The organism is Acinetobacter sp. ANC 3832 (genome assembly GCF_002135415.1).
Classification (GTDB): Bacteria; Pseudomonadota; Gammaproteobacteria; order Pseudomonadales; family Moraxellaceae; genus Acinetobacter.
Genome location: NZ_NEGJ01000006.1, coordinates 115,343 through 230,685, shown reverse-complemented (window position 1 = coordinate 230,685; position 115,343 = coordinate 115,343). Strand labels below are relative to the sequence as shown.

Here is a 115,343-nt window from a genome sequence, read left to right as displayed (position 1 = left end):
ATTGCTCAACCACCTTTGAGCCGTCAGATCCAAAATTTGGAGGGAGAGCTTGGAATTCTACTGTTTGAGCGGGGTAGCAGACCCCTTAAGACTACAGAAGCTGGGCAATTTTTCTATCAACATGCTGTTAAACTTTTGTCTAATGCTGAAGAAATTAAATCTATGACTCAGCGGGTGGGGATGGTGGAAAAGACGGTCACAATGGGATTTGTCGGTTCGCTCCTTTATGGCTTACTTCCAAAAATTGTCTATTTGTTTCGTCAACAGCAACCACATTTAAAGATCGATTTGATCGAAATGAGTACAAAAGAGCAAATTCAAGCATTAAAAGAAGGGAAAATTGATGTTGGATTTGGTCGTCTTCGAATTTCTGACCCTGCTGTACGCCGAATTTTATTGCGTGAAGAGCCTTTAATGGTCGCTGTTCATTCGAGCCATCCACTCGCGACGCAAAAAAAAGGAATATACCTTGCAGATATTGTAGACGAAAGTCTATTCCTTTATCCGAGCCATCCGAAGCCTAACTTTTCAACGCAAATTCGAGGTTTATTTTCAGAGTATGGTTTAGACCCGAAAAGTATGAAGGAAGTACGTGAAATCCAATTGGCTTTGGGTTTAGTGGCTGCTGGAGAAGGGATTTGTGTTGTGCCAGAAAGTGCTAAAACAATACAGTTACCGCATTTGAACTATATACCTTTATTAGATGATGCAGCAGTAAGCCCAATTTTCTTGGCAATGCGAAATATGGATGAAAGTGAGGATATTCATGCATTATTCGACTGTATTTACCAAGTTTATGACCTAGAAGCAATTAAATACGATCGTTCAATTATTCAATAAAAGTTATTTTCAATACTTTTAGTGATTTATAGCAAATAACGATTACACAAAAGAGAAAATCAGCTTTTATGAAGATATGTCATAGAGGTTGATTATTTTTGTCTGTAATTTCAATGGTTAAGTCTAAAAAATAAAATACAAATAATTATAAACTACAGATCTTAACTTATTGTTTTCACTTAATTGATTTTTAACCACTACTTTAAAGGTATGGATATATATGTAATCGGTTTTGGACAAAAAACTGACTATGCCTCATTGTTTGCAAAATTTTGCAGTTTTTCACAAGCAGGAGGCTAAAGTGGATACAAATAAATTAAATATAAATACGCTGGTTGATGAAGCGAAATTTACGCCATTTCATTGGGGTGTTCTCATCTGGTGTTTAATGATTATTATCTTTGATGGATATGATCTAGTTATTTATGGTGTTGTTTTACCTATTTTGATGCAAGAGTGGTCTTTAACCGCAGTACAGGCAGGTTTACTGGCAAGTACTGCGTTGTTCGGTATGATGTTTGGGGCAATGTGCTTTGGAACGTTATCGGACAAATTAGGTCGTAAAAAAACCATTATGATCTGTGTTGGAATTTTCAGCGGATTCACTTTCCTTGGTGCATTTGCAAGTTCACCGACTGAATTTGGCATATTACGTTTTCTTGCTGGTTTAGGGATTGGCGGTGTAATGCCAAATGTTGTAGCACTCATGACTGAATATGCACCCAAGCGTATTCGTAGTACATTGGTCGCTGTCATGTTTAGTGGTTATGCGATTGGTGGCATGGCTTCTGCTTTATTGGGCGCTTGGTTGGTTCCTGAACACGGTTGGAAAATCATGTTCTATATCGCATGTATCCCATTATTGTCATTACCATTAATTTGGAAATTCTTACCTGAATCACTAATGTTTTTAACCAAAAAAGGTGATACAGAACAAACACGTGCCATTGTTCAAAAAATTGCGCCAGAACAACCAATCACTGCTCAAACTCAGTTTGTATTAAATGAAGTAACTGTGGGTGATGAAGCACCGCTCCGTGCTTTATTTCAACAAGGTCGTACTTTCAGTACATTAATGTTCTGGGTCGCATTCTTCATGTGTTTGTTAATGGTTTATGCATTGGGGAGTTGGTTGCCGAAACTGATGATTCAGGCAGGCTATTCACTGGGTGCAAGTATGATATTCCTTTTTGCATTGAATATTGGTGGCATGGTTGGGGCAATTGGCGGTGGTGTTTTAGCAGATAAATTCCATTTAAAACCAGTATTAACCATTATGTTTGCTGTAGGTGCAATTTCTCTAATCCTTCTTGGTTTTAATAGCCCACAAGCTGTACTTTATTTGCTTATTGCACTTGCAGGCGCTGCAACCATTGGTTCACAGATTTTACTTTATACCTTTGTGGCACAATTCTATCCAACAGCTGTACGCTCCACAGGTATGGGGTGGGCATCAGGTATTGGACGTATCGGTGCAATTGTAGGTCCTGTATTAACTGGGGCATTATTAACTTTCGAATTACCACATCAAATGAATTTCCTTGCGATCGCAATTCCAGGTGTTATTGCAGCAATTGCAATTTTCCTAGTAAATCTCAAAGCATCTGTAGATGGTGCAAAACAGCCTAATATTGCAATGCAAGAAGCAACAGCAATGAAGAAAGCAGTCAATTAAATCTTTCGTAGCCTTTGAATGTAAAGGCTACATTTTTTACCTGTATTAGTGATACGTTTAAATCATAAATTCACCAATATTGCGGTAAGTCGTTTGATGATGAATGAAAAGAAAACGAATACAGATAATGAAACAGCTTAAGGTAAAATATGATTTAGCTCCAACTTTAATAACAAAGCTGTCTTAGATTGAATAGGCTTTATATTTTTGAATGAACAAAGAGAGTATATATTTAGTTGTATACTCACCTTTTTAGCATTCGATCTTTTAAAACTCAATGAGTGGGAAAGATATCTCAATATGAATACATAAAATAAAACCCTCGAAGGAGGGTAAGTGTTTTATAATAAAGCTATTTATCTTAACTTAGATAACCAATTCCCTGTACTTTGTACAAGCTGTACCACAATAAGTAAAACAATAGCAGTTAAATACACAGCACCTTGGTCAAAACGCTGATAACCATAAGAAATGGCTAAGTCACCAATACCACCACCACCGACAGCACCCGCCATTGCCGTTGCGCCAATTAAGCTAATGGTTGCAGTGGTTAAACTTAAAATGAGTGAACTACGAGATTCAGGAATAATAAATTTAAAAATGATTTGCCACGGAGATGCACCCATTGCTTGTGCAGATTCAATGATACCTTCGTTCACTTCAAGTAGTGAAGTTTCCACAAGACGACCAATATAAGGGCCAACATAGATGGTCAATGGAACAATGGTTGCCCATGTGCCAATAGATGTTCCCATGATAAATTTTGTTAAAGGAATAATTGAAATGGCTAAAATAATAAAGGGTAAAGAACGCAGGGCATTTACAATTGGATTCAATACTTTATAGATAAAAGCATTTGGTAGAATCCCTGTAGGGCGAGTAATGTATAAGCAGATGGCTTGAGCAAAACCCCAAATCATACCGAACAACAAAGCAAAAAACACCATGATAAAGGTTTCTTGCATTGCAGTAACAAATTGATCCATCGAGAGCGAACTGTGCCAAAAAGGTGCAGTGATTGTTGTTAGCCATTGTACGATGAGATCTCTCATATCGTTACTCCAGATTGCTCAATCTTCACGCCATTTTGTTTAAAGAACTCAATTGTTTGTTGGATAATTTCAGGATCTCCAAGTAATTGAATAAACATTTGACCAATTACAGCACCATTAATTTCAGTCATATTGGCAAATAAAATATTTAAACTAATATCAAATTGCTTAATTGCAGCTTGAACCACTGTTTCTTGTGCAGAAGTCCCTAAAAATTGCAAACTATAAATACTGTGATGATTTTGATTTTCTAAATTGCTCAGAATATTGAAAGGAAGCTGTTGTTGTAAAACAGTTTGAATGAAGTTTTTAGTGGTTGGATGTTTTGGTTGACTGAAAACTTCAAGTGTTGAACCTGTTTCAATGACTTTACCTTGTTCCATAACCGCAACATAGTCACAAATAGATTCAATGACATCCATTTCATGCGTAACCATCACAATCGTAATATTTTGCTCTTTATTAATTTTTTTAAGCAAGGCTAAAACAGATTTTGTGGTTTGTGGATCAAGGGCAGAGGTCGCTTCATCACACAATAAAATTTTAGGATGATTGGCCAAAGCGCGAGCAATACCGACACGTTGCTTTTGACCACCTGAAAGCTCATCGGGAAAAGCATCTTTTTTATGTTTCAGGTCGATGAATTCCAATAGCTCATTTAGACGTTTTTCACGTTCAGCTTTAGGTATACCTAAAAGTTTTAAAGGCATTTCAATATTGGCTGCCACCGTTTTGGTTTGCAGTAAGTTGAAATGCTGGAAAATCATACCAATATTTGCACGTTCCTGACGTAATGAACGTGCATCTAAAGCGGTAAAATCTGTTTGATTAATGATAATTTGACCTTGATTAGGACTTTCTAATAAATTAATCAATCGGATTAAGGTACTTTTACCAGCACCACTGTAGCCAATAATGCCAAAAATACTGCCTTCTGGAATACTCAGATTAATCTGATCCAGTGCTCGTATGGTTTGACCTTTTAACTCGTAGTATTTTGAGATGTTTTTAAATTCAATCATGTCATTAAGAACTATGCAGAAATGAAAAAACAGGCAAATCGTTTTGCCTGTTTTGGTTTAAGTCATTATATGACTATTTTGATTCTGTAAGATAGCTTACAGGTTTATTTACATCGACTTTAGTTCCGCCGAAATGCTCTTGAACATATTTACCGACAGCAGCAACGTGATATAGCTCACCCACTTTTTTCAAGAGAGGATCATCTTTACGAGATTCTGCAACAGCCAACACATTCACATTCATTTTTGTGCTTTGGTCAGTTGGTTCGTAATAAATAGAATCTTTAAGTACGTTTAAACCACCTTCCATTGCCAATGTATTACCCAAAACAATCGCATCAACTTCATCTTTAGCACGAACAGCCGTTGCCATTTGAATTGGTTTAATGATAATTTTTTTCGCATTTTCAATAATGTCAGCAGGTGTGCCTTTTACATTATCAAAATCAGCTTTAAGTTTAACTAAACCTGCTGATTGTAAAAGCAATAATGCACGCGATTCATTTGCACCATCATTTGGAATAGCAATGGTTGAACCATTTGTAAACTCTTCAACTTTTTTGATCTTACTTGAATAGATACCCATCGGCTCTAAGTAAGTTGTCGAAACTGCTGCAATTTTATCTTTGTTGTTTGCATTGAATGCAACAAGGTATGCATAAGACTGGAATGCATTAATATCCACTTCTTTGTTTGCAACAGCGGTATTCATTGCAACATAGTCAGTGAAGTTTTTGACTTCAAGTTTAATACCTGCTTGTTTTGTTTCAGGTAATGTTGCGATATAACGCCAAATATCAGCATCCGAACCAGTCGATGCCATAACAACTGTTTGTTCTTTCGTAGTATCAGTTTTTGTTTCTGTAGAGGGAGCTTCCTGCTTAGAACATGCGCCAAGCGTTAAAACAGATGCACCAAGTAGAATGCTGATCAGCTTTTTCATGTATAAATCCTGAATAGAGATTGTGATATAACTTGAGGTTACATCATCATTTCAATAGCAATTTGCTTTTAGGGTTTAAGTTTTAAAGTATTGATGATGATTCAGTCCTATGTATAGCTATAGAAACTTTTATACTTTTTGCTTTAAAACAATCCTAAAGTTTTGTTTATCATATCAATAAATTTAAATTATACATAGTCTGTATCTTTATCAGATTTAAATATAATAAAACTTTATAAATGAATGAATTAACTAAAATAATATACAAAACAAGTGCTTTTGTTGAATTATGAAATAAAGCTGATTTAATTTTATACTTATTTATAATATATATGTATTTTTGCGTTATTTATCTAAATATAAGATATAGAAAAGCCCACATAAGCAGGCTTGGGTGGGTTCATTAAGTTTTTAATGATTAAATACGTTCTATTGTTTCATGTTCTAAAAGGTAAAGTTCATTTATGAGTAAGAATTCGCGAATTTGTGTTTGATATGGTTTATCAATTTCACTATGTGCACGTTCATTTCTATAAGCACTAAAAATGTTGGTGAAAATACTACCTATAGCATTTGATGATTTTTCATTTCCTGTATTCCAATAGTGCAAAGATTTTCGTTCTTCTTCCGATATAAATGCTGTTTTTAATAAGTTGTTTGAAAAAAGGCTGTGATTATTTATTTTTATTTTAACTATATCCTCAAGCCTGGTGTATGCAATTAAAATGGTACTATTTGGATTATCTTTAAACTTTAAAGCAAGATCAAAAATACGTGGATCAATAAGGTGATAAGGTAACTCAGTAGGATAATAGCGATTGTTACTGATCTGGTAATCTGTTGATTTATAAATTGCATAAATATATTCATAAATTTCAATAGGGAGAACAACTTTGCTCACTTGAATTTTATGAATATCCTGATTATTGAGTGAGGTAGTATTTAGCTTTTTCATTAGTGTATGTGTTATAAGTATCTCTTCAACATCAACTTCATATCTTAGTAGTAGTTGTAAAGCAGATGCTAAACGTTTAGGTCCTTCACCCAAATAACCTGAAGTAAACCCTGAGCGGATAATATAGGTATTTCGTTCTGAGAGTATTAAGAACGCATGGTATCCATTATTGGATAGTAATTTAGCTTCTTTTACATTTTTTTGAGTTTGTAGAATGAATCCTAAAGCTTCTAGGCAGTCTTGTGTATAGCAAGTACCTAAATATTGTATTTCTTCTGAGCCTTTTCTAAAAAGTATATTAAACATTGTAGATGAATGATTTTATGAGATAAAACAACTATATATTAAAAAGCCTGCATAAGCAGGCTTCTCAAATTTTAATTCACTTGGTGTAGATTAAGCTTGTTCACGTGCAATCGCACGGTAACCAATATCTTTACGATATTGCACGCCATCAAAAGTCACTTTTTCACACAGTTCTAATGCTTTCGCTTGTGCTTCACCAATAGTATTGCCCAATGCAGTAACGCAAAGTACACGACCACCGGCAGTGACAACGTCACCATTCGCATTTACCGCAGTACCTGCATGGAATACTTTGGCATCAGTCATTTCGGTGTCTAAACCTGAAATGACATCATCTTTGCTAGACGTTTCAGGATAGCCTTTAGACGCAAGCACAATTCCGACAGTTTTACGCTCATCCCATTCAGCTTCAGCAGGTAATTTACCTTCGATTCCTGCTTCAACCAATTCAACCAAAGATGATTTTAAACGCATCATAATCGGTTGAGTTTCAGGATCACCAAAACGACAGTTGAATTCGATCACACGAGGTTGACCTTGTTCATCAATCATTAAGCCTGCATATAAGAAACCTGTATACACGTGACCATCAGCTTTCATACCATCAACAGTTGGGCGCATGACTTCTTTCATGGCTTTTTCAAAGACTTCAGCCGTTACAACAGGGGCAGGAGAGTAAGCACCCATACCGCCAGTGTTTGGACCTTGGTCACCTTCAAAAATACGTTTGTGATCTTGTGACGTTGCCATTGGTAAAATGTTGTCGCCATCAATCATGCAAATGAAAGAAGCTTCTTCACCTGCAAGGAATTCTTCGATGACGACACGAGAACCTGCATCACCAAATTTGTTGCCTGCAAGCATATCATCAATCGCTTCAAATGCTTCTTGATTGGTCAAGGCAACAATGACGCCTTTACCCGCAGCAAGACCATCGGCTTTAATGACAATAGGTGCACCATTTTTTTCAACAAATGCTTTTGCTTCTGCAACATCAGTAAAGACATCATAGAATGCAGTTGGAATGTTATGGCGTTTTAGGAAGTGTTTTGCGAAAGCTTTAGAGCCTTCAAGTTGTGCAGCAAATTGAGTTGGCCCCCAAACTTTCACACCAGCAGCACGGCATGCATCGACTACACCATTGACGAGCGGTGCTTCTGGGCCAACAATGACCAATTCAACTGCATTATTTTTTGCAAAGTCGATAATCGCTGCATTGTCTAAAATGCTTAAATTTACGTTTTCACATTTATGTTCAGTTGCTGTACCTGCGTTACCTGGTGCAACAAAAACTTTCGCTACTTTATCGTCTTGCGCGATTTTCCAAGCAAGTGCGTGTTCACGACCACCATTACCCAAAACTAAAATATTCATCGGTTCATACTCCATGAATCGAAATAACATAAAGTCCTCAACCTAAAAAGGAGAGGACTTTATGTAAGATTTAAAAATCTATTTTACGTAACATATATGACTGAATCAGTGTCATCGTCGAATCATCAATTAATGACGGAAATGACGCATGCCAGTGAACACCATTGCAATACCTGCTTCATCAGCCGCAGCAATGGTTTCTTCATCACGCATAGAACCACCTGGCTGAATGATACATTTAATGCCTGCTTTCGCCGCATTATCAATACCATCACGGAATGGGAAGAAAGCATCAGAGGCCATCACTGCACCTTCAACCACTAAGCCAGCATGTTCAGCTTTAATTGCAGCAATACGCGCAGAGTTGACACGACTCATTTGACCTGCGCCCACACCAATAGTTTGACGACCTTTCGCATACACAATTGCGTTTGATTTAACGTATTTTGCAACTTTCCAAGCAAAGATCAAATCATCAATTTCTGCATCAGTTGGTGCAACTTTAGTCACAACTTTAAGATCATCTTTGGTGATCATGCCTAAGTCTTGCTCTTGAACCAACAAACCGCCATTGACACGTTTGTAATCAAGTTGTTGATTGCGTGCATCAATTGCAGGAAGCTCGCCACATACAAGTACACGGACGTTTTTCTTCGCACCAGTCACTTCAAGCACACCTTCGGCAATGCTAGGCGCAATAATCACTTCAACGAATTGACGATCCACAATCGCTTGCGCTGTTGCAACATCTAATTCACGGTTGAATGCAATGATGCCACCAAATGCAGATTCAGGATCTGTTGCATATGCAAGATCATAAGCCACCGCAATGCCATCTAAAGAAACAGCAACGCCACATGGGTTAGCATGTTTTACAATCACACAGGCAGGTTTAGCAAAAGACTTCACACATTCAAGTGCTGCGTCTGTATCTGCAATATTGTTATAAGAGAGTTCTTTACCTTGAAGCTGTTTCGCAGTTGAAACAGATGCTTCAGTTGCAGTGTCTTCTACATAGAATGCAGCAGATTGATGAGGATTTTCACCATAACGTAAATCTTGTGCTTTATTCAATTGTGTATTAAAAGTACGTGCAAATTTATCTGCTTGACCTTCTTCTTTACCCACGCGAGCGCCTAAGTAAGAAGCGATCATGCCATCATATTGTGCAGTATGTTCAAATGCTTTTACTGCTAAGTCAAAACGAGTTGCATGCGACAATGAACCGTCTGCTTTTAATTCAGCAACGACAGTGTCGTAATCCGATGCATTGACAACAATACCGACAGAAGCATGGTTTTTTGCAGCTGCACGAACCATTGTAGGACCACCGATGTCGATATTTTCGATTGCATCAGCAAGTGAACAATTTGGTTTTGCGACAGTTGCAGCAAATGGATAAAGGTTAACCACAACTAAATCGATTGCATCGATGTTGTGTTCAGCCATTACAGCTTCGTCTAGACCACGGCGAGCTAAGATACCCCCATGAATTTTTGGATGTAGTGTTTTAACACGACCATCCATCATTTCTGGGAACCCAGTGTGCTCTGAAACTTCAACTACAGCCACATTGTTGTCTTTAAGCAACTTATATGTACCGCCAGTAGATAAAATTTCCACCCCAAGAGCCACAAGATTTTTAGCAAATTCAACGATTCCAGTTTTATCAGAAACTGAAATTAAAGCGCGTTTAATAGTCATGATTTTAGTCAACAATATTAAAGGTCTGGATTAAAACAAATAGGCAAAATATAAGTTAAAAAAAATGCCCACGGTAGCCGCGAGCATTTTATCATTTATTCACTCATTAAACCGTGAGCTTTCAACTTTTTGCGTAAAGTTCCGCGGTTGAGACCGAGGATCTCTGCAGCACGTGTCTGGTTACCACGTGTATACTCTAGAACTACAGATAAAAGAGGTTTCTCCATTTCTGCTAGCACCATGTCATACACCTGAGATGGTTGCTCACCCTGCAATTGTGCAAAATAGTGGCGAACTGCGCGATCTACGTGAATACGAAGAGCGACATCAGATTGTGCAGTAAAAATAGGAGATTTGCTATTCATGCGAGTTAATCCGAAAATCAAATATTACTTGGGTAAAGTAAAATGTAAATGTGGTCTAAAATACTGAGCTCCGTTTTAGATCCTAAAACGGTTGGCTCTAAAACAAGAACAATTAGCTTGCCACAACTCTCGCAATTGAGCGAAAAATAAGCGTAACAATAGATTAATATTTGTTACAGCGTTCTTTTACGCAAAAAACAATCTACTTGCGCAATATTGAACATAAAGCACATAAATAGTTTGTATTTGTTGTATAAAAATGCGAGGAGTTTGCAGGACAAAGCTTTCGTGGCGCACATGATACCATTGTCTAAGAAAAAATGAGCAAGAAAACTACATTTTTTTTTACTTTTTTACACTTTTTTTACATTTTAGGGATGAATTATTTCTAAATGGTAATCATCAAAGCTATTTCTAGGTTGAGGAATCGTAAATTTAAAGCGGTAAGGGCGGGCTGTAGGAATACGACTAATCCCACTTAACCCCCCACCAATATATTCAGTAGAAGGGATGATGATCGGTAATTGCTTTTGTCCTTGAGACGTTAAAGTCAACTTTAATAAAGGTAGTGCTAAACTTTTATTATAATTATTTACCATGACACCTGAAAACTGAGTGCTTTCTTTATCCACTTTTTCAACGTGTATAGTTTCAATCTTCATTTGGTTGTAGCGCTGGTCTACAGTGTCACAATGTAAAATGGCACAAGTTTTGGTAAACAGTGTACTGAGTAAAGGGTATTTATCCGTTAAATTGGGGTTAAACCATAAAACTTGAAAAACTAAAACAGAAATTAATGCAAAGTTAACCAGTCCCCAAATAACGTAATACCATAGGCTTTTGGAACGAGTTTGAAAACGTCCACCTTTTTCAGTCTTTGAAGAGAGGTGAAGTGAAGGAATATTATTAACAGGATCGTTATTAAATTGATTCAGGCTGTTTAAATAGGTTCTTAAATTGATATTCGAGTTTTCAATCTTACGATTAAAGATATCTAAAACATGACTTTCAGCTTCGTAGCTTGATTGTAGGCTTTCAGATTTTTCGATGGCATTTTGAGTTTCTTGTAGTGTTTCTTTAGGCTGCGGAGTATTTTCAACTAAATTAAGTAAAGCATTAAAGTTGGTAGCACATTTAGCACAACAAACCATACCCTGTGAAACAGTCAGTTGAGTGACTGAGACTTTATAAGTGGTATTACAATCAGGGCATTGGGTTTGTTTATCTGTCATCTTGAAGTGTTGCTCAAATTTGTATTATTTGCGTTTGCCCGAAATACGGCACCAGTTTTCTTCACGTTTATCGACATCTAATATATCAAAAAATTTATAATAAATGTTAGAAACATCAGTAACTTGCTCTTCAATTACACCTGCAAGTGCGAACTCGCCCTCAGATTTAATTAAAGTTGCGAATTCAGACGCAAGCATCATTAGTGGGCCAGCAAGAATATTAGCAACAAGAACGTCCGCTTGTTTGCCTTGAAAGGTTTCATTAAATTCTTCTGGTAAGCCAACATATAAATGATCTAGAACACCATTCAAGTCTGCATTTTGCTTAGTGGCAAGAACAGCTTGAGGGTCAATATCAGTCGCATATACTTTTTTAGCACCCAATAATAAGGCTGCAACACCTAAAATACCTGAGCCACAGCCATAATCGATGACAATTTTATCTTTAACATCTGTTTTACCTAACCATTGTAAGCAAAGGAATGTACTGGCATGATTACCTGTACCAAATGCTAAACCTGGATCAAGTTTAATATTTACAGCATCAGCTTCAGGTGCTTCCATCCATTCAGGTACAATCCAGAATTTTTCGCTAATTTGAATCGGTTCGTACGCATCCATCCATGTACGTTCCCAAGCTTGATCTTCAAGGAATTCATAATTTAAAGGAGAGTCAGGCATTTGCGCACGAATAAATGTTTCTAAGGCAGCAACATCAATTTCATCATCATCTTCTTGTGCATAGATTCCTGTCACAATGACTTTATTCCAAAGTGGCGTTTCACCTGGAAGTGGTTCAAGCAAGTCCTGATTTTCAGCGTCATCTAAAGTAACACTGACTGCACCTAGGGAGTTTAGTAATGTCTCAGTAAAATCGACTTGAGCTTGATCAACAGTAATATGAATTTGTAACCACTTCACGAGAAAAACCTAATTTATTTACATCAAAGCGCTATTGTAGCGGAATAGACTGAGCTACGCCTACTGATTGAAACTGAAAAAATAAAAGAATGAGTTGAGTCATTCTTTTATAGCTTCTAAGTTTTTAAAAGAATAAAAAGACTAAGAAGAGCTTACACCACTTATTACGGGATCTTTTGTTGCGAATTTATTGAGTAATGTGCCAAAAATAGCAGCGAAAACATACATGAAAATTGAATAAACAGCAGCAGGCATTGCAACAGTAGAATTTGCCATTACGGTTAAAGCAATAGTCATTGCAAGTGTACTGTTATGAATTCCAATTTCAAATGCACAGGCACGTGCTTGAGCGGAATTAATGCCTAAAAAGCGTGGTACAAAATATCCGATGATTAAGCTACAAATACAGAATATAACGGTAGCGAGACCGACTTGAGTTAAATATTCTAAAATTTGATGACGCTCTTTAGTAATAGCACCAATGATGATCAAGATCAAAAAGACCACAGCAAAAATACGTAAGGGTTTATTCAGTCTTTCAGTGAAGTGGGGTGCAAAGTGTCGAATCAGCATCCCAATACATACAGGGATAATAATAATGCTAAATACTTGTAAAATTTTACTTAGTTGCAGGCTAATTTGTTGCCCATCATTCATAAAATGCTGAATGGCAAAATTGACGATTAAAGGTAATGTAAAAGCAGCAATCACTGAGTTAATTGCAGTTAATGTTATGTTGAGTGCAATATCTCCTTTAAAGAGATAGCTGAATAAATTGGCAGTACTTCCCCCAGGGGATGCAGCGAGAAGCATTAGCCCCACTGCAAGTAAGGGTGGTAAAGCCAAAACTTTACAAATAATAAAAGCAATACTCACTAAGACAACCAACTGACAAAACAATGCAATTAATACTGCTTTTGGATGTTTGGTGACTCGAGCAAAGTCTTTTGGAGTAAGTTCAAGCCCAAGTCCAACCATAATAATGGCAAGTGCGAGGGGAAGTAATATGGTAATAATCCCTGAATCCATATTTTTGTCCTTAATTGTATGAAGTTATATAAATTGTTTTGTTATTGTTTGAATATATGTGTTTTTTTTAAACATGCAAATGAATATTGCATGTAATTTATGAAATAGTGGTGATAAGACATATTTGTAAAAGAATAACTTAAAGAAGAGTTGAATTTTGTTTTACTTATTTTTATTGAATTTAGATGAATGATTTTAGTGAAGAGAGTGTTTATCATTTTTATAGAATTGTACTTTATCTCTTGACTCATTAAAGGCATATAAAAGTGCTTATTCAGTTATAACCACTTTTATATGTACTTATTTACTATTCAGCTAAGATGATTACTTAGGCATAGGTGGTGTGAATTGTAACTTGCCATTGGCATTGGGTTGGCATGAGCCATTAAATGTGACGCCTTTATAGCTATAAGACACCCATTCACCTTCTTTTTTCTTACTACATGCTTTTAGTTCCAATTGAGTTTCAATATTTTGTGGTTCAGCTTTTTTTGCCTTGGTTTTGTGTTCTGCTGCGTTAGCAACTCCAATACTCAACAAACAGATAAGTGAAGTTGAAAACGTCTTTAGCATGATATTTTTCATTTCAGAGTCCTTTTATTGATTAATTATTACTTTGATAAGAGATACATTTTTGAGTCTAAGCACTAACAGCTTAAAACTTAATCTATTTTTATCATGTATTTCTAACTATATATGTCACACAGTGTATGAAGTTGTGAATTTTATGTAGACAGTTTTGAAAAAATAGCATAAGGCATCTAATTTTTTTGCTATAATATGCAGTCATTTTTTTTAGTATCTTTGAGCTATGCATTATCCTAAAGTTTACGATGTCATTGTTATCGGTGGCGGTCACGCAGGTACGGAAGCAGCACTTGCTGCGGCGCGTATGGGTCGACAGACTTTACTTCTGACTCATAACATTGAGACTTTAGGGCAGATGAGCTGTAACCCTGCGATTGGTGGTATTGGTAAATCTCACCTTGTTCGTGAAATTGATGCTCTTGGTGGTGCAATGGCTTTGGCTGCCGATAAAGGTGGTATCCAATTCCGTATTCTAAATTCACGTAAAGGCGCAGCTGTTCGTGCAACTCGTGCGCAAGCTGACCGTATCCTTTATAAAGCAGCCATTCGTGAAACTTTAGAAAATCAAGCCAATTTAGATATTTTCCAACAGGCTGCGGATGATTTAATTCTTGAAGGTGATACTGTAAAAGGTGTCGTGACACAGATGGGGATTCGTTTTGAAGCGAAAACCGTGGTGTTAACTTCAGGAACATTCTTAGGTGGTATTATCCACGTTGGGTTGAATCAGTCTTCTGGCGGTCGTGCGGGTGATCCACCTTCAATTTCATTGGCGGCTCGTTTACGTGAATTGAATTTACCTGTTGGTCGATTAAAAACAGGTACACCGCCACGTATTGATGCACGTTCAGTTGATTTTTCAGTGATGACACCACAACCGGGTGATTTCCCATCGCCAACCATGTCATTTATGGGCGATGCTTCAATGCATCCTGAGCAAGTGAATTGCTACATTACACATACCAATGAACGCACTCACGACATTATTCGTGGTGGTTTAGATCGTTCGCCAATGTATACAGGTGTGATTGAAGGTGTCGGTCCACGTTATTGCCCATCGATTGAAGATAAGATTCATCGATTTGCAGATAAAAATTCACATCAAATTTTTCTTGAGCCTGAAGGCTTAACCACGCATGAATTGTATCCAAATGGTATTTCAACTTCTTTACCCTTTGATGTTCAGTTTGAATTGGTTCGCTCAATGAAAGGGATGGAGAATGCACATATTCTTCGTCCGGGTTATGCTATTGAATATGATTATTTCAATCCACAAGCTTTGAAATTCTCTTTGGAAACCAAAGCCATTAATAACTTGTACTTTGCAGGTCAAATTAACGGTACAACAGGTTATGAAGAAGCGGGCGCTCAAGGTTTACTTGCGGGTCTAAATGCTGCTCGTCGTGCGTGGGATCAGGAACAATGGACACCAAAACGTGATGAAGCGTATATGGGGGTATTGGTTGATGATCTCATCACTTTAGGTACGAAAGAACCGTACCGTATGTTTACCTCGCGTGCAGAATATCGTTTGATGTTACGTGAAGACAATGCCGATCAACGTTTAACGGCTATTGGTCGTGAAATGGGCTTGGTTGATGATGAGCGTTGGGCATCTTACTGCGAAAAAATGGAAGCTGTTGAGAAAGAAACCAGTCGTTTGCAACATTTATGGGCTGCGCCAAACAATCCAATGGGTAAAAAATTCGTTGAGATGACAGGTGCAGATCTTTCTAAAGAATGTTCTGCGATTGATTTGTTAAAACGTCCCAATATTAATTTTGCACAAATTGCTGAATTGACAGATTCAGAGGTTACGCCTTTTGTGGGTGAACAAATTGAAATTGCGGTGAAGTATGCAGGCTATATCAATCGTCAGCATGAAGATGTTGCACAGATGAAGCGCCTTGAAGATACTAAAATTCCTGCCGATTTTGATTATGACATCGTGTCAGGTTTATCGCGTGAAATTACTTTGAAGCTGAAAGATGTACTGCCAGAAACTTTGGCGCAAGCAAGCCGCATTCCGGGGGTGACACCAGCAGCAGTTCAATTGGTGATGATTACAATTCGTAAAAATGCCCAAGTGAAAAAATCAGCTTAATTTTTAAAGTTGTAAAAAACCCGCTGAGTGCGGGTTTTTTTATGGGCCTACCATACCATTGAGATACAAATCAGGATAACCATCATTACTTAGTTTAAATTGATTGAAATCCACTGTTAAATTGATTGGATTGTATGAAATTTTTTGGAGATTAGTCTTACTTTCACTATTCCAAATACTAAGAGGGTAAATTGACATAGAAGGTGTGTACCAGACCTCTTTAACATTATCATTTATAGTTATTATATACAGAAGATTTTCATGGATAGATTTGGAAGTCGCGAATCCTTGGATATTATGATTCGTAAATGAGAAGAATTTAAAATTAGGATGTGTCATTGGAATATCTTGATTCTGGTCAGAAATTCTATATGTCGCATTATATAGACCTGAGGTTGGTATCTTAACAATAGTTGGATTTTTTTGGAGTTGCCCCAAAATTGAACCAGATAAAATCAAAGTATTTTTATCATAATTATAAATTTTAGCTTGGTTGAAAATAACTTTACTATTTCCTGTTTTATGATCTATTTCTAAAGAAATATTGTCACAACTCGGCTCTTGTTCATCGCCACAAGAAAATACATCAGATAATTCTGGGATTTTAGTCTCTATCCATAATTGCATTTTTGAAGGCTTATTTTTTAAAGCATCAAAATAAACGATAAGAGAATAGTCATGATCCGTTTTAAAATTATAGGTGAGTTGATAGTTTTGTGACACGTTATCATTATTAAGATCAATTAATTGAGTGTAGCTATAGATGGGTTGAGTGTCATCTGTACTTGTAGTTTCCACTTTTAATGATTTTGGTTGTGAATTTTCCTCAGTTATTTGTATAAGTGAAGCTATCGCATTGACTCTAGGTGGTGTTTCTTTCGCAGAATCGGAATGATCATCCCCGCAAGCAGTCAGTAATATTGGAATAAAAATTAGAGGAGATAATATTTTAAGCATATGATTGCCATTGTTAGATTTTTAATATTGATTAACAATACATGAGTTTAAACTTAGATACATTAAAAAAAGGATAAAGTTGTTTGAATATATATATATATTGTCTTTATGGCACTATAGTGTAATCAGAATCAATAGATTTTCAAAAATGACAAAACAAGACAGAATTAAAGGCGCTATTTACGGCTTACTTATCGGTGATGCAGTTGGTGTACCTTAGGAGTTTAACTTCCAGAGCAACTTCCTGAATATGCTCAATCTCATGTTACACATGCACATTTACGTGCCAAAATTTGCTGTGCACTTTATTGCTTATGAGCACGATATATTTTAAAAGATATGGAAATTAATAGTGTGTGGGATAAAGCGGTTTCGATTTTACGATAAATTTTTCAAAATAAAGATGCTGAATTGGAACAGTTAGAGGAATACATTCGACCTGATGAACTCGATAATGTTACAGGAAGTGGTTACGTCGTTGATTGTTTAAAATCAGCAAGATATACCTTACAGCAAAATAATTACCAAGATGTGATTAAAACAGCAATATCATTAGGTCGTGATACGGATACAATAGCATGTGTCGCAGGTGGTATCGCAGGATTATATTATGGTTTCGAAGCCATTCCTGAAAAATGGATTGAACAGTTAAAAGGAAATGGTTGATCCTTTGATTAAGCAGTTATTTACTCGTCATTAAATAGTGTTGAGTTTAAGTTAGGGAATTATAAATAAGAAAATTGCAAAATTTTTCTGTAGATAGAATTTAAGTATACTACCATAAAAAATAACTTTCTTAAAAAATAAGAGATTGATAAAAATAGATAATATTCTTATATATTCGAATTTTTTATGTGGAAATTAGTTTGTAGAGATTATTTTATCAGTGCTTTTTTATTTTTAAAATATAGAATCCCGACTATTGTCGTGCTATTTCCTTAAACAGATTAAATCCACAATACATTTGCAAATTAAATCAATGTTTACGGTTTGCATTTTATTGATGGAGATCAATCATGGCACATACAGACACTGGAAAATTACAGAAATTCTTAACCGTATTTTTGTGCTTCTGGGTTGCCTTTTTTGAAGGTTTTGACCTTCAAGCACCAGGCATCGCAGCAAAAGGAATCGCAGCGACATTTGACTTAGATCAAGTACAAATGGGGTATGTGTTTAGTTTAGGCGTCTTTGGTATGCTTTTTGGAGCATTCTTTGGTGGGCGTATTGCTGATTATTTAGGGCAAAAAAAAGTATTAATCCTTTCCATTGCAATATTTGGCGTGTTTTTTAGCTTATCTGCAATCGCACCTAATATTGAAATTATTTACATCTCGCGCTTTCTGACAGGTCTTGGTTTAGGTGCTGCAATGCCCACCATGATTTCAGTGGTAGGAGATGAAGCAACAGAAGCCAATCGCGGTAAGTTAAATAGCTTGATGTATTGTGGATTACCTGTTGGTGCAATATTCGTGGCAGGATTGGGCATTTACTTTCCAAACATCCAGTGGCAAACCTTATTTCTGATTGGTGGATTAACGCCGTTAGTGCTTATTCCATTCATGATATTCATCTTAAAAGATAAGAAAAAAGAACAAATAGAATTAGGCGATCAAGCTGTTCCTGTGATGACAGAAATTTTATTTAAAGAACAGCGTTATAAACAAACATTACCACTCTGGGTAAGTTTCTTTTTTACCTTAATGGTGAACTATATTTTAATTAGTTGGTTACCAAATCTATTAATGGAACAAGGTTTAGAAAAAAGCCAAGCATTTACGGTAATGTTAGTTTTCCAAATCGGTGCAGTTATAGGAACTTTGGCTTTAGGGTATTTACTCGATCGCTTAAAGCTTTGGCAGATGGCAATCATTATTTATACAGGTTTATTTATTGCAGTTTGCATTCTATTTACAACCAAATCGATTCCATTACTGATTTTTGCAGGTGTAATCGGTGGGATTTTCTCTACTGGTGGGCAATCGATTCTTTACGGTATTTCACCAATCTTCTATTCACAAGCAGGCAAAGTTACTGGTGTTGGAAGTGCTATTTCTTTAGGTCGCTTAGGTGCGATGACTGGACCATTATTAACAGGTAAAATTTTAGCTTTGGGTCTAGGAACGACAGGAATTCTTATCGCAAGTGCCCCAGGAATTGTGATTTCAGCAATTGCAGTAACAGCATTATCGCGTTATAAGGCATCAAAGAAAGAGTCATAAAGCCAGTAGTAGAAGTATAAAAAGTAGCTTTTATTGAGGCTAATTTTTTATTTTTAAGATAAAATTATTCAAAAATATATTTAGTAAAAATAAAGAAAAGTGCTGCTCATTTAATTATTTCTCAGTAAGGGAAATCATGGTTATAGTCAATTTACTTTCAAAAAGAGGTGGAATACTATGACATTTAAATCGATTCGTTATAACGCAGGTGAGCTAGCATGCTGTGCCATGTAACTTATTTACTCAATATTCATGTTGTATTTTTGGGGACGGTACAACATGAATTCACTTTATTTAGCGATAATAATAGACATCTTTATAAATATTAATCATTTTTTTTATTTTTCCTTTTAGGAGAATGAAAAGGCTTTATGTCAGAAGTCTAAATATTTAGAAAAATAATCAAAATTTAGAGAGCTATTTAGCTCTCTTTTTTTATTCTATTTCATGCACAGCATTAAATACTTCAATCGGTTCAATTCGAACAATTTTTTTACCAAAGCTTCTTAGCCACCAGACCAATTGAGAGGTAAAAGGCACCATAGCACTTACTTGGAATAGTTCATTATTCAGTTGTTGAATTTTTTGATCTTTACTGAGTTGGCTTTCGGTAAAATGTTGCGCATCATCTTCGTTCATCACCAATTTTAGCTCAATCGTTTCAGTCGGCTTTGAAAAATCAACACGAAAACCAAGTGCGCCTGAATCAATATATGCATCAATATCAAAATTGACAGGATGTAAAGCGCGTGTATCCAAAACAGTCGCCGACTTAAAACGATGTAATGCAAACGTTTGAACTTCAGACTTATCAAAACGAGTGCAAATTAAATAAATGATTGCACCTTTTTGAACCAAACCGAGTGGATTTAAGGTATATGTTTTTTCTTCACCTAAATGACCACGTGCCCGATAAATACATTCAATTTGTTTATCTTGTAATAAACCTTCGTAGATTGCTTGTTGAGCTTGTTTTTCAACAACAGGTGGAATAACAGGCTGATTTGCAGGAACAATACGTACCCGATTAATCCATTGACGTACATTATTTTGAGTTGAAAGGCTACGCCGAGCTAAGTCAAACCATGGGTTCATTTCATCAATTAAGCTAGGCGGAAGCAAATGTTTTAAATGCTCTTCAACCATCATGAATGTGACAGCCTGAGAACTGGTCATATGCGGTAAGCTCTGAATTGGCGCATCAGAACGCCAACGCCAACCTTGAGGTACTGTTTTATTACTTTCAATTGGGAAACGTTGAGAAATTTGATTGAGATCACGCTGAATCGTTCTTAGACTAATTTCTATGCCTTCACGTTCTAAAGTTTCTTGTAATTCACGTGTGCCCATCCACTTTCCAGTAGAAAGGCGAGACAGAATCTGCCATTGGCGATAGAGACTATTGGAGGTTTCTTTTTCTTGTGAGGACATAATTTAAATAAAATCAAGTAGGTTGTAATATGTGGCGGAAGCCAGTTCACACAATAAAAAATATAGCATCAATGCGCAAGGGTAATTGCGTAAATCTCTCATTATATTTTCCGTTATAGCAAATGATCGTTTCAGGATTAAACCTCTCTTCAATCCATTTCATCATTTGGCATTATTATTGCTTTGTAATGTATGCAGTTCAATAGATCGATAACAAAAGAAGAGGTTTGTATGCTTAAAGATATAAATACAAATTTAGAGAGCGGGCACCCTTTATTGTCAATGGATAGCCTTGTAATTGAAGAACCTGAAGTAAACGCTCCTCAAATGCATTCAACCACCATAGAAAAGAATTCAATCCACTTGTTTGAACAATTTAAATCGCAATTTTTTAATGAGTTGGTTGATGATCAGGCTTTACCGAAAGAGACGACAGAAAAAATTGAGTTTTGGTTAGCACAGCATAGTTTAGAGGAATTACATCAATTAAATGGACATGCCAAAAAACATTTCTTATATGAGGGGATTACCTTTGCTGTATATGGTGAGTCCTCTGGAATAGAGCGAACCATTCCTTTTGATCTTATCCCACGAGTAATTGCGAAACAGCAATGGAATAAAGTTGCAGCAGGCTGTACGCAACGAATTAAAGCTTTAAATCTATTTTTACATGATATTTATCATGGGAAAAATATTTTAAATGATCAAGTGATTCCTGAGTTGCATGTCCTGACGCATGATGCATATCAACCCCATATGATTAAGCATCAGTTAAATGGAGGTATCTATAGCCAAATTAGTGGCATTGATATTGTTCGTGATCGTACAGGTGAGTTTTATGTATTAGAAGATAATCTGAGAACTCCATCTGGTGTCTCTTATATGCTTGAAAGTAGAAAAATGAGTAAGCAGTTGATGCCAGATTTATGCCGAAATCATGTGCAAAATATTGAGCACTACCCACAGCTTTTACGTGAAATATTGGCTGAAAATGCTTATGTAAATAGCCCTTTTATAGTGGTGCTTACACCTGGGCGTTACAACAGTGCATATTATGAACATGCTTTTCTTGCAAGGGAAATGGATGTGCCTTTAGTGACATCACGTGACCTTTTTGTAGAAAACAACAGGGTTTATGTCAAAACAGTCCGAGGACGTCAGCAAGTTGATGTAATTTATAGAAGATTAGATGACGCCTTTATTGATCCACTGGCATTCAAACCAGACAGTACTTTGGGTGTGGCAGGATTAATGTCAGCTTATCTACAACATAATGTTGTGATTGCGAATGCACCAGGTACAGGGGTTGCTGATGATAAATCAATTTATCCTTATGTCGATAAAATGATTGAATATTATCTAGGTGAGCAAGCAATTTTAAAGAATGTTCCAACATATCAATGTCGTGATTGCGATGATTTAGATTATGTTTTGGAAAATTTAGAAAGTTTGGTGGTGAAAGAAGCACAGGGTTCGGGTGGTTATGGCATGTTAATTGGCCCTCAAGCAACTGAGCAACAAGTTGAAAGTTTTAGAGAGAAACTAATCACAACACCACATGCTTATATTGCCCAACCGACTTTAGATTTATCCGTTGTACCCACGTTGTCTGATTGTGGAATTGCTGAACGTCATATTGATTTAAGACCGTTTGTTTTATGTTCGCCGTATAGAACTGAAATTGTACCAGGAGGTTTGACTCGAGTTGCAATGCAACAGGGTTCATTAGTTGTAAATTCTTCACAAGGTGGAGGAATTAAAGATACATGGGTCGTCGATCACTTGCATGTTTAAATCCAAACAAAAGGGGAAGAAAATGATTTTATTAAGTTCAAATGCACAACATGTTTTTTGGTTAGGTCGTTATTTAACGCGTATTCAATATCTATGTAATCAATTTCCATTTAAAAGTAATGAAAATGCATTGCAGTATGCGCATGCATTTTGTCTGCCTGCTTTTGATGCAGATTCTTTAAATGAATTGATTCTAGATCAAGTACAGCCATCATCTTTTCATCGACAATTTCAAAATGCAAAAAATAATATTCATGATTTACGCGGTATTTTATCAGCTAAATCCTTTGCTGAATTAAATCAATTACTGTCTCAAGCGGAACAAAATCCTGCACTTATTTGTGATGTTGCTGGTGAATGCAATGATGTGCTAGAGGCAGAAGAGGAAACCACTGTATTTTTATTTTTTAGTTTAGGGCAAAAATTAGAAGAGTTAGATCGCCAAATTCGCTTAAAGCAAGATAGGCAGAAAACATTGATTGATATTCATCATTTAATGGGTGCATTGCATGAACTTGGTTGGGACAGTCTTGCTGAGGTCTGGGAAAAGCTCAAACAAAGTCCAGATAGTATGAATTTTTATCATTTCAGCGACCATATGCAGTTACTTTTTGAGGTGGATACATTATGAAGCTCATGATTAACCACCAAACCCATTATCAATATACTGAATTGGCCTCACAAAGTATTCAATATATAAAAATGAGCCCTCAAACCAATATTCATCAGCAGGTACATTCATGGGATGTGAGTGTGCCGGGGCAAAAACAAGTGACCAAAGATGTTTTTGATAACCTTTGGATTACCAGTACGCAAAACTTTGATTATCAAAATTTAATGATTATGGCACAAGGGGTTGTTGAAATTGATACTTCAAATCAGTTGGGTATAGAGGGAGGCTTGTCCCCGATTCAGTTTTTACAACCGACACCAACGACATACTGTAATTTAGAAATGTTGGAATTTGCTCAGAAATATGTGACTCAAATTTCAAAAGAAAAGCTGATTAATTTGGCAGAAGCCTTACTGGTTCACATGCCTTATATCTCATTGAGTACATCGGTAAGTCATACCGCTATTGAATCATTTGAAGCAAAACAAGGGGTCTGTCAGGATCATAGTCATGTGTTTATAGCGATGTGCAAGGCACTTGGGATACCTGCGCGTTATGTTTCAGGTTATTTATTTGTTCCAAACACATCACATTTAGCAAGTCATGCATGGGCTGAAGTTTTTATTGATCAGGCATGGCATTGTTTTGATATTAGTAATCAGTTATTTCAACCCAGTTCACATATTTATGTGGCGATTGGTCGTGATTACTGGGATGTTGCACCTGTTCGTGGCATGCGAGCGAAAGGAGGATTGGAATCAATGTATTCTATTGTTCAGGTTCTGGCTTGTTAAAAAGCGAACATGTTTATACAATATTGTCAGAATATAAACATAAAAATGAAAGATGAAAAGGCAATATTATGACCTATTGTTGTGCGCTGAGATTAAAAGAAGGTTTGGTTTTTATTAGTGATACACGTACAAATGCGGGAGTGGATCATATTTCAGTATTCCGTAAATTGTACACTTTTGGTCGTGAAGATGAGCGTTTCATCTGTATCCAAACCTCTGGAAATCTAGCAACCACGCAAGCGGTGATTGGGCATTTAGAAAATCATTTAGCACTCAAACAAGAACCCAATTTATATAGTGTAAATACTATGTTTGAAGTAGCAGGTTTGGTTGGGCAAACCTTAAGAAAAGTGATTGCAGATGTCACGGAAGATACTCAAGAACAAAGTAATTATTTCTGTAGTTTATTGGTGGGTGGTCAAATCAAGGGTGAGGAGATGCAGCTTTATAATATTTATCCTCAGGGGAATTTTATTTCTGCAAGCAGTGATACGCCGTATTTCCAGATTGGTGAAAGCAAATATGGTAAGCCAATTTTAGATCGAGCCTTAAGTTATGAAATGCCCCTTGACGAAGCCTTACGGTGTAGTTTGATCTCTTTTGATTCAACATTACGCTCTAATGTTTCGGTGGGGATGCCTTTAGATAGCATGATTTATGCAAAAGACTCATTTAAAAAACCGCAAGGGAAACGAATCAATGAAGATGAGCCTTATTTTCAACATATCAGTAAACAATGGTCTGAAACTTTAAGGCGAGGATTGCAAGACTTGCCAAAGCCTACCTCTGATTATTTTGAATAGTGATTAAGCAAATTTTATTGATATTCATCAACTCTTTATGTTTCTTCTATAAGCGGAAATTAGCCTGTTTTATACAAGATATTTATGATGATAAAGTACTAAAAATAAATTTTTAATGTTGTTATGCTTCTGAATTTACTTTATAAAATTAGAATAATAAATTTATCGAGCACCTAGAGGCTCGCTTATTGTTAGATGACTCAATTGTTAATGATGTTTAAGCGAGAATGAATAGGCTATAAATAGAGGCATACAATTTATTATTCTTAATCTTTTTGAAAAATGATTCTTGTAGATAAAATTTAAACACATTGAATATTAAAAGTAAATTCAGCAGGGGAAGGCATGTTTCAGCTTTGTTATTCAAGTAAAACCACATCTTTAGATCATACAATATTGAATGATCTGAGAGATATTTTGGGTGAAGCGCGCGATTTTAATGTCAGACATAATATTCATGGTGTGTTGTATTTTTCGGATGAATATTTTTTTCAATGTTTGGAAGGAGATGAAGCGATTATAGAAGCCTTATTTCAGAATATCCAAAAAGATCGACGCCACCAAGAAGTGAAATTATATAAAACTAAAAAAATTGAAACAGCTCATTTTAATCAATGGTCAATGAAATATGTAAATCGTAAAAGCCATTTACACCATTATTTTAAACAAAAGGGTTTGGATGGACTTTCACTGATTAAACTGACAGATGACGAGTTGCCTCATTTATTAAAGTTACTTTATGAAATAGATCAAGATTCTCTATAAAATAAAAAATCCAAGTCATAGCTTGGATTTTTTATTTTTAAATTGGATTATTTACGACTGGGTCTATTACTTAAGCGACAAAGTAATTCGTAGCCAATGGTGCCATTGGCTTCAGCAACATCATCGACTAAGCGTTGTTTGCCCCAAAGCTCAACTTCAGTTCCTAAGGTTATCTCTAAATCAGTCACATCAATCGCAATCATATCCATCGCAACACGACCAATCACACATCTTTTCTGACCATGAATCACAACATAGTTTTGTTGAATAAAAGCACGTGGATAGCCATCACCATAACCAATTGAAACAATGGCAATATTCATTATTTTATCTGCAATGAATGTAGAACCATAACCCACGGATTCACCTGCTTGAATGGTATTCAAAGCAATAACCTCAGCAGTAAATGTCATGACTGGGCGAATATCTAAATCATGTGCAGACAGGTCTGCAAAAGGCGAAGCGCCGTACAGCATAATTCCAGGGCGGACAAAATCAAAATTGAGTTCAGGCCATTTAAAAATTGCTGCTGAATTACAGCATGAAGCTAAAATAGGTGAGCAAGCTTGTTTGACTTGTAGAAATTGATTTTTCTGTTGTTCATTTAATGGGTGATTTTCTGTATCAGCATTGGCAAAATGCATTGCGAGGACACAGTCAAAACCTTCAGCTTTCAGTAAATGAATGACATCAATAATTTCTGCAAATTTGAAACCTAAACGGTTCATGCCGCTATTAAGTTTGACCCAAACTTTTAAATTTTTTGCTAAATATAATTCTTTATGTGCAAGTAACCATTTAATTTGTGGTTGGTGATGCACAATCACTTCAAGATTATTATTAATCACCACATTCATTTCATCTTCGGAAAAAACCCCTTCAATGAGTGTAATCGGTTGAGCATAGCCTAATGCTCGAATTTCTAAGGCTTCTTCTAAGCAGGCGACACCAAAGGCATCCGTAGAACTTAAGGCTGCCAGACAGTCTTTGATTCCGTGTCCGTAAGCATTGGCTTTGACCATACTGACGACTTTTGCAGTTGGTGCAAGTTGTTTAACACGGTTTAAATTATATTGCAGTGCTTCTCTGTCAATATGAACTGTAGCTTGGCGCACCCTGATGGACTCCTTTGAAGGAATAAATTCTAAATAATGTCATTTATTGGTTATACACGATATTTTAAGGCAATAAAATTGAGTCTAAACCCTTGTTCAGCCTTAATATATAGGTGGGTATTGTATGCCTATCATTTATAAATAAACATCAACATTTATGTTTTTAATCATTTACCTGTTTTGCATCGGTAAATTTTTTGGTTATTGGAATATTCAGAAAATTTAAAGTATGCAACGTATTTAGAAGAAAACTAAAAATTAGAATATAGACATAGTCACTTTGTGCTCAATACAATTTGTATAACATTGAATCTTTATTTTTATCACTATTTCGTAATAGGATGAAATTAAGGGTGTCTAGCAAAATAAAGTTCAACGTTTGGAGGTTATATGGGTACATGGTCGCACGAACCATTTGGTAATGATCAAGCTTGTGATTGGGCTGCTGAATTAAAAGAAAGTTCAGGTTTTAGTGCAATTGAAGAAGCATTTGATCAGGTGATCGCTGGAAAAGATGAAGATTTTATTGATGCCGATGTTGGATGTATTGCACATGCAGCAGCAGAAGTACTTGTGCAAATTTTAGGACAGAGTACAGAAGATCTAGAGTTTTTAGGTGGTGTAAATCAATGGATTGCTAAACTATCAGAAAAGCCATCTGCTACACTCATTCAGAAAGGCGTACTTGCTTTAGATTTATTAACTCAAGAAAATTCAGAACTAGATGAGTTGTGGTTAGATTCAGACGATCATGTAGAATGGATTGCAAACTTAGATACATTAAAAGAAATACTACAATCTAAATTATGATTGTTTTTCTCTTGTGCAAATATAAAACGGACATATAAATGTCCGTTTTATATTTTTAAAATCACTTAAAAATTATTCATCATCTTGATATTGAGCATAATATTCAGGGGATAAGTTACTGAAACGAGTATATTGACCTTCAAAGGCAAGGCGTACACTACCAATTGGCCCATTACGCTGTTTACCAATAATAATTTCAGCGGTACCTGCTTCTTTAGACTCTTTGTTATAGACTTCATCGCGATAAATAAACATGATTAAATCGGCATCCTGCTCAATTGCACCCGATTCACGCAGATCTGACATCACAGGACGTTTATTTGGGCGATTCTCAAGAGAACGGTTGAGCTGAGAGAGTGCAATTACTGGGCATTTCATTTCTTTTGCTAAAGCTTTTAAGCTTCTTGAAATTTCACCAATTTCACCCACACGGTTATCACCCATGCCAGGAACTTTCATTAACTGAAGATAATCGACCATAATACAACCCAATTTACCACCATGTTGTTTGGCAATACGTCGCGCACGCGCACGTAACTCGGTTGGTGGAAGGGCAGATGAGTCATCAATATACAAATGTTTTTCTTGAAGCTGCAAAATGGTTCCTGTGACTTTAGACCATTCGTCACCATCCAATTTACCTGAACGTAAATGACCTTGATGGACTTTTCCGTATGCAGAAATTAGACGCATGGCAATAGAATCTGCGGGCATCTCCATCGAGAATACTAAAGCAGGTAAATCACAGTTAAATAAAACACTTTCTACAAGGTTCATGGCAAAAGTTGTTTTACCCATAGATGGACGTGCAGCAACAATAATCATGTCGCCTGCTTGCATTCCAGATGTTTTATTGTCTAATTCTAAGAAGCCAGTGGTTAAACCAGTAATGTTACCTTCCATTTGAGAAAGTTCATTTAACTTATCAAATACATCTGCGACGACAGAAGAAATGGCTTTAGGGCCTTGTGCTTTAGCATTGTTATTATGTTGTTCTGCTATCGAGAAAATATTGGTTTCAGCCAAATCTAGAATATCACTAACTTCACGACCTTTAGTGTCATAAGCATTTTGTAGAATTTCATTGCCAACTTTAATCATACTTCTTAAAGTGGCAAATTCTTTAATTTTAGTGGCATAGGTTTCTAAATTATAAAAACTAGATGGAGAATCTGCCATCAATTGCATTAAATATTCTTCGCCACCAACAGCATCTAATAAGTTTTGTTTAATCAGCCAATCGTTGACCAATACTGCATCATAAGGCGAGTTTTCTTGTGCAAGTTTTTCAATGGCACGGTAAATATATTTATGGCGTGTCGCATAAAAATCATTTTCTTGCAAAGTATCATTAACTTGCTCAAACGACTCAGCTACAGTCATTAATGCAGCAAGCACAGCCTGTTCAATCGCCAAATTATGTGGCGGTGTACGAAATTCTTTGAGCTGTGCAGAGTCAGTTGATTTTGCATCAGTTTTAAAGGTATTTGTAGAAGCAGTGGCAGTTGCCTGAGACATATAAAACCTTGATTTTTAATTAAACAATAAGAAGTAAATCAGTTATGACTCATCTTAATTCAAAAGTCATAAAGTATCTAATAGAGAAATAGCAGATAAGTAACAAAGATCTATCTTGTCATAATAATGGGGGCTAAAGCTAAATTTTAAAGATAAAAAAAGAGCATGCAAAAGCATGCTCTTTTTTAGGCAAGAAGTTACTCAGATACGATAGTAACGAGAACTTCAGCAGTAACATCATGGTGCAATTGGATTGCGATGTTAAATTCGCCAGTGTGACGAAGTGCACCGTTCGGTAAACGAACTTCAGCACGGTCAACAGTAAGACCAGCATTTGTCAACGCGTCAGCGATATCACGAGTACCGATAGAACCGAATAATTTACCTTCGTCACCAGCTTTCGCAGTGATTACGATATTTACTTCGTTCAATTGGTCAGCACGTGCTTGAGCAGAAGCTAAAATATCAGCTTCTTGTTTCTCAAGATCAGCACGACGAGCTTCAAAAGCAGCAGTGTTTGACTCAGTCGCAGCAACTGCTTTACCTTGAGGGATAAGGAAGTTACGGCCGTAACCAGCTTTAACTGAAACTTTATCGCCTAATTTACCAAGGTTCTTAATGCGTTGTAATAAAATAATATCCACAGCTCAACCTCACTTATGATTGTCAGTGTAAGGGATCAAAGACAAGTAGCGAGCTTGTTTAATAGCAAGCGCTAATTGACGTTGGTAACGAGCTTTAGTACCTGTAATACGGCTAGGAACAATCTTGCCATTTTCAGTGATGTACTGTTTTAAAGTATCGATATCTTTGTAGTCGATGTACGTAACTTTCTCTGCTGTAAAGCGGCAGAACTTGCGACGACGGTAAAAACGTGCCATTGATTGTTCTCCTTATGCTTCAGCAGAATCTTGAGCTTGTTGTGCTTCTTCACGTTGAGCTTTACGCGCACGTTTTTCTTCAGCACTCTTAGCAAGTAAAGACTCTTCAGTGATAGCGTTTTCACGACGGATAATCACATTACGAAGGATTGCGTCGTTATAACGGAACAATTCTTCTAATTCATTAAGCGTAGTTTGACCACATTCAACATTCATTAAAATGTAGTGCGCTTTATGGATTTTGTTAATTGGGTAAGCCAATTGGCGACGGCCCCAATCTTCAAGACGGTGAATTTGACCTTCAGCATCTTTGATGTGAGAAATGTAGCGTTCTACCATTCCCACAACTTGATCGCTTTGGTCTGGGTGTACCAGAATTACGATTTCGTAGTGACGCATTGTCAGCTCCTTACGGTTTATACAGCCTCAAACTTTTTAAATAAAATTTGAAGCAAGGAGTCACAACCAAACATATATTTGATTGAGCCGCAAAAATTGCGAGCGCTTATTATAGGAAAATTTCGACCTAAACACAATTTAATATTTAACTATTTATTATACAGTCACTTTTATTCGAAATTATCGTAAAAATTGGAAGCTGATATTTTACACAATAAAAACTGACATTTGAAATGTGAATCTTTAGATTCTAAACAAATAAAAAAGAGCAATGATGATGAAAAACTATAGTACAGAAAAATTTGAAACGATCGAATCTTATATCGAAAACCCTACTGCTGATTTTTATAATGATGTCTTTGATGGTCGTTATGACATTGTTATGGTGGTAGATTGGCGTGAAGAGGATGAAGAAATTATCAATTATTGTGAAAATATTTTAGAAACTGGACATTTATTTGCAGAACTTGAAGACACTGATAATAAACAGGGTTTTAGCATTACAATTCAGTATGGTGAAAAATCTTTATTGATTCCATATTTAGGCGAAGGCTCTGATCGTGATACGACATTATTGTCACTAAATGAAATATTACAGCCTGACTATGAAATTCGTTTTTGTAAGATCTCGTATAGAAGTGATACTTTACAATTAATCCCTTTACCTAAAATGCTGTGGCATCGTTTGGACATGAGATATGCTGCGAAAATGGATGAATTGTTTGGTCGTTTTGAAAAGGATTCCGAATTTTTTGGAAAATGATTGAAGATCAATATTAGTGCCTCAATAAAAATACCACATAACCTTTAAAGTTTGAGTCGGAATCCAGCTTCAAGTTTGAATTCCATTCCCCATGTTGCACCAATCCAATTTTATAAGGGAGTTTCATTGCTGAAACTTTCTTTAAATAGGTTTGATAGTTTGCAATGGTGGTTGAGCCTTGATAGGTTTGTATTACAAGCTCACTAATATTTTCTCTAAAAAGCCTAAGCGTTTCAATATCCTGAATATTGGTCCAATCCATTAACCCTGTAATACTTAATTGGTATTTCTGAGGAAGTTGCTTGCGAATTTTTTCAAGAAAAAGGGCGTAGTCTTTTAAATTTTTAGTTCGCGCATCGAAGTCAATTTGTATACCTTGAATTTGATTTCCAGAGTTTTCCCACTGCTTTATTCTTTGTAAAATTTGCTTTAATTCATCATCATTCCAGTTTAAATGATGGTTGCGAAAGACTAACCAAACTTTCTGATGCGGGATTTGCAGTAGAGTAATGCCTTGAGGAATAAAAACGGATTGCTTCGTTTGTTTTGAGACGCGGATTTCACCCTGCAAAATATACAGTTCTTTGGCTTTGGATAAATAAGGGGCAGTTGTAATATTGCCCCAAATCCAAAAGCTAGAATAGTCATTTGCATCAACAGTGGTATTGCTATTTTTTTGATTTAAAACTGCAGATTGACTTGGCTGAGATGCTTGTAAATTCAAACATAAACAGAACACGAAAAAAAGTGCATAAATCTGTTTTAGCATCATTATTTATCCTAACCGCTATTGTAAATTATTTAATAATATTCAGCATCTTGCATAAGAATTTATAAAATTTTACCTTTCATCTTTAAAATATATGAGTAGGAGATATGCAAGATACTTGTGATTTACCAATAATACTTTAAAGACTTTGCCCAATTGGTATTTGGGTAATCCTGCTTAATTTGATCAAACCATTGTTTACGCACAGATTTAGAAACGTCTTTATCACTGCAGTCATTATTGCCACTGGGTGAATAACACATGATGGCACGATAAAGTGCATAGGCTTGGATTTCACCTTTTGGACCATTTTTAATTATGTTTTTATAGACTTGACCACGCGTAAATACTGTACCTTTAAATCCAGAATGATCGACGTCGCCACTCCAGTTGTTTGAATAATAGGCTTTTGGTGCGCGAATATATTCACCCATACAAATATTGAATAAAGGGTCTTTAGGTGATTTTTCTAATTGCTGAGTCAGTGTTGTTAAATTGGCACATTTTAATTGCGGTGTAATTGTTATTCCACTCCAAATAAAATCTGCAAAGGGAGGTTTATTTTTTAACTTTTCAATACTTTCATAGCCTTTGTATTGGGTAAAATCATGAGGTAAATAAGCATAAGATTGATTAAATAAAGTGTAATTTTGATGATTCAATGCTTTATTTAACAGTATAAAAATAGCCGCCTGTTTTTGATCTATTGTGCTTTGATTGGACTGGATAAATTTTTGTAAGGATGCTTCATTGGCTTTATAAACAATAAAATGCTTTTGTAAATTAAGCTGACTGATTTGAGGATTTTTACCCAAGAATGGCGTGATATCTTGCTTTGAATTTAAATGATTTGCCAATGCCGTTTCAAATAGTCCACGTTGATTGCTATTTTTAGCTTTGGATAATTGTTGAGCCCAATATTGTTCGGCTTGAGTTTTATTAATCCTTTCTAAAATTTGACCTTTTAGAAAACTCTGACTGAATTGTAGGTATGGATTGGCGTGGCTTGAATCAGGGAGATAGCTTGATGCTTCTTGTGGTTTTTTCTGAACATAAAATAATTGCACAGCTTGTAAATATTTGAATAATTCAGGTTGTGACTTAAAATAATCTTTTTGAGCGTTTAATTGATTCCAGGTCAGCGGATGGAAATCTTTATCAGATTTTTCACGCATTTGCATTAAATCATAAGTGGCTAAAAAGAAAGGATCTTTTAAATTTTTTACATCAAAATATTGGCTACTGAATATGCGACGATCAATTTCAGCAGGCAGATTGTTTATCTCAATATTGTAATATTTTGATTTTGGATTATTCAGTTGCCAGACAATTTCGTTCACGAATAAATCTTGACGACCTATAAGCCAAAAACCTCGGCGCATGAAACCTCGTGCACTAGCAACATATTGACCATTAGGATAAAGCTTTAAATAAGTCGTGATATTGTCTAAAAATTGTTTGAGTAAGTTTTTATTGATTTTGTCGAGATCAACATCCCCATATTGATTCATTCCAGTTGCATACGCAGAATTGAGTACACTGCGGATTTGCATATATTGCGAAGTTTCTTTTAGCCAAGCATCATCTACATTGCTCAATACGGCATAAATTTTATTTGCTGTGGAAAAGTTAGCATTGTAAAAAGAAATACTCGCATTGAGATAAGACGCATATTGGCGAGCGGTTGCAGACCAATTTGGGTCAATATTCAAGAGGGCAGTTTTTATAGAGCAGTCGCTGAGTTTATTCCGTTCATTAATCAATACTTGCTTTTCAATTGTTGAAATATTTTTATTGGAATTTACTTGTTGAGTAAATGTTTCTTTGCTTATTTCAATGGTTGAACAACGTTCTTCATAATTGCTCACATCAGATGGATTAAAAGCACGTTGGTTGAGGATTTTATTTTCAGCAGTAAGGCTATCTACTGGAAAAGGCACATTGCCATAAACAGCATCCCATAAATTAGAATCAGGCTTTGGTGATTGAATTGTGGCAACACCAAGATCACTGAGTAATAAATACATATTGGTGTGATTGTCATTACCTGGAATTAAAACAGGAAGGTTGTTGCAAGGATCATAAATTGAACCACCATCTAAGCTTTCAGAAGGACTACATTGTTGTTCAAAGCCTGCATGCGTAACAGTGCTATAAGAAATACTCAATGGTAAAAATGTGCTTAATAGTGCTTTGATGAGGAAGATATTTGCTGATTTCATGATGCTTTAAATGTTGTAATTATTAGAGCTATCATAACAATTGAATTACTGATGAAGCATCATCAATTTAAAAAAATTATGAAAAACTTAGAGAGTATTTAAAATGCTAGAAGTGAAATAAAATATTTCGAATCGAGAGATGGTCGTTGTGAAAAACAGAATAAAAAAAAGATAGAGGAGACCTCTATCTTTTTTAGAAAATTGGAAGGTGTGGTGCAGGGGATATGTAACTAAAACTGAAGCTAATACTTAAAGCTGTAATTAAAATCACAGAGTATAAGAAATAGCGTTTAGCCCATACTTGATCATTTTCAGCTTTAAATCCAATAATTGATAAATATAACCAGTAAGCACTTAATGCATTAAACAGGATGACAAAAACAATATTGGTATAGCCAAAGCAATACAAGCCATTTAAAACAGCAGCAAATAATATAACGTAAATTAAGCATTCCACTTTAGTGCGAAATATTGAACGTGCTACAGGTAAAATTGGAATTCCTGCATTTTTATAGTCATCGAAACGGTAAATTGCGATTGCCCATGAGTGAGGCATTTGCCAAAGCGCATACGCCAAAAACACAAGTAAAGCCGCAACATCAAATTCATGCGAAACCGCGGTATAACCAATCACAGGTGGACTTGCACCTGAAATACTACCAATAATGGTTTGATGAATAGAAGTCCGTTTGCTCCAAAGACTATACAACACCACATAAACCACAAAGCCGAGCACAGCAAAACCAAATGCGTAGGCGTTGACGAAAAACCACAGTAAGCCAAAACCAATTAAACCAAGAACTGCAGAAAAAACTAAAGCAACCGTTGGACTAATGGTTTTTTTGACTAGCGCACGATTCATTGTGCGTTGCATTTTTTGGTCAATGTCTTGATCTATGACGTTATTGACAACACAGCCTGAGGCAACAACAAGCGTTGTACCTAAGAGTGTAATAAATAGTAAGAGGAAGTCTACAGAACCTTGAGCGGCTAAGAAAAAGCCGCCCAAAGTGGTAACGAAGTTACCGAAGAGAATTCCTGGCTTAGTCAGGAATAAATATTTCTTCAAAATGACACCCAGTTTAGAGCATCATGTTTGAATGTAGATAATTCATAATCCATACAGAACCAATGAGCAGTACTGCAATCGTTAGAATTGTATAAATGAATGCAATCACATTCCAACGTTGTTCAGAAGATGAATTCATGTGCAAGAAGAAAACTAATTGTACAAGAACCTGAGCAACCGCAGTAATGGCAATCGTAGCAAACACTAAACCGCGATCAAAACCTCCAGTCATCACCATCCCGAAAGGGATGATGGTAAGAATAACTGAAAGAATGAAACCGATTGTATATTGCTTTACGTTACCGTGCGAAGCACCAGCAGCATTATGGTCGTTACTCATTATACAGCTCCCAGTAAGTAAACTACGCTGAATACACAGATCCATACGATGTCAAGGAAGTGCCAGAACAAGCTTAAACAAGCAAGACGACGAGTGTTTGCAACAGTCAAGCCGTTTTTCTTGATTTGGTACATGAGGATGATCATCCACACCAAACCAGACGTTACGTGAATACCATGCGTACCAACTAAGGTAAAGAACGCAGATAAGAACGCACTGTGGCTTGGACCATGTCCAGCATGAACTAAATGATTAAACTCATAAAGTTCCATACCAATGAACGATGCACCAAAAAGGAATGTAACGATAAGCCATAAAATGACTTGGTTAACATTTTTCTTGTATGAAGCAAGTACTGCAAAACCAAAAGTCACAGAAGAGATAAGGAGAGCAAAAGTTTCCGTTAAAACGAAACCTAATGTGTCACCAAAAAGCTCTTTAGGGCTTGGTGTTCCAGCAGGAATATGACTGCTTAATACAGCGAACGCGATGAAGAGTGTACCGAATAAAATCAAGTCACTCATCAAGTAGGTCCAAAAACCAAAGACAGTGATGTCAGTATCATCATGATGATGATGGTCATCGTGTCCGTGGTTGTCGTGATGAAGTACTTCAGCCATATCTTTAGTCCTTCTTCAAGTGTTTTTCAAGTAAAGCATAACGTTCATTTTCGATACGTTCTACTTCAGCTGCAGGGACATAGTAATCAACTTTTTTAGTGAAAGAGCTGACGATGAAGCTGATAACAGCACCAAGGAAGCAAATCACAGCAAGTATCCAAATGTGCCAGATTAACGCGAAGCCCATTGTTGTAATGAACATTGCAATAACAAAACCAGCAGCACGGTCTGTAGGCATATGAATATCTTCATAATGCGTAGGACGAGCATATGCTACACCGTTTTCTTTGTCAGTCCAGAAACGATCAATACCGTTACCTTCTGGAACTTGTGCAAAGTTATAGAACGGAGCAGGAGATGAAGTCGACCATTCAAGTGTACGTGCATCCCATGGATCGCCAGTGTGATCCATATTTTCATTGCGTTGTAGGTAACCTACAATGATTTGCATTAAGAAACATGCAATACCGATTGCAACAAGAACAGAACCAAAGAAAGCAATCGCCAAATACGGATCCCATTCAGGGTTGTCATATGTATTCAAACGACGTGTCATACCCATGAAACCAAGGATATAAAGTGGGATGAATGCAAAATAGAAACCGAAGAACCAGAACCAGAACGATGCTTTGCCCCAAGTTTCATTCAACTTCCAGCCAAACATTTTTGGCCAGTAGAATGTAATACCCGCAAACATACCAAATACAACACCACCGATAATTACGTTATGGAAGTGAGCAATAAGGAAGAGTGAGTTATGTACTAGGAAGTCAGCTGGTGGAACAGCCATTAATACACCTGTCAAACCACCAATACCGAAAGTTACAAGGAAACCAAGTGTCCAGTACATTGGGGTTGTGAAGGTGATGCGACCTTTATACATTGTGAATAACCAAGAGAAGATTTTCACACCTGTAGGAATCGCAATAACCATGGTCATGATACCGAAGAACGCATTAACGTTGGCACCAGCACCCATAGTGAAGAAATGGTGAACCCATACAACGAACGCAAGTACTGTGATCGCGATGGTTGCATACACCATTGATTTGTAACCGAACAATGTTTTACGGCTGAATACTGAAGTTACTTCAGAGAAAATACCAAAAGCAGGTAAGATTAAGATGTAAACTTCTGGGTGACCCCAAGTCCAAATCAAGTTCACATAAAGCATTGGGCTACCGCCAAGCTCATTGGTGAAGAAGTGGAAATCGAAGTAACGGTCAAGCGTTAACATTGCAATTGTTGCTGTTAATACTGGGAATGATGCAACAATCAATACGGCTGTACAAAGTGCAGTCCAAGTAAAGATTGGCATATCCATCAAGCTCATGCCAGGCGCACGCATTTTAATGATGGTAACAAAGAAGTTAACACCTGTTAATAGCGTCCCTAGACCCGAGACTTGTAGTGCCCAAATATAGTAGTCAACACCGACACCAGGAGAATATTGAATGCCTGACAGTGGAGGGTAAGCCATCCAACCTGTTGCAGCAAACTCACCTAATACAAGTGAAACCATCATCAAACCAGCAGCACCAGCAAATAACCAGAAGCTAAGAGAGTTTAATAATGGGAAAGCAACGTCACGTGCACCAATTTGAAGAGGTACAACGATGTTCATCATACCAACAACAAGACCCATTGCTACGAAGAAGATCATGATTACACCGTGCGCGGTGAAGATCTGGTCATAATGGTCTGGATGTAAGTAACCTTCACCGCCACCTTTTGCAAGGAACAGTTGAAGACGCATCATAATCGCATCTGCGAAGCCACGAAGTAGCATCACAACAGATACAAGAATATACATGATACCGATTTTTTTATGGTCTACAGATTTAAACCATACATTCCACAGGTAGCCCCATTTTTTGAAATAGGTAATACCACCTAAAACAGCAATTGCACCAAGAGCCATCACGACCATTGTTACAAGTACAAGAGGCTCTTTTGGGATCGCATCCCAGTTGAGTTTTCCTAATAACAACATGTCTTATTCCTCTACAGAAGCAGGTGCATGTTCAGCATTTGCATGAGCTGGATTATGGTCTGCACCATGATAGTTGCTCATATATCTGCTGATAATGCTGTCGAACAAGTTAGGCTCAACTGAAGAATAGTAAGTCACTGGATGAGGCTTAGTAGGGAATGGACCTTTACGTTCAGCTTCATGTGCGGCTTTAAGTTCTTCTGGAGTGTGAGCGTTGTTGAGCATCGCTTCAATTTGGTGTTTAGAACGGTCACCATCTTTAAGAGAATCAAACTCTGCTTTGTCTAAAACAGTTTTCTGGATAGCTTCAGCATTCACTGAAGTACCTTTGCCTGCTTTAACTGCTGCAACCCAATTGTTGAAATCTGCTTCAGTTACACTATGAGCTTTAAAGCGCATTTGTGTGAAACCGTAACCACTGTAGTTAGCAGAGAAACCACGATATTCGCCTGTTTCATTTGCCATCATATGGAGTTGAGTTTTCATGCCTGCCATTGCATAAATTTGACCTGCTAACTTAGGAATGAAGAATGAGTTCATTGTAAAGTTAGAAGTAATATTGAAGTTGACAGGTGTTTTCTCAGGAAAACGAACTTCATTCACAGTTGCGATTTGTTGCTCAGGGTAGATGAATACCCATTTGAACTGTTCAGCAACAGCTTGAATAGTTAAAGGTGCTTTATCTGATTCTAATGGACGGTAAGGGTCATACTTATGTGAGCCCCACCATGTTAGATACGCAAGAATAGCAATAATAATACATGGAATACCCCATACAACAATTTCAATTGTCGTAGAGTGTGCCCAAGTAGGTCTATAGTCTGCATCTTTATTTGACGCGCGATATTTCCAACCAAACCATAATGCCATAATGATTGATGGAATAACCACCAACAGCATTAAATAGATCGCTTTCATCATCAGGTCACTTTGACCTGCTGCTACTGGACCTTTAGAGTTCAGAAGTACCATATCACCACCGCAGCCTGTTAAAAGCGCGGCAAGCGTTGATAAAGACAATACAGCTAAAATCGTTTGTCTCATTTTACAACCTCGGTGAAGAGTCCCATTCCCTAAATTAATATGGGATAGCGATTAAAGTGTCGCATGATTGAGAATCGATAATTTTCATAAATGAAAAACATTCTCAATGATCTGACACCGCTACGTTGTAGGCTATTATGCCGCATATGAACAAACTAAGCTATACATAAAGTGGCTTTAAAGGGTTGTTATAAAAACCAATTTAGTCGCTCGGAATTAAACTTTAGCACTTGCATTTTGGCAATAAAATCAATTCTATAAATAAAAAAAGGGATGACGAATCATCCCTTTAAAAAGCGATATTTTTATTGTTTAATTACTTTAGTTTTAGCCAGTTTGTCATGTAAAGTTTGACGTTTGGCACTCAATCCGAAGACAGAGTCAATAATCGCAACAAAAGGCATGACCATTAGGTTTAAAATAATAAATAGAACACTACGCAAAAAGAATGCACGAACAAGGGGTACTTTTTCGCCTGAATCAGCATCTACAATTTTAATTCCAGTAATTCTCTTGCCTAGGCTTTGTCCAGATTTTGCAATTAAAAAGCCTTGTACAGCGAGCATAATGACAATGTAAAGGCACATGAAGAGCCAAGCATTATTGGGAATAAGCGTAAGAAGTTGTTCTTGCAACTGAACGGCTTGAGTCGAACTGCTCGCTGCTTGCATTTTCTGTTGAAGCGCTTCAAGTTCTGTAATTTGGCTTGGATTCAAAAAAAATGATGGGATAATCGCGGCTGGAATCCACAAGAAAAGATCTAAGATTTTAGCTAAAATACGTGAATTGTATGATGCTGGTTCCTGATTTTTAGCAACGACATTAATTTTGTTGATTGCGGGATTTTGATAAGTCGTATTTTGTGATGGAGCGACTGGAGGAGTATAGCCCGTTGGCTCATAAACAAGTTTACCTTGAGTTAATTCACCTAAAGCTTTCCATTCAGTCATGCCTTGATGCCAAGCTAAATCTGTCAGTAAAATTTGCTGGCTTGCGAGCATTTGGTTCAATTGCTCAATGGTGTATGGACCCGCTTGTTGATTATTTCTCGCCAAGTAAATTTGCATAAAACTACAATCTCAAACTAAATCTAAAATGATGGGCAAAAAAAAGACCCACTTAATGGGTCTTTTCTAACACGTTTTATTAAACTTGTTTAGTCTTTTCTTCAGCAAGGAAGAACCAAGTGTCTAGAACAGAGTCTGGATTCAATGAAACTGATTCAATCCCTTGTTCCATTAACCATTGTGCAAGATCTGGATGATCAGAAGGACCTTGACCACAAATACCAACGTATTTACCTGCTTTACGACATGCGTGAATTGCCATAGAAAGTAAAGCTTTAACTGCGGGATCTCGTTCATCAAACAAATGAGAAACGATGCCTGAGTCGCGGTCTAAACCAAGCGTTAATTGTGTTAAGTCATTTGAACCGATAGAGAAACCATCAAAGTGCTCAAGGAATTGTTCAGCCAATAAAGCATTGGTTGGTAATTCACACATCATGATCACTTTAAGGCCATTTTCACCACGTTTAAGACCGTTTTGACCCAATAACTCAATTACACGTTTCGCTTCAGATACAGTACGTACGAAAGGAATCATAATTTGAATATTGGTCAAGCCCATTTCGTCACGCGCTTTTTTCAATGCACGACATTCAAGCTCAAAACAGTCACGGAAATTGTCAGAAACGTAACGGCTTGCGCCACGGAAGCCCAACATTGGATTTTCTTCTTCAGGTTCGTATAATTTACCACCGATTAAGTTCGCATATTCATTCGACTTAAAGTCAGACATGCGAACAATCACGGGTTTATCAGCAAATGCAGAAGCAAGTGTAGAAATCCCTTCAACCAATTTCTCTACATAGAATTCGATTGGAGAAGAATAACCTGCAGTACGGGCCATCACAGCTGCACGTGTTTCGCGTGGTAGGCTATCAATGTTTAATAATGCTTTAGGATGTACACCAATCATACGGTTGATGATAAATTCTAAACGTGCAAGACCAATCCCTTCATTTGGAATTTGAGCAAAGTCAAATGCACGGTCAGGATTACCCACGTTCATCATGATTTTGAATGGGAGTTTAGGCATAGATTCAATTGAGTTACGTTGAATTTCGAAATCAAGCGCACCTTCATAAATAAAGCCAGTATCACCTTCGGCACAAGAAACAGTCACTTCTTGACCATCTACAAGTACTTCAGTTGCATTACCACAACCTACAATTGCAGGAACACCTAATTCACGTGCAATAATTGCAGCATGGCACGTACGACCACCACGATTGGTGACAATCGCTGCAGCACGTTTCATCACGGGTTCCCAGTCTGGATCAGTCATGTCAGATACAAGAACATCACCCGCTTGTACTTTGTCCATTTCTTTAATAGACGTCACAATACGAACGCGACCAGAACCAATACGTTGACCAATTGAACGACCTTCACAAAGAACCGTACCTTTTTGTTTAAGCAGATAGCGTTCCATTGTGCCGACATTTTCACGGCTTTTTACTGTTTCAGGACGTGCTTGAACGATGTAAAGTTGTTCATCATCGCCATCTTTAGCCCATTCGATGTCCATTGGAGAACCGTAATGTTCTTCAATAATCAACGCTTGTTTTGCCAATTCTTGAAGCTCTAAATCGTTTAAAGCAAATTGTTGACGGTCTTGTTTTTCAACATCAACAACAACTACAGATTTACTTGTCGAACCTTCTTCACCATAAATCATTTTTTGGTGCTTAGAACCCAAGTTACGGCGAATTACAGCATGCTTACCATTTCTAAGTAACGGTTTAGATACATAGAATTCATCTGGATTCACTGCACCTTGAACAACCATTTCACCCAAACCGTAAGAAGCAGTAATAAATACTGCTTCACGGAAACCTGATTCAGTATCTAGTGTAAACATTACACCTGCTGCGCCAGTTTCAGAGCGAACCATACGCTGAATACCCGCTGAAAGGGCAACAATGTCGTGGTCAAAGTTTTGGTGTACACGGTAAGCAATTGCACGATCATTGTAGAGCGATGCAAACACTTCTTTAATCGCGATTAAGACATTATCAATACCGCGGATGTTCAAGAATGTTTCTTGTTGACCCGCAAATGAAGCATCAGGTAAGTCTTCTGCAGTTGCTGAAGAACGTACCGCAACTGCGATATCTGGGTTTCCTTTAGAAAGTTCAGCGAAAGCATCGCGAACTTCTTTTTCTAATGATGGCGTAAGTGGAGTGTCGATAATCCATTGACGTATTTTTGCACCTGTTTCAGCAAGTGCATTTACATCATCAACATTCAATTGTTTTAATTCAGCAGAGATTTTGGCATTTAAGCCACTTTGCTCTAAGAATTCACGATACGCGTCAGCAGTCGTTGCAAATCCACCTGGCACTGATACGCCAGCATTTGCTAAATGGCTGATCATTTCACCAAGTGAAGAGTTTTTACCACCCACGATCTCAACGTCGTGTTTCCCTAGTTTTTCCAGACCGATTACGCGTGCTTCCAAAGGTTTTACTCCACTTTTGCAGTATTAATCACTATGCTTGGCATAAGATTATAACAAAAAACTTAGCATTTTAATTTTACTAAGTGATAGTCATGTAAGATGGGTTTACTATAAAGATTATATAGCGTTAAGACAAATATTTGAGGAGAATTTTAATGTCAGAAAGTAAACAAATAAAGCGAAGTGTGTTTTTTATATCAGATGGTACAGCAATTACCGCTGAAACCCTTGGCCACTCTTTACTTGCACAGTTTCCACATGTAAATTTTGACATTCATATTATCCCTTATATTACCTCTGAAGAGGCTGCAATGAACGTTGTTGCAGAAATTAATGCACGTGCGGAGCGTGATGGTGAGTTACCTTTGGTTTTTGACACCTTAGTTGACCCTTATGCACGTGATATTATTAATACTGCAAATGCTGTAAATCTTGATGTATTTGAGGGTCTTATTAGTAAGTTGTCTGATGTTTTAGGTACTCCTCCTACAACTTTAGTCGGACAAACCCATGCTGTGACGGATTCTGCGTCTTATAAAGCACGTATTGATGCGGTTCATTTCGCGTTAGATAATGACGATGGGGCACGCACTCGTCATTATGACAAAGCAGATTTAATCTTAATTGGTGTATCTCGTTCAGGTAAAACGCCAACTTCAATTTATTTGTCATTACAATTTGGGATTCGTGTAGCGAACTATCCATTGACGGAAGAAGACCTAGATGACAACCGTTTACCCGCAGTTCTTAAAGCACATAAAAATAAACTTTTTGGTTTAATGATTGATGCAGAGCGTTTAGTTGCAATACGTACAGAGCGTAAAGCAAATAGCCGCTATGCAAGTTTTAGTCAATGTCAGATGGAGCTACGTGCGGTTGAAGGTATTTATATTTCAGAAGGAATTAAATATTTAAACGTTTCAGAAATGTCGATTGAAGAAATTTCTACACGTGTTTTGCAAATGACGGGTTTGAAACGCCGAATTGGCTAAGCATTTTTGCTTCTTTAGAAGAAGAGCTAATCATCGATTTAGCTCTTTTTTTAGATCTAAAAATTATTGCATTGTTATATGAATAATCTATTAAAAATAAAGTCCATGATGAAGGGAGTATTACCAAGACTTTTAGGAATGAGATTGAGTTAGAAATAGTGGGGATGATTCATAGTCAATTTGTGCAAATTCAAAAAAGATTTATGAATATGTATTCTCGTTTAAGCAATATAAGAAAAATAGATGGAAAAAATTTTAAGTTTTTCTTTTTAGCTTAATACGCTTAAATTTTCGAAGAGGGATATGAGGCTTAATGTAAATAACACAAAATAATACTTAAACTTATTCGAATTAATTTAGTTCTTATTAAATGAATTAATTATGATTAAAATACAAACATTATAGATATCGGTATTATATGGTATATATTATTATTATTATTATTATTATTATTGAGTAATACATAGCCTTCCGTTAAATTAATAGAATCTATATTTATTAATATATCTTAATGTTTATCAATATTTTTTAAAAAATTCTAAATTAATTAAATTATTGTTTAATTAAACTTTATAATTAATTACTATTTATTATAGTTTTTAAATATTCAAATGTATGCTGATTGGCTGTTTAATAATTTAAATAGATAAATAACGAATTTTAATTGAATAAAAATGCATAATTTGGTAAAAATATAGAGTTTACTTATTAATTATAAAATGACGAATTAAAACGTAAAATGTGTTTGGTATTTATTTTTTGATTGTTGTTTAGAGAGGCGTAGTCATTATACTGCCACTCTTAATCGTTGTTCGTTAGATCAGCTTAATATAAGAAGCCGAATAAAATGCATGCAAATTTAGATGAATTACTCAAAGCTTATAATTTTTTGTCTCAAGCTGTTGGAATTTTTGCGCTTGAGGGGGATTGTATTTGTGTGAATTCCGCATGGGAAAATAAAATTGGCTTAGTAAATCATCTACATTCATTTGTTCATGCAGAACATATCCAAACATTAATGCATGATATTTATCAGCAACAAGATGATCAACAAAGTACTGAAAAAGAATTACAGCTATACGTACAAAATATAGAATACTCTTGGTTTTCGATTCATTTTATTAAATTTTTTAATGAAGCCCTGAGTCAACATGTATTAATTATTACCGCATTTGATATTCAAGATCAGAAAACATCTTATACAGATATTGTTGAACAATTAGATACGTATAAAAATATGTTGGATGCCAGTGTTGACTCTATCGTTGTGACTGATATTGATGGTTGTATTAGACAGATTAATACAACAGCTTATCGTGTTTTTGGTTTAGAAAAAAATCTAGATGTCACAGGAAAGCAGTGGATTGATTTATTGCCTGTAGATGTAAGAGGACGTGCAAAAAAAGCTTTAGATCAAGCAGTTCAAGGCAGTAATGCACGTTTTTCTGTAAAAAACATATTGGCAGATGAAATTGAATATTGGGATACAATCTTGACGCCTATTTTGGATAAAGAAGGTCAAACACCAATCATTGTCTGTGTATCTCGAAATGTGACTCAACAAAAAAAATCTGAAAATAATTATCGTAAAAATAGTGAATTAGATGATTTAACAGGATTATATAATCGTAGATTATTTAAAATACGATTGAAAAGAATGCTCGCTAATGCCAAAGAAAAACAACATATTGCAGGGGTGATGTTACTTGATTTAGATCACTTTAAACATGTGAATGATACCTTGGGACATTCCGCAGGTGATCATTTGTTGAAAGTATTGTCTAAACGGTTAATGGCGGTATTGGGTGAAGATGCTTTTGTTGCGCGTTTGGGTGGTGATGAGTTTGCCATTGCTGTTGGAAAACTGACTTCAGTTGAAGAGTTTAATCAGATTGCCAAACTGGTATTACAACAAATTGAATCACCTATTTCATATGCAGGAAAATATATTAATGGCGGTATGAGTATTGGTTGTGCGCTTTATCCTAAAGATGCAAACGACTCAATTATATTAATACAAAATGCGGATACGGCTTTAAATGACTTAAAAGCAGATGGGCGTGGCGGTATTCGTTATTTCAATCAACAAATGTTTATTGAAACAGAGAATATTGCGACACAATTAAATCTAGCGCGGAAAATCGTGCGTATGGATTTAATTACACCTTATTATCAAGCTAAGATTGATTTAACATCGGGTCAATTGGTGGGTTTAGAAGCATTACTACGTTGGATTTCGCCATCTCAAGGGCTGATGTTTCCTGTTGCTGTTGCAGAAGCATTTAAAGATTATCAGTTGGCTAGCCAAATTAGTGAGCGGATGCATCATAAAATTTTTAAAGATATTTCTAATTGGTTGGTACAAGGTTATCAAGTTCCAAGAATTGCGATTAACGCTGCACCTGTAGAGTTCTTACGTGATGACTATGCAGAGCAATTATTGGCTCGAATGGAATGTTTTAAGACACCGTATGAGCTCATTGAAATAGAAGTGACAGAACAAATGTTAGAAGAGCGTGGGGCTGATTATGTACTTCGTGCCTTAGAGCTATTAAAACAAAAAGGTATAAAAATTTCTTTAGATGACTTTGGCACAGGGCATTCATCTTTGATTCGGTTGAAAGACTATCCTGTCGATTGTTTGAAAATAGATAGAAGTTTTACTCAGCTGATTGGTACAGATGCGACAATTTTAGCGCTTGTTCAAGTTATAAATGACTTAGGACCAAAGTTAGCATTAGATATTGTTGCTGAAGGTATCGAAACTCAAGATCAGCTCGATATTCTACTCGAAAGTGGTTGTAAAATCGGTCAAGGATTCTTATTTGGTAAAGCTGAAAGTAAAGATGTCACCACAAAAAGATTAAAAAAAACGATGAGATTGTGTTAATTGTTATTTGAAAAATTTAACTTAAGGTTCAATTTGATTGCTGGGATTCACAATAGGGAGTTGAAAAAAATGAGTGATGAAAAAGGTTTATTGTAATAAGTTTAACTTTATAAATTACCAAATATTCTTTATTTTTATTAATCGAGTAACATAATCATAAAAATACACTTACTAATAAATAAAAAACTAGCCAAGGTTGACTGGTTTTTTATTGTATTAGACTAAATTTTAGTAGGTTGTAATAATCACATCCACCAAATGCTCAATGCCTTCCATGCTTTGTACAGCATTTTCAGTTATTTTAACCACAGGCCAAGTGATGAGTTTGCAATTTTCAAGTTGTAAAGCCGAATAATAAGTATCAGATTTTAGGAATACTTTATGTTCAGATGCAGAGTTTGGCATCAGTTGGCGTTTTAGCCATTGTTCTTGAACTTGCACATCAAGGTAGCGAATCGCCAATAATGATTTCACTCTATTGTTAAACAAGCGGCGATTTTTAATAATCAAAGGATGTGAAACGAGTTTTTGTACCCCTTTTTCTGTATGTGGAAGTACAAAATGAGGAGCCATTTGAAATACTTTTACAAATTTGGCTTTTTGGCAAATAGGATCTAAATGCGTTACGGTTAATTGGTTCGCACCAATAATAGCTACATTTAATCCATTAAAGTTTGTCAGTTTAATATCTTCTGCAGAAATTAATTTCCCTTTAAAGTTTGTAAAAAAATCAGCTGTATTTTGAAAAAAACCGTCCTGTTGGCTCTTTTTCTTGGTGACCATGTTGATATATCCTTTTTGTTTTTAGTTAGATGTTGTTGGTTCTGATGTTAATTCATATATCCAAGATGGTACATTAGGTAAAGATTTTTCTGGAATCTGATCAGTCATTTTTACCATTGCATCGATGGGTACATGGAACCATTTTTTATTTCTATCTATTGCATTACGACCATGAAACCGAACAATTTGAAACCAAGGGTTACGGCGACCATCAGCAGTACGCCCACCAATTTGGTTAAATTTTCTCATTGCAGCATAGAGTTTTTCTTCAGGGAGACCTAATTTTACAATATTGTCACGCATCTTATTAATTAAAGGTAGATAGGCTAGGCCTCCCAATAATAAACGAGGGTCGAAGAAGCGTGCTGCCATTTGAGCAAGTTCAATCACATTTTTATTAATACCCTGAGCCTCCATAACGCTAAAACCAACACCTAAATGCCTTGCTTCATCCCCATTAATGAGTTCAAAAGCTTGATGGCATACAGGGTCATCCACCGTTTCTAAAAGGAATGTACACAAAGCACCATCTAAAGCAACTTCAAGCATGGGAATAACAGCACCTAATATATAAAAAGGCATATCATCAGCATAGCGATCAAGCCATTTTATCACCAAACGCAAATTTGTGTTTGGTTTGGGAAGATCACCATCCAACATGCCCCAACGTTTCATAAGTGCCATTTCTGCATTAGCATGGCGTTGTTCTTCAGCATGAAAAAGAGAATACATATCTCGTAATGTTTGTGTTGGCGCTTTCTTTGACATCGCAGCAAACCCACGAGCCCCAACATGTTCAATCCACATTAAATCAGCCATAAACTCTTTTAGTTTAGGCCATTGCTCAGCAGTAACCAATTCCCGCCCTGGGGCATCCCAATCAATATCAGACAAAGTCCATTGGGTGCTTTTGACTTTTTCTAACATTTTTTCTAAATCGATTGAAGCCATGATTTCTACTCATTAATTGTTTTTCTTAGTTTTAGTTTATGGTTAATTTTTGTGTTGGAGTTTGCAAAAGTGCTCAATATTGCATGATTGAAAATATCAATAGAGTAGTTGTTTGATTAACAAAATAAAATTTTAGTGACAGAAGTAGAAATAAAAACCAGACTTATCATTTAGGGACAAGTCTGTTACTCGATTAGAGGTAATATTTTTTGAGAATTTTGAATCATGAAAATGTCTTGAATAGGTTTCTTACATAACTCCTTTTAATTTATCATTTGAGAAAAAATGACCAGATTATTAAAACTGATGCAAGATTTTTAATTTTTGAATATCATTAAAGCTTAAATATATTCGAGTCCTAAGTTTAATCAAAACTTATTTTCTTCATTATTTTCAATATGTATAGTTTCATTATCCAATGATTTCATTGGAATAATCGGAGATGAATGTGTTCTTAAATATTCAATGTCACGGATGTTCTTTTGCACAGCAACAGCACCAAATAAGCTGAGTAAAAAAGCCATAATATAAAAGCCCTTTTCACTGAGCGCTAAGTTGGCATTCCATAGACCTAAAGCCAATAGTACAAGACAGATCACCACAGAAGCCCAACACAGTCCAAAATAAATCGGCGTAACATTCGTACCTTCTAATTTATCTCGAACAACTTTTTGTAGAGATACAGCGGAAAATAAGCCATAAAGAATCAGGATGAGATAATAGCCTTTTTCATTTAACATCATTTGAGCATTAAATAGACCCACGATATAAGCGGCTGCGCCTGCAAGTAGAGCGACCCAACTTGCTGCTATAAAGGCAGGTGTGGGTTTATTGATATAAGTATCCATTGTTATTCCTTATTGATTTTTTGCAAATTTTTATATGATCTATTATGCCTAAGTTGTTTTAGATGGCAATTGTTTTCAATTTTAAGCAAAAGTTATCTTTTCATAAAAATATTCTTCTAGGAAAGTTATCTTGCATATGTATGAATAAGCTCCTTCTTCTTTAAAAAGGAAGTGAACAGCATTTCTACAGTAAGTCTAATTTTATTATTTTCAATAAAAACCCATTCTCTAATAGAGATTAGAAAATGGGTTGAATACGAGAGATATTATAGGTTTAAGCTTGAGTTTTAAGATCCATCAATAAACTAAAATTATCTAAGCGTTTATCTGTATCATAAATATCACAAGTGAAAATAAACTCATCCACGTCATATTGTTTCAGCAGATTTTCTAAACCTTGTTTCACTGTTTCAGGTGAGCCGATTTGTGCCATTGCTAAAAAGTTTTGTACAGCTATTTTTTCCGAAACAGACCAACGTCCTTCCATCGTATCTACAGGTGCTTTCAGTTTTAAACTTTGCCCTGTTAATAATGCTTGAATTCGTTGATAGACACTAGTCGCTAAATATTGTGCTTCATCATCGGTTTTAGCAACAACGGTTGGTACACCCATAGACACATAGGGTTTATCTAAATATTGTGAAGGCTCAAAATTATCACGATAGAGTTGAATCGCTTGACCCAACATCCGTGGTGCAAAATGTGATGCGAAAGAGTAGGGAAGCCCTAATCTTGCAGCAAGTTGTGCACTGAATAAACTAGAACCTAAAAGCCATACTGGTACATGTGTTCCTTGTCCTGGCGTCGCTTTAATGCGTTGACCCTGTTGAGCATCACCGAAATAGCGTAGTATTTCAACGACATCTTGTGGAAACTGATCTTCCGTTTCTTGTTGACCACGACGCAATGCACGCATGGTCACTTGGTCTGTACCCGGTGCACGTCCAAGACCTAATTCAATTCTGTTTGGATATAAAGTTGCCAAAGTACCAAACTGCTCAGCCACCACTAAAGGTGCATGATTAGGCAACATAATACCGCCTGAACCGACACGTATTTTTTGCGTGTTTGCAAGAATATAACCCAATAAAACTGCTGTTGCTGAACTGGCAATCCCATCCATATTATGATGTTCTGCAAGCCATAAGCGTTCATAACCGAGTTTTTCAGCATGTTGAGCCAGTTCTAAAGCATGCTTTAAAGAAAATGCAACGCTTTGATCATCACGGACAGGTGCAAGTTCTAAGATTGAAAATTTAGTCTCTTGTAACGATTTCATCTGTATTCTCAAATTCTAATATATCGAAATAATACGATATAAGTGATATATTGTATATCGGAATTTATCGATATATTGTGTTTTTTTATTGAGCGCTAAAATCAGTGATCAGAATATTTATTTTTATCCAATAAAAAAAGCACCTGAAGTGCTTTATTTATGGGCTCGGGATTAGTCATTCCAACGATTTTTTTTGTATTGTCCATAATGGTTGCCGTTATCATGACGATAGTTACGGTCATTGTAGCGATAATTGCTATTGCGGTAACCAGAAGAGCGACGGTCATAACGGTCATTATAGCCACCATCGTATCGATCATCATAACGACGATCTTCACTGACTTTTTTACCGAGTACTGAACCACCTGCGGCGCCAAGTCCTGCACCAATATATCCACCTGTTGTTGTACCAGATACATTACGACCCACGGTATAACCACCAGCACCGCCTAAAGCACCACCAATGGCTGCACCTGTACGGTCACGTTTATTGGCCGAAGCTGCTGCACCGCCTGCGCCACCTAAAGCTGAACCAATCATTGCACCTGTAGAGCCACCCATTTGTTGACCAATGGCAGCACCAACGACACCACCTAAAGCTGAGGTAATTGCAGTATTGGTTGAATTGCCTGCATGTGCTGTCATCATTGTTGTCGCGATGATCGTTGCACCAAGGATTGCTTGTAATTTCATGTTCAAACTCCGTTTTGAAGTTTATTCAAATGGCTTATCTTGAGATCAAATTTACCGAAGTAGTGCGGTTTTAATATGAATGCCGTTGTATCCAAATAGCATCAATTGGTTCATGGATTGTAACTTTTATCTTAGATTTCTTCATGATTGGTCAAGTTCGGTTATATTGAGCTGAAAGTGTTGCTCGAAAAATAAATGATACGAACGGGTTTGAGTTAAAAGCTAAGTTTAAAATTGCAAAGAAATATGAGGAAAATGGCTTTTTAAAAGAAGCATTGCAAATTTTAGTTGAAATTATTGAGGGCCATCCTGAATGTGTGGAGGCTTATTAGAGAAGTGCAATAATTTATCATGGAAATATGGATGGTGAGATTGCAATTAAGTATGCCCATCTTGCTTTGACTATTGATGCACCTTAAAAAGAAATTTATGAAGTGATGGGTAGTGCTTATTTAAAACTTGAAAATTATGACCAAGCTAAAATTTGCTTGGAAAAAGCATCAAGTTTTGAAAATGATGATGTAGCTGTCGACGAAAAATTGATTCAAATTTATTTTTAATGCGCAATCATGAGGTCGTAGTTTAAGTTTACGATCAGATGATGAATTATTTACCGATTGATCTCACCACATTTATCCGAATAAGACCAATAACAAAAAAGCACCTTTAAAGGTGCTTTTTAAACTTTTAAATGAGATTAACTTTTTAAGTTATGTCCTTGAATCAATGACGACGGTGTTTACGGTAATGTTTTTTGCTGTATTTACGGTCATCATAATGGCGGTCTTGAGATACTTTTTTACCCAATACTGAACCACCAGCCGCGCCTGCAGCAGCACCCAGATAACCACCTGTTGTTCCGCCTACATTTTTACCGACAGCATAACCACCAACACCACCTAGTCCACCACCAATTGCAGCAGCAGTACGGTCACGTTTATTGGTCGAAACAGCAGCACCACCAGCACCACCTACAGCGGAACCAATCATCGCACCTGTATTACCACCCATTTGTTTACCAATGGCAGTACCAGCAACACTACCAAGTGCTGAAGTTACAGCGATACGAGTTGAGTTGTCGGCATGAGCACTTACTGTAAATATAGAAGTTACTGCTAAAGCAGTGCTTAATAACATCGCATTTAATTTCATTTATTGCTCCATGTCCGAATTGGACAGCTCTATCTCTATTCGATGTAACAAATGTAACAAAAGGATTCTCGAAAAGTATGGAGAAGATCCATCTTTCTTATAGTGTTTAGTATCCTAATGTATGCTTTCTATTAAAATCGTATCTTAAACCCACATTTACGAAGAGATTATGAAGATAACTGGTTAAATAATCACTTAATCTTTGTGGTGAACATACCATTCACTCTGCATTTTTCCAGAGATTGTTTCTAGGATATGTCAATTAAAGGGCAGAGTCGGTAAACTATGTACAATTATTGAATTTTCTTACCGTATCTTTCTGATACGTATGGTAAGGCATAGATTGAGAACTTATTTAAAATGAAAGAATCGTTACGTTTACGATTAGATCAACTTTGTGATCGACATGAAGAATTAACAGCATTATTGGCGGATATTGAAGTCATTTCCGATAATAAGCGCTTTCGTAATTTGTCACGTGAGCATAATGATTTAACTGAAATCACAGATGTTTGGAAGAAATATACGCAAGCTGAAAAAGATATTGCTACTGCTGAAGAAATGTTATCAGACCCTGACTTTAAAGAAATGGCTCAGGAAGAAATTAAAGAGAATAAAGCCATCATTGAACAGCTAGAAGCTGATCTTAATATTTTGATGATTCCAAAAGATCCGAATGATGCAAACTCTGCTTATCTAGAAATTCGTGCAGGAACGGGTGGTGATGAAGCGGCAATCTTCTCGGGCGATTTATATCGTATGTACAGTAAATACGCTGAAACTCAAGGTTGGCGTATTGAAGTGCTATCCGAAAGTGATGGTGAACATGGTGGCTATAAAGAAGTGATTTGCCTGATTAATGGTGAAGGTGTTTATGGTCGCTTGAAGTTTGAAAGTGGTGCGCATCGCGTACAACGTGTACCTGCAACTGAATCGCAAGGTCGTGTACATACATCAGCTTGTACTGTAGCGATTCTGCCTGAAATTGATGTAGATACTTCGGTTGAAATTAATTCTTCAGAATTACGTATTGATACTTACCGTGCATCAGGCGCGGGTGGTCAGCACATTAACAAAACAGATTCTGCTGTTCGTATTACTCATTTACCGACTGGTACAGTGGTTGAATGTCAGGATGAGCGTTCTCAACATAAGAACAAAGCCAAAGCCATGGCTTTACTTGTTTCACGTTTAGAGAATGCCAAACGTGCTGCTGCTGATGCTGCAACCTCGGAAATGCGCCGTGACTTAGTCGGTTCAGGTGATCGTTCAGAACGTATTCGTACTTATAACTATCCACAAGGTCGCATGACAGATCATCGTATTAATTTAACCTTATATAAGTTAGATGCGGTGATGGAAGGTGATTTGAACGAGTTATTAGATAGTTTGCATCGTGAATATCAAGCTGATCAGTTAGCGTTACTTGCACAGCAGAATGGTGGTTAATGAATATTGCACAGGCTTTAGCCTTACGTGGTGAACCCGAAAGTTACGAACACCAAGAAAATGCATGGTTACTCGAACATATTACTAAAATTGATTCTTTTGATTTGGTGATGAAGAAAACTCAGGAACTCACACCTGAACAAGAGCAAGCCTATGTGGATGCTTTAGCTCGTATTGAAGCAGGCGAGCCTTTAGCTTATGTGACAGGTTCACAGCCTTTTTGGACTTTAGATTTAAAAGTTACTCAAGATACTTTGGTGCCACGACCTGATACCGAAGTTTTGGTTGAAACGGTTCTGCATTTGGATTTACCAGATGATGCTAGAATTGTTGATTTAGGGACAGGTACGGGTGCGATCGCATTATCATTAGCGAGTGAACGCTCAAATTGGGCAGTCACAGCAACAGATATTTATGAACCGACTTTAGAAGTTGCGGTATTTAATGCTGAAAAGCATGATTTAGAGCAAGTGAAGTTCTTTTTGGGCAGTTGGTTTAAAGCATTAGATCGTCAATATTTTGATGTGATTGTCTCAAATCCACCTTATATTGATGCAGATGATTCACATATGCCTAAGTTGGCCTCTGAGCCTGAACGTGCATTAGTTGCTGATAAACATGGTTTGGCGGATATTGAACATATTGTTCAACAAGGCAAAAAATGGTTGGCAGCCAATGGTTGGATTGTATTAGAACATGGTTATGATCAAGCGAATGCTGTTCAGAAAATATTTAGAGATGCTGGGTTTAAAAAGGTGAGAACTGAGAAAGACTATGGTGGTAATGACCGAGTGACTTTAGGTCAGTGGGTGAATTAATCGCGATCGTCAATAGGTAATAAAAAACGACTCAAATGAGTCGTTTTTTGATTTCACAATATTTTACATTGGGTAATCTTGCAGACTTTCTGCAATTTCAACGTGGTCTAATGAATTTGTTTCAAGCGCTAAACACAAGGCAACAATTTTAGCTGTATCCGCAAGGTTTTCCTTTTTTAAAGATAAACCTGTTTGAATTGCTTGAATGTGATCTTGTTGAATATCAAGTGCATGTGCAACTTCAACTGCATCATTTTGGGAAAGGAAATGATGAATTGCCGTTTTCAAATCACCCTCAGATGCATTCATAATGCCATCTATGAGTTCATCGGTGTGTTCAGTTTGAGCTGAAAGGGAGGTAATGAAATTTTGAACTAGATTTTGTTCTAGTACATCCATCATTTTAAGCATGTCATGACCTATAATCTAAGGAGATTTAACAGAGAAAACAACAGTGATACAACAGGAGTACAGCCGAAATGAACATAAAATATGTTCTAAATTGATTGAAAAATAAGCTAATTATTCATGTAATGCAAATGTATTCAGATGAGTGAGTCCTGAAAAAAATATTATTTTTTCAAAATAAAATAAGATCATCTTTATAATCAAAGACTAATTTTGTTTTTTAATAATTTGACTGTTTGGTCAAATTTATTCATAAAATTTCATAAATCATCATTCTCATATCGATACGCACCTGGGCTGACTCCCGTCCATTTTTTAAACGCACGGTGAAAAGCACTGGGATCATGAAAGTTAAGTTCGTCACTAATATCTTGCAATGATTTTGTACTTTTGGTTAAAAATTCAATCGCTGTATCACGACGGATATCATTTTTTAATTGTTGATAGCTCATGCCTTCTGATTTTAAGCGCCGTTGAATGGTCGCTTCAGACATATTTAAATGCATGGCTAATTCATTTAACTCGAGCCATTCCGCAGGGTGAACGTGTATAAGATGTTTGCGAATCAGTGAACTGAGCGAATTTGGATTTTTAAAACGAATCAATAAGTTGTGCGGTGTGTTTTTGATAAATTGATGCCATGATTTTTGATCTTGTTTAATTTGAATATTTAAATAGTTTGCATCAAACTGCACATAATTTTTATCGGTATTATATTGAATACTCTCACAAAAACGGACTTTATAATCTTGATCATCCAACGGTGCATCACATTTTAATTGAATTTGTTTGAGTAAAACTCTTTGCTTGGTGAGCCAACACATTAAGCTATGAATGAGCATTAAATATGTGGCATAGCTAAACATCCGTTTGATTGGTTTTTTATCCTGAATCACGATATAGGCATAATTTTCTTCAACAAATAATGTGCTTTCAAAATCATCTAAAACAATATTAAGAAACTGTAAAATTTGTTGTAATGCTTTTTCCAATGTTTCAGCGCGCATCACCATTTTAGATAACAGCTGATAACTTCCACGTCGCATCGGGTGGGAATCCATGCCAAAAAACTCATCATTCATGCGATTTGCAATTTCGATCCATAATTGTGCATAAGCACTGACGGAAATACGGGTCTTATTGGATTGCATCAGCTCAAGAGGAATTCCTGCTTTTTGCAGGATATGTTGTGTATTGATGCCTTTGTCATGGGCAGATAACAGTGCTTCATGTACGAGTTCAATTGAAATCGTTCCTTTGCTGTATTGCAACTGTTGATTATTCAATTCATATTCCATTATTTTGTCACTACGACTTCATTGTCCAAATACATCATACAGGATGCAACTTTTGGAAATTGTACTCAAGCCTGAGTATGATTACTCTGCATCTTAAGTCGAATCGTCATTCAAATAATGAATAGGAAAATAATATGAAAATTGCAGGAAAAGTATTTGTTGTTACAGGTGGTGCATCTGGTTTAGGTGCGGCGACAGCAACACATTTAGTCGGTCAAGGTGCTAAAGTGATTATGGTGGATATGAACCAAGACCTTGGTCATGAAATGCAACATCGTTTAGGTGAGAAGTCTAAATTTGTAAAACTAGATGTAACCGATGAAGTGACGGTTGAACAGTTTTTTAATGATGTAGAACAAGAATTCGGTCAATTAAATGGTTTGATTAACTGTGCGGGAATTGGTCCTTCTGCAAAAGTTTTGGGTAAAAATGGTATTCACGCATTGGATGCTTTTCAAAAAGTTTTGAATGTGAATGTGACGGGTACATTTAACATGCTGCGTTTTGCTGCAAATTTAATTGCGAAATATGAATTAAAAGCAGGTGAGGAAGAGCGCGGTGTGATTGTCAATACTGCATCTGTTGCAGCTTTTGATGGTCAGATTGGTCAAACGGCTTATGCCGCATCTAAAGGTGCTGTGGTTGCAATGACTTTGCCTTTGGCACGTGAATTGGCACGTGAACATATTCGTGTGATGACTATTGCGCCAGGCATTATGGAAACACCGATGTTGAAAGCTTTGCCACAAAATGTTCAGGATGCTTTAGGTGCAATGGTTCCATTTCCACCTCGTTTAGCAAAACCTGAAGAGTTTGCACATTTGGTTGGGCATATTTGTGAAAATGCTTATTTGAATGGTGAAGTAATTCGCTTGGATGGCGCGATTCGTATGCAACCTAAATAATCTATTTTGATTTGTGATCTTTATCTTTGTGGTGGAGTCTTTGCATTATTAAGTAAAGGTTTTATATAACCTTCGGTTCGACCTACTTTTCTTTCAGGAAAAGTAGGCAAAACTATCTTCATTCGCAAAACCTATTTAATTGAATTTACAGTCCACTTCTTCGCAGAAACATTATCTTTTTAGAAGTGTTTCAGGTTGCGAATGGGGTTGTCGTGTATCAAATATTTCTTAAATTTTAATAAATGTCGAATTTAACAACCTGAACATCAAAGGGATATTCAATGCTTTTAAATGATGAACAACGCATGGTTCAGGACATGATGCGTAGCTATTCGCAGGCTAAACTGAAACCGACGGCTGCTGAGCGTGACAAAACACATCAATTTCCTGCTTTAGAATTAAAAGAATTAGGCGCTTTGGGTGCTTTAGGCATGACTGTTCCTGAACAATGGGGTGGTGCAGGTTTAGATTATTTATCACTGGTTTTGGCCATTGAAGAAATTGCCGCAGGTGATGGTGCGATCTCAACCATCGTGAGTGTACAAAATTCATTGCCATGTGGTATTACTTTAAAATACGGTTCAGAGGCTCAAAAAGAAAAATATTTGACCAAACTGGCAACAGGTGAATGGCTAGGCTGTTTTTGTTTAACAGAGCCACAAGCAGGTTCAGATGCAGGTGCTCTTGAATGTAAAGCTGAACGTGTTGGTGATGAGTGGGTTTTAAGTGGAACGAAGCAATTTATTACTTCAGGTCGGCATGCTCAGATTGCGATTGTTTTTGCAGTAACAGATAAATCTGCGGGTAAAAAGGGCATTTCTTGTTTCTTGGTTCCTACAGATACCGCAGGTTATATTGTTTCCCGTATCGAAGATAAAATGGGGCAACATTGCTCAGATACCGCAACCATTATTTTTGATCAATGCCGTATTCCTGCTGAAAACCTATTAGGCAAAGAAGGCGAAGGTTATAAAATAGCACTGTCAAATTTAGAATCTGGTCGGATTGGTATTGCAGCGCAATGTGTGGGTATGGCGAGAGCTGCTTTGGATGCAGCGGTTGAATATGCCAATGAGCGCAAGGCTTTTGGTGTGGAAATTGTGCAACATCAGGCGGTGGCTTTCCGTTTAGCGGATATGGCAACCAAAATTGAAGCGGCACGTCAGTTAATTTTCCATGCGGCAAATTTAAAAGATGCAGGTTTACCGTGTTTAAAAGAAGCCTCTATGGCGAAGTTGTTTGCATCAGAAATCGCTGAACGTGTTTGCTCAGATGCCATTCAAATTCATGGTGGTTATGGTTATGTTTCAGATTTCCCTGTAGAGCGTATCTATCGTGATGTACGAGTTAGTCAGATTTATGAAGGTGCTTCAGATATTCAGCGTTTGGTGATTGCACGAGAAGTGACGAAGATTTGATTCTACAGAGCGTATTAAAAAGGATTCATAGATTGAATCCTTTTTTATTCTCAATTTAGCTTTCATATGCTTAGAACATATTTTTCTGAGGTTGATTTATATCCAAAAACTGCAATGTAAATGAGGTCTATGGAAATTGATGTTCAATTCTATTCATGATTATCTATATGCATCGTTAATAGACTTCTTGCACGCTTAGTAACCTTTTTATTTTTCTCCTTAAAAGTGAAATAGAAAGGCTTTATACAAGAAATCTAATATACACAGTTCAATGATTGAACGGATAGCAAAAATAGTCATACAACACGCTGTTATCTCACAAGCCGTAATAAAAATCTGAGACATAGATTCATCATGCAGGATGCGCAAAGCAAGATGCTTTGTAAAGAATAGGATTAGAGGTTGCCGTCATGAAGACATTGGAACAAGCCCATCAAGAATTTGATTATGAACAACTGATTGCTGAACAATTGGTTGGAACGCCACAGGCGATCAATGCTTATGTGGAGTGTTGTGCACGATATATAGGTTTAAATAAAACAGCTTTAATTTGGCAAGGCAAAAATGGCGAATCTACGCAATGGAGCTTTGATCAACTGGCAGAAGCTTCAGGCAAACTTGCAAATTATTTGACATCGATTGGTATTCAATCAGGCGATTGTATTGCAGGATTATTGCCTCGTACTCCTGAATTACTCATCACGATTTTGGCAACATGGCGTATTGGTGTAATTTATCAGCCTTTATTTACCGCATTTGAATCTAAAGCCATTGAGCATCGAGTTGAAACAGCACATACCAAACTGATTGTGACCAATGAAGAACAACGCCCAAAATTAAATCATATTGAAATTGAGCATGTTTTAACAATTCATCAATCACAGAGCATACAGTCACAAAGTACTCCGTCTCAAAATACTCAGCATTCTGATCCTGATTTTTGGCAGGTATTGGAACAACAATCTGCTGAATGTGAACCTGTGATGCAAAGTTTTGAAGATGACTTCCTGATGATGTTTACTTCAGGAACAACAGGTCTTGCTAAATCTGTACCTGTCCCTCTAAAAGCAGTGTTGGCATTCAAAGAATATATGCGCCATGCGGTGGATTTACGTAAAGAAGATTCATTCTGGAATTTGGCAGATCCTGGTTGGGCATATGGTTTGTATTACGGTATTACAGGACCGTTAGGCTTAGGTCATAGCATTATTATGGATGAGCGAGCATTTAGCGTAGATAACGCCGTGCAAATCATCAAAAAATATAAAGTCAGTAATTTAACCGGTTCACCAACTGCTTTTCGTATGTTTTTCGGTTTTAAAGAAAAATTTGATCCATCTATTAAAGAACATCTGCGTGTAGTGAGTAGTGCAGGCGAGCCACTCACACCTGAAGTGATCCATTGGTTTAATCATGACTTAAATGTCAATATTTATGATCAATATGGACAGACTGAATTGGGGATGGTGATTGGTAATCATCATGCTTTAACACATGAAATTAAAGTCGGTTCAGCAGGCTATGCAAATCCTGGACATCGTTTTTGTGTGTTAAATCAGAACAATGAAGAAGTAGAAAAAGGTGGTGTAGGCACACTGGCTATCGACTTTTCACAATCACCTTTAACGTGGTTTAAAGGCTATGGCGGTAATAATCGCAAATCATTTGTTGGTCATTATTATTTAACAGGAGATACAGTTAAATTTAATGAATTAGGGGGTGTAGATTTTATTGGGCGTGCAGACGATGTCATTACAACGTCAGGCTATCGTGTCGGTCCTTTTGATGTGGAAAGTACTTTGCTTGAATGTACAGAAGTGCTTGAATCCGCAGTGATTGGTAAACCTGATCATGAGCGTACAGAAGTGGTGAAAGCTTTTGTGGTATTGAAACCTCAATTTTTAGCTTCTCTTGAGTTAAATACTAAACTTCAAGACTATGTCCGTTCTCGCTTATCTAAGCATTCTTATCCAAGAGAGATTGAGTTCGTTGAAAGTTTACCGAAAACTTCGAGTGGGAAAATTCAGCGTAATTTACTCAAACAACAGGAAATTGCCAAAATGCAAGAGGTTCAACAAGCGAGCTAATTCTCAATTCTAAAAGTTCCATACTTTGCACCCGGAAGGGTGCTTTTTTTTAATAAAATCTAAATACTTATTCTTCAGTAAATTTAAGTTCATATTTAATGCCAAAACACGAATAATCGAGAATCTGTATTTCAGTAAATATGCGTATTTCTTTATAATTAAAAAGCTTAATCTGTTAAAGCAATAATCAAATAGCTCCAATGTTGAAATTTTCTAATTAAATATATGCTATAGTGAATTATGTTCATCATTTCTTATCTGCTACTTATTTTAAGACAGTAAGAAAGATACCTAATTTATTTATTATTCAGTCATCGACTTTGCAGGTCTTTAATCATGTTAGAAATTAGACATCTAAAAACATTACTTGCATTGCGAGAGCATGGTTCATTGGTCTCGGCTGCAAATGATTTGTGCCTTACACCATCAGCGATTTCTCATCAACTCAAAGAATTAGATCATTGGTATGGTGTTGAAGTGGTTAATCGTCGAAGTCGTCCTGTATCTTTTTCAAATGTTGGACAGCGTTTGTTAAAATTAGCAGATGATGTATTACCACAGATCCAAATTGCGCAAACAGATATCACGCGTATTGTGCATGGGCAAACTGGACGGATTATTTTTTCATCCGAATGTCATAGCTGTTTTGACTGGTTAATGCCTTTGTTGAATCAATATCGTCAACAATATCCAGATGTAGACCTAGACTTTGCTTCTGGTTTTGAGGCGAATCCGCATGAGCTTTTACAAAATGCAGAGTTTGATTTACTGATCACAGCAGACCCAATTGCATTAAAAGGCATTGAATACTTCCCAATTTTAGAATATGAATCAAGATTGGTGTTATCCAATACGCATCCTTTGGTCAGAGCTGAGAAAATTACAGTTCAGGAATTGGCTGAAGAAACGCTTATTACTTACCCTGTAGATAAACATCGTTTAGACATTATGTCTAAACTATTTATTCCTGCAAATATTTTACCAAAGCACATTCGTACAACTGATTTAACCCAGATGTTGATTCAACTTGTGGCTAGTGGACGAGGAATTGGTGCATTACCTGACTGGGTTGTAAATGAATATGAACAAAAAGGTTGGGTTACGTCTCGCCGTTTAGATTGCGTATCTGCACAAGGTTTGCGCCGTACCTTATATGCAGGCTATCGTACTGAAGAATTGGAAAAAAGTTATTTTGAAGGTTTTTTAAAACAACTTGAAAAATTTGCGTTGAAACGTGCTAATTATTACAGTTCTTAAAAGATATTTTATGCCAGTATTCATAGCCTCATTATTTTTCTTCATAAAGGATAAGTGAGAGGCTTTATACACGAAATCGAAAATGATGGATTTGAAAATGAACAGTTTATTTGTTTACGGAACATTAAGGCCAAATCAGCCCAATGCTCATGTCATGGAAAATATTGGTGGAACATGGCAGGCGGGTTATATTTTGGGTACATTGGAAAATGTTGGATGGGGTGCTGAATTAGGAAGCCCAGGTATTCATTTAAATGCCAATGGTGAGCGAGTGAATGGTTATATTTTTAGCTCAGATCATCTTGCACAACATTGGTTTTATTTAGATGAGTTTGAAGGCAATGAATATAAACGAGTATCGGTTCAAGTGTTTCTTGAAGATGACAGTACCGTTGAAAGTTTGGTCTATGTTTTAAAAGCAAAATAAAAAGCTGAACCGCCTGTTGATGAATGTAAATCATAATGATCAGGCGGTTTTAAAAATGATAAATTTTTTATAATAATTGTATGTAAAAGATGATATTTATTGTTTTGAAAAATTGAATATCACGTTGTTTTGTCGTTGTATAAAACTTAAGAATTTCCAATCAATAACGATAAAATACCCGCAGCAATCAGCGGTCCTACAGGTACACCACGTAATACCGCAACGCCTGCAACCGTTCCAATCAGTAAGCCTGCTACAACATCAGGTTGATTACTCATTAATTTAACCCCGCGCCCACCAAGCCATGCCACAAGTAAGCCAATTGCAATTGCCAATAGTGATTTCCAACTCATAAATGATTTTAAAATACTTTCTCCCGCAATTTTCCCACTTGCAATCGGCGTGAGTACACCTATGGTTAAAATAATGATGCCAATATTTAAGCCATGTTGTTGTAGTAAAGGGAAAAACTCACTTAAAGGGGTGATCCTAAAGACAATAAGGACACCTGCTGCTATCGTCACCGCTGAATTGTGGCTAAAGACACCGCATGCAAGTAAAACGAGTAGAACGATTAAGTTTAAATCTAGACTAGAAATTTGCATAACCAACCATACGTGTTAACGTTTATAACAAAATATTAAATAGAGTGAACATCAAGCTAAATTAGTGAATCAACGAGTTAGACATCATGCATAAGCATGAATAATTTTTTTCAGTAAGGTGAAAAATAAAAGCATTATGCAACAAGCCTATTATTCAATAACTATCGCTTTTTTCCAATGAGAAATATTTAATCGTGTGATTTTGTGCATTGCTGAAGGTTAAATTTTTGCTCAAATTCCAAAGCGAGTTCAGACATTTTAGTTGATTTTAATTGCTGAATAAGCAGTAATTTTGCTTCATTTAGAGCTTGATCGAGTGCTTCATTAACAATTTGTTCAACAATACAATCAGGGTGATCTCGTTCATTACCCAAAGCAAAAATAGTCGGTTCACCCACGGCTTCATATATATCAAAAAGTGAAATATTGGATAAGTCTTGCGCCAGTTGCCAACCACCACCGGGTCCTTTTTCAGCTTTTACAAAGCCTGCTTTTTTAAGACCAGACATCGTCCGTCTCACCACAACAGGATTGGTCGTGAGCATTTTTGCAATTTCATCTGATGTGAAAGATTTCTCCTGTCTTGCCATATGTAATAGCACATGGAGCATTCTAGAGAGTTTACTGTCTGTACGCATATCGTTAATGTTCAAATAAATACAATTGTAACATCAAAAGTTGCAAATAGAATCAAACCTGAATATAGTAACTTTAAAAGTTACCTATTGGGGGATTACGATGCTATACGATGTTGCAATTATTGGTGGAAGTTATGCAGGTTTATCAGCAGCAATGCCTTTGGTTAGAGCACGCAAGAACATCATTGTGATTGATGCAGGAGAAAGACGAAATCGATTTGCTGAGCATTCACATGGTTTTCTAACACAAGATGGTACACCGGCAAGTGAAATTGTCAGTCAAGCTAAAGAGCAGCTACAAAAGTATTCAACCTTTGAGTGGCAAACTGGCTCGGTTAAGCGAATAGAAACGGTTGCAGATGAGTTTTATATTTGTGTAGATCAATTACGCTCGATTCAAGCCAAAAGAATTATTATTGCCTCAGGTGTAACAGATCAGCTTCCTAATATTCAAGGTTTGGCTGAACGATGGGGGAAATCAGTGTTTCATTGTCCGTATTGCCATGGTTATGAGTTAAATTTAGGTAATATCGCAATATTGGCAACCAATCCACATGCCTTTCATATGGCAATGATGCTTCCTGATTGGGGCACAACAACATTACTTTTAAATGGTCAGGCATTATTGAATGATTTTGAAAAAGAACAATTGCAAAAAAGAGCTGTGATTCTGGATGATCGCACTATTCAATGTATTGATCATCATGCAGATATTGTTTTTGATCATGGAGAGGTTGGTCATTTTGATGGTTTATTTGTTCAAACAAAGCCACAAATACAACAAGCATGGATTGAGAAATTAGGATGTAAAATTGAAAAAAATGAATTTGGACAATTTCTTCAAACTTCAGTATTAAAAGAAACATCAGTCAAAGGCATTTTTGCATGTGGTGATGTCGCGCGCTTAGGTGGTTCAGTTCCTTTAGCTGTTGGAGATGGCATGCTTGCAGGAATGAGTGCGCACAAATCTCTCATTTTCTAAAAGTATGCTCATAACGAACTAAGTGTATGTAGGAAATGAGTGCAACAATAAAATCAGCCTCAAAGAAATTTAGACTGATTTCAGTTAGAATTCCTTTTGCTTTAGCGTTTGGATGATATAGATCATGTTTGTTGAGAAAATGTTGCAATCACAGGGCTTTGGCTCACGAAAACATTGTCAGCAATTAATTAAAAGTGGTGCAGTTGCCATTAATGGTGAAATCGTTGATTCAGCAAAATTAAAACTCGATCTTCAACAATTACAATTTTCAGTACATGGTCAAGATTATCAGTATCGAGAAAAAGTCTATATTGCTTTAAATAAACCTCAAAACTATGAGTGCTCACATCAAGCAACACATCATTTTAGTGTATTTGATTTTTTTGATGACATTCTTATGAATCGTGGCATTCAATGTGTAGGTCGTTTAGACCAAGATACGACAGGTTTGTTATTGCTTACAGATGATGGGCAATTTCTACAAGCGTTAACACATCCGAAAAAACATGTGCCAAAAGTTTATCGAATGCAAACCGCTGATCCAATCCGTGATGAGCAACTCCAACAACTCGAACAAGGGGTGGAGTTGAGAAATGAAACGGGTACTTTTGCTGCGACTGATGTCACACGTTTGGCTGAACATGAATTAAGTATGGCGATTCACCAAGGCGTATATCATCAAGTTAAAAGGATGCTAGCTGCGGTTGGAAATAAAGTTGAAACTTTACATCGTCAACAAGTCGGGCAATTGGCATTAACTGAACTAGCTGAAGGTGAGTGGATCTATTTAAATGAAGCTCAAATTATGGCAGCCAAAAATATGCCAAATATCGCGTTCGCTTCAATTTAAATGGTCGTCACTATTTGCTTGATCGTTATTTGAGGAAGCAGTGATAGGTCTGAAATGCATCATCTTTAACGAAGCCCATTTGTTCATAAAGTTGATGTGACTGATAATTGCTTTTTTGAGTTTCTAAACTAATTCTTAACGCATTTTCATGTCGTGCAAAGAGGATAGCTGTATCAATCAATTGTTTGGCTGAACCTTGTCTGCGGTATGTAGGTGTAACGTAGACATCATCTAAAATATAATAAATTGAACATGCAAGTGAAGAAAAACCTAAATAAAGCAGTACAAAACCTGTAATCACATCATCTTTAATATGAATAAAAATGACACTTTCTTTATTTTCAAAACGTTGCTTTAAAAAAGAGAAAGATTCTTTAATGTTAGAAGATGAGCCATAAAATTGGCGATACTCATCAAATAAAATAGCAAGTTGATGCAGGTCTTCAAAAGTAGCGCGACGGACAATCATCGTTAAAACTCCTTGCAATTATTATTGGCTGTGCAAGTGAGCATAACTAAAAAAATCAAAACTATAGTAAAAATATTGTTTGAAAATGCGTCACTGTTAAGTTTTGTCACTTTCTCCTAAGATGGCATTCAATTCTGCAAAAATATCATCATCATCAGATAAATCAGTTTGTGCATCGGATAGGGGAGTATTTTGTTGTTCTTGCTTTAGTTTTCTAAGCTTGAGTAATTGCTCAATGTTAATGCTTTGATTTTCAATCGCAAAAGGAATGGACTTCGTGAGTACCACTTGTTTGAAAAAAAGACGAACCGCTTGAGCAGGTGTAATCCCCAATTGCTTGAAAACAGCAAACGCTTGTTTCTTTTCTTGTGAGTCAAGTCTGACTTGATAAACTTCTGTTTTTCTCATGAATTTAAACCAAACAACCTTATAGTTTGAGCAGTTATTTTAATCGAACTAATTGTAATTTCAATCTTTAATCGATAAAAAGTAAAGTTTTTGTCATTACAATGAAATTATAGTGTTAATACATTGTCTGAACAAAAGCACATTTCAACTAAAGTAACAGGATCAATGAAGCAAATTTCTTTGGCAAGTAGCTGTAAGGGCATTGAAAAGTCATTGTCTTTTTTATGTATGACATGTGGATAGAAAGGGTCATTTTTAATTGGAATATTCAAATAATTGAGATGCACGCGTAGTTGGTGTTGTTTCCCTGTCTGAGGTTTAAGACAGTATTTAGCCCATTGATCATTATGTTCTAAAAGCGCTATTTCAGTACTGCTATTTTTTTCGCCGTCTACAACAGACATGGTGTAAAAAGGTTGTCCCTTTTCCATTCTTAAATGTACAAATTGTGGGAAATCTAAATCTTTACGAAATGGAGCAATCGCATGATAAGTTTTTTGGACTTTACGCTCAGCAAACATTTGTTGATAAATGCCACGAGTCTCAGGCCGCTTTGAGAATAAAACTACACCTGCTGTTTCTCGGTCTAAGCGATGAATAGGGGTTAAGTCTACATTTTGCGTGGTTTTTTTAAGGCGAACCAGTAAGGTTTCTTGCACATATTGTCCTGTTGGACTCATGGTGAGAAAGTGTGGTTTATCTACAACCAATAAATCAGCATTTTCAAAAATTATCTTTTCATAAAATGGTACATGAATTTCATTTTCTAGAAAACGATAGTAATAAATATGGGTATTGGCTTGATACGCTGATGTCATGGTCAGTGCTTGACCTTGCATATCAATAATCAGTTGATCTTGAAAACGCTGTTGCCATTCATTGTTTTTAATATGTGCAAAATGCACACATAAATATTCAAATACAGTCTGATCAGTATTTTCATTGGGTAAAAAGACTTTACTGGCTGTAACACCATTAATCATCGAGGGTTGGTATTCAGGTGCAATTTTTGAATGGTTCATTGAGAAGTGAATCAGCTTAATTTAAAAAGAAGGCAAGAAAATACAACTGCAAAAAATAGGCAGATGACGCATATTCATCACAAAGCAACATAGGTTTTGCAGACATGCAATGTTATCATAATGCCTTGTTTTAATCATGTTGTGAGTCAAGTTGTGAGCGCCATGCAATATTCATTTAAATTCAGTCTGAGCAATGAACAAGATACGCAAAAATTAGCGCAAAAATTAGCGCAAAATATGACTCAAGGTGTGATTTATTTGATTGGCGATCTTGGTGCAGGAAAAACTACCTTAACGCGTTATTGGTTGCAAAGTTTAGGACATCAAGGGGCTGTAAAAAGTCCAACTTATACATTGGTCGAGCCTTATCATATTTCAGGTCGAGACGTCTTCCATTTTGATCTTTATCGCCTGAATGATCCTTATGAGCTTGAACTTATGGGGATTCGTGATTATTTAGATGTGTCTGATGCACTCTTTTTATTTGAGTGGCCATCAAAAGGTGGAGATGAGATTCCGCAAGCCGATTGCATTATTGATATTCAAAAGTCGGATGATGAAACAGTACGTGAAGTGACATTAAATTTTCATTCAAAAGCTCTATTACAATCGCTACAAAAATCAGTTTAAAGCATGATATTTGCTGTTATTACGCATAAAACACAGGTTATCCAATGCAACGTGAAGAAATCAGTTTAAGACGCATTCAGACTTTAAATCCTGCATTAGCCAATCAAATTGCTGCGGGTGAGGTGATTGAACGCCCATCATCTGTGGTGAAAGAATTACTTGAAAATTCAATTGATGCAGGTGCAACTGAACTGATCATTCGTGTGGCACAGGGTGGTAGTACACTCATTGAAATCATTGATAATGGGCGAGGAATCCATCCAGATGATTTAGCTCTCTCTGTGACCCGACATGCGACCAGTAAAATTCAAACAGCGGAAGATTTACAAGCGATCATGAGTCTAGGGTTTCGTGGAGAGGCTTTGGCATCGATTGCTGCTGTTTCACGATTAACTTTAACCAGTAGTCAAGATGATTCAGGTGTGGGCTATCAACTGGAAGTCAATGGAACTGCATTTGATCATCAAGATATTCAAGCAGTTGCTTCTCAGCAAGGCACACATATTCGCATTCAAGATTTATTCTTTAATGTACCTGCACGACGTAAATTTTTAAAAAAACCCACCACAGAATACGGGCATATTGAAGAAATTGTACGCCGTATGGCATTAACTCATTTTGATATCCGTTTTGTGTTAGAACATAACGATAATATTCGTTTGAATTTACCCATTGCAGATAGTGGTGAGTTGCGTTTTCAACGAGTCCAACAACTGTTGGGTCGTCCATTCACAGAAAATGCTTATTGGATGGATGCGGACAGTATTCATATGCGTTTATCTGGTTGGCTTGGACATCCTTCTGATGCTAGAGCGCAGGCGGATTTGCAGTATGTCTATGTGAATGGTCGTATTGTAAAAGATAAAACCATCTCACATGCCTTACGCATGGCTTATGATGGGATTTTGCATGGACATCAACATGCAGGTTATTTGCTATTTTTAGAAGTTGATCCTGAAAATATCGATGTGAATGTGCATCCGACTAAGCATGAAATTCGTTTTTTAAATCAACGCGAAGTACATGAATTTGTACGCCATTATGCCAAATCAGTTTTATCTCAGTTTCAGACTGCAATGGCTGATTTGTCTTCGGCAATGAAACAGAATGAAGCAGAGAATGTGTTGAATCAGCCACAGCCTCGTTATCAGGAACAATTTCAGTTACATCGTGATGCAAATAATCAACACCTACAAAATGTAAATAGCCTAAGCAATGCAGAAGTATCTTTAAATATAGAAAATACACTCACAGATTTTAGTTCTAATCGACCACAAAGCGTTGCATATCAACCTCAAACACCTTATTCAGGTACACAACAACTCAATAACGCATTAAAGAGCTACTTAGCACCTTTAAGAGAACAATCTACTGATGAAAATACTGCAAATGTAGATGGTCAATTTGAGTCTGCACCGAGCAAAGTGGATGAGTTTCCGCTTGGCATTGCAATCGCACAATTACATGGCATTTATATTCTTGCACAGAATACTGAAGGCTTAATTATTGTAGATATGCATGCTGCTCATGAACGTATTTTATTACAGCAAATGAAAATGGCATGGGATAAACCTGAATTTTGGATGTCTCAGCAATTGCTTATTCCAAAAGTCATTTCTATTACGCGTATGCAAGCTATGCGTATTGATGAACTTAAACCACAATTAGAACGTTTAGGTTTGGACATTGATCAATATGGCGATGATCAAGTGATTGTACGCGGTGTGCCTGCCATTTTACACAAAGCAGATTTTAGTGCTTTGGTTCCTGAATTGCTGAATGATCTTGATCCAAATGATGAAGCTCAAGCTTTGCAACAAAAGCGTGATCAAATTTTAGCAGGCATGGCATGTCATGGAGCAGTTCGTGCGCATCGCATGCTGAGCTTATCTGAAATGAATGCTTTATTGCGCCAAATGGAACAAACCGAATTTGCGAGTCAATGTAATCATGGTCGTCCAACATGGCGTGCATTTCCATTGGCTCAATTAGATAAATTATTTGCTCGAGGAGAGTAGCTGTACATGTCAAATCAATTGCCCGTCATCAATTTAATGGGGCCTACGGCAAGTGGGAAAACGGCTTTGGCATGTGAGTTATATGAACGAGGTGGTTTTGAGCTTATTTCAGTCGATTCTGCGCTTGTTTATAAAGATATGGATATTGGTACAGCTAAACCGACCAAAGAGGAGCAGGCGCAATATCCGCACCATTTAATCGATATTATTACGCCTTTGGAAGTTTATTCGGCAGCACAATTTGTTGAAGATGCGTGTGTTTTAATTGATGATATTCATCAACGCGGGAAAACACCGATTTTGGTTGGTGGAACGATGCTATATTTTAAGTCTTTACTTGAAGGATTATCAGATAATCTACCGAGTGCTGATCCAGCAATTCGTGCTGAAATTGAAGCTAAAGCTGATAATCAAGGTTGGGATGCCGTTTATCAAGAATTGAAAATGGTCGATCCTTTAGCTGGTGAAAAGTTTAAAGTCAGCGATAAGCAGAGAATTATTCGTGCTTTAGAGGTCTTTAAAATTACTGGACAGCCAATTACAAAATTACAAGCAGAACAACCTAAAAATGTTGCATATCGTTACAGTTTTCATAACTACGCCTTGATGCCTGACCGTGTACAATTACATCAAAGGATTGAGTTAAGACTAAAAAAAATGTGGGAAATCGGATTTTTAAATGAGGTCGAGTTTCTTATGAAAAAATACGATCTCAATGAAAATTTACCCGCTGCTCGATCAGTGGGATATCGCCAAGCTTTAGATTTTCTTAAAAATAGTGATGTATGTCATAAAAGTAAACAAGAAATGGAGGATAAGTCTTTATTTGCGACACGACAATTGGCAAAACGTCAATACACTTGGTTACGTTCTTTGCAAGAAACACACCAATTTAAAACTTATTTGACAATAAAGCAGGCTCAAGAAGACTTGCGAAACTTATATGGATAAAGCAAAATTTACACACTATCTTTTTTATAATTTTTAATTGAAAAATCAAAGATAGTTTTTGCGCTGATTTTAAATTTTTTTGGAGTATAAAATGTCTAAAGGTCAAACTTTACAAGATCCGTTCTTAAATTCTCTCCGTAAAGAACGCATTCCTGTTTCTATCTTTTTAGTAAACGGTATTAAATTGCAAGGTCATATTGAATCTTTTGACCAATATGTTGTTTTATTAAAAAATACAGTAAGCCAAATGGTTTATAAGCATGCTATTTCGACTGTAGTACCTGCACGTAACCCACGTCCTGCTGGTGCTCCTGCTGGTGCTCCTGCTGGTGCTCCTGGTAGCTTCGGTGGCGGTCAACAAGGTGGCTTCGGTGGCGGTCAACAAGGCGGCTTCGGTGGCGGTCAACAAGGCGGCTTCGGTGGTCAAGGTGGTTTTGGCGGTCAAGGCGGTGGTTTTGGGAGSCAAGGTGGCTTCGGTGGTCAAGGCGGCTTCGGCGGTCAAGGTGGCGGCTTCGGTGGTCAAGGCGGCGGCTTCGGTGGTCAAGGCGGCTTCGGCGGTCAATCAAATACAGGTTTTGAAGCTGAAACTAAATTTGAAGATTCTCAAGAAGACGAAAATAATCGTTAATTTGAGATAAAAAAGACGCCGTTTAGGCGTCTTTTTTTTGATTAATTATTGGATTTTAAAGTAATTATAATAAAAAAGCCTCATCATGATGATGAGGCTTTTTTATTTGTCTATAGGTTTAATTCGTTGTAGGTGCTTTGTTGTCTAATCGAGGATCTTTAATTTCAACATAAGTACTGGCACGTAATTCTCTTAACCAGCTATCCAGTTCTGAGTCAAATTGACGTTCACCCAAAATCTGACGTGCCATGCGTTGTTGGTATTCTTTGGTCATATCTTGTTGACGTTTACCTGTGACTTGCAGAATATGCCAACCAAATTGTGTTTCGAAAGGAGCACTCACTTGGTCAACTGTAGCACTTTGCATGACTTTATCAAATTCAGGAACCATCATGCCTGGACTAACCCAGCCTAAGCTTCCGCCATCACGTGCTGAACCTGGATCATTTGAATAAGTTGAAGCAAGCGTACTGAAGTCTTCACCTGCTTTAATACGATTATAGATGCTATCAATCGTTTGCTTCGCATTTTCAGGGCTGACAACTTCAGATGTTTTAATCAGAATATGGCGAGTATTATATTGAGGGACTAAAGCTTTTTGTTCATTGCCTTTACGTTCAATCAGTTTAAGAACGTGGATACCATCCGCTACAGGGATTAAATCAGTTGTTTGTCCTTCGTTTAGTACACTTACACGTGCTGCAAGTTCAGCTGGGATATCTGAAAGTGGACGGAACCCCATGTCTGCGCCTTCAACTTTAATTGAAACTGATGAATATTTCTTTTCTAAAGCTTTAACGTCATTGTTTGAGGTGAGGTCTTTTTTAATCGCTTGTGCTGTTTTATTTAATTCAGCAGGCGAAGCATCACCTGAAATGCGCATGTGTATGACATGGGCTTGGCTACCAACGGAAGCTTGACCTTCAGGTGATTTTAGGAAATTTTCAACATCTTGGTCGCTAATTTTAATCCGTGACATCACTTGTTGTTGGCGAAGTCGTTGAATCTGTAAATCATCTGAAATACGATTACGCAATGTTTCATATGTACCCGGTGCAACAGCATCTAATTTCTGTTGAAAAGCTTCTAGACTTTTCGAACCTGATTGGCTCGCAACTTTTAATACTGCATCATTCAAGGTTTTTTCATCAACTTTTAAGCCATAGCGTTTGACTTGTTCAAGTTGCGCATTTTGTAAAATAAGTTGATTTAAAACTTGTCTTTCTAAAAACTGCTGTGGTGGAACTTGTTTTTTTTGTGCTTGAAGTTGGTGCGTTGCTTCAGCTACACCTTGATCTAAATCACTTTTTAAAATTGCACTATTACCAACAACAGCTACGACTTGGTCTGTAGTTTCAGCGAATGATGGTAACGAAGCAGAAAGAGCTAATGTGAGTGCTGTCGCTTTAAAAAGTTGTTTTAAATTTTTCATCTTCATTAATGTGTCCAAGATTGATTAACTTTATCGAAGCCTAAGATGCGGTTTTCGAGTAATGAACTTAGTTTGTTATTTAATCCACCTAATCCTTTTAAAGTGAATTCAGCCATTACTGCACGCTTAGGTTTTACACCAGGATCGTTCACATTGTCTAAGTCATTATAATAAGAACGACCGTAGACAGAAACGCCCCAACAACATGATTCATAGTTCACACCTAATAAATATTCGCGTGCAACTTGGTTATCTAGATCATATTGGACATGACCCATGATGCGCCAATTGTCTTTTACAGGCTGTATAAATGATGCAACGGCTTGATCATACGCTTCTTGGCGGTCAGGAAGATTATCTCGATAGAAATAACCAACGTTATAAAGATTGCCTTTTTCACCTGTGTAATACAGTTGGAAATCACGCTGAGCGTTATCGCCATTTGACATCCAAGCTGAGTTAGCACCAATTGTGAAATTTTGTGACAATTGACTTGAAAGGCTAATTACTGGACCCGTATTTCTAGCAGTATCAATTTCATCGGTCTTGTTCAGATTAACGCGACGATCATCAAAATAATAACTTTGACCAATACCAGCACGTAAGCGTTCTAAGCCGACGGTATCAAATAAGCTGTAGCTAACGCCTAAAGAGAGGAAGTTATTATCATCTAAGCGGTCATGACCATAGAAGCGGTAGGGGTTAAATAATTGATCATAACTAATTGATGCAGTGGTGGTATCAAAGTTTGGATAGCCACTTTGGTTTTCATATGGTGCATAAGCATAAAATGCGCGCGGTGTTATGGTTTGTAAAAACTTACCTTCTTTTTCAAAAGTCAGCCCAGTATCTAAAGTGAACTGGGGGACAACAACCGACTTATTCTTTGAGTCAGAACTAAAGTTTGTATTGTCTCGTGTTTCTTGATCGTAAAATGTATTTAAGCTACGAACAGAAACTTCTGGGATAGCAAAAGCCCAAGGATTACGGAAATTATAGCGTGTCGCAAATTGGTTGTAGAGGCGCGTACCATTCGGTTGTGCTTGATTTTCAAAATCATTAATATTTTTCTTAAAATAAGCACTATCACTATTAATTTCAAACTCTAACCCTTGCGGATTACCACCGACATAGTTAATTAATAGCTGTGGTAAACGAGCATAGGGTTTATCTACATCTGGAATTGTTTTATCCAGTGTTTGGAAATCTTCAACCTTGAATTGTGCACTCAGCCCTGGAATTCCATGACTATAATTGAGTTCCCAAGCACGACGTTGATTTAGCTCGGTACGTGTACTTGGACTATTATCTAGATCTGAGAAGAAATCTTTATCAGATACATAGTTGTATTCAAGGTTAGTTGACCATTGTTTGTCAATTTGCCAATTATGTAATAGATGTAGGTCTTTACGATCTTGATCGTCATATTTACGATCTGAAGGTAAGTAACTTCCCCAAATACTACCATCACCAAAATTTTGAGTTAGATAGCGAAATTCGCCTTGTGCTAACAGTCCACGATCTGTGATAAGACGTGGTGTAACCGTCGCATCGTAATTCGGTGCTAGGTTAAGGTAAACAGGAACTGAAAGCTCAAATCCACCATCATTAGAAAAACCAAAGTTTGGATTTAAAATCCCTGTGGTTCTACGATCATCAATTGGGAAGTTGAAGTAAGGTACAGCCAATACAGGGGTGTCTTTAATATAAAGCTTGGTGTTGCGTGTAACTCCACGACCTGTATCTTGATTTAGTTCAATGCTTTTTGCTTGCAGTTTCCAAGTTGGTGTTTCATCAGGAGGACAAGTGGTATAAGTCGCATCTTCAAGTACAACAACATTGGGTGAGGTTCTACTTATTTTGTTGGCATGACCATGTGCATGGGTCGCTTCAGCAATGTAGAAGCTATTATTTAATTCGCCAGTTTCATCTTTTAAATTGTAATTAATTTGATCACTTTGGGCGATTAAACCGCCTTGTGCCATTTGTACATTGCCTTTTGCTTTGGCAAAAGTTTGTGTTTGATCAATGGTCACTTCATCAGCGCGAATCATTCGACCTTGTTGGTCAATTACCACATCACCTGACAATATCGAGTCGCCATTTGGATTGTAATAACCATTATCTGCGGTAATTACAGAGCTACCATCTTCAGCAGCAGTCGCTTTGGTTTGACTATCAAAAGGTGTAATCCATATACCTTCACAAAAATGATTGCTCAGGGTATTGGTGTCGCGGACTTGAGCTTGAGCAGAATGTTTATCAACATAATATTGCTCAAAGAAATTTTGACCTGGAAAGCTTTCTTTAATTGCAGCATTCAGTTGCTTATTATCAGTGGTAGAGATGCTTTCCGTCGATTCGGCATAGCTTGATACACTGCTTCCGCAAAGAAGGGTCAAAATAGCAGTCGCCAAAGGATTAAATTTAAACTGATGCTTCATTTGTTTCATTAACCAAGTATGCAAATCGCAATTAATTATTCTCGCATCATAGAGAAAAAGTTGATAAGTAGCTACACTTAGGGCTTCAAAAATTCAGCCTGTACTAGATTTTATTGCAAATGAATACACAACGTGAACAATTAATACAAACATGGGTTACATCTGTACTTGATTCAAATCAGTTTCAGATCAATTTTTTAGCAGGCGATGCGAGCTTCCGTCGTTATGCACGAATTCAATTGAATAATAAAACATTTATGCTCATGGATGCACCTCCTGAAAAAGAAGATTGTGGGCCTTTTGTGACAATTGATGAATTCTTTGATCAGCATGGTGTACGTGTTCCACATATTATTGCCAAAGATTTGCAACAAGGCTTCTTGTTACTAGAAGACTTTGGTGATGTTTTACTTTCGAGTTTATTGAATGATGAAACAGTGGATGCACATTATGAGCAGAGCTTTAAGCAGCTGATCCAATTGCAATCTATAGATGGAATCAATCATTTTCCTGAATATGCTTATGAAAAATTGATTAGTGAAATGGAGCTTTTAACCGATTGGTTATTGCCTTCATTAAACATTCAGCCAACTCGTGATGAGCTAGGGCTGATTAAGCAAACTTTTGCAATTTTAGCAAATGCAGCTTTGGCTCAGCCTCAAGTGATTGTGCATCGTGATTTTCATAGTCGTAATTTGATGATTTTGAAAGATGAAGTTGCGCAAGGTGTGATTGACTTTCAGGATGCTGTGATTGGTGCTGATACATATGATTTGATCTCGATCACGCGTGATGCCTATGTGCAATGGAATCCTGAGCGTGTTTATGCATGGTTTAAAGTGTTTTATGACATGCTTCCAGAAACTGCAAAACAAAATCGTGATTTTGAGCAGTTTAAGCAAGATGCCGATTTAATGGCAATTCAACGTCACATTAAAATTTTAGGTATTTTCGTGCGCTTGTTTGAGCGTGATGGTAAATCAGGTTACTTAAAAGATTTACCGCGTGTGATGTGGTATTTACTTGAAGAAAGTAAAACTTATGCAGAATTACAACCATTTATGCAGTTTATTCAGGATAAGGTGATGCCGAAATTCGAAAATAAATATGGCAAATATGAGGTTGTTGCATAATGAAAGCGATGATTCTAGCTGCAGGTTTAGGCAATCGGATGCGACCTTTAACGTTGTATAAGCCTAAACCCTTGCTTGAAGTGGGTGGTAAAGCACTGATTGTTTGGCATATCGAAAAGCTTAAAAAAATTGGTGTAACTGATATCGTCATCAACTCTGCATGGTTGGCTGATATTTTGATCGGAACATTGGGCGATGGTTCTCAATTTGGTGTCAATATTTTATGGACACGTGAAGATCAAGGTCTAGAAACCGCAGGTGGAATCATCAATGCCTTACCACTTTTAGGAACAGAGCCTTTTATCTTGGTGAATGGTGATGTTTGGACAACCTTTGATTTTGCATCATTATTGAATGTGAATCTTGGAAATGATTTGGCACATTTAGTTTTTGTAACCAATCCGGAACAACATCCAAAGGGTGATTTTACCTTGGCAGAAAGTCGTGCTTATACTTTTGAGCAAGAACAACAAGGTGACAACTTAACCTATAGTGGTGTGGCTGTTTTAAATCCTCAAATGTTTGATGGTTTGGAAGCTGGGAAGCGTCCACTGGCACCTTTATTAAAACAAGCCATGATAGATGGGCGTATTTCTGCTGAAAAAATGCAGGCTGTATGGGTAGATGTTGGTACACCAGAGCGCTTAAGCAGTTTAGATTTGCAGATTCGACAGGGTATATACGATTAACTGTGTAATCACTAATCGTTAACTACTGTTCCACGGTCTAGAAATCGGTATACTTCTATCTAATTTTTTTGAGATGTCATTTGTTTATGCATCCATTTTTCCAAGAGTTACAGCTGGGTAGTCAAAAACTTGGACTTGATCTGAGTGAAGAGACATTGGAATTGTTGCTGAAGTACCAAGATTCATTGGTGCTTTGGAACAAAGCCTACAATTTAACTGCGATACGTGATCCAAAAGAAATGTTGGTGAAACATTTATTGGATAGCCTGAGTATTTTAAAAGACTTACCACAAGGTCGTTTGCTTGATATCGGAACAGGTGGAGGTATGCCTGGGATGATTATTGCATTGTGCCAGCCAGATCGTGATTGTGTGTTACTCGATTCAAATGGTAAGAAAATCCGTTTCTTAAAGCAGTTTATTGCAGATTTAAAACTAAAAAATGTTATTGCAGTACAAACGCGTGTTGAGAATGAAGACAGTATTCATGAACTCGGACAGTTTGATGTCATTACGAGTCGTGCATTTGCTTCTTTGACAGATTTTGTCGCGGCCTCAAAACCTTATATGCATTCGAGCAGTATTATTGCGTCTATGAAAGGTTTGGTTCCAACTGATGAAATTGAAGTTATTAAAAATCAATTCTCATGTGACATTATTGAACTACATGTTCCACGTTTAGATGAACAACGACATTTACTTTTATTAAAGCAAATTTAAAACATACTCAGGATTGGGGTTACTATGGCTCAAATTATTGCTATTGCGAACCAGAAAGGTGGCGTAGGTAAAACCACAACAGCTGTGAATTTAGCTGCCTCTTTAGCAGTCTTAAAGAAACGTGTTCTTTTGGTGGATATGGATTCCCAAGGCAATGCCACAATGGGATCAGGTATTCAAAAAAATGATTTATTGTATTCGGTAACGGATGTTTTATTGGGCGAAGTTCCGATTGAAACGGCGATTACTAAATCTGAGGTTGGATATAAAGTTCTCGGATCAAATCGTGATTTGGCGGGTGTTGAACTTGCAATTGCAGATCAAGAAGGTCGTGAATATATTCTTCGTAAAGCATTACGTGAAGTTGAAGAAAATTTTGATTATATTATTGTCGATTGTGCACCAAGCTTAAGTTTAATTACAGTGAATGCTTTGACCGCTGTTGATGGTGTACTGATTCCAATGCAATGTGAATATTATGCTTTGGAAGGTTTGGCGGATTTAACGCAAACAATTGATAAAATTCAACAAGCCTTAAATCCAGAGTTGGAAATTGTTGGCGTGTTACGCACCATGTATGATGCGCGAAATGCTCTAACACGTGATGTTTCAGAAGAGCTTGAACAATATTTTGGAAAAAAACTGTACGAAACTGTTATTCCACGTAATGTTCGTTTGGCTGAAGCACCTGCACATGGTCTACCAATTATTTATTTTGAGAAAAACTCAAAAGGCGCAATTTCTTATCTAAATTTTGCGGCTGAAATGTTGAAAAAAAGTAAAGTGAAAAAAGGAAGCAAAGCATGACCGTAAAAAAACGCGGATTGGCAAAAGGTCGTGGTTTAGATGCATTGTTAGGTTCAATCCAAAAAGAAAAATTACAGCTTGAAGTGCAAGCATTGGATCATGGTCAGTTAAAGCAGATTGATGTTAATCAGTTAAAACGGGGGGCGTATCAACCTCGTCGTTTTATTGATGAGCAAGATTTGCAAGAGCTTGCTGCTTCGATTCAGAAGCATGGTGTAATGCAACCAATTGTGATTCGTCCAATTGACGATGAAGAATGCGCTTATGAAATTATTGCAGGTGAGCGTCGTTGGAGAGCAGCAAAACTTGCAGGTTTAACCGAAATTCCCGCAATTGTTCGTGACTTAACCGATCAAGTGGCGATTGCACTTGCGTTGATTGAGAATATTCAGCGTCAAGATTTAAATCCAATTGATCAAGCTTTAGCTTTACAGCGCTTCCATGAAGAGTTTGGATTAAGCCATCAAGAAATTGCAGATACGGTTGGTAAAGCACGTACAACAGTTAGTAATTTATTGCGTCTTTTAAGTCTTGCTGATGAAATTAAGGATTTTATGCAACAAGGTCAGTTAGATATGGGACACGCACGTGCCATTTTGACTTTGAAAGCCAAAGACCAAATGCAAATTGCAAAGATTGTAATTGAAAAAAACCTCTCTGTGCGTCAAACCGAACAATTGGTTCGTGATTGGAATACGCCAAAGCAAGAAAAGTCTAAAGTAGCAACGGTTCCAGATGTAGCGCAATTGACGCAAAAGCTTGCTGAGCGTTTTAGTGCAAGTGTGAAAATTGATTATAATAAGCAAGGTAAAGGAAAGCTGGTAATCAGCTATAACTCATTGGATGAGTTGGATGGGATTTTAAATATCTGTCTGTCTGAATAAAAATATATAACATTTAACTGATTGGGGAATAAAAGATGTGGGAATTAGTGAAAGCAGGTGGCTGGCTCATGCTGCCACTGGTGTTGTGTTCGATTTTTACGGTAGCAATTTCTATAGAGCGTTTTATACGTTTAAAGCGTTCTATGGTGATTCCTTCATCTTTGACGTTGTTGCACAAAAATAATACTTTAGATAGTGTTCTAGATACTTTGGAAGAAAGTAAAGTTGCGAGAGCAACCAGTTTGGGTCGTATCTTAAGCGCAGGTGTAGAAACTTATCATAAAGGTGATACTTTTGCGCGGGCGCAGATGGAAGCAGTTGCATCCCGTGAAATTGGTTTCTTAGAAAAGAATATTAACTTTCTAGGTACTTTGAGTGCTGTTGCACCACTGCTTGGCTTGTTGGGTACAGTGATTGGGATTATTGAGTCATTTTTAGTGATTGATTTAGGTTCAAATGCCAATCCAACTATGATGATTCCAGGTATTTCTAAAGCTTTAATCACTACAGCGGCAGGTATGGTGATCGCAATTCCGGCATTATTTGCCTATCGTTATTTTCAGCGTTTGGTCAGTGAATATGTTGCTGAATTAGAACAGCAGTCGACTTTATTTCATGCTGCTTTGTTTTATCAAAAGCATCGTGATTTGGTTGAAAAGGCTGATCAAAGAAAAGTGGGCTAAGGATAAGGAACACTTTCATGAAATTTAAAAGATCGACTGTTGAAGATATCCATATCAATTTAACCCCCATGATTGATTGCTTATTGTTTATCTTGGTGATTTTATTGTTGACCACCACGTTTAATCAGCAAAGCCGAATTAATATATCTTTGCCTGATGCGCAAGGCGTGCCACCAAAAGATTACGATCACAAAATTGAAGTCATGGTAGACTCTACAGGTCACTATGCTGTTAATGGTCAGGCTTTATCCAGTAAAGATATGGCTGATTTAAGCAATGCCGTTAAGCAAACAGCCAGTGATCGTCGTGATTTAATGTTTGTGATTGCGGCAGATGCAAAAGCAACGCATCAAGATGTGATTCGTGTCATGGATGTTGCGGGTCAGCTTGGATTCGTGAATATCAATATCAGTACTAAAGTTCCTTCCCGAGGTTATTAATCCTGTGAATCAAGATGTAAAGATCTATGTACGCCTCATTTCGTATTTAAAACAGTATTGGGGGATCGCTTTATTGGTCCTTGTTGGATTTGCAATTAATGCTGCAACTGAAGTTTCTGTAGCAAAATTACTCAAATTCATCATTGATGCGATTCAAAGCGGTAATCGTAGTGAATTAAATTGGTTTCCAGCTTTAATCGTTTTGCTTATCTTTTTCCGTGGATTTGGTTTATTCATGGGCGGATATTTTACAGCAGTCATTTCACGAAGCTTAGTCTTTAGTATTCGACAAGAAGTTTATGCAAAACTACTTCGCTTACCTTCGCAATATTATTTAGATAATTCATCTGGGCATATTACTGCCAAGATTATGTATAACGTCGAGCAAGTGACAGCAGCATCCTCAGAATCATTGCAGACTATTGTAAAAGATGGCTTAATTACAGTGGGTTTGTTGGGTTATTTGTTTTATTCCAATTGGAAATTGACGCTGTGTATTTTTATCGTTTTACCGTTTATTGGTTTTTTAGTTCGTAAAGCATCCAAACGTATGCGTAAACTGTCCATTCAAGTGCAGGACACCATGGGTGATGTGAACCATGTTGTTCAAGAAAGTGTCAATGGGCAGGCGATTGTTAAAAGTTTTTCAGGCGAGGCTAGTGAGCAAAAACGCTTTTATAATTCTTCTCAAGAAAACTTAAAACGTGGTTTAAAAATGGTGGTTGTTCAAAATCTGAATAGTCCACTGGTGCAATTGGTCATGGCAATCGCAATGAGTGTGATTGTTTGGTTGGCGCTTAGACCCGAAATTTTAGGAGATACGTCTGCTGGAGAATTTGTTGCTTATATTACTGCGGCAGGTTTGTTGGCAAAACCAGTGAAAAGTTTGACCGATGTAAATGAAAAATTACAGCGCGGTATGGCAGCAGCTTATTCTGTTTTTGAATTGTTAGATTTACCAGAAGAAGAAAATACGGGAACACAGACGCCAAAACTACAAGGTCATATTCGATTTGATCATGTGGATTTGACTTATCAAGATGGTACCCATGCAATTCAAGATTTCACTTTGAATATTCAATCTGGACAAACAGTTGCCTTGGTTGGTCGTTCAGGTGCGGGTAAATCTTCATTGGTGAATCTGTTGGTTCGTTTCCAAGAAGCCAGTAAAGGTCAAATTTATTTAGACGAAATTGCGATTCGTGATATTGAATTAAAATGTTTGCGTACTCAGGTTGCAATGGTCAATCAACAAGTAGTGCTCTTTAACAGAACGATTCGTGAAAATATTGCGTATGGTCAGTTGGAAGGCGCGACGGATGAAGAAATTATCGCAGCGGCAAAAGCCGCCTATGCACATGATTTCATCATGGCTTTACCTGAAGGTTATAATACTCAGTTGGGTGCACAAGGTTTGTCACTTTCAGGTGGACAGCGTCAACGTTTAGCAATTGCGCGTGCAATTTTGAAACGTGCACCAATTTTGATTTTAGATGAAGCGACCAGCGCTCTAGATAATGAGTCTGAGTATTTTATTCAGAAAGCATTTGATGAAGCAATTCAGGATCAAAATCGTACAACTATCGTAATTGCACATCGTTTATCGACTATTGAAAATGCAGATATTATTGTGGTGATGGATAAAGGGCGTATTATTGAGCAAGGTACGCATGCAGAGCTATTGGCTCAGCATGGTGCTTATTATCAATTGCACCAACGTAATTTTGAGGAATAACTTCCGATGTCTATAGTGCAAATCATTCAAGATGCTTGGAATAAACAGGCGAAGTGGTTGATTGTTTTGCGTCCATTTTCTTGGTTATATCGATTCGGATTTTTACTCAATAAAAAAATGTATCAAAGTGGTATGAAGCCTCGCTATAAAGCCCCGATTCCTGTCATGGTGATTGGAAATATTACGGTGGGTGGTAGCGGAAAAACCCCTTTATTAATTCACTTGGTTAAATACCTGCAACAAAATAAAATTAAGGTGGGTGTTATTAGTCGCGGATATGGTGGTCAAGGTGCATTTCCTGCCTTAGTTACTTTAGATGTGGTTCCAGAAATGGTTGGTGATGAACCGTGTTTAATTGTTCAATCTACAGATGTACCAATGGCTGTTGGTCCAAATCGTCAGGAAAGTATTGAACTTCTTTTACAAAATTACAAATTAGATTTAATAATTAGTGATGATGGTTTACAACATTGGGCTCTAGAACGTCAATTGGAGTGGATTGTCTTAGACAATAATCGTGGTTTGGGTAATCAGAAGTTATTACCTGAAGGGTATTTACGAGAACCAGTAACACGATTAAAAAATAGTACAGTGATTGAGCATGCACAAAATCCAAAGACTGATTTGAATATGCATCTACAAGTTGCAGAACCTTATTTGCTCAATCCAATGTATGATCAGGCGGAAATTTTTGATCCAAATGCGGATTATTATGCGGTTGTTGGAATTGGCTTTCCGCAACGCTTTTATAAAACGTTAGAAGGAATCGGTGTTCATCAATTCCAATGCCATGAATTTCCAGATCATTATGACTATGATATTGATGATATACAGTTTGAAGATACCAATCCGATTATTACCACTGAAAAAGATGCAGTAAAGTTATTACCCCTATTAAAAAAACATCCGACATTTAGTCGAGAAATTTGGGTAATCCCTGTTGAAGCAGTTTTATCGGATGAGTGCTATACCTTATTTAATCAACAATTGAGTCAACTGAATATTCATATTTCTTAAGGTTTGATGAATGAAACATATTGTAATTCCTGCACGTTACGCAAGTTCTCGTTTACCTGGGAAACCGTTGCTCTTAATTCATGGTCGTCCCATGATTTTACGTGTGGTTGATCAGGCGAAAAAAGTGCATGGTTTTGATGATCTTTGTGTGGCAACGGATGATGCACGTATTTCTGAGATTTGTCGTGCGGAAGGTATAGATGTTGTGGTGACCAGTCCTGATCATCCTTCTGGCACTGATCGTTTGAGCGAAGTGGCACGAATTAAAGGTTGGGATGCACAAGATATTATTGTGAATGTGCAAGGTGATGAACCTTTGTTGCCTGCCCAATTGATAGAGCAAGTTGCAGATCTATTGGTGCAAAAACCACATTGCTCTATGTCGACTCTTTGCGAACCGATTCATCTATTGGAAGAGTTTCAGCGTGACAGTATTGTGAAAGTTGTCATGTCTAAATTCAATGAGGCACTGTATTTTAGTCGTTCATCGATTCCTTATGATCGAGATGGTGCGAAGCATACAGATAGTCCATTACATCAACATGCTTATCGTCATCTTGGTTTATATGCCTATCGTGTGAATTTATTGCAAGAGTATGTGACTTGGGATATGGGAACACTTGAGCAACTGGAAAGCCTTGAGCAATTACGAGTTCTTGAAAATGGACATCGAATTGCTATTGATATAGCACAAGTGAATTTACCACCGGGTGTCGATACTCAGTCAGATCTAGACCGTTTAAATGCGATGGATGTTTCATATTTTGAATAAGTGTTGGATTTAAAACATGGATGCAACAAATTCTCAGGTTTATCCATGGCAAAAACAGGTGTGGGAAACGTTAACAGGGCGCTTTCCGCGCTTAGGACATGGTCTACTTTTCTATGGTAAAAAAGGTTGTGGTAAGCAGGCATTTACACAGCATTTTTTATCATGGGTGCTTTGTCTAAATAAGCAGCCTGAAGGCGCTTGTGGCGTATGCAGTAGTTGCCTGTGGTTAAAGTCGGATACACATCCTAATTATGTCTATATCAGCACAGATGAAGACAATAAAAAGCAAAATGCCAAAATCAAGATTGAAAAAATTCGAGATTTACAGCCTTTTGTTCAGCAAACCGTAGATGGTTGGCGCATTATCGTGATAGAGCCTGCGGAAGCACTGAATATAGCCTCTGCAAATGCACTATTGAAAACGCTTGAAGAACCGGGTGATCGTGTGGTTCTCATTCTATTGGCGGATCATTATTTAAAATTGCCTGCAACGATTCGTAGTCGGTTACAACATTTTGCTTTGGATCGTATTTCTCCTGAGCAAGGTGAAGAATATCTAAAGTTGCATTTAACGGAGTCGATGCATGCACAGATTCCGTTGTTGATGAACTTATCTAATCAGATGCCATTACAAGCTTTAGAATTAGCGCAGATGGATTGGCTAAAAAGACGTGGTGATTTTTTACAAGATTGGCAAAAACTGGTTACACAAAAAAGCATGCCAATGCAATATGCAAGCAAATGGAATAAAGAACTGAATTTTGTAGACTTTATACAGATGTTTGAATACTTGTTGTCCGATATAATTTGTGTCAAGCTAAATCAAAGCGTAAAAAATATAGATCTTCAATTTCATCCAATCGCTGAGCAATATGATTTGGAAACATTGTTCGATCTTTATGAAAATTTACAGCAATTCAAACAATTGGTTGATCAGAATGTGCAAACAAATCTAATTATCGATCAACTTTTTATCAAACTCATGAATGTTTCATCATCATGACATAATAAATGGGGAATAATGATGCAACCACGTATGGGCGGTTTATTACAAGTTAATATTAATGACCGAGCGACCTTGCAAGCCAGCTATATGCCTTATGTGCAAGGCGGTGGTTTGTTTATTCCCTCAAAACAAAGTGTAAAAATGGGTGAAGAAGTGTTTGTATTGGCAACGCTTCCTGATCAATCTCAAAAAATTCCATTGACAGGCAAAGTGGTGTGGATTTCGCAAAAACAAGCAGGAATGAAACCACAAGGTTTCGCGATTCAATTGAGTGGCGAAAAAGGCATCTATTATAAAATGGAAGCAGAAAAATTACTTGCAGGTAGTATGTCTTTAGACCGTCCTAGCTTTACAATGTAGTTTCTAAATCTAAGCAAGAAGGTATTACTGTGTTTGTTGATACGCATTGTCACTTAACGATGTTGAATTTAGAGCCGTATGGCGGCGATTTAGATGCTGCATTACAGCAAGCACGTGACGCAGGTGTCTCTAAATTCATGGGTATTTCTGTTGATTTAGATGATCATATTGCGTTGTCTGAAATAGCTGCTCGTCATCATGATGTCGGTTATAGCGTGGGTGTGCATCCTTGTGAAGATGTCGCTGTGATGCGACGTGCAACTGTTGAACGTTTGGTTGAGTTGGCTCAGGCTGAGAAAGCTTGGGCTTTGGGAGAAACGGGCTTAGATTATTTTCACAGCACTGAATTTATTTCAGAGCAGAAAGCTTGTTTTGCACGACATATTCATGCCTCGCAAGCAGTAAAAAAACCAGTGGTGGTGCATACACGTTCTGCCAAACATGAGACTGTTGATATTATTCGTGCTGAAAAATCCACACATGGTATTTTGCATTGTTTCACAGAGGATTGGGAAACAGCCAAAGCTGTACTAGATTGTGGTTATTATATTTCGTTTTCAGGCATTGTTTCTTTTAAAAATGCACAAGATTTACGTGATGTAGCCAAGCAAGTGCCTTTAGATCGATTGTTAATTGAAACAGACAGTCCTTATTTGGCACCAATGCCTTATAGAGGAAAGTCTAATGAGCCTAAATACGTTCCCTATGTAGCCAAAGCCTTAAGTGATGTATATGATAAACCACTTGAGGAGATTGCTTTCATAACCACGCAAAACTTTGAAAATCTCCTTAGTATGAAATAAATATTCTGGCTGAATAGAAGAAAGAAGAGAGTTATAGAGTGAAGATGGATCGTCAGGCTCAGTTTAGAGCGAGAGAAGCATTAATTTTTCAGGTTGCTGAACAATTGCTTTTAGAAAATGGTGAGTCTGGAATGACTCTTGATGCACTTGCTGCGGAATTGGATCTGGCGAAAGGGACGCTGTATAAGCATTTTCAGAGTAAAGATGAATTGTATATGCTGCTTATTATTCGTAATGAGCGCATGTTATTAGAAATGGTCAAAGACACAGAGAAAGGTTTTCCTGAACATTTGGCATTTTTTATGTTACATCACTTGCATCATCCTGAACGTGCAGTTCTTTTTCATCAAATTGAAGAACGTCTTTCGACGACTGGGCAAGGGATTCATCTGTTATTTAGCGAGCTTTACCAAATTCGTAAACAACGCTTACGCATCATCATTCGCATGACAGAAAGCTATCTTGAATCTATACAAAGCTTAATGTCTGTACGTGATTATTTGGCTTCGATTTGGTCAATCACGCAGGGTGGTGCTTCCATTCTAAATTCGAGTTTTTATCAGCGTTATTTAGGTTGCCGAGATACTTTGCGCGTGGCTTTAATTGATCAAGCATTACTATTGCCCAAACATCAACTGGTCACGGAACACGTGGCTTAAAAGGCGATTATGAAAACTCAATCATCACCTTTAAACCGAGCAGGTTTTACGCTTATAGAGTTAATGGTTGTTATTGTAATCGTGAGTATCATGGCATCATTAATTGTGTTAAATATTGATGGTGTGGATCAGCGTAAAGCAATGCAAGCACGCGCATTGGTGATTTTAGATTTAAAAAAAATTAATCGTGAAGCCAATGATCAAGCGCGTATTTATGCATTAGATGTACAACCTGCGACGGATGTGAATGGTTTTCGTTATGCTTTGATTGAATATCAACCTGTTGTGATTGACCCAAAACAACAGACTCAGGTTGTTGAACAAAATAGATGGAAGTCCGTTAAAGATTTTGATGTCAGAACCTTGCCAGATCACGTGTCTTTTTTGGTTCAAGCCCAAGAACATCGTTATCAAAATGCCAATAATGATGATTTAGTTGGTACAAATGCTCCGAAGCTAATTTGGTTTGGTAATGGTGAGGCGAAACCTGTTAGCATCCAAATGTATTATGATCAAAAACCAATTGGTGAGCTGATCAATGTCGATTATCTAGGTAAAATCGATGAAGAAAAATAATGGATTTACCTTAATTGAGGTGGTCGTTGCCTTAGCAATTTTTGCTGTAGCTGCCATCGCTTTGACCAAAGTTGCGATGCAATATACGCAATCTACAGCCAACTCAATTTTAAGAACTAAGGCGCAATTTGTTGCTCAAAATGAAATTGCACAAATGCAAATTAACAATGAGTGGATGGATGGCACCCAATCAAAACAAGTCACTTCGCAAGGTCAGACTTGGCAAATTGATAAAAAAGCTGAATCCACAATTAGTCCAAATGTACAACGTATTGATGTACAAGTGAGTTTGTATAATACAGAAGCGGGTAAGGTTGAGTCAGGTGTGACCAATGTGGTGTTTTTTAATTATCCTTTAAAAGCGAAGCAATCGTGAAGAATAAAAAAATCGCTCAATATTCAGGTGATAAATCTCAAAAATATTCTAAAAAAACAGGATTTACACTGGTTGAATTGCTGGTTGCAATCGCTATTTTTGCGGTGCTTTCAGCAATGGGGTGGAAAGTGTTTGATTACTTGATTAAGGTCAATGATCGCAATGCAATGCACGAAGAAAATTTAGGGCAACTACAAGAAGCTTATCAACAAGTTCAGCGAGATAGCTTGCAGATTATGCCGATTAATGCAAATACAGCAGGGCAAATTCAACCTGCTTTGATATTGGCGAATCAAAAATTGACATTCAGTAAAACTGGGGTTACTGATCCATTAAAGCAAGGCTTGTCTCCTTATGAGCGAGTTGAGTATCAGTATAATGCCCAAGATAAGAAGCTGTATCGTTTAAAATATAGTAATTTAAATATGACGAATTCGGCTCAACCTTTGTCCAGTGTTTTACTGGCGGATGTAGATCAATATCAAATTTCAGTTTTGAATCCGAATGAACGTGATCGTTGGCCTGACACAACAGGTGATGCGAATAATGCTAACACGCAGGCTTTGTTACCTAAAGGTTTAAAGCTTAAATTTACAGTTCGTGATGTGGAATATGAGTGGTTATTTAGTTTGTTAAATACGGACTTTTTAATACAACAAAGTCAAAGTAATCAGTCAAACTCAAATAGTAATTCTAGTGGTGGCTCTTCTTCAAGTAATTTAAATAGCTCAAACAATTCAAATAATAATTCGCCCAATACCAATTCAAGCAATTGAGACAGAATATGAAGCAGCAAAAAGGCATCGCATTAATCACCATATTGGTCATGGTTGCTTTAGCGACGATTATTGCTGCAACCATTGCGAAGCGTCAATATAATACGACTGAGAATACAGCTTATTTAATGCGACAAAACCAAGCTTTATTTTATGCAAAAAGTGCAGAGTCATTTTTTTCGGAATTATTGGTTCAAGATAGTCAAACCAGTGCAAGTGCAGATTATTTGCAAGAAACTTGGGCACAACCGATGCCACCATTTCCTGTTGAAGATGGAATGGTTTCTGGAACATTGCAAGATGAGTCAGGTCGATTTAATTTAAATAGTCTTGTAAATGCTGATGGAAAACCGAATGAGGTAGCACAAAAACTATTTGAAAAATTATTGGTGCGTGTCGGTTTAACGGCTGAATCTAGCCAAGCAGTGATTGATTGGATTGATCCAGATGATTTACCGATTGGTTCGATGGGTGCTGAAAGTAATTATTATCAAGGTTTGCCAAACTCGTATTTAGCTGCAAATGGACAATTTCACAGTATTGAAGAATTGAAACAAGTTCGTGGCTTTGAAGGTAAGAAATACGAGCTTATTGAGCCATATATTTCAGCACTACCGATTGATTTAAATAATATCAGTAAAATAAATATTAATACTGCATCACCTTTGTTGTTGGCGAGTATTGATGAAAAGTTAGATGTAAATACAATAAAAGCACTTGTAGATGCGAAGCAAGCCAAGATGGAGCATTTTTCAAGTGTAAATGACCTCTGGGTTCTCCCTCCATTTAGTACGGTTGATCCTGCTATTCAAACGGCTTTTGCAGCACTTTTTGATGTGAAGTCGAATTATTTTAAAGCCCAAATTGAAGTTTTACTAAGTAATCGAAAACGCCAATTTACGAGCCATTTAATGCGAAAAGATAAACAAGTCTTTGTATATGCAAGAAGTTTAGCGCCATTTTAATTTCTAATTTTATGGCTTTAAATGTTATTTTTGTGAGGTAGGTTTTTGGTGGGTTCTTATTGTAGGATCTTTTGGTTATTTTAAAAACTCAAATCATGCCATGTTCAGACTTATTGCCTATTGCAATCAACGTTAAAATTAATGCTCAGTGTTTCAATTTTGCTTTATAATCAAAATTCTTAACGTCTTGTTGAACTATTTGGCACATGTTAATTCGTAAGTTATTTAAGTTTGAAAATGCGCACATCGTGCGTAACTGCACATCTGATCGTTGTAAGCGTTCGATTCATGGGCATAGCTACAAAGTTGAATTGTTGCTTAAAGCTTCGAAGCTGGATCATGGTCAAATGGTGTATGACTTTGGTTTGTTGAAGGGAGTTATTAAAGACCTCTTTGATAGTTTTGACCATGCAATTTGTTTTTGGCAAGATGATAGTGCCGAATATATACAGGCGTGCAAAACGTTTAGTGCTCGATGGGTGGCTTTGCCTGTCTCGCCTTCAGCTGAACAGTTTTCCCGTATTTTTTTCTACTTGGCACAACAAGTATTAAAATCAACCATCACTCAAAATGGTGAGGGTGACGTGGAAGTGTATTCTGTGATCGTGCATGAAACGGATACAGGTTATGCGCAAAGTTTTCAAGAAGATATTGAAAATGAACAAATGGGGATTTTAAGTCTCGATCAGATTGTATTTTCAGAGCAAGTACAAGTTGAATGGACTGACCCTAATATGTATGAGAATTTAAAACAAGGGATTAGATTTGAAAATCCGCAAGTTGATTTGCAAGTCAAAATTTAAGCAATGCCTTGTGTATAGAGATTTAGGATGAAACGTCAATGCAATTAACGGAACAAGAGCAAACCAAATTGAATCAAGTTCGGTTGGACGATTGCTGGAAAAGCAGTTTGACAGAATTTTTGTTGGGTTCAAAAATGGATCAGCTCAGAAATTTTTTAATTGCTGAAAAAAATGCAGAAAAAGTGGTTTATCCTCCCAGTTCACTCATTTTTAATGCATTAAATACTACGCCATTACCGAATGTAAAAGCGGTTATTTTGGGTCAAGATCCATATCATGGACCAAATCAAGCCAATGGTTTAAGTTTTTCTGTGCAAAAAGGATTGGCTTTACCGCCATCCTTACGTAATATTTTCCATGAATTGAATACAGATTTGGCAATTCCTTCATCTAAACATGGTGATTTAAGTAAATGGGCCCAACAAGGTGTACTTTTACTCAATAGTGTTTTAACGGTGGAAGCAGGACAGCCAACATCGCATCAAAAACAGGGTTGGGAAGACTTTACCAATACGGTTATTGATGTGCTAAATGAACAACGTGAGCATGTGGTATTTATACTTTGGGGTGCTTATGCTCAACGAAAAGGACAACGTATTGATCAAAATAAGCATTTGGTTTTAACTGCTGCTCATCCATCTCCTTTAGCGGCAAACCGAGGTGGTTTTTTTGGTTGTAAAGTTTTTTCTAAAACAAATAATTATCTGAAACAAAATGGCATTGAGCCGATTGACTGGCAGCTGGACGCATGACAAATTCTCCCGATACAAACAACTATCACCCAGATTTAATCATTGAAGAAGCAAAAAATGGTTGGCGCATTGTTCGTCTGAACCGTCCAAAATCTCTTCATGCATTGGATGAATCTATTGTTGCAGCACTATTAAAGCTGTTTGAAGATTTTCATACTGATCCATCAGTAAAATCGATTTGGTTAGACTCAACAACACCGAAAGCATTTTGTGCAGGTGGTGATGTTCGTAAATTACGTCAACTTGTGATTAATAATGAAGTTGATACAGCCAATCAATTTTTTGAAACTGAGTATGCGCTTGATTTGTTGTTGCATAACTATGCCAAACCGATCGTAGTTTGGGGTGAAGGTTATGTAATGGGTGGTGGTTTAGGTCTGTTTATGGCTGCACCATTCCGTTTAGTGACACCTTATTCACGCTTAGCAATGCCTGAAGTAAATATCGGTTTATATCCTGATGTCGGCGCGACACGCTTTTTAGCAGATCGTGGCCCAATTGGATTATTCACTGGATTAACAGGTTCAATTATGACTGCCGCCGGTGGTTATGGTATTGGTTGGGCAACGCATATTTGTGATGCACAGCGTGATGTTGTGTTACAGAAACTGCTTGATATTGATTGGGGGCATTACCCAGCGGGTGATTTCCGTGCTTTGGATGATACTTTAAATGGTATGCATCGTCCTGTTTCACCGGGTCCATTGCAGAATTCACTTGATGTGATACATAGTGTTTGCCGTGGTGTTAATTTTGAGCAAGACTATCAATCTATTATTGGGTTGAGTGATGCGCGTAGCGATTGGTTACGCCAAGCAAGTGAAAACTTACAGAAGGGTTCACCAAGTACAGCTGCAATCACATGGTTATTATGGCAATGGGGTAGACAAGTTCATTCTTGGTCAGAAGTATTTGAGTTAGAAAAACAGATTTCGAATTGGAAAATCCGTCATCCTGACTTCGTTGAAGGTGTGCGTGCACGTTTAGTTGATAAAGATTTGTCACCTGAATGGGAAGCGACTGAGTCACTGAGCTTGGCAGGAATTTTATCTAAGAATCCTCCGTTAACCAATATTGAAAGCTGGAATGTATTGCTGAAGCAGTATGGTGTCATTTAAATATACATGATTGAAATACAAAAAATTGAAGATGAAAAATGGATGCAGTTGGCTTTCGAGCAAGCTGCATTCGCTGCTTCTAAACAAGAAATACCTGTTGGTGCCGTGATTGTGAGTCAAGGTGAAATAATTGGGCAGGGTTTTAATTGTCCAATTACTAGTCATGATCCAACAGCACATGCTGAAATTCAAGCATTAAGACAAGCAAGCACACATTTACAGAATTATCGCTTACCTGATGATGCAACCTTGTATGTGACCCTTGAACCCTGCACAATGTGTGTCGGGGCTTTAATTCATGCTCGAATTCAGCGAGTTGTGTTTGCAACGACTGAACCCAAAGCAGGTTCGTTGGTTAGTGCACGACAATTATTACAAAGTGGTTATTACAATCATGTCTTTGAATTTGAAGGTGGTTGTCTTCAAGAGCAATGTTCAATTCAATTATCAGATTTTTTTAAAATGCGTCGTGAACAAAAAAAGCAACTCAAGATGCAACAAAAGTCATTAAAAGATCTACATAAATAAATTAGAATATAATCATCTTTAATGACAATTTATATTGTCAAAATTATATTTGTTCTAATACCCACAAAGAAAGGAATAACAATGAATTCAATTCAAGTAAAAAAAGAGTTTAATGCGCCAATCGATCGAGTATTTGATTTGCTTTCAAAACATGCGACTTATAATATTGCATTTGCGCCTGTGCAAGTGGTTCGTGTCAAAGATTCGACAGATCCAGGTCGTCCAGATGGTTTGGGTTCAATACGCCGTATGGGTTTTGGGCCGATCAAACCGATTCAGGAGCAGATCACATTGGTAGACATCAATAAACGCATTGAATATAAACTGATTAATAATCCATTGATTAAGCATCATATTGGTATTATTGAGTTTGAGGCGATTACACCAAATAAAACTTTAGTTAAATATACGATTGAATTACAAGCACGTGCACCCTTTGTAAGTAAATTAATACTTGCACAGTTGAAACTTGCGATTACACTTGGTTTTTCTAAATTAGCAAAATCTGTAGCTTAGATTGGACTTTAAATGACAATTCAAATTATTACGATTGATGGGCCAAGTGGTTCTGGAAAAGGCACACTTGCAGCAAAATTAGCTGAGCATTATCAATTCCATTTGTTAGATTCAGGTGCTTTATATCGCTTACTTGGGTTGTCATTGCATCAGAAAGATTTAATCGATGAATTGGATCACCAAGACGTCCTTGAACAAAGCGTTACAATTGCAACAAATTTAGACATCGAGTTTAGAGCTACTGAAACAGGCACATTGGTCATTTTGGATGGTGTGGATGTGACTTCAACGATTCGTACAGAAAGAGTTGGAGAATTTGCTTCAAAAGTTGCTGCAATTCCTGTACTTAGAACAGCACTTTTTGAGCGCCAACGTGCTTTTGCGCAAGTGCCAGGGTTGGTTGCAGATGGGCGTGATATGGCGACTGCCATTTTCCCAGAGGCAAAAGCGAAGATTTACTTGACGGCTTCTGCTGAATCTAGAGCGGAACGTCGTGTAAAACAGTTGCAGGGTATGGGGCTGGATGTTAAAATAGGCGACATTTTAGCGAATATACAAGCGCGAGATAAGCGAGATATGGAGCGAAGCGTTGCTCCACTCAAGCCAGCAGATGATGCTTATATCATTGATAGTTCAACTTTGAACATTGATGAAGTGTTTAATCTAATGACAACTTATGTTGATGCTCAGTTCGCTAACTAACGAATATTTATGTAAATATTTAGTGAAAGCATAGCTTGATCAGTTCATATGGACTATGTGGAAACTTAACTGAACCGGCCTTGTCTGATCCAAGACCGCTGACTTTTTAGGTATATCATGACCGAATCTTTTGCAGCCCTCTTTGAAGCAAGCGAATTAAACCTCAACGTTGAAAAGGGTGCAGTCATCCAAGGTATCGTTGTTAGCATCGATTCTGACTGGGTAACTGTTGATACTGGCCTTAAATCTGAAGGTGTTGTATCTCGCTCTGAATTCTTAAATGAACAACGTGAACTTGAAGTTCAAGTTGGCGACACAGTTGATGTTGTTGTTGAAGCGCTTGACAACGGTATGGGTCAAACTGTTTTATCACGTGAAAAAGCGAAACGTGCTGAAACTTGGACTAAACTTGAAAAAATCTTTGAAGACGGCGAAATCGTTACTGGTATTATTTCTGGTAAGGTTAAAGGCGGTTTCACTGTTGACATCGGTCCAGTTCGTGCATTCTTACCAGGTTCTTTGGTAGACACTCGTCCTATCCGTGACACGACTCACCTTGAAGGTAAAGAGTTAGAGTTTAAAGTAATTAAACTTGATGCTAAACGTAATAACGTTGTTGTATCTCGTCGTGCAGTTATGGAAGCTGAATCTTCAGCTGATCGTGAAGCATTACTTTCTCAACTTGAAGAAGGTCAAACAGTTACAGGTACAATTAAGAACCTTACTGATTATGGCGCATTCGTTGACCTTGGTGGTATTGACGGTCTTCTACATATCACAGATATGGCTTGGAAACGCATCAAACACCCTTCAGAAGTTGTTGAAGTGGGTCAGGAAGTTACTGTTAAAGTACTTAAATTTGACAAAGAACGTAACCGCGTATCTTTAGGCCTTAAACAATTAGGCGAAGATCCATGGTTAGCGATCATGAACCGTTATCCTAAAGGTTCAATCGTTAAAGCTCGTGTAACGAATTTAACTGATTACGGTTGCTTTGCTGAAATCGCTGAAGGCGTTGAAGGTTTAGTACACGTTTCAGAAATGGATCACACTAACAAAAACATCCACCCATCTAAAGTTGTTCAGATTGGTGACGAAGTTGATGTTATGGTTCTTGAAGTTGATGAAGAGCGTCGTCGTATTTCTCTTGGTATCAAACAAACTCGTGCTAATCCATGGGAAGAGTTTGCTAAAGATCACGACAAAGGCGAAAAAGTTTCTGGTACTATTAAATCAATCACTGATTTCGGTATCTTCATCGGTTTACCTGGCGGTATCGATGGTCTTGTTCACTTGTCTGATATTTCTTGGAACGAACAAGGCGAAGAAGCTATCCGTCGTTACAAGAAAGGTGACACTGTTGAAGCGGTTATCTTATCTGTAGATGCTGAAGGCAATCGTATTAGCCTTGGTATCAAACAAATGAACAACGATCCGTTCAATGACTTCTTAGCTGCTAACGAACGCGGTGCGTTGGTTAAAGGTACAGTAACTGCAGTTGATGCTAAAGGCGCAACTATTAAGTTAGCTGATGAAGTTGAAGCTTCTTTGAAAGCATCTGAAATCAACCGTGATCGCGTTGAAGATGCAACTAAATTCTTAGAAGTTGGTCAAGAAGTTGAAGCGAAAATCATCAATGTTGATCGTAAATCTCGTTCTATCAACTTGTCTATCAAAGCGAAAGACGAAGCTGAAGAAAAAGAAGCAGTTGCTAACTTGAAAACTACAGCGACTGTTGCTGGTCAAGAAAATGGTCCTAAGACTATTGGTGATTTGATCAAAGCTCAAATGAATCACTAAGTTGTTGTTAAGAAGTATTATTAAATGTAATTAATTAATACTTTTTATACAATTACTGTAAAAGGTAGCGTAGTATTTAATGACTGCGCTACCTTTTTGTATTTAAAAAGGATATTATTTATAGCATAGCAAATAGCATTAAAATGAATGAGGTCTTAAATGACAACTGAAGCACTTAATAAGTCTGACTTAATAGAACGAATAGCGCTTAAAAATCCGCATTTGGCTGAGCCATTGGTGGAAGAAGCTGTTAAAATTATGATCGATCAAATGATTGCATCATTATCGTCGGATGATCGTATTGAAATCCGAGGGTTCGGTAGCTTTGCATTACACCATCGTGATCCACGCGTAGGTCGTAATCCTAAAACAGGTAAATCTGTTGAAGTTGCTGCTAAAGCAGTTCCGCACTTTAAACCTGGTAAAGCACTACGTGATGCAGTAAACGAGTCTGCCGATTAATAAAATTCGAATAATGGGGTGTTTATGCGCTATGTATTAGTACTGCTGCTGATAGCTGTATTTGGTTATGCATTAGCTTTGGTGTTGCTGAATGGGACTGAGCTCGCAGTAGACTTATGGTTTACACAGATTCCAGCAATGCGCTTAGGATTGTTACTGTTGTTTACTTTAGCAATTGGTATTGTTGCAGGTTTGTTGTTGGGTGTTCAGGTATTCCGAGTATTCCAAACGAGCTGGGAAATTAAACGCCTCCGTAAAGATATAGACTACTTACGAAAAGAACAAATACAAACCGCTCAATTGGCTGCGGCAGAAGCAGTCGCAAATGTACGTCATGAAAAGACAGTATTAGACGTACATACTGAAGATAAAACTTCTAAACCTTTATAATAATATGAATTATGAAAGCTCTTTACTTTGATAGTAGGGGGCTTTTTTTTATTTGAAATTTAGATTTTGTATTTAAATATAATATTTCTGATGGATAGTTTTAATTTTTGATCATTAAAAAATACTGAATAATAGACTGTTTGAATAAAGCCATCTATTTCTCGATAAGTTAGAATAATATTTATTATATAGAATGAGCAATGCTGACTATATGGATGCTTATTGAATCAGAAAATAATAAAACCCACAAAAAAGAGTAATAAGCGAGAAAAGATAGGCTTGTTGATTTTACAGCATAAGGTCAGCTGATTATAATGTGCCATCTTTTTATGTGATGGAAGTAGAGTCTCTTGAGTATCATTGTTGCATTAGATGCTAAAAGCCAATATGAAGCGTTATCAATTGCAGAGCAGTTAGATCCATCACTATGTCGAGTTAAAGTCGGAAAAGAGCTTTTCACTCATGAAGGTCAATCTATTGTAAGAGCCTTACAAGACCGAAAATTTGAAGTATTTTTAGATTTAAAATTTCACGATATTCCAAATACGACGGCTCAAGCGGTTTGTGCTGCTGCTGACTTAGGTGTATGGATGGTAAATGTACATGCATCTGGTGGTCGTAAGATGATGGAAACCTGCGTATCTCGATTAAAAGCAGGAAATTATCAGACACAATTAATTGCTGTGACTGTTTTAACCTCAATGAGTCGTGAAGATTTACGTGATATTGGTTTAGATATTGAACCATTTGAACAAGTGAAACGTCTTGCAAAATTAACGCAAGAAAGTGGCTTGGATGGTGTGGTGTGTTCGGCGCAAGAAGCAAAAATGTTACGTCAAGAATTAGGTCAAGACTTTGCATTGGTGACACCTGGTATTCGTCCAGAAGGTTCAAATGCAGATGATCAAAAACGTATTGTGACACCCAAGCAAGCGATGCTAGATGGTTCGACGCATTTGGTGATTGGTCGTCCAATTACTCAGTCTGAACATCCAAGTCAAACATTGAAAGATATTTTAGCGACCTTGTAATTCAAGATTCATTTGATTAATAGGTTGTAGAGTCATACTTTCAAGCTTATTTAGATAAGAAAAATCCCTCTTTTAAAAGAGGGATTCGGATCATTTTTAAATTGCTGCCAAAATGCTGACTGCAATGGGTGCAAGAACGGAAAGAATAAAACCACTGACCATTGCATGGGGGATAAACTCATTACCACAGGCTTGTTTCACCATGGGTAAAGTGACATCCATTGCTGTTGCACCCGCCGAAGAAATCGCTGAGCGTGGATAACGCCATCCGATTAAATACATAAATAAAATTGCTAATATTTCTCTAAATAAATCATTAATTAGCGCAATACTACCCAATTGTGCATTTTTTAATTCTGTCACCACAATCCCTGTCATGGAGTAAAATCCATAGCCTTGAGATAACATAATCAGATCTTTTAAGCTGATATTGCCAATAAAAAAAGATATTGCAACTGCTCCAAGCATTGATCCAATAATACAACCGATGGGAACCAGCATGATTTTCCAATTCAGCCAAGAACGGTCTAAAGGTGAGTAGGCAAGGTCTAATCCAATTAAGATCATATAGACGAGAAGTAAATTCCAAGTACTGATATGCAAAGGATATTGGAAATGGCTAGCTAACTCCGCAAGACTATAACCACAGGCAAGTGCGATAAAGGCATAACTGATATTGAGTAAAGAACCAAGCAATAATTCAGCAGAGACTTTGCCTTGCATAGGTTGATAACCAATGGCTTTAAACAGTAGATAACAACATAGAAAAGCCCCAACTGATGTCGCTACTGCAAGTGTTATTGCACTACTTAGAATCTGAGTTGGGCTGCTAATACTGTGTAATGTTTGAGAAAACTCAATGGCAATTGCAATTAAAAGAATATAAGTAAAATAAGGAAGTACTTTAAATGCCAGTTTTTCCAGCCATTGTGGAAGCCGACGTGCAAGAATGAATCCTAGAAATAAACAGAAAAGAAGTTGGAAAATAAGCCAGATAGATTGCATGAAAAGCTAAGCAGGTGAAAGGACACCTACTTATTATAAGCAATCTTTAAGCAGCACGTGTCGATTTATTATTTTGAGCCTGATTGCCAAGTAATTGATAATCACTAGGATTAATCTTACGTGTTTCAAGCCAGTATTTCCACGTATAGGTTGGCCAAAGTGCAAAGTTTTTGCCACCATCTTGCTGATACCAACTCACACAACCTGATTGCCATACCGTACCTTGCATTTTTTTCTGTACCGCATCATTAAACTGATTTTGTACATCTTCACGTACAACAATGGCCTGAGTTTGGGTTTTATTGACCAATTGAATGAGTTGTAAGATGTAATTGACTTGTGACTCAATCATGAAAATTACAGAATTATGTCCAAGAACGGTGTTTGGCCCTAAAAGTTGGAATAAATTTGGAAAGCCTTTGGTGGTCACACCATAATAACTTTCTGCGCCTTCTTTCCAGGCTTCTTTAAGCTCAAGACCTTGCGTTCCATAACAGGCAAAAGATTTAAGGTAAATTCGAGGGTCTGTAATAAAACCAGTGCCATAAATTAAACAATCAATTTGGCGTTCTTTTCCATCTTTGGTGATGATGCTAATTTCAGTGAGTTCTTGAATACCATCAGTGACCAAGTCAACATTTTGACGATTAAAGGTTGGGAAGTATTTGTTGGAAATTAAAATACGTTTACAGCCCATCACATAGTCAGGGGTTAGTTTTTTGGCTAATTCTTTATCTTTAATTTGAAATTTAATAAAGGCTTCAGCAAGTTTTTGCCCATATTTAATAATTTGAGGTTTTACGATAGGGACTACACGTGATTCATTTGACCAATATAAACGAGCACGGTGTAATTTTCTGAACCATTCAAAACGGTTAAATAATTTTTTATCTAAAGGGTTGTATGCACGTTCATCACGTGGAATAACCCAAGCAGGGGTGCGTTGTAATACATACAATTGTTTTACTTTCGGGGCAATTTCTGGAATATATTGAATAGCACTGCCACCGGTTCCAATTGATGCGACACTTTTATCATTTAGATTATAGTCATGATCCCAATGTGAAGAGTGGAAGACTTTACCTTTAAATTTTTCGATGCCTTTAATTTTTGGAATTTGTGCAACATGCAAAGGTCCAGATGCAAAAACGATAAATTGAGCTTCAATTTGAGTATCATCTTTGAGGTCTAGTTTCCAATTTAAAGCCTGCTCATCATATTTTGTTGTGACGACTTCTTGATTGAATTTTATATATTTTTTTAAATTATAGTCTGTAATTAAATCTTGGATGTAATCAAAAATTTCAGGTGCTTCAGCATAGCGTTTTGACCAATCTGTTTTTGGCGCGAAAGAGAGTGAATACATATGTGATTGCACATCACAAGCCGCACCTGGATATTGATTTTCACGCCATGTGCCACCGACATCATCTGCTTTTTCTAAAATAATAAAATCATGAATATTGGCTTGAAGTAGACGAATTGCCATAGCAAGACCACCAAAACCTGCACCAATAATGGCAACCTGAGTTTTAAGCACATTTGGAGATAGAGATGCTGCTTCACGCATGTTTTATTATCCTGTTTTTTTTGATAGTGTGTAGCTTAACCAATTTTCAAATCAAGCAACATGATTCCACTGACGGTAAAATTGATATATTCGGCAATTTTCAAAAAGCTCACTTTGTTGTAAAAACATAAGGGTAAAAACTAATTGAATAATAGATGAAACGATCGATTCTCGGCTTAATGTATTTGATTCAAGGAATGCGCAATGCAGGGATTGCGGTTGATAGCCGATTAGCCAGTCTTGGGATTAAAGCTGAAGCACTTGATCCGAGCTCCGTGATTCATCCAGATCTTGAATTAGATATTTTAAATGTAATAGGAAAGGGTGTTAAACCTGAAGTTGGTTTGTTTATTGGGCAACATTATGCTTTGGCAGGCTATGGTCCTTTATTGATGCTACTGGTGACTTGTAACACCATAAAGGCTGCACTTGAAAGTGGAATTCGCTTTCAAGGATTGACTCATCTTTATGGTTCCTTGGGGATGAAATATTTAGAACATCATGTGGCATTAATCTATCATCCTTCGGATTTAACCACAGAGATGGGACTGTTACGTGCGCAATGTGAAATTTCTGGAACGTATAAATTTATTTTAGATATTTACAAGATGATGGGGCTATCAGCGCCTTTTATTCGTGTAGAGTTGCCTTTTGAAGTACCTCAAAAGATTGAAACTTTGCATCAATACCAGAAATACTATGGTACAGATTTATATTTTGGTGCAGATCAAGCAGGGTTTCAGCTAAATTTGGATGTATTGGGTGTTAAAATTCCATCTGCAGATCCCATTACTTTTCGTATTTATGAAGCGAAATGTATTGCTGAAATTGAGCGTTTAAATAGTGAAGAAGATGAGTTAAATGTATTGATCCAGCGTGTTCAGAACTATTTGGAATTACAACAAGGCGTGATTCCGAGCATGGCTGAAACAGCACATGCTTTAAATTTACCTGAACGAACATTACGTTATCAATTACAACAATTGAATACCAGTTATAAAGAAATTAGAGAACAATTAATTAAGCACAAAGCATTGAGATTAATTGAATATAAAGAATATTCAATTGAGGTTATTGCAGAGTTGTTGGGATATTCAGAGCCAGCAGCGTTTAATCATGCTTTTAAAAGATGGTTTGGACAGAGTCCACGGCGATATGGTAAATAGCCTAAGCCTATGCGCGAACTATATGCCAAAGTGTTATTTATCCTTGAGCATAATTCGATATACTTCCACTAGCCCCTAGAAAGTACACAAGAGCGATATGTTAGATCAAAAATCAACTCAGCACAGTACCGCATTTTCACCCTTATCACCTGCAGAGCGTTATGCTCAAGCTTTATCATCAGGGCAGTTCATGCCAGATGATGCACAAGCACAGGCAGTACATGAACTTGATCGTGTTTGGCAAGAGTTGATGAGTCGCTATAAAGCTTCTAAAAAAGCTTTTCGTCGTTTCCGCCGTCAAACTGCTCCTAGAGGCGTGTATATGTGGGGTGGCGTAGGGCGTGGTAAAACATGGCTAATGGATCAATTTTATGAATCTGTGCCATTTCGCCGTAAAACACGCATGCATTTTCATCACTTTATGCAGTATGTACATAAAGAACTGAATAAATTGGCGGGTCAGCGTAATCCTTTAGATTTGGTTGCAGACCAGATTTATAAAGAAGCGGTCATTATCTGCTTTGATGAATTCTTTGTGTCGAATGTTACAGATGCAATGATTTTGAGCGATTTATTCCAAAAATTATTTATGCGTGGTGTGACATTAATTGCAACATCAAATATTGCCCCTGATGGCTTATATAAGAATGGTATTCACCGTGATCGTTTTATTCCAACCATTGAAATGGTGAAAAAAAACTGTGTGGTACTGAATGTTGATGCAGGCGTGGATTATCGTTTACGGGTATTAAAGCAAGCACAACTCTTTAAATCACCATTAACTCATGATCATAAAATTTGGATTGCACAACGTTTTAGCGCTTTAACTCAGTCACAAATAGTGTCAGATGAACCGATTATCATCAATCATCGTGTTGTAGAAACATTGGGTCATACTGAAGATGTATTGTGGTGTGAGTTTTCAGAATTGTGTATGAAACCGCGTAGTCCAGCGGATTTTATTGAAATTGCCAATATTTACAATACGGTCTTGGTCAGCAATGTTCCTCATCTAACAGACTATTTATCTGAAGGTACACGTCGTTTTATTTATTTGGTCGATGAGTTTTATGACCGCGGTGTAAAATTACTGCTTACTTCACAAGATAATATTATTGAAATTTATGAAGGTGAACGACTGGCATTTGAAATTGAACGTACTCGTTCACGTTTACTAGAAATGCAGTCGGATGAGTATTTACAGTCTGCACATCGCTTGATTCAGAATAATAGTGAGCTCAAAGTCGAGTAACGGATAAATTAGCTATCTTGCATCATGGTTTATGGTCTTTTATTTTCTCTTAGAGAGGAAATAAAAAATGTGATGTGGAAAGTCTATAAAAATATTGAAAAAAAGGGGTGATTGAATTAAATCATCCCTTTTGAATATTTGTTGAACGTTGATGTAAAGATAAATAAAACAATTTATCTTTCTCAGTCATTGGAAAATCATCCAAGCTTAAATCCACAAGATGCGTATCACCATAACAATAATTTTTCTTGGTCACGGTGTTGGATTGATGTGCTAAAGCCAGATGTAAGCGCTGTATATTCGGATGCTGAATAATTTTAGCGTGATTGAGGAAATGTTGTTCTTCTGCAAAGTTGGCTGAATCATCATATTGACGATCTTTCAACACACGTGTTTTGTAGCACAAGACACCATTGCAACTGGAAAACTCACGAACCGCAGGGATCTTTAAAACACGATTTTTTTTCACTTCATAATAATAATCTTCACCCGATCCGACAAATTCGTTTGCCTCATCTTCCCACAATAAATCTGACATTTCTTGAACGTAGGTTGGTCCATACCAATCGTCATCATCCATACTGCAAATAATATCGGCACCCCAGTGTAATGCCATATTATTCAATCGGTTTCGTTTTAATCCTAAAGCTTGTTTTTCTGAGTGCCAATGATATTCAACATAATTTTTTGTTTGAAAGAGTACTTTATGCGCTGAAATATTTGGAGAATCATCAAGAATAAACCAACGTATTTCAGTGGCTTGATGTTGCTGTTGTTCAACATAAGAAAGTGTTTGTAAAAGAAAATGATCTCTTTGGTAACTTGGCGTAACAATAGCAATTTTTAAATGATTTTGAATTTTCGGCATGTGTTTATTCTCAATTTTTATGCTATACATTATGAATGAATTAATAGATTAAATTGTGATGTGTTCAAAATGGAATGATGAGTGGTTAATCTAAATTCTACGATTTCATGGTTTAATCTTTGTTCATTTATAGGGAAATGTCGACATAAAAGTAGCATAAGCATGGATTTCTGAACTTAAGTCTAATTTCGACATTCTAAAAACTTTATACACTGTAAATGGCGATTCAATTTGTTGAAGTGTAAAACATTTCTGTAGCTATTTTGTTGAATGAAGTCAATCTTTATTCGTTAAAAAATGCTTACTATTTAGGAATGTGATATTAGTATTCAGCAAAATTTAAATGGGTATACTAGAACCTCTTGTTATAAAAAGTAGCAATATCAGGAAAGACAATGACTGCACGTATTCAAAAAGGCAAGTTAGCGATTGCTAAAGAACTTTACGATTTTATCGAAAATGAAGCTTTACCTGGTTCAGGTTTAGACAGCGAAAATTACTGGAAAAACTTTGAGCAAGTCGTTGTCGATCTTAGCCCTAAGAATAAGGCGCTTTTGGCAAAGCGTGATGATATTCAGGCTAAAATTGATGAATGGCACCGCAACAATAAATTTGAATTAGAAGCTTATAAAGCTTTCCTTAAAGAAATTGGCTACTTATTACCAGAAGTAGAAGATTTTCAAATCAGCACAGAAAATGTCGATGAAGAAATCGCATTATTGGCTGGTCCACAATTGGTTGTGCCTGTACGTAATGCTCGTTACTGCTTAAATGCAGCGAATGCACGTTGGGGTTCACTTTATGATGCACTTTATGGTTTTGACGTTATCTCTGAAGAAGGTGGTGCGGAAAAAGGTAAAGGTTATAACCCAGTTCGTGGTGATAAAGTTATTGCATTTGCGAAAAATTTCTTAAATGAAACTTTCCCATTGGCGCAAGGTTCACATGCTGATGTAACTAAGTATGCTGTAGACCACAATGCACTTGTTGTGACATTGAAAGATGGTTCTACAACAACATTAGCACATGAGGCACAATTTGTAGGCTTTAATGGTGATGCTGCTAATCCTACAGAAATCGTATTTAAAAATAATGGTTTGCATGTATTTGTAGAGATTGATGCAACTAGCCCGATTGGTAAAACAGATCCAGCTGGCGTTAAAGATTTAGTACTTGAAGCTGCTGTAACGACCATTCAAGATTTAGAAGACTCAATCGCAGCAGTTGATGCTGAAGAGAAAGTTGAAGGCTACCGTAACTGGTTAGGCTTAATGAAAGGTACTTTGTCAGAATCTATCGAGAAAAATGGTAAAACCGTTACTCGTAGTTTAAACAAAGACCGTTCACACAAAAACTTAATTGGTGGCGAAACTAAGATTCATGGTCGTTCACTTATGTTACTTCGTAACGTAGGTCACCTCATGACAAATCCTGCAATCCTTGTAGATGGCGCTGAAATCTATGAAGGCATTATGGATGCGTTAATTACGCCATTGCTTGCTTTTGCAGATATTAAAGGCGAAAACGAAATCAAGAACTCTCGTAAAGGTTCTATGTATATCGTTAAGCCAAAAATGCATGGTCCAGAAGAAGTTGCATTTGCAGTTGAATTATTCGAGCGTGCTGAACAAGTGCTTGGATTGCCTGCGAAAACTTTAAAAATTGGTATTATGGATGAAGAACGTCGTACTTCTGTAAACTTGAAAAACTGTATTGCTCAAGCGAAAGATCGTACGATTTTCATCAATACAGGTTTCATGGACCGTACAGGTGATGAAATTCATACTTTTATGGAAGCAGGTCCATTCGTTCGTAAAGGCGAAGTGAAAGCTCAAATTTGGTTCCCTGCTTACGAAAACCGTAACGTGATGGTCGGTTTGAAAGCGGGTTTACGTGGCAAAGCGCAAATTGGAAAAGGCATGTGGCCTAAACCAGATATGCTTTTAGACATGTATAAAACTAAAACTGAACATCCTGAAGCGGGTGCAAGTTGTGCATGGGTTCCATCGCCAGCGGGTGCTGTGATTCATGCAATTCACTATCACCAAATTAATGTGGCAAATCGTCAAAAAGAATTATTGGCGACTGAAGCATTACCTTTAGATGATTTATTAACGCCACCATTGGCGACGGATACAAATTGGTCTGAAGAAGAAAAAACCAAAGAACTTGAAAATAACTGTCAAGGTATCTTGGGTTATGTGGTTCGTTGGGTTGATCTTGGTGTCGGTTGTTCTAAAGTTTTAGACATCAACAATGTAGGTTTGATGGAAGACCGTGCAACATTACGTATTTCTTCACAACACGTTGCAAATTGGTTACGTCACGGTATTGTAACGCGTGCGCAAGTTGAAGAAGTTATGCAACGTATGGCGAAAATTGTGGATGAGCAAAATGCGAATGATCCAGAATATACTGCAATGTCGACTAATTTTGACACCAATATTGCATTCCAAGCAGCTTCAGACTTAATCTTTAGAGGTGGTGAACAGCCATCGGGTTATACAGAGCCACTTTTACATGCTGCACGTTTAAAATTAAAAGGTTACACAGGTGATTAATTTCATCGTGTAAAATAAAAGCCTCTTCGGGGGCTTTTTTAGTCTTTGTAAAAAGATACACAATAAAATAAAAAGGATAAAACAATGTATTTTTGGAGAACAGATCAATTAATTGACGATTTAAAACATGATCGTGTCACCAATACACAATTCAAAAATTATTATCTTGTTGGTAGCATCCTCATGCTACTGAGTTTTTTTATATTGGAGATTAGCCCAGAAAAACCATTAAAACTCAGTATGGCTAACTTTTTAATTAATTTGGGTTTGCTGATTACTTGGACGAATATCATTTATAAAGTGAATTGTGCTGAAAATGGTAGGCACTTTTTTGGACGATGCTTTGCTTTATTCTTACCCATTACGATTAAATTATTTGTAGTATTGCTGATTCTTTTTTTAATCTTACAAACCCTTTTACAGGCTGCTGGGTTTACTAGTATGTATACCATTGATGGTGATATGAATGGCATTGAAACATATATCAGCGGTATCATTTTTTCATTTTTAACGTATTGGCGTGTTTATGTCGCAATGAGAAAAATAAATGTTTAAAAAGCTTTATATGACAGATCTATTGAATAAAATAAAACCGCAAAAAATTGCGGTTTTATTTTTAAATATAATCTATTTAAAAGAGAATCTTAGTGCCCACCAAGGAGGATACTACTAATAATACCTGTTGCAGCGGCAACTAATACATAGTCACCATTCACATTTAACCAGCGATGACCAGAGGGTGGTGATGGAAGGTCACGGTTACGCCAATCGTTAACATAGTAGCTTTGTGAGCGATATTGTGCAGGAAGTTTTTGACCTTTGCGCCAATCACTATGTGGGCGTGGCATATCATGTCGATAAGCTTGATGAGATTGCATATAACGCGGCTGGTTTTTTTGATGCTGACCATTATTACCATTGTTTTGGTGTTGTGAATTATTATGACTATCTCGATCATGATTTTGTTGACCTCGATCAGATTGATTACGGTCATTGTGATCATACTGATCAGCAAATGCAGATACAGAACAGAGTGTTGTTGCTGTAAGGATGACAGCCATTAGTTTTTTATTCATTTGAGTGCCTTTATAAACGGTTAATGACAAGCTAAATAACGTTAAAGTAGGCTGTTCTGCATTGTTATCATGCCTTTTAGGCTGAGAATGCGCTTGTCTTGAGTGATGGTTACATATTCAAAAGAAGTCATTTTATAACAGCTTGAAATGGCAGGAATGCTGAAAAGTGAACTTTAGAAACAGATTCTAAGTAAGCTTCATGATTAAAAGTATAAGTAAGTTTTCAGGCTAAAAAATGTATAAATATTTCTATTCTGTGTATATTCGATGTGGATTGAGTATCGATTTAATCACTAATGTAAGTTTTACCCTACGACTGTAAATCAATAAGTTAAAAGATTTAAATTATAGGCTGATTAAGCTGTTTGCCTATTTAAATTGCTTTGAAACTGGTATAAAAAAGTGAAAATAGGATGGATCGTAGAATCCTTTATTCACATGTTATCCATTCATGAGCGTGTTCTATAAAAGCAAAGGCTATAATGCAAAATGTGATGTTGGATTTACGCTATGGGTGTAAGAGATGTGTGCGAATTTCAAACCAATTACGCTTCAACAACTAAAAGCATTAGGTTTGCCACTCATTCCATTCGAATATGTAGATGAAGTGTTCCCTAGTTTTCAGATGGCTTTACTTTTTAAATCAGGACAAGCGTATGAGTGGCGTGCTGTCAATTTTGGATTGATTCCTAAGTGGGCGGAAGATACAGCATTGGCAAAATATACTTATAATGCAAGAAATGAAACTTTGTTGAGTAAACCAAGCTTTCAAGACGCTTTTATGAAGTGTAATTTTGGTGTTATTCCAGTCACAGAATTTTATGAAATAAAGTATATCAATGCTAAGCCACAGAGATGGGGTATACGTCGTAAAGATGGACGTGCTTTTTATATTGCAGCACTTTATGAAATAGTAAAAATAGAACAACAAATTGTTCGCTCTGCAACTCTAATTACCATGGAGGCGAGTGACCATTCGATAATGAACGAATTTCATAAACCCGAGGATCAAAAACGTTCAATCATTATTATTTCTCATGAACGTCTAGATGAGTGGTTAAGTTTAAGCACACCCATTATTGATGATTTTGTGATTGGTTTTCCTGTGGAGGAATTTGAGAGCTTCTATTGTCCTAAAACAAGACTTCCAAAAAATTCTCCACAGTTAAATATCTTTGACTAAATTATCTTTTTAAGGTGCAAGGTTTTTAAAGATATGTTTTAGCGATTCCATCATTTTTTCAATTTGTAAAGGTGTCAAACCTTCAAAAGATTGCTCAAGTACAATAGCCATTAAATCATTAATTTTATGGGTCATTTGCTTACCTGATTCAGTTAAATGAACACGTGTAATTCGTGCATCATTTTCACAAGAATAAGTATTTACAAAACCTTCATCTTTTAGCCGATAGACAATTTTTGTAGTCGTTGACATTTTAGAAACGATCATGTCTGAGAGGTCAGAAACACTCGCATGTGGTTTTGCCTCAAGTGCGATGAGCAAACGTCGTCTAGAATTATCTACACCGTATTTTTTAAGTACATGATCGACATTCAATACATATTGAGCGTGAACCTGAGTAATCCAGTAAAAAGGAAAATTTTCAAGATTGAAGTTTTCCGAAGTAGGTAAAAATTTTGAATATTTCTTAGACATTTGAATTTCCCATTCTTTTAATTATCTTACGACATTCATAATACTAATATTTTTTGAAATTAAATAGATGCAATAACATGTGATGATTCACTAAATGAAAAAAACAAGAGGAATCTCATCTAAACTAGATTCCTCTTGGAGTAAAACTAAATAAGGTCTTCAAGTAAAGACAGGGTATAACAGTCTTTATCCTGATGAAACGCAATAATACTTTGAGCAAATTTAGTTGCTTCTTCTCGTAATTGAGAATCTGACACGGGCTGATCCAGTAGTTTTGCTGTTGGAAGCGTGTTTTCAAGAGTGATTTTGTAGACCAGTTCTTGCTTTTGATTCTCGTGCGTGACCACAATTTTAACCTGATGTTGTTCAAATGCTAAATCACGATTGATGTATGCAGCAACATCCCTTGTATTTGACATCATTTTAGATGTCGTATCAAAGGTCAGTGCATTTACATTTATCATGCTCGATTATTCCAATCAATTCTTTTGTTTGAGTCTAGAGGTCAAGCCACTTAAAACTAGATGATCTAAACTTAGCTATTGTTTGCGCTGAAGCAATCTTGGCTATGATTATATTTTAATGAAAAATATACTTTTGAAAACTTGGCTTTCAAACAAAAAGTTTCTGTCTAAAATGTCATAAACATGAAAAATCTAGATATTTAATTAATAAATATGTGTTTAAGCTGATGAATCATTATCTAAAAAATTCTAGTAGCTTCAGATGTAAATATTTTTATGATTAAAAATTAAATATATTGATACACTTAATTTAGAAGAATGCTTTAATGCAAAAAATATTCTAGGATTATTTTCGACGATCAAGCAAATTTTCATACATGTTTTAAGTTAAATCAAAATGCTTAGAATCGTATTTCTTGAGTACTTTAAATAAGCCCTTTTGATTTGATATTAAAGGAGAAAAATAAAAGGAGTGCGAACATTTTTGTAGGATACCTTTTTAATCTAAAAATTATCTATAAACACGATAATAAGATTTTAACTTCATCTTAAAAATAAGAGATATGTCATTTTTTCAGTGATCACTTCATATTTTTAGCTTTAAAAGGGAAAACTGATATGAATAATTGTAAATATTCATCATAAAATTAATTACAACAGCGTCAGATTATGCATAATAAAAGCAATATTATTGAAAAGGTACCATTTGATGGACCCGTCGCCGTGTGGATTCAAATTTTTTAGTTTTGTAAATTATAATAATAAAGAACAGGAGATCTAATAATGGAATTTTTATTAGATCCTGGTATTTGGGTAGGTTTACTCACTCTTATTGTATTAGAAATTGTACTGGGTATTGATAACCTGGTTTTTATTGCTATTTTGGCGGAAAAACTCCCTCCAGAACAACGAGATAAAGCGCGTGTTCTTGGTCTTTCTCTTGCTTTGTTTATGCGTTTGGGCTTGTTGTTTGCCATTTCATGGTTAGTCACCTTAACAAAACCTCTAATTTCAGTCATGGACTGGACATTTTCTGGTAGGGATTTAATTCTACTGTTTGGTGGTCTATTCCTTGTGTATAAAGCAGTGACCGAGTTACATGAAAATATTGAAGGTAAGCCTGAAGTTAAAGTAACCACCAATGTGGTTTATGCCGGCTTTACCGCGGTTGTTGCACAGATTGTAATTCTTGATGCTGTATTCTCATTAGATTCTGTCATTACAGCCATTGGTATGGTGGATAACATCTATGTAATGATGGTTGCAATGATTGTTGCTATGGCAGTGATGCTACTTGCCTCTAAACCATTAACCGCGTTTGTAAACCGTCATCCAACTGTTGTGATTTTATGTTTAAGCTTCTTATTGTTGATTGGTATTAGCTTAATTGCAGAAGGTTTTGGTTTCCATATTCCAAAAGGCTATATTTATTCAGGTATTGGTGTTGCCATTTTGATTGAAGCTTTTAATCAGTTTGGACAACGCAATGTAGCGAAACATGAGGCTAAAATTCCTTTTAGGCATCGTACTGCTGATTCCATCTTAAGATTGATGGGAGGACGAGTAGAAACTGCCGATTTAGAGCAACGTGTTGCTCAGGATGCCTTTGCGGACGAAGAGCGTTATATGATTGGCGGCGTGTTAACGCTCGCTGAGCGTTCAGTTGCTTCAATTATGACACCACGGAGTCAAATTTCTTGGATTAACCTTGAAGATGATTCAGAAACGATTCGTCAGCAAATTCTTGCAGTACCACACAGTTTATTTCCCGTATGCCGTGGTCAATTAGATAAAGTTGTGACCATCGTACGTGCCAAAGAGTTGTTGGATGTATTGGATGAACCTGAACATTTAAATGCTTTGTTAAAGCGTCATCGTCCGATTTTTATTTTTGAGAAAATGAAAGTAATTGATGCCATTCATACTTTGCGCTCATCTAAAGGTTCATTGGTTCTGGTGAGTAATGAGTTTGGAAATATCCAAGGTCTTATTTCTCCTTTGGATGTTTTTGAAGCCATTGCGGGTGAATTCCCTGATGCGGATGAACAATTGGAGTTGGTGAAAATTGATGATTCCACTTGGAAAGCTTCAGGAATGCTGGATCTATATCAACTTGAATTAGAGTTGGGTATTCTAGATTTGGACTTGGTTCAAGAAGATTCAGGCTATTTCAGTGTTGCTGGGTTAATTTTAGACAAAACCCAGGGTGACGTAAAAATTGGAACTAAAATTCAATATCAAGGTATTGATTTTGAAGTGCTTGAAATGGATGAAAATCGAATCAAAACGGTGAAAATTACACAACATGGTTTTCATTGATAATCAAACATCTTGGTTAAGTATTCACATGCTTTTTCTGATGTAGATGAAAGAAAATGCCTCACATGATGTGAGGCATTTTTGTATAAAAAGAGCACTTAAACAGGATTACTTGTTTAAGTGCCAAAGGTGATGATTGGTTTATGCTGCAAGTTCATTTGCAATCAGTGACCAAATATTTTGATGGGATTTTTTAAACATCATCATGTGACCAATCTGTTTATGACCCAGTTCAGTCGGAACGAGTTCATGCATGTGAGTTTTAGCATTTGGATATAAACGAAGTAAGTCTTTAACATTGGCTTCAGTTGCAATTTCATCATCAGATGACCAAAATACGGTAATTGGGCATTGGATTTCAGCATGATGATCTTCAAAAATGGTTTTACCCATCGCATTCATCACATAACCTGGTTTACTACAAAAAAGCGCCCATTGCTTAGCAACATTTTTAGGTAGATTTTCACCCATACCCAGCATTTGAGTTGCACCATAGCCTTTGAAAAGAGTGGAAATAGGGAAGACCAAGTTAAACATGACAGGTGCCATGCGTTTAGTTCGACCTTTTAAGCCTTTGACGTGGCCAGTTGAGCCTGAAATAGCAATGACTTTAGCGACTTTTTCAAAATTAGGGGTAATACCCAATAATTGCCCACCTGCACTATGACCCAATAAAGTCACTTGTTTAGCTTGAGTTTTAGCTAAGAGGGTTTCAATCGCAGCAGGGATATCAAGTAATCCCCAGTCTTGAATACTGGCTTGAGAGTCTTTGAGTGCGCCGTGTAATGAATCTCCGATCCCTCGGAAATCAAAGCTTAAAACGTTATAACCTTGAGCGACTAACCATTCTGCAAAGTTGTGGTAGAAGGTTTTAGTAATACCAGTCGCAGGGCAAATCAGAATAGGCAGGTGTTCATTCTTATTAGCTGTTTGATAAAAGCGAGCACTTAAATTGTATCCGTCTTTACATGTAATATTAATATTTTCAAAACTGTTCATAGAAATCATCAAACTAAAAAATGACTGAATAAGCCTACTTTACACAAGTTCCAAAAAGAAACTTGAATAAAAAATGACTAAAAAGTCATAGCATTGTATATGCTGTGAAAACTTGTAAGATCAACACATAGATTATGGAACTAAATTTTATGGAAATTGGGTTATTACAAAATAGTGTCAAGTTAGCGATTGTTTTTAGTGGGATTTATTTATGGGTGGGAATGCTAACAGGTGTATGGAAGTACTATCAAATTAGCCGTTCCGAATTAGCACGCGCACATTATTATGTGGATATCGCACACCGTAGTAGTTTGTTATATGCACCAGCGACATTGATTCTTGCAATTTTGGCTTATTTTTCGATATGGTCGGAATGGGTAAATTTATTATTTGTGGTGATTAATCTTATTTTTTTTAGTTTCTCAATTTTAAGTTATATTTTGCATGGTTGGTTGAAAGACACAAGTAATCAATTTAAAAAACCACATCAGATGGGGCATTTTCAATTACCGAGTTGGATATTAAGAACAGCGATGATTTTATTGGTGATCGGTGAAATTATTGCAACTGGTGGATTGCTCTTGGGAACAGTTATGGCTTTTATGTAATGTATTTTGGTCGAATATTGATTGATGATCAAATTTTGATTTTAATATTTTTATTGAAGTATTGAGAATAATGAAAGAAGCAGAATTTAATTTTTTTTATTTGTTTCAATTAAAGATGGATGCAGTGCATCCATCTTTTAATCTATAACTTCAGCGTGACGTTTTCTCAGCTTTCTGGTTTTATGGTCTACTAAATCCCAAATATAAAATGCTGCTGATACAAATAAAGCATAGGCAAAAAATTCAGGTTTTAAATTGCCTTGAATTAAGCCATGAAAAAGTAAAATCAACATCAACGCGATCGTTGTACTTAAATATGTGACTAGTTTTGTGTTTGACTTCAAAGAATTAATGAAGTGCTTGTTGAAATGTAATGATAACATCTCCATCCTCCTATCTGCTCGACGGAAACTTAATTGTTTTAGTCTGAATTGTTATTGTAGTTGTACCACAATGAATTATTATTTCAAGAGTAAATACTCTTATTTTGCAAAATAATTATGACATATTTATGACAGATTATAATATTTCTATTTTATTTGGAAATATCAGCTATATCGTATAAAAAATAAACTAAATCTATTATTTTTTGTGATATATCTGGCAAATTAGAATAAAGCTTTGAATTGTTTTTGAAAAGTGTTTTTAGACTTATGTTGAGTTTTTTAAAATCAAAAATAGAATTTAACGATTTACATTGAGGAAATATATCATTTTGTCATCTCTATCATGCAGTAAACAATAAAAGCATATTTGGGTAAAACATCGCAATTATTGATCACATTTAAAATCTTATTTGGGTAAAACAAGACTTTAATCAGTCAAGTTGAAAGGTTTAGTTTCTAACTTTGTCGATGATGATACAGATTACAAGCACAACACATGATGGAATAAACCATGCTAAATTTTGCTCGTTCAAAGGTAAATTTTGAATAAAGCTTGGAAGGTGATCTTTAAAGCTTGTGACTTTAATGCCTTCAATAATGCCAAAAATAAATGAAACGGCGGTAACCGGTGCAACAACAACAGTAGGGTTTTTCCAGAACTTCCAGAAGAAACTCAGCATAATCACTACAATCGCAGGTGGATAAATTGCACTTAGAACAGGAACTGAAATTGCAATTAGTTTGGTTAAACCTAAATTTGAAATGACCAAAGAGAAAAGCACTAAAATAAATACAAATATTTTGTAAGGGATTTTAGTCAGTTGTGAGAAATACTCAGCACATGCACAGGTCAAGCCAATTGCAGTTACCATACAGGCAATAAAAATTAAAGCAGTTAGGAAAAGTGAACCTAAATTGCCAAAAGCATGTTGCACATAAGCATGTAGGATTACAGCACCATTGGCTGCATTAGGTGCAACTTCATGGCTCCCTAAACCTAATTTAAAGAGGCTGAGATAAACTAAAGTTAAACCAACACCTGAAATCAAACTTGCAATGATTGCATAGCGTGTAACCAGTTTTTCATCTGTTACACCACGTGAGCGAATCGCATGAATAATCACAATACCAAAAACCAGAGCGCCTAAAGTATCCATGGTTAAATAACCATTTACGAAGCCTTCAGAGACTGGACTTTCAATGTAATTATTAACTGCGGGTGGAATATAGCCTGCTGGGATCATCACAGCAGCAATACCCAGTATTGCTAATGAAATAATTTTTAACGGGGCTAAAAAATGTCCAACTGTATCTAATAGTTTATTTGGATACAGTGAAACCACTGTGACGACTGCAAAATAAACAATACTGTAGATGAATAAACTGCTGGCAGATGTTCCGAAATAAGGCGAAAATCCAATTTCATAGGATACAGTTGCAGTTCGTGGTGCTGCAAATAAAGGACCGACTGATAAATAACAAACCACAGTTAAAATCAGACTCGCAACTTTGCCCAAGGGTGAGCTTAAAATTTCGATCGAACCTTCAGTTTTGGAAAGCGCCATGATGGTGATGACAGGTAAGCCAACAGCGGTAATTAAAAAACCGATTGCTGCTAACC

112 protein-coding genes and 2 pseudogenes (2 of these 114 running past the window's edge) are annotated in these 115,343 nt (G+C 36.7%); 63 read left to right on the top strand and 51 right to left on the bottom strand.

Features of this window, described 5'->3' with window-relative positions:
• A protein-coding gene (locus tag B9T35_RS10610; protein ID WP_086191080.1) for a LysR family transcriptional regulator crosses the window boundary here: on the top strand, nt 1-840 show its 3' portion. The gene continues 78 nt to the left of window position 1, outside the view; the window shows 840 of its 918 coding nt (coding positions 79-918); its start codon lies beyond the left edge, outside the window; the stop codon is at nt 838-840.
• Between the two features lie 301 nt (nt 841-1,141).
• On the top strand, nt 1,142-2,515 hold the full coding sequence (locus tag B9T35_RS10605) for an MFS transporter (protein WP_416202436.1): 1,374 nt from the start codon (nt 1,142-1,144) through the stop codon (nt 2,513-2,515).
• A 356-nt stretch (nt 2,516-2,871) separates the two neighbouring features.
• On the opposite strand, the gene B9T35_RS10600 is transcribed toward B9T35_RS10605, so the two are convergent.
• The 11 genes from B9T35_RS10600 to B9T35_RS10550 all read right to left on the bottom strand — a co-directional run bounded on the left by B9T35_RS10600 (nt 2,872) and on the right by B9T35_RS10550 (nt 14,003).
• Nucleotides 2,872-3,567: a methionine ABC transporter permease gene (locus B9T35_RS10600; RefSeq protein WP_086191078.1), complete on the bottom strand. Its 696-nt coding sequence runs from the start codon at nt 3,565-3,567 to the stop codon at nt 2,872-2,874.
• Nucleotides 3,564-4,589, bottom strand: coding sequence for a methionine ABC transporter ATP-binding protein (locus B9T35_RS10595; protein ID WP_086191077.1), 1,026 nt, complete (start codon nt 4,587-4,589; stop codon nt 3,564-3,566). The genes B9T35_RS10600 and B9T35_RS10595 overlap by 4 nt, the downstream gene beginning before the upstream one ends.
• Before the next feature lie 73 nt (nt 4,590-4,662).
• Nucleotides 4,663-5,532 (bottom strand): MetQ/NlpA family ABC transporter substrate-binding protein, encoded by an 870-nt coding sequence (locus B9T35_RS10590; RefSeq protein ID WP_086191076.1) that lies wholly within the window; start codon nt 5,530-5,532, stop codon nt 4,663-4,665.
• 418 nt (nt 5,533-5,950) lie between these two features.
• The gene (locus tag B9T35_RS10585) at nt 5,951-6,793 is read right to left on the bottom strand and encodes a hypothetical protein (protein WP_086191075.1); all 843 of its coding nucleotides are present in this window, start codon (nt 6,791-6,793) and stop codon (nt 5,951-5,953) included.
• Nucleotides 6,794-6,883: 90 nt separating this feature from the next.
• Nucleotides 6,884-8,167: a phosphoribosylamine--glycine ligase gene (purD, locus tag B9T35_RS10580; RefSeq protein WP_086191094.1), complete on the bottom strand. Its 1,284-nt coding sequence runs from the start codon at nt 8,165-8,167 to the stop codon at nt 6,884-6,886.
• 129 nt (nt 8,168-8,296) lie between these two features.
• The gene (gene purH, locus B9T35_RS10575; RefSeq protein ID WP_086191074.1) at nt 8,297-9,871 is read right to left on the bottom strand and encodes a bifunctional phosphoribosylaminoimidazolecarboxamide formyltransferase/IMP cyclohydrolase; all 1,575 of its coding nucleotides are present in this window, start codon (nt 9,869-9,871) and stop codon (nt 8,297-8,299) included.
• A 95-nt stretch (nt 9,872-9,966) separates the two neighbouring features.
• Nucleotides 9,967-10,236: a DNA-binding transcriptional regulator Fis gene (gene fis / locus B9T35_RS10570; protein ID WP_001086304.1), complete on the bottom strand. Its 270-nt coding sequence runs from the start codon at nt 10,234-10,236 to the stop codon at nt 9,967-9,969.
• 371 nt (nt 10,237-10,607) lie between these two features.
• The gene (locus tag B9T35_RS10565) at nt 10,608-11,468 is read right to left on the bottom strand and encodes a DUF3426 domain-containing protein (protein WP_086191073.1); all 861 of its coding nucleotides are present in this window, start codon (nt 11,466-11,468) and stop codon (nt 10,608-10,610) included.
• Between the two features lie 24 nt (nt 11,469-11,492).
• Nucleotides 11,493-12,389: a 50S ribosomal protein L11 methyltransferase gene (gene prmA / locus B9T35_RS10560; RefSeq protein WP_086191072.1), complete on the bottom strand. Its 897-nt coding sequence runs from the start codon at nt 12,387-12,389 to the stop codon at nt 11,493-11,495.
• Nucleotides 12,390-12,530: 141 nt separating this feature from the next.
• Entirely contained in the window at nt 12,531-13,418 is an 888-nt protein-coding gene (locus B9T35_RS10555; protein WP_086191071.1) for a bile acid:sodium symporter family protein, read from the bottom strand.
• A gap of 324 nt (nt 13,419-13,742) precedes the next feature.
• Nucleotides 13,743-14,003 (bottom strand): hypothetical protein, encoded by a 261-nt coding sequence (locus B9T35_RS10550; RefSeq protein WP_086191070.1) that lies wholly within the window; start codon nt 14,001-14,003, stop codon nt 13,743-13,745.
• 226 nt (nt 14,004-14,229) lie between these two features.
• Between B9T35_RS10550 and mnmG the strand changes: the two genes are divergently transcribed.
• A complete protein-coding gene (gene mnmG, locus B9T35_RS10545) occupies nt 14,230-16,110 on the top strand; it encodes a tRNA uridine-5-carboxymethylaminomethyl(34) synthesis enzyme MnmG (protein ID WP_086191069.1) in 1,881 nt (626 codons plus the stop codon).
• Nucleotides 16,111-16,149: 39 nt separating this feature from the next.
• On the opposite strand, the gene B9T35_RS10540 is transcribed toward mnmG, so the two are convergent.
• Entirely contained in the window at nt 16,150-17,067 is a 918-nt protein-coding gene (locus B9T35_RS10540) for a hypothetical protein (protein ID WP_086191068.1), read from the bottom strand.
• Nucleotides 17,068-17,301: 234 nt separating this feature from the next.
• On the opposite strand from B9T35_RS10540, the pseudogene B9T35_RS18845 reads away from it, so the two are divergent.
• Nucleotides 17,302-17,733, top strand: a pseudogene (locus B9T35_RS18845) (ADP-ribosylglycohydrolase family protein); the annotation flags it as partial.
• 350 nt (nt 17,734-18,083) lie between these two features.
• Nucleotides 18,084-19,289: a 3-(3-hydroxy-phenyl)propionate transporter MhpT gene (gene mhpT / locus B9T35_RS10530; protein WP_086191067.1), complete on the top strand. Its 1,206-nt coding sequence runs from the start codon at nt 18,084-18,086 to the stop codon at nt 19,287-19,289.
• Between the two features lie 435 nt (nt 19,290-19,724).
• On the opposite strand, the gene B9T35_RS10525 is transcribed toward mhpT, so the two are convergent.
• Complete coding sequence (locus tag B9T35_RS10525; RefSeq protein WP_086191066.1) at nt 19,725-20,720, bottom strand: helix-turn-helix transcriptional regulator; 996 nt, start codon at nt 20,718-20,720, stop codon at nt 19,725-19,727.
• A 360-nt stretch (nt 20,721-21,080) separates the two neighbouring features.
• Between B9T35_RS10525 and B9T35_RS10520 the strand changes: the two are divergent.
• From B9T35_RS10520 to B9T35_RS10500, 5 genes and pseudogenes are all read left to right on the top strand, one after another.
• Nucleotides 21,081-22,514, top strand: a pseudogene (locus B9T35_RS10520) (circularly permuted type 2 ATP-grasp protein); the annotation flags it as partial.
• 22 nt (nt 22,515-22,536) lie between these two features.
• Entirely contained in the window at nt 22,537-23,145 is a 609-nt protein-coding gene (locus B9T35_RS10515) for an alpha-E domain-containing protein (protein WP_086191093.1), read from the top strand.
• Nucleotides 23,142-23,921 (top strand): transglutaminase family protein, encoded by a 780-nt coding sequence (locus B9T35_RS10510; RefSeq protein ID WP_086191064.1) that lies wholly within the window; start codon nt 23,142-23,144, stop codon nt 23,919-23,921. Before B9T35_RS10515 ends, B9T35_RS10510 begins: the two co-directional genes overlap by 4 nt.
• A 68-nt stretch (nt 23,922-23,989) precedes the next feature.
• Nucleotides 23,990-24,724 (top strand): proteasome-type protease, encoded by a 735-nt coding sequence (locus tag B9T35_RS10505; protein WP_086191063.1) that lies wholly within the window; start codon nt 23,990-23,992, stop codon nt 24,722-24,724.
• 345 nt (nt 24,725-25,069) lie between these two features.
• Entirely contained in the window at nt 25,070-25,489 is a 420-nt protein-coding gene (locus B9T35_RS10500; protein WP_086191062.1) for a BLUF domain-containing protein, read from the top strand.
• A gap of 47 nt (nt 25,490-25,536) precedes the next feature.
• Here B9T35_RS10500 and alr read toward each other — a convergent pair whose 3' ends face one another.
• On the bottom strand, nt 25,537-26,604 hold the full coding sequence (gene alr, locus B9T35_RS10495; protein WP_086191061.1) for an alanine racemase: 1,068 nt from the start codon (nt 26,602-26,604) through the stop codon (nt 25,537-25,539).
• Nucleotides 26,605-26,994: 390 nt separating this feature from the next.
• On the opposite strand from alr, the gene B9T35_RS10490 reads away from it, so the two are divergent.
• The gene (locus B9T35_RS10490) at nt 26,995-27,414 is read left to right on the top strand and encodes a DUF4259 domain-containing protein (RefSeq protein WP_086191060.1); all 420 of its coding nucleotides are present in this window, start codon (nt 26,995-26,997) and stop codon (nt 27,412-27,414) included.
• Nucleotides 27,415-27,486: 72 nt separating this feature from the next.
• On the opposite strand, the gene dnaB is transcribed toward B9T35_RS10490, so the two are convergent.
• The 4 genes from dnaB to rpsF form a co-directional block, all read right to left on the bottom strand.
• Nucleotides 27,487-28,932 carry a replicative DNA helicase gene (dnaB, locus tag B9T35_RS10485; protein ID WP_086191059.1) on the bottom strand — a complete coding sequence of 482 codons (1,446 nt, stop codon included), beginning with the start codon at nt 28,930-28,932 and terminating at the stop codon, nt 27,487-27,489.
• 197 nt (nt 28,933-29,129) lie between these two features.
• The gene (rplI, locus tag B9T35_RS10480) at nt 29,130-29,576 is read right to left on the bottom strand and encodes a 50S ribosomal protein L9 (protein ID WP_086191058.1); all 447 of its coding nucleotides are present in this window, start codon (nt 29,574-29,576) and stop codon (nt 29,130-29,132) included.
• 9 nt (nt 29,577-29,585) lie between these two features.
• Complete coding sequence (rpsR, locus tag B9T35_RS10475; protein WP_086191057.1) at nt 29,586-29,813, bottom strand: 30S ribosomal protein S18; 228 nt, start codon at nt 29,811-29,813, stop codon at nt 29,586-29,588.
• Nucleotides 29,814-29,825: 12 nt separating this feature from the next.
• The gene (gene rpsF, locus B9T35_RS10470) at nt 29,826-30,212 is read right to left on the bottom strand and encodes a 30S ribosomal protein S6 (protein ID WP_086191056.1); all 387 of its coding nucleotides are present in this window, start codon (nt 30,210-30,212) and stop codon (nt 29,826-29,828) included.
• 277 nt (nt 30,213-30,489) lie between these two features.
• Here rpsF and B9T35_RS10465 point away from each other — a divergent pair, with 277 nt between their 5' ends.
• Nucleotides 30,490-30,975: a hypothetical protein gene (locus tag B9T35_RS10465; protein WP_086191055.1), complete on the top strand. Its 486-nt coding sequence runs from the start codon at nt 30,490-30,492 to the stop codon at nt 30,973-30,975.
• Nucleotides 30,976-30,988: 13 nt separating this feature from the next.
• Here the strand turns inward: B9T35_RS10465 and B9T35_RS10460 are convergent, their stop codons facing one another.
• From B9T35_RS10460 to ppsA, 9 genes are all read right to left on the bottom strand, one after another.
• On the bottom strand, nt 30,989-31,744 hold the full coding sequence (locus tag B9T35_RS10460; protein WP_086191054.1) for a DUF3142 domain-containing protein: 756 nt from the start codon (nt 31,742-31,744) through the stop codon (nt 30,989-30,991).
• 125 nt (nt 31,745-31,869) lie between these two features.
• Nucleotides 31,870-33,966: a hypothetical protein gene (locus B9T35_RS10455; RefSeq protein ID WP_086191053.1), complete on the bottom strand. Its 2,097-nt coding sequence runs from the start codon at nt 33,964-33,966 to the stop codon at nt 31,870-31,872.
• Between the two features lie 193 nt (nt 33,967-34,159).
• Entirely contained in the window at nt 34,160-35,038 is an 879-nt protein-coding gene (gene cyoE / locus B9T35_RS10450) for a heme o synthase (protein WP_086191052.1), read from the bottom strand.
• 10 nt (nt 35,039-35,048) lie between these two features.
• Nucleotides 35,049-35,378 (bottom strand): cytochrome o ubiquinol oxidase subunit IV, encoded by a 330-nt coding sequence (gene cyoD / locus B9T35_RS10445; protein ID WP_171264264.1) that lies wholly within the window; start codon nt 35,376-35,378, stop codon nt 35,049-35,051.
• On the bottom strand, nt 35,375-35,995 hold the full coding sequence (gene cyoC / locus B9T35_RS10440) for a cytochrome o ubiquinol oxidase subunit III (RefSeq protein ID WP_086191050.1): 621 nt from the start codon (nt 35,993-35,995) through the stop codon (nt 35,375-35,377). The genes cyoD and cyoC overlap by 4 nt, the downstream gene beginning before the upstream one ends.
• A 4-nt stretch (nt 35,996-35,999) precedes the next feature.
• Nucleotides 36,000-37,988 carry a cytochrome o ubiquinol oxidase subunit I gene (gene cyoB, locus B9T35_RS10435; protein ID WP_086191049.1) on the bottom strand — a complete coding sequence of 663 codons (1,989 nt, stop codon included), beginning with the start codon at nt 37,986-37,988 and terminating at the stop codon, nt 36,000-36,002.
• 3 nt (nt 37,989-37,991) lie between these two features.
• Complete coding sequence (gene cyoA / locus B9T35_RS10430; RefSeq protein ID WP_086191048.1) at nt 37,992-39,032, bottom strand: ubiquinol oxidase subunit II; 1,041 nt, start codon at nt 39,030-39,032, stop codon at nt 37,992-37,994.
• A gap of 305 nt (nt 39,033-39,337) precedes the next feature.
• Complete coding sequence (locus B9T35_RS10425; RefSeq protein ID WP_086191047.1) at nt 39,338-40,099, bottom strand: RDD family protein; 762 nt, start codon at nt 40,097-40,099, stop codon at nt 39,338-39,340.
• Nucleotides 40,100-40,178: 79 nt separating this feature from the next.
• Nucleotides 40,179-42,557: a phosphoenolpyruvate synthase gene (ppsA, locus tag B9T35_RS10420; RefSeq protein WP_086191046.1), complete on the bottom strand. Its 2,379-nt coding sequence runs from the start codon at nt 42,555-42,557 to the stop codon at nt 40,179-40,181.
• Nucleotides 42,558-42,712: 155 nt separating this feature from the next.
• Here ppsA and B9T35_RS10415 point away from each other — a divergent pair, with 155 nt between their 5' ends.
• Together B9T35_RS10415 and B9T35_RS10410 are read left to right on the top strand one after the other, a co-directional pair.
• Complete coding sequence (locus B9T35_RS10415) at nt 42,713-43,549, top strand: pyruvate, water dikinase regulatory protein (RefSeq protein WP_086191045.1); 837 nt, start codon at nt 42,713-42,715, stop codon at nt 43,547-43,549.
• 847 nt (nt 43,550-44,396) lie between these two features.
• Nucleotides 44,397-46,439, top strand: coding sequence for a putative bifunctional diguanylate cyclase/phosphodiesterase (locus B9T35_RS10410; RefSeq protein WP_086191044.1), 2,043 nt, complete (start codon nt 44,397-44,399; stop codon nt 46,437-46,439).
• 228 nt (nt 46,440-46,667) lie between these two features.
• On the opposite strand, the gene B9T35_RS10405 is transcribed toward B9T35_RS10410, so the two are convergent.
• From B9T35_RS10405 to B9T35_RS10385, 5 genes are all read right to left on the bottom strand, one after another.
• Entirely contained in the window at nt 46,668-47,222 is a 555-nt protein-coding gene (locus tag B9T35_RS10405; RefSeq protein ID WP_086191043.1) for a flavoprotein, read from the bottom strand.
• Between the two features lie 21 nt (nt 47,223-47,243).
• A complete protein-coding gene (locus tag B9T35_RS10400) occupies nt 47,244-48,173 on the bottom strand; it encodes a reductase (protein ID WP_086191042.1) in 930 nt (309 codons plus the stop codon).
• Between the two features lie 368 nt (nt 48,174-48,541).
• On the bottom strand, nt 48,542-49,021 hold the full coding sequence (gene yiaA, locus B9T35_RS10395; protein WP_086191041.1) for an inner membrane protein YiaA: 480 nt from the start codon (nt 49,019-49,021) through the stop codon (nt 48,542-48,544).
• A 274-nt stretch (nt 49,022-49,295) separates the two neighbouring features.
• Nucleotides 49,296-50,300 (bottom strand): LLM class flavin-dependent oxidoreductase, encoded by a 1,005-nt coding sequence (locus B9T35_RS10390; RefSeq protein WP_086191040.1) that lies wholly within the window; start codon nt 50,298-50,300, stop codon nt 49,296-49,298.
• A gap of 171 nt (nt 50,301-50,471) precedes the next feature.
• On the bottom strand, nt 50,472-50,993 hold the full coding sequence (locus B9T35_RS10385; protein ID WP_086191039.1) for a glycine zipper domain-containing protein: 522 nt from the start codon (nt 50,991-50,993) through the stop codon (nt 50,472-50,474).
• A 434-nt stretch (nt 50,994-51,427) separates the two neighbouring features.
• Here B9T35_RS10385 and B9T35_RS18840 point away from each other — a divergent pair, with 434 nt between their 5' ends.
• Complete coding sequence (locus B9T35_RS18840) at nt 51,428-51,553, top strand: hypothetical protein (RefSeq protein WP_139842020.1); 126 nt, start codon at nt 51,428-51,430, stop codon at nt 51,551-51,553.
• Nucleotides 51,554-51,716: 163 nt separating this feature from the next.
• Here B9T35_RS18840 and B9T35_RS10375 read toward each other — a convergent pair whose 3' ends face one another.
• A complete protein-coding gene (locus B9T35_RS10375) occupies nt 51,717-52,145 on the bottom strand; it encodes a hypothetical protein (RefSeq protein ID WP_086191037.1) in 429 nt (142 codons plus the stop codon).
• A gap of 360 nt (nt 52,146-52,505) precedes the next feature.
• Between B9T35_RS10375 and prfA the strand changes: the two genes are divergently transcribed.
• Both prfA and prmC read left to right on the top strand, forming a co-directional pair.
• Nucleotides 52,506-53,594 (top strand): peptide chain release factor 1, encoded by a 1,089-nt coding sequence (prfA, locus tag B9T35_RS10370; protein WP_086191036.1) that lies wholly within the window; start codon nt 52,506-52,508, stop codon nt 53,592-53,594.
• Nucleotides 53,594-54,412: a peptide chain release factor N(5)-glutamine methyltransferase gene (prmC, locus tag B9T35_RS10365; protein ID WP_086191035.1), complete on the top strand. Its 819-nt coding sequence runs from the start codon at nt 53,594-53,596 to the stop codon at nt 54,410-54,412. The genes prfA and prmC overlap by 1 nt, the downstream gene beginning before the upstream one ends.
• Before the next feature lie 63 nt (nt 54,413-54,475).
• Here the strand turns inward: prmC and B9T35_RS10360 are convergent, their stop codons facing one another.
• Together B9T35_RS10360 and B9T35_RS10355 are read right to left on the bottom strand one after the other, a co-directional pair.
• Nucleotides 54,476-54,823, bottom strand: coding sequence for a hypothetical protein (locus tag B9T35_RS10360; RefSeq protein ID WP_086191034.1), 348 nt, complete (start codon nt 54,821-54,823; stop codon nt 54,476-54,478).
• A gap of 257 nt (nt 54,824-55,080) precedes the next feature.
• The gene (locus B9T35_RS10355; protein ID WP_086191033.1) at nt 55,081-56,118 is read right to left on the bottom strand and encodes an AraC family transcriptional regulator; all 1,038 of its coding nucleotides are present in this window, start codon (nt 56,116-56,118) and stop codon (nt 55,081-55,083) included.
• Between the two features lie 134 nt (nt 56,119-56,252).
• On the opposite strand from B9T35_RS10355, the gene B9T35_RS10350 reads away from it, so the two are divergent.
• The 5 genes from B9T35_RS10350 to B9T35_RS10330 all read left to right on the top strand — a co-directional run bounded on the left by B9T35_RS10350 (nt 56,253) and on the right by B9T35_RS10330 (nt 62,212).
• Nucleotides 56,253-57,023: a 3-hydroxyacyl-CoA dehydrogenase gene (locus B9T35_RS10350; protein ID WP_086191032.1), complete on the top strand. Its 771-nt coding sequence runs from the start codon at nt 56,253-56,255 to the stop codon at nt 57,021-57,023.
• Between the two features lie 281 nt (nt 57,024-57,304).
• Nucleotides 57,305-58,441 carry an acyl-CoA dehydrogenase gene (locus B9T35_RS10345; RefSeq protein ID WP_086191031.1) on the top strand — a complete coding sequence of 379 codons (1,137 nt, stop codon included), beginning with the start codon at nt 57,305-57,307 and terminating at the stop codon, nt 58,439-58,441.
• A 410-nt stretch (nt 58,442-58,851) separates the two neighbouring features.
• Nucleotides 58,852-60,528, top strand: a complete 1,677-nt coding sequence (locus B9T35_RS10340; RefSeq protein ID WP_086191030.1) for an AMP-binding protein — start codon at nt 58,852-58,854, stop codon at nt 60,526-60,528.
• 336 nt (nt 60,529-60,864) lie between these two features.
• On the top strand, nt 60,865-61,785 hold the full coding sequence (locus B9T35_RS10335) for a LysR family transcriptional regulator (protein WP_086191029.1): 921 nt from the start codon (nt 60,865-60,867) through the stop codon (nt 61,783-61,785).
• A 97-nt stretch (nt 61,786-61,882) separates the two neighbouring features.
• Entirely contained in the window at nt 61,883-62,212 is a 330-nt protein-coding gene (locus B9T35_RS10330; protein WP_086191092.1) for a gamma-glutamylcyclotransferase family protein, read from the top strand.
• A 146-nt stretch (nt 62,213-62,358) separates the two neighbouring features.
• Here B9T35_RS10330 and B9T35_RS10325 read toward each other — a convergent pair whose 3' ends face one another.
• Together B9T35_RS10325 and B9T35_RS10320 are read right to left on the bottom strand one after the other, a co-directional pair.
• Nucleotides 62,359-62,817 carry a DUF441 domain-containing protein gene (locus B9T35_RS10325; RefSeq protein ID WP_086191028.1) on the bottom strand — a complete coding sequence of 153 codons (459 nt, stop codon included), beginning with the start codon at nt 62,815-62,817 and terminating at the stop codon, nt 62,359-62,361.
• Nucleotides 62,818-63,005: 188 nt separating this feature from the next.
• On the bottom strand, nt 63,006-63,455 hold the full coding sequence (locus B9T35_RS10320; protein WP_086191027.1) for an RrF2 family transcriptional regulator: 450 nt from the start codon (nt 63,453-63,455) through the stop codon (nt 63,006-63,008).
• A 100-nt stretch (nt 63,456-63,555) separates the two neighbouring features.
• Here B9T35_RS10320 and B9T35_RS10315 point away from each other — a divergent pair, with 100 nt between their 5' ends.
• Together B9T35_RS10315 and B9T35_RS10310 are read left to right on the top strand one after the other, a co-directional pair.
• The gene (locus tag B9T35_RS10315) at nt 63,556-64,437 is read left to right on the top strand and encodes an NAD(P)/FAD-dependent oxidoreductase (protein ID WP_086191026.1); all 882 of its coding nucleotides are present in this window, start codon (nt 63,556-63,558) and stop codon (nt 64,435-64,437) included.
• 124 nt (nt 64,438-64,561) lie between these two features.
• Nucleotides 64,562-65,287, top strand: a complete 726-nt coding sequence (locus tag B9T35_RS10310) for a pseudouridine synthase (protein WP_086191025.1) — start codon at nt 64,562-64,564, stop codon at nt 65,285-65,287.
• A 25-nt stretch (nt 65,288-65,312) separates the two neighbouring features.
• Here the strand turns inward: B9T35_RS10310 and B9T35_RS10305 are convergent, their stop codons facing one another.
• From B9T35_RS10305 to B9T35_RS10295, 3 genes are all read right to left on the bottom strand, one after another.
• Entirely contained in the window at nt 65,313-65,756 is a 444-nt protein-coding gene (locus B9T35_RS10305; RefSeq protein WP_086191024.1) for a GNAT family N-acetyltransferase, read from the bottom strand.
• 96 nt (nt 65,757-65,852) lie between these two features.
• On the bottom strand, nt 65,853-66,164 hold the full coding sequence (locus B9T35_RS10300; RefSeq protein WP_086191023.1) for a type II toxin-antitoxin system RelB/DinJ family antitoxin: 312 nt from the start codon (nt 66,162-66,164) through the stop codon (nt 65,853-65,855).
• Nucleotides 66,165-66,271: 107 nt separating this feature from the next.
• Nucleotides 66,272-67,186: a pseudouridine synthase gene (locus B9T35_RS10295; protein WP_086191022.1), complete on the bottom strand. Its 915-nt coding sequence runs from the start codon at nt 67,184-67,186 to the stop codon at nt 66,272-66,274.
• Nucleotides 67,187-67,348: 162 nt separating this feature from the next.
• On the opposite strand from B9T35_RS10295, the gene tsaE reads away from it, so the two are divergent.
• The 4 genes from tsaE to hfq all read left to right on the top strand — a co-directional run bounded on the left by tsaE (nt 67,349) and on the right by hfq (nt 71,413).
• Nucleotides 67,349-67,816 carry a tRNA (adenosine(37)-N6)-threonylcarbamoyltransferase complex ATPase subunit type 1 TsaE gene (gene tsaE, locus B9T35_RS10290; protein ID WP_086191091.1) on the top strand — a complete coding sequence of 156 codons (468 nt, stop codon included), beginning with the start codon at nt 67,349-67,351 and terminating at the stop codon, nt 67,814-67,816.
• 44 nt (nt 67,817-67,860) lie between these two features.
• The gene (mutL, locus tag B9T35_RS10285) at nt 67,861-69,834 is read left to right on the top strand and encodes a DNA mismatch repair endonuclease MutL (protein ID WP_086191021.1); all 1,974 of its coding nucleotides are present in this window, start codon (nt 67,861-67,863) and stop codon (nt 69,832-69,834) included.
• Nucleotides 69,835-69,840: 6 nt separating this feature from the next.
• A complete protein-coding gene (miaA, locus tag B9T35_RS10280; RefSeq protein WP_086191020.1) occupies nt 69,841-70,785 on the top strand; it encodes a tRNA (adenosine(37)-N6)-dimethylallyltransferase MiaA in 945 nt (314 codons plus the stop codon).
• 91 nt (nt 70,786-70,876) lie between these two features.
• Nucleotides 70,877-71,413 carry an RNA chaperone Hfq gene (hfq, locus tag B9T35_RS10275; RefSeq protein WP_086191019.1) on the top strand — a complete coding sequence of 179 codons (537 nt, stop codon included), beginning with the start codon at nt 70,877-70,879 and terminating at the stop codon, nt 71,411-71,413.
• A 118-nt stretch (nt 71,414-71,531) separates the two neighbouring features.
• Here hfq and B9T35_RS10270 read toward each other — a convergent pair whose 3' ends face one another.
• Both B9T35_RS10270 and B9T35_RS10265 read right to left on the bottom strand, forming a co-directional pair.
• Nucleotides 71,532-72,851 (bottom strand): peptidylprolyl isomerase, encoded by a 1,320-nt coding sequence (locus B9T35_RS10270; RefSeq protein ID WP_086191018.1) that lies wholly within the window; start codon nt 72,849-72,851, stop codon nt 71,532-71,534.
• Nucleotides 72,851-75,289 (bottom strand): LPS-assembly protein LptD, encoded by a 2,439-nt coding sequence (locus B9T35_RS10265; RefSeq protein ID WP_086191090.1) that lies wholly within the window; start codon nt 75,287-75,289, stop codon nt 72,851-72,853. The genes B9T35_RS10270 and B9T35_RS10265 overlap by 1 nt, the downstream gene beginning before the upstream one ends.
• Nucleotides 75,290-75,408: 119 nt before the next feature.
• On the opposite strand from B9T35_RS10265, the gene B9T35_RS10260 reads away from it, so the two are divergent.
• The 28 genes from B9T35_RS10260 to pyrF all read left to right on the top strand — a co-directional run bounded on the left by B9T35_RS10260 (nt 75,409) and on the right by pyrF (nt 97,791).
• Nucleotides 75,409-76,422 (top strand): aminoglycoside phosphotransferase family protein, encoded by a 1,014-nt coding sequence (locus B9T35_RS10260; RefSeq protein ID WP_086191017.1) that lies wholly within the window; start codon nt 75,409-75,411, stop codon nt 76,420-76,422.
• Nucleotides 76,422-77,111 (top strand): N-acetylmuramate alpha-1-phosphate uridylyltransferase MurU, encoded by a 690-nt coding sequence (murU, locus tag B9T35_RS10255; RefSeq protein ID WP_086191016.1) that lies wholly within the window; start codon nt 76,422-76,424, stop codon nt 77,109-77,111. Before B9T35_RS10260 ends, murU begins: the two co-directional genes overlap by 1 nt.
• An 86-nt stretch (nt 77,112-77,197) precedes the next feature.
• The gene (rsmG, locus tag B9T35_RS10250) at nt 77,198-77,830 is read left to right on the top strand and encodes a 16S rRNA (guanine(527)-N(7))-methyltransferase RsmG (protein ID WP_086191015.1); all 633 of its coding nucleotides are present in this window, start codon (nt 77,198-77,200) and stop codon (nt 77,828-77,830) included.
• Between the two features lie 24 nt (nt 77,831-77,854).
• On the top strand, nt 77,855-78,637 hold the full coding sequence (locus tag B9T35_RS10245) for a ParA family protein (RefSeq protein WP_086191014.1): 783 nt from the start codon (nt 77,855-77,857) through the stop codon (nt 78,635-78,637).
• Nucleotides 78,634-79,521, top strand: a complete 888-nt coding sequence (locus tag B9T35_RS10240; RefSeq protein WP_086191013.1) for a ParB/RepB/Spo0J family partition protein — start codon at nt 78,634-78,636, stop codon at nt 79,519-79,521. The genes B9T35_RS10245 and B9T35_RS10240 overlap by 4 nt, the downstream gene beginning before the upstream one ends.
• Nucleotides 79,522-79,556: 35 nt before the next feature.
• Nucleotides 79,557-80,204: a MotA/TolQ/ExbB proton channel family protein gene (locus B9T35_RS10235; RefSeq protein ID WP_086191012.1), complete on the top strand. Its 648-nt coding sequence runs from the start codon at nt 79,557-79,559 to the stop codon at nt 80,202-80,204.
• A gap of 17 nt (nt 80,205-80,221) precedes the next feature.
• Nucleotides 80,222-80,644 carry an ExbD/TolR family protein gene (locus tag B9T35_RS10230; protein WP_086191011.1) on the top strand — a complete coding sequence of 141 codons (423 nt, stop codon included), beginning with the start codon at nt 80,222-80,224 and terminating at the stop codon, nt 80,642-80,644.
• A 4-nt stretch (nt 80,645-80,648) separates the two neighbouring features.
• The gene (msbA, locus tag B9T35_RS10225) at nt 80,649-82,379 is read left to right on the top strand and encodes a lipid A export permease/ATP-binding protein MsbA (protein WP_086191010.1); all 1,731 of its coding nucleotides are present in this window, start codon (nt 80,649-80,651) and stop codon (nt 82,377-82,379) included.
• Nucleotides 82,380-82,385: 6 nt separating this feature from the next.
• On the top strand, nt 82,386-83,396 hold the full coding sequence (lpxK, locus tag B9T35_RS10220; RefSeq protein ID WP_086191009.1) for a tetraacyldisaccharide 4'-kinase: 1,011 nt from the start codon (nt 82,386-82,388) through the stop codon (nt 83,394-83,396).
• A gap of 10 nt (nt 83,397-83,406) precedes the next feature.
• Nucleotides 83,407-84,168 carry a 3-deoxy-manno-octulosonate cytidylyltransferase gene (kdsB, locus tag B9T35_RS10215; protein WP_086191008.1) on the top strand — a complete coding sequence of 254 codons (762 nt, stop codon included), beginning with the start codon at nt 83,407-83,409 and terminating at the stop codon, nt 84,166-84,168.
• 16 nt (nt 84,169-84,184) lie between these two features.
• Nucleotides 84,185-85,171, top strand: coding sequence for a DNA polymerase III subunit delta' (locus B9T35_RS10210; protein ID WP_086191007.1), 987 nt, complete (start codon nt 84,185-84,187; stop codon nt 85,169-85,171).
• A gap of 21 nt (nt 85,172-85,192) precedes the next feature.
• Entirely contained in the window at nt 85,193-85,534 is a 342-nt protein-coding gene (locus tag B9T35_RS10205) for a PilZ domain-containing protein (protein WP_086191006.1), read from the top strand.
• A gap of 29 nt (nt 85,535-85,563) precedes the next feature.
• Complete coding sequence (locus B9T35_RS10200; protein WP_086191005.1) at nt 85,564-86,337, top strand: TatD family hydrolase; 774 nt, start codon at nt 85,564-85,566, stop codon at nt 86,335-86,337.
• A gap of 44 nt (nt 86,338-86,381) precedes the next feature.
• Complete coding sequence (locus B9T35_RS10195; RefSeq protein WP_086191004.1) at nt 86,382-86,996, top strand: TetR/AcrR family transcriptional regulator; 615 nt, start codon at nt 86,382-86,384, stop codon at nt 86,994-86,996.
• A 9-nt stretch (nt 86,997-87,005) separates the two neighbouring features.
• Complete coding sequence (locus B9T35_RS10190) at nt 87,006-87,572, top strand: type II secretion system protein (protein ID WP_086191003.1); 567 nt, start codon at nt 87,006-87,008, stop codon at nt 87,570-87,572.
• On the top strand, nt 87,559-87,948 hold the full coding sequence (gspI, locus tag B9T35_RS10185; RefSeq protein WP_086191002.1) for a type II secretion system minor pseudopilin GspI: 390 nt from the start codon (nt 87,559-87,561) through the stop codon (nt 87,946-87,948). Before B9T35_RS10190 ends, gspI begins: the two co-directional genes overlap by 14 nt.
• Nucleotides 87,945-88,724, top strand: a complete 780-nt coding sequence (gene gspJ, locus B9T35_RS10180) for a type II secretion system minor pseudopilin GspJ (RefSeq protein ID WP_228147121.1) — start codon at nt 87,945-87,947, stop codon at nt 88,722-88,724. The genes gspI and gspJ overlap by 4 nt, the downstream gene beginning before the upstream one ends.
• A gap of 8 nt (nt 88,725-88,732) precedes the next feature.
• Nucleotides 88,733-89,689 (top strand): type II secretion system minor pseudopilin GspK, encoded by a 957-nt coding sequence (gene gspK / locus B9T35_RS10175; RefSeq protein WP_086191001.1) that lies wholly within the window; start codon nt 88,733-88,735, stop codon nt 89,687-89,689.
• A 206-nt stretch (nt 89,690-89,895) separates the two neighbouring features.
• Nucleotides 89,896-90,492 carry a 6-pyruvoyl trahydropterin synthase family protein gene (locus tag B9T35_RS10170; protein WP_086191000.1) on the top strand — a complete coding sequence of 199 codons (597 nt, stop codon included), beginning with the start codon at nt 89,896-89,898 and terminating at the stop codon, nt 90,490-90,492.
• A gap of 38 nt (nt 90,493-90,530) precedes the next feature.
• On the top strand, nt 90,531-91,244 hold the full coding sequence (ung, locus tag B9T35_RS10165; RefSeq protein WP_086190999.1) for a uracil-DNA glycosylase: 714 nt from the start codon (nt 90,531-90,533) through the stop codon (nt 91,242-91,244).
• Nucleotides 91,241-92,362 (top strand): enoyl-CoA hydratase/isomerase family protein, encoded by a 1,122-nt coding sequence (locus B9T35_RS10160; RefSeq protein ID WP_086190998.1) that lies wholly within the window; start codon nt 91,241-91,243, stop codon nt 92,360-92,362. The genes ung and B9T35_RS10160 overlap by 4 nt, the downstream gene beginning before the upstream one ends.
• Nucleotides 92,363-92,368: 6 nt before the next feature.
• The gene (gene tadA, locus B9T35_RS10155) at nt 92,369-92,890 is read left to right on the top strand and encodes a tRNA adenosine(34) deaminase TadA (protein WP_086190997.1); all 522 of its coding nucleotides are present in this window, start codon (nt 92,369-92,371) and stop codon (nt 92,888-92,890) included.
• A gap of 81 nt (nt 92,891-92,971) precedes the next feature.
• Nucleotides 92,972-93,406 (top strand): SRPBCC family protein, encoded by a 435-nt coding sequence (locus B9T35_RS10150; RefSeq protein ID WP_086190996.1) that lies wholly within the window; start codon nt 92,972-92,974, stop codon nt 93,404-93,406.
• A 12-nt stretch (nt 93,407-93,418) separates the two neighbouring features.
• Nucleotides 93,419-94,108 carry a (d)CMP kinase gene (gene cmk, locus B9T35_RS10145; RefSeq protein ID WP_086190995.1) on the top strand — a complete coding sequence of 230 codons (690 nt, stop codon included), beginning with the start codon at nt 93,419-93,421 and terminating at the stop codon, nt 94,106-94,108.
• 117 nt (nt 94,109-94,225) lie between these two features.
• A complete protein-coding gene (rpsA, locus tag B9T35_RS10140; RefSeq protein WP_086190994.1) occupies nt 94,226-95,908 on the top strand; it encodes a 30S ribosomal protein S1 in 1,683 nt (560 codons plus the stop codon).
• Between the two features lie 159 nt (nt 95,909-96,067).
• Complete coding sequence (locus B9T35_RS10135; RefSeq protein ID WP_086190993.1) at nt 96,068-96,370, top strand: integration host factor subunit beta; 303 nt, start codon at nt 96,068-96,070, stop codon at nt 96,368-96,370.
• 24 nt (nt 96,371-96,394) lie between these two features.
• Nucleotides 96,395-96,760 (top strand): lipopolysaccharide assembly protein LapA domain-containing protein, encoded by a 366-nt coding sequence (locus B9T35_RS10130; RefSeq protein ID WP_086190992.1) that lies wholly within the window; start codon nt 96,395-96,397, stop codon nt 96,758-96,760.
• Between the two features lie 350 nt (nt 96,761-97,110).
• Nucleotides 97,111-97,791, top strand: coding sequence for an orotidine-5'-phosphate decarboxylase (pyrF, locus tag B9T35_RS10125; RefSeq protein ID WP_086190991.1), 681 nt, complete (start codon nt 97,111-97,113; stop codon nt 97,789-97,791).
• 96 nt (nt 97,792-97,887) lie between these two features.
• On the opposite strand, the gene B9T35_RS10120 is transcribed toward pyrF, so the two are convergent.
• Together B9T35_RS10120 and B9T35_RS10115 are read right to left on the bottom strand one after the other, a co-directional pair.
• Nucleotides 97,888-98,796 (bottom strand): lysine exporter LysO family protein, encoded by a 909-nt coding sequence (locus B9T35_RS10120; RefSeq protein ID WP_086190990.1) that lies wholly within the window; start codon nt 98,794-98,796, stop codon nt 97,888-97,890.
• 46 nt (nt 98,797-98,842) lie between these two features.
• Nucleotides 98,843-100,366, bottom strand: a complete 1,524-nt coding sequence (locus B9T35_RS10115; RefSeq protein ID WP_086190989.1) for a flavin-containing monooxygenase — start codon at nt 100,364-100,366, stop codon at nt 98,843-98,845.
• Between the two features lie 155 nt (nt 100,367-100,521).
• Between B9T35_RS10115 and B9T35_RS10110 the strand changes: the two genes are divergently transcribed.
• Together B9T35_RS10110 and zapE are read left to right on the top strand one after the other, a co-directional pair.
• Complete coding sequence (locus B9T35_RS10110; protein ID WP_086190988.1) at nt 100,522-101,532, top strand: helix-turn-helix domain-containing protein; 1,011 nt, start codon at nt 100,522-100,524, stop codon at nt 101,530-101,532.
• Between the two features lie 97 nt (nt 101,533-101,629).
• Complete coding sequence (gene zapE / locus B9T35_RS10105; protein WP_086190987.1) at nt 101,630-102,784, top strand: cell division protein ZapE; 1,155 nt, start codon at nt 101,630-101,632, stop codon at nt 102,782-102,784.
• Nucleotides 102,785-102,905: 121 nt separating this feature from the next.
• Here the strand turns inward: zapE and B9T35_RS10100 are convergent, their stop codons facing one another.
• Nucleotides 102,906-103,652: a glycosyltransferase family 2 protein gene (locus B9T35_RS10100; RefSeq protein WP_171264261.1), complete on the bottom strand. Its 747-nt coding sequence runs from the start codon at nt 103,650-103,652 to the stop codon at nt 102,906-102,908.
• Between the two features lie 395 nt (nt 103,653-104,047).
• Between B9T35_RS10100 and B9T35_RS10095 the strand changes: the two genes are divergently transcribed.
• On the top strand, nt 104,048-106,213 hold the full coding sequence (locus tag B9T35_RS10095) for a malate synthase G (protein WP_086190985.1): 2,166 nt from the start codon (nt 104,048-104,050) through the stop codon (nt 106,211-106,213).
• An 84-nt stretch (nt 106,214-106,297) separates the two neighbouring features.
• Nucleotides 106,298-106,768, top strand: coding sequence for a hypothetical protein (locus B9T35_RS10090; RefSeq protein ID WP_086190984.1), 471 nt, complete (start codon nt 106,298-106,300; stop codon nt 106,766-106,768).
• Nucleotides 106,769-106,857: 89 nt separating this feature from the next.
• On the opposite strand, the gene B9T35_RS10085 is transcribed toward B9T35_RS10090, so the two are convergent.
• Entirely contained in the window at nt 106,858-107,289 is a 432-nt protein-coding gene (locus B9T35_RS10085) for an RcnB family protein (protein WP_086190983.1), read from the bottom strand.
• Nucleotides 107,290-107,812: 523 nt separating this feature from the next.
• On the opposite strand from B9T35_RS10085, the gene B9T35_RS10080 reads away from it, so the two are divergent.
• Entirely contained in the window at nt 107,813-108,472 is a 660-nt protein-coding gene (locus B9T35_RS10080) for an SOS response-associated peptidase family protein (protein WP_086190982.1), read from the top strand.
• Nucleotides 108,473-108,481: 9 nt separating this feature from the next.
• Here B9T35_RS10080 and B9T35_RS10075 read toward each other — a convergent pair whose 3' ends face one another.
• Both B9T35_RS10075 and B9T35_RS10070 read right to left on the bottom strand, forming a co-directional pair.
• Nucleotides 108,482-108,946 (bottom strand): MarR family winged helix-turn-helix transcriptional regulator, encoded by a 465-nt coding sequence (locus B9T35_RS10075; RefSeq protein WP_086190981.1) that lies wholly within the window; start codon nt 108,944-108,946, stop codon nt 108,482-108,484.
• 146 nt (nt 108,947-109,092) lie between these two features.
• Nucleotides 109,093-109,410 (bottom strand): hypothetical protein, encoded by a 318-nt coding sequence (locus tag B9T35_RS10070; protein WP_086190980.1) that lies wholly within the window; start codon nt 109,408-109,410, stop codon nt 109,093-109,095.
• 783 nt (nt 109,411-110,193) lie between these two features.
• Here B9T35_RS10070 and B9T35_RS10065 point away from each other — a divergent pair.
• Nucleotides 110,194-111,729 (top strand): TerC family protein, encoded by a 1,536-nt coding sequence (locus B9T35_RS10065; protein ID WP_086190979.1) that lies wholly within the window; start codon nt 110,194-110,196, stop codon nt 111,727-111,729.
• A gap of 141 nt (nt 111,730-111,870) precedes the next feature.
• On the opposite strand, the gene B9T35_RS10060 is transcribed toward B9T35_RS10065, so the two are convergent.
• The gene (locus B9T35_RS10060; RefSeq protein WP_086190978.1) at nt 111,871-112,728 is read right to left on the bottom strand and encodes an alpha/beta fold hydrolase; all 858 of its coding nucleotides are present in this window, start codon (nt 112,726-112,728) and stop codon (nt 111,871-111,873) included.
• A 149-nt stretch (nt 112,729-112,877) separates the two neighbouring features.
• Here B9T35_RS10060 and B9T35_RS10055 point away from each other — a divergent pair, with 149 nt between their 5' ends.
• Nucleotides 112,878-113,336 (top strand): hypothetical protein, encoded by a 459-nt coding sequence (locus B9T35_RS10055; RefSeq protein WP_086190977.1) that lies wholly within the window; start codon nt 112,878-112,880, stop codon nt 113,334-113,336.
• 137 nt (nt 113,337-113,473) lie between these two features.
• Here B9T35_RS10055 and B9T35_RS10050 read toward each other — a convergent pair whose 3' ends face one another.
• Nucleotides 113,474-113,719 (bottom strand): hypothetical protein, encoded by a 246-nt coding sequence (locus tag B9T35_RS10050; RefSeq protein ID WP_086190976.1) that lies wholly within the window; start codon nt 113,717-113,719, stop codon nt 113,474-113,476.
• Nucleotides 113,720-114,171: 452 nt separating this feature from the next.
• Nucleotides 114,172-115,343, bottom strand: partial view of a branched-chain amino acid transport system II carrier protein gene (gene brnQ / locus B9T35_RS10045; RefSeq protein WP_086190975.1) — the 3' portion only. Its footprint extends 121 nt past the window's final position; only the last 1,172 of its 1,293 coding nucleotides appear in the window; its start codon lies off the right edge, out of view; it ends in the stop codon at nt 114,172-114,174.

Bases quoted from the DNA above. Each gene is read 5' to 3' on its own strand.
- B9T35_RS10600 (WP_086191078.1), bottom strand. From the start codon at position 3,567: ATGAGAGATCTCATCGTACAATGGCTAACAACAATCACTGCACCTTTT.
- B9T35_RS10595 (WP_086191077.1), bottom strand. From the start codon at position 4,589: ATGATTGAATTTAAAAACATCTCAAAATACTACGAGTTAAAAGGTCAA.
- B9T35_RS10590 (WP_086191076.1), bottom strand. From the start codon at position 5,532: ATGAAAAAGCTGATCAGCATTCTACTTGGTGCATCTGTTTTAACGCTT.
- B9T35_RS10585 (WP_086191075.1), bottom strand. From the start codon at position 6,793: ATGTTTAATATACTTTTTAGAAAAGGCTCAGAAGAAATACAATATTTA.
- purD (WP_086191094.1), bottom strand. From the start codon at position 8,167: ATGAATATTTTAGTTTTGGGTAATGGTGGTCGTGAACACGCACTTGCT.
- purH (WP_086191074.1), bottom strand. From the start codon at position 9,871: ATGACTATTAAACGCGCTTTAATTTCAGTTTCTGATAAAACTGGAATC.
- fis (WP_001086304.1), bottom strand. From the start codon at position 10,236: ATGAATAGCAAATCTCCTATTTTTACTGCACAATCTGATGTCGCTCTT.
- B9T35_RS10565 (WP_086191073.1), bottom strand. From the start codon at position 11,468: ATGACAGATAAACAAACCCAATGCCCTGATTGTAATACCACTTATAAA.
- B9T35_RS10555 (WP_086191071.1), bottom strand. From the start codon at position 13,418: ATGGATTCAGGGATTATTACCATATTACTTCCCCTCGCACTTGCCATT.
- B9T35_RS10550 (WP_086191070.1), bottom strand. From the start codon at position 14,003: ATGAAAAATATCATGCTAAAGACGTTTTCAACTTCACTTATCTGTTTG.
- mnmG (WP_086191069.1), top strand. From the start codon at position 14,230: ATGCATTATCCTAAAGTTTACGATGTCATTGTTATCGGTGGCGGTCAC.
- B9T35_RS10540 (WP_086191068.1), bottom strand. From the start codon at position 17,067: ATGCTTAAAATATTATCTCCTCTAATTTTTATTCCAATATTACTGACT.
- mhpT (WP_086191067.1), top strand. From the start codon at position 18,084: ATGGCACATACAGACACTGGAAAATTACAGAAATTCTTAACCGTATTT.
- B9T35_RS10525 (WP_086191066.1), bottom strand. From the start codon at position 20,720: ATGTCCTCACAAGAAAAAGAAACCTCCAATAGTCTCTATCGCCAATGG.
- B9T35_RS10515 (WP_086191093.1), top strand. From the start codon at position 22,537: ATGATTTTATTAAGTTCAAATGCACAACATGTTTTTTGGTTAGGTCGT.
- B9T35_RS10510 (WP_086191064.1), top strand. From the start codon at position 23,142: ATGAAGCTCATGATTAACCACCAAACCCATTATCAATATACTGAATTG.
- B9T35_RS10505 (WP_086191063.1), top strand. From the start codon at position 23,990: ATGACCTATTGTTGTGCGCTGAGATTAAAAGAAGGTTTGGTTTTTATT.
- B9T35_RS10500 (WP_086191062.1), top strand. From the start codon at position 25,070: ATGTTTCAGCTTTGTTATTCAAGTAAAACCACATCTTTAGATCATACA.
- B9T35_RS10490 (WP_086191060.1), top strand. From the start codon at position 26,995: ATGGGTACATGGTCGCACGAACCATTTGGTAATGATCAAGCTTGTGAT.
- dnaB (WP_086191059.1), bottom strand. From the start codon at position 28,932: ATGTCTCAGGCAACTGCCACTGCTTCTACAAATACCTTTAAAACTGAT.
- rpsR (WP_086191057.1), bottom strand. From the start codon at position 29,813: ATGGCACGTTTTTACCGTCGTCGCAAGTTCTGCCGCTTTACAGCAGAG.
- rpsF (WP_086191056.1), bottom strand. From the start codon at position 30,212: ATGCGTCACTACGAAATCGTAATTCTGGTACACCCAGACCAAAGCGAT.
- B9T35_RS10465 (WP_086191055.1), top strand. From the start codon at position 30,490: ATGAAAAACTATAGTACAGAAAAATTTGAAACGATCGAATCTTATATC.
- B9T35_RS10460 (WP_086191054.1), bottom strand. From the start codon at position 31,744: ATGCTAAAACAGATTTATGCACTTTTTTTCGTGTTCTGTTTATGTTTG.
- B9T35_RS10455 (WP_086191053.1), bottom strand. From the start codon at position 33,966: ATGAAATCAGCAAATATCTTCCTCATCAAAGCACTATTAAGCACATTT.
- cyoC (WP_086191050.1), bottom strand. From the start codon at position 35,995: ATGGCTGAAGTACTTCATCACGACAACCACGGACACGATGACCATCAT.
- cyoB (WP_086191049.1), bottom strand. From the start codon at position 37,988: ATGTTGTTATTAGGAAAACTCAACTGGGATGCGATCCCAAAAGAGCCT.
- cyoA (WP_086191048.1), bottom strand. From the start codon at position 39,032: ATGAGACAAACGATTTTAGCTGTATTGTCTTTATCAACGCTTGCCGCG.
- B9T35_RS10425 (WP_086191047.1), bottom strand. From the start codon at position 40,099: ATGCAAATTTACTTGGCGAGAAATAATCAACAAGCGGGTCCATACACC.
- B9T35_RS10415 (WP_086191045.1), top strand. From the start codon at position 42,713: ATGTCAGAAAGTAAACAAATAAAGCGAAGTGTGTTTTTTATATCAGAT.
- B9T35_RS10410 (WP_086191044.1), top strand. From the start codon at position 44,397: ATGCATGCAAATTTAGATGAATTACTCAAAGCTTATAATTTTTTGTCT.
- B9T35_RS10405 (WP_086191043.1), bottom strand. From the start codon at position 47,222: ATGGTCACCAAGAAAAAGAGCCAACAGGACGGTTTTTTTCAAAATACA.
- B9T35_RS10400 (WP_086191042.1), bottom strand. From the start codon at position 48,173: ATGGCTTCAATCGATTTAGAAAAAATGTTAGAAAAAGTCAAAAGCACC.
- yiaA (WP_086191041.1), bottom strand. From the start codon at position 49,021: ATGGATACTTATATCAATAAACCCACACCTGCCTTTATAGCAGCAAGT.
- B9T35_RS10390 (WP_086191040.1), bottom strand. From the start codon at position 50,300: ATGAAATCGTTACAAGAGACTAAATTTTCAATCTTAGAACTTGCACCT.
- B9T35_RS10385 (WP_086191039.1), bottom strand. From the start codon at position 50,993: ATGAAATTACAAGCAATCCTTGGTGCAACGATCATCGCGACAACAATG.
- B9T35_RS10375 (WP_086191037.1), bottom strand. From the start codon at position 52,145: ATGAAATTAAATGCGATGTTATTAAGCACTGCTTTAGCAGTAACTTCT.
- prfA (WP_086191036.1), top strand. From the start codon at position 52,506: ATGAAAGAATCGTTACGTTTACGATTAGATCAACTTTGTGATCGACAT.
- prmC (WP_086191035.1), top strand. From the start codon at position 53,594: ATGAATATTGCACAGGCTTTAGCCTTACGTGGTGAACCCGAAAGTTAC.
- B9T35_RS10360 (WP_086191034.1), bottom strand. From the start codon at position 54,823: ATGCTTAAAATGATGGATGTACTAGAACAAAATCTAGTTCAAAATTTC.
- B9T35_RS10355 (WP_086191033.1), bottom strand. From the start codon at position 56,118: ATGGAATATGAATTGAATAATCAACAGTTGCAATACAGCAAAGGAACG.
- B9T35_RS10350 (WP_086191032.1), top strand. From the start codon at position 56,253: ATGAAAATTGCAGGAAAAGTATTTGTTGTTACAGGTGGTGCATCTGGT.
- B9T35_RS10345 (WP_086191031.1), top strand. From the start codon at position 57,305: ATGCTTTTAAATGATGAACAACGCATGGTTCAGGACATGATGCGTAGC.
- B9T35_RS10340 (WP_086191030.1), top strand. From the start codon at position 58,852: ATGAAGACATTGGAACAAGCCCATCAAGAATTTGATTATGAACAACTG.
- B9T35_RS10335 (WP_086191029.1), top strand. From the start codon at position 60,865: ATGTTAGAAATTAGACATCTAAAAACATTACTTGCATTGCGAGAGCAT.
- B9T35_RS10330 (WP_086191092.1), top strand. From the start codon at position 61,883: ATGAACAGTTTATTTGTTTACGGAACATTAAGGCCAAATCAGCCCAAT.
- B9T35_RS10325 (WP_086191028.1), bottom strand. From the start codon at position 62,817: ATGCAAATTTCTAGTCTAGATTTAAACTTAATCGTTCTACTCGTTTTA.
- B9T35_RS10320 (WP_086191027.1), bottom strand. From the start codon at position 63,455: ATGCGTACAGACAGTAAACTCTCTAGAATGCTCCATGTGCTATTACAT.
- B9T35_RS10315 (WP_086191026.1), top strand. From the start codon at position 63,556: ATGCTATACGATGTTGCAATTATTGGTGGAAGTTATGCAGGTTTATCA.
- B9T35_RS10310 (WP_086191025.1), top strand. From the start codon at position 64,562: ATGTTTGTTGAGAAAATGTTGCAATCACAGGGCTTTGGCTCACGAAAA.
- B9T35_RS10305 (WP_086191024.1), bottom strand. From the start codon at position 65,756: ATGATTGTCCGTCGCGCTACTTTTGAAGACCTGCATCAACTTGCTATT.
- B9T35_RS10300 (WP_086191023.1), bottom strand. From the start codon at position 66,164: ATGAGAAAAACAGAAGTTTATCAAGTCAGACTTGACTCACAAGAAAAG.
- B9T35_RS10295 (WP_086191022.1), bottom strand. From the start codon at position 67,186: ATGAACCATTCAAAAATTGCACCTGAATACCAACCCTCGATGATTAAT.
- tsaE (WP_086191091.1), top strand. From the start codon at position 67,349: ATGCAATATTCATTTAAATTCAGTCTGAGCAATGAACAAGATACGCAA.
- mutL (WP_086191021.1), top strand. From the start codon at position 67,861: ATGCAACGTGAAGAAATCAGTTTAAGACGCATTCAGACTTTAAATCCT.
- miaA (WP_086191020.1), top strand. From the start codon at position 69,841: ATGTCAAATCAATTGCCCGTCATCAATTTAATGGGGCCTACGGCAAGT.
- B9T35_RS10270 (WP_086191018.1), bottom strand. From the start codon at position 72,851: ATGAAGATGAAAAATTTAAAACAACTTTTTAAAGCGACAGCACTCACA.
- B9T35_RS10265 (WP_086191090.1), bottom strand. From the start codon at position 75,289: ATGAAGCATCAGTTTAAATTTAATCCTTTGGCGACTGCTATTTTGACC.
- B9T35_RS10260 (WP_086191017.1), top strand. From the start codon at position 75,409: ATGAATACACAACGTGAACAATTAATACAAACATGGGTTACATCTGTA.
- murU (WP_086191016.1), top strand. From the start codon at position 76,422: ATGAAAGCGATGATTCTAGCTGCAGGTTTAGGCAATCGGATGCGACCT.
- rsmG (WP_086191015.1), top strand. From the start codon at position 77,198: ATGCATCCATTTTTCCAAGAGTTACAGCTGGGTAGTCAAAAACTTGGA.
- B9T35_RS10245 (WP_086191014.1), top strand. From the start codon at position 77,855: ATGGCTCAAATTATTGCTATTGCGAACCAGAAAGGTGGCGTAGGTAAA.
- B9T35_RS10240 (WP_086191013.1), top strand. From the start codon at position 78,634: ATGACCGTAAAAAAACGCGGATTGGCAAAAGGTCGTGGTTTAGATGCA.
- B9T35_RS10235 (WP_086191012.1), top strand. From the start codon at position 79,557: ATGTGGGAATTAGTGAAAGCAGGTGGCTGGCTCATGCTGCCACTGGTG.
- B9T35_RS10230 (WP_086191011.1), top strand. From the start codon at position 80,222: ATGAAATTTAAAAGATCGACTGTTGAAGATATCCATATCAATTTAACC.
- lpxK (WP_086191009.1), top strand. From the start codon at position 82,386: ATGTCTATAGTGCAAATCATTCAAGATGCTTGGAATAAACAGGCGAAG.
- kdsB (WP_086191008.1), top strand. From the start codon at position 83,407: ATGAAACATATTGTAATTCCTGCACGTTACGCAAGTTCTCGTTTACCT.
- B9T35_RS10210 (WP_086191007.1), top strand. From the start codon at position 84,185: ATGGATGCAACAAATTCTCAGGTTTATCCATGGCAAAAACAGGTGTGG.
- B9T35_RS10205 (WP_086191006.1), top strand. From the start codon at position 85,193: ATGCAACCACGTATGGGCGGTTTATTACAAGTTAATATTAATGACCGA.
- B9T35_RS10195 (WP_086191004.1), top strand. From the start codon at position 86,382: ATGGATCGTCAGGCTCAGTTTAGAGCGAGAGAAGCATTAATTTTTCAG.
- B9T35_RS10190 (WP_086191003.1), top strand. From the start codon at position 87,006: ATGAAAACTCAATCATCACCTTTAAACCGAGCAGGTTTTACGCTTATA.
- gspI (WP_086191002.1), top strand. From the start codon at position 87,559: ATGAAGAAAAATAATGGATTTACCTTAATTGAGGTGGTCGTTGCCTTA.
- gspK (WP_086191001.1), top strand. From the start codon at position 88,733: ATGAAGCAGCAAAAAGGCATCGCATTAATCACCATATTGGTCATGGTT.
- B9T35_RS10170 (WP_086191000.1), top strand. From the start codon at position 89,896: ATGTTAATTCGTAAGTTATTTAAGTTTGAAAATGCGCACATCGTGCGT.
- ung (WP_086190999.1), top strand. From the start codon at position 90,531: ATGCAATTAACGGAACAAGAGCAAACCAAATTGAATCAAGTTCGGTTG.
- B9T35_RS10160 (WP_086190998.1), top strand. From the start codon at position 91,241: ATGACAAATTCTCCCGATACAAACAACTATCACCCAGATTTAATCATT.
- tadA (WP_086190997.1), top strand. From the start codon at position 92,369: ATGATTGAAATACAAAAAATTGAAGATGAAAAATGGATGCAGTTGGCT.
- B9T35_RS10150 (WP_086190996.1), top strand. From the start codon at position 92,972: ATGAATTCAATTCAAGTAAAAAAAGAGTTTAATGCGCCAATCGATCGA.
- cmk (WP_086190995.1), top strand. From the start codon at position 93,419: ATGACAATTCAAATTATTACGATTGATGGGCCAAGTGGTTCTGGAAAA.
- rpsA (WP_086190994.1), top strand. From the start codon at position 94,226: ATGACCGAATCTTTTGCAGCCCTCTTTGAAGCAAGCGAATTAAACCTC.
- B9T35_RS10135 (WP_086190993.1), top strand. From the start codon at position 96,068: ATGACAACTGAAGCACTTAATAAGTCTGACTTAATAGAACGAATAGCG.
- B9T35_RS10130 (WP_086190992.1), top strand. From the start codon at position 96,395: ATGCGCTATGTATTAGTACTGCTGCTGATAGCTGTATTTGGTTATGCA.
- B9T35_RS10120 (WP_086190990.1), bottom strand. From the start codon at position 98,796: ATGCAATCTATCTGGCTTATTTTCCAACTTCTTTTCTGTTTATTTCTA.
- B9T35_RS10115 (WP_086190989.1), bottom strand. From the start codon at position 100,366: ATGCGTGAAGCAGCATCTCTATCTCCAAATGTGCTTAAAACTCAGGTT.
- B9T35_RS10110 (WP_086190988.1), top strand. From the start codon at position 100,522: ATGAAACGATCGATTCTCGGCTTAATGTATTTGATTCAAGGAATGCGC.
- zapE (WP_086190987.1), top strand. From the start codon at position 101,630: ATGTTAGATCAAAAATCAACTCAGCACAGTACCGCATTTTCACCCTTA.
- B9T35_RS10100 (WP_171264261.1), bottom strand. From the start codon at position 103,652: ATGCCGAAAATTCAAAATCATTTAAAAATTGCTATTGTTACGCCAAGT.
- B9T35_RS10095 (WP_086190985.1), top strand. From the start codon at position 104,048: ATGACTGCACGTATTCAAAAAGGCAAGTTAGCGATTGCTAAAGAACTT.
- B9T35_RS10090 (WP_086190984.1), top strand. From the start codon at position 106,298: ATGTATTTTTGGAGAACAGATCAATTAATTGACGATTTAAAACATGAT.
- B9T35_RS10085 (WP_086190983.1), bottom strand. From the start codon at position 107,289: ATGAATAAAAAACTAATGGCTGTCATCCTTACAGCAACAACACTCTGT.
- B9T35_RS10080 (WP_086190982.1), top strand. From the start codon at position 107,813: ATGTGTGCGAATTTCAAACCAATTACGCTTCAACAACTAAAAGCATTA.
- B9T35_RS10075 (WP_086190981.1), bottom strand. From the start codon at position 108,946: ATGTCTAAGAAATATTCAAAATTTTTACCTACTTCGGAAAACTTCAAT.
- B9T35_RS10070 (WP_086190980.1), bottom strand. From the start codon at position 109,410: ATGATAAATGTAAATGCACTGACCTTTGATACGACATCTAAAATGATG.
- B9T35_RS10065 (WP_086190979.1), top strand. From the start codon at position 110,194: ATGGAATTTTTATTAGATCCTGGTATTTGGGTAGGTTTACTCACTCTT.
- B9T35_RS10060 (WP_086190978.1), bottom strand. From the start codon at position 112,728: ATGAACAGTTTTGAAAATATTAATATTACATGTAAAGACGGATACAAT.
- B9T35_RS10055 (WP_086190977.1), top strand. From the start codon at position 112,878: ATGGAAATTGGGTTATTACAAAATAGTGTCAAGTTAGCGATTGTTTTT.
- B9T35_RS10050 (WP_086190976.1), bottom strand. From the start codon at position 113,719: ATGTTATCATTACATTTCAACAAGCACTTCATTAATTCTTTGAAGTCA.